The 112,876-nt window shown below is 62.0% G+C and carries 118 protein-coding genes, 2 tRNA genes, 1 pseudogene and 1 riboswitch (1 of these 122 cut by a window edge); of the genes and pseudogenes, 67 read left to right on the top strand and 54 right to left on the bottom strand.

What is annotated here, in order from left to right; genetic code table 11:
* Positions 1-7: 7 nt before the first annotated feature.
* From BJI47_RS04355 to BJI47_RS04365, 3 genes are all read right to left on the bottom strand, one after another.
* Positions 8-1,186: an IS30 family transposase gene (locus tag BJI47_RS04355; RefSeq protein WP_217808487.1), complete on the bottom strand. Its 1,179-nt coding sequence runs from the start codon at positions 1,184-1,186 to the stop codon at positions 8-10.
* 155 nt (positions 1,187-1,341) lie between these two features.
* A complete protein-coding gene (locus BJI47_RS04360) occupies positions 1,342-2,088 on the bottom strand; it encodes a 3-hydroxybutyrate dehydrogenase (protein ID WP_088942584.1) in 747 nt (248 codons plus the stop codon).
* On the bottom strand, positions 2,085-3,476 hold the full coding sequence (locus tag BJI47_RS04365) for an MFS transporter (RefSeq protein WP_088942585.1): 1,392 nt from the start codon (positions 3,474-3,476) through the stop codon (positions 2,085-2,087). The genes BJI47_RS04360 and BJI47_RS04365 overlap by 4 nt, the downstream gene beginning before the upstream one ends.
* A gap of 100 nt (positions 3,477-3,576) precedes the next feature.
* Here BJI47_RS04365 and BJI47_RS04370 point away from each other — a divergent pair, with 100 nt between their 5' ends.
* Both BJI47_RS04370 and BJI47_RS24425 read left to right on the top strand, forming a co-directional pair.
* Positions 3,577-4,539: a LysR family transcriptional regulator gene (locus BJI47_RS04370; RefSeq protein ID WP_088942586.1), complete on the top strand. Its 963-nt coding sequence runs from the start codon at positions 3,577-3,579 to the stop codon at positions 4,537-4,539.
* 81 nt (positions 4,540-4,620) lie between these two features.
* The gene (locus BJI47_RS24425; RefSeq protein WP_088942688.1) at positions 4,621-5,343 is read left to right on the top strand and encodes a hypothetical protein; all 723 of its coding nucleotides are present in this window, start codon (positions 4,621-4,623) and stop codon (positions 5,341-5,343) included.
* Here the strand turns inward: BJI47_RS24425 and BJI47_RS04380 are convergent.
* A complete protein-coding gene (locus BJI47_RS04380) occupies positions 5,331-5,987 on the bottom strand; it encodes a methyltransferase domain-containing protein (RefSeq protein WP_088942689.1) in 657 nt (218 codons plus the stop codon). The two genes, BJI47_RS24425 and BJI47_RS04380, sit on opposite strands and share 13 nt — an antisense overlap.
* Before the next feature lie 83 nt (positions 5,988-6,070).
* On the opposite strand from BJI47_RS04380, the gene BJI47_RS04385 reads away from it, so the two are divergent.
* Genes BJI47_RS04385 through BJI47_RS04395 form a run of 3 tightly spaced genes read left to right on the top strand, consistent with a single transcriptional unit; the run spans position 6,071 to position 8,357 of the window.
* Positions 6,071-6,637 (top strand): RNA polymerase sigma factor, encoded by a 567-nt coding sequence (locus BJI47_RS04385; RefSeq protein ID WP_088942587.1) that lies wholly within the window; start codon positions 6,071-6,073, stop codon positions 6,635-6,637.
* Positions 6,634-6,912 carry a zf-HC2 domain-containing protein gene (locus BJI47_RS04390; protein WP_088942588.1) on the top strand — a complete coding sequence of 93 codons (279 nt, stop codon included), beginning with the start codon at positions 6,634-6,636 and terminating at the stop codon, positions 6,910-6,912. The genes BJI47_RS04385 and BJI47_RS04390 overlap by 4 nt, the downstream gene beginning before the upstream one ends.
* Positions 6,909-8,357 carry an NAD(P)/FAD-dependent oxidoreductase gene (locus BJI47_RS04395; RefSeq protein ID WP_254900381.1) on the top strand — a complete coding sequence of 483 codons (1,449 nt, stop codon included), beginning with the start codon at positions 6,909-6,911 and terminating at the stop codon, positions 8,355-8,357. The genes BJI47_RS04390 and BJI47_RS04395 overlap by 4 nt, the downstream gene beginning before the upstream one ends.
* On the opposite strand, the gene BJI47_RS04400 is transcribed toward BJI47_RS04395, so the two are convergent.
* Together BJI47_RS04400 and BJI47_RS04405 are read right to left on the bottom strand one after the other, a co-directional pair.
* On the bottom strand, positions 8,329-8,952 hold the full coding sequence (locus BJI47_RS04400; RefSeq protein ID WP_088942589.1) for a CDP-alcohol phosphatidyltransferase family protein: 624 nt from the start codon (positions 8,950-8,952) through the stop codon (positions 8,329-8,331). The two genes, BJI47_RS04395 and BJI47_RS04400, sit on opposite strands and share 29 nt — an antisense overlap.
* Positions 8,949-9,656 carry a TVP38/TMEM64 family protein gene (locus BJI47_RS04405; RefSeq protein ID WP_254900382.1) on the bottom strand — a complete coding sequence of 236 codons (708 nt, stop codon included), beginning with the start codon at positions 9,654-9,656 and terminating at the stop codon, positions 8,949-8,951. The genes BJI47_RS04400 and BJI47_RS04405 overlap by 4 nt, the downstream gene beginning before the upstream one ends.
* Positions 9,657-9,809: 153 nt before the next feature.
* Here BJI47_RS04405 and BJI47_RS04410 point away from each other — a divergent pair, with 153 nt between their 5' ends.
* The 4 genes from BJI47_RS04410 to BJI47_RS04425 are packed head-to-tail and all read left to right on the top strand — an operon-like array spanning position 9,810 to position 13,694.
* Positions 9,810-11,072: an ABC transporter substrate-binding protein gene (locus BJI47_RS04410; RefSeq protein WP_254900383.1), complete on the top strand. Its 1,263-nt coding sequence runs from the start codon at positions 9,810-9,812 to the stop codon at positions 11,070-11,072.
* Positions 11,069-11,902 carry an ABC transporter permease gene (locus tag BJI47_RS04415; RefSeq protein ID WP_088942693.1) on the top strand — a complete coding sequence of 278 codons (834 nt, stop codon included), beginning with the start codon at positions 11,069-11,071 and terminating at the stop codon, positions 11,900-11,902. Before BJI47_RS04410 ends, BJI47_RS04415 begins: the two co-directional genes overlap by 4 nt.
* The gene (locus BJI47_RS04420) at positions 11,899-12,669 is read left to right on the top strand and encodes an ABC transporter permease (RefSeq protein WP_088942590.1); all 771 of its coding nucleotides are present in this window, start codon (positions 11,899-11,901) and stop codon (positions 12,667-12,669) included. The genes BJI47_RS04415 and BJI47_RS04420 overlap by 4 nt, the downstream gene beginning before the upstream one ends.
* A complete protein-coding gene (locus BJI47_RS04425; RefSeq protein ID WP_088942591.1) occupies positions 12,666-13,694 on the top strand; it encodes an ABC transporter ATP-binding protein in 1,029 nt (342 codons plus the stop codon). The genes BJI47_RS04420 and BJI47_RS04425 overlap by 4 nt, the downstream gene beginning before the upstream one ends.
* A gap of 3 nt (positions 13,695-13,697) precedes the next feature.
* Here the strand turns inward: BJI47_RS04425 and BJI47_RS04430 are convergent, their stop codons facing one another.
* Positions 13,698-15,125 (bottom strand): radical SAM domain-containing protein, encoded by a 1,428-nt coding sequence (locus BJI47_RS04430; protein ID WP_088942694.1) that lies wholly within the window; start codon positions 15,123-15,125, stop codon positions 13,698-13,700.
* Between the two features lie 139 nt (positions 15,126-15,264).
* On the opposite strand from BJI47_RS04430, the gene BJI47_RS04435 reads away from it, so the two are divergent.
* From BJI47_RS04435 to BJI47_RS04445, 3 genes are read left to right on the top strand one after another with little or no spacing between them, the layout of a single operon-like run.
* Entirely contained in the window at positions 15,265-15,729 is a 465-nt protein-coding gene (locus tag BJI47_RS04435; RefSeq protein WP_088942592.1) for an SRPBCC domain-containing protein, read from the top strand.
* 58 nt (positions 15,730-15,787) lie between these two features.
* Positions 15,788-16,675: a tRNA glutamyl-Q(34) synthetase GluQRS gene (gluQRS, locus tag BJI47_RS04440; RefSeq protein WP_088942593.1), complete on the top strand. Its 888-nt coding sequence runs from the start codon at positions 15,788-15,790 to the stop codon at positions 16,673-16,675.
* 58 nt (positions 16,676-16,733) lie between these two features.
* Positions 16,734-17,474, top strand: a complete 741-nt coding sequence (locus BJI47_RS04445; protein ID WP_088942594.1) for a queuosine precursor transporter — start codon at positions 16,734-16,736, stop codon at positions 17,472-17,474.
* 28 nt (positions 17,475-17,502) lie between these two features.
* Here BJI47_RS04445 and BJI47_RS04450 read toward each other — a convergent pair whose 3' ends face one another.
* On the bottom strand, positions 17,503-18,183 hold the full coding sequence (locus BJI47_RS04450) for a hypothetical protein (protein WP_088942595.1): 681 nt from the start codon (positions 18,181-18,183) through the stop codon (positions 17,503-17,505).
* 19 nt (positions 18,184-18,202) lie between these two features.
* Entirely contained in the window at positions 18,203-19,609 is a 1,407-nt protein-coding gene (locus BJI47_RS04455) for a glutamate decarboxylase (protein WP_088942695.1), read from the bottom strand.
* Positions 19,610-19,869: 260 nt separating this feature from the next.
* On the opposite strand from BJI47_RS04455, the gene BJI47_RS04460 reads away from it, so the two are divergent.
* A complete protein-coding gene (locus BJI47_RS04460) occupies positions 19,870-21,612 on the top strand; it encodes an alpha/beta-hydrolase family protein (RefSeq protein ID WP_254900384.1) in 1,743 nt (580 codons plus the stop codon).
* Positions 21,613-21,679: 67 nt separating this feature from the next.
* Here the strand turns inward: BJI47_RS04460 and BJI47_RS04465 are convergent, their stop codons facing one another.
* Entirely contained in the window at positions 21,680-23,575 is a 1,896-nt protein-coding gene (locus BJI47_RS04465; RefSeq protein WP_088942596.1) for an alkyl/aryl-sulfatase, read from the bottom strand.
* Positions 23,576-23,894: 319 nt separating this feature from the next.
* Between BJI47_RS04465 and BJI47_RS04470 the strand changes: the two genes are divergently transcribed.
* The gene (locus BJI47_RS04470; protein ID WP_088942597.1) at positions 23,895-24,560 is read left to right on the top strand and encodes a pyridoxamine 5'-phosphate oxidase family protein; all 666 of its coding nucleotides are present in this window, start codon (positions 23,895-23,897) and stop codon (positions 24,558-24,560) included.
* Here BJI47_RS04470 and tgt read toward each other — a convergent pair.
* From tgt to BJI47_RS04505, 7 genes are all read right to left on the bottom strand, one after another.
* Entirely contained in the window at positions 24,550-25,791 is a 1,242-nt protein-coding gene (tgt, locus tag BJI47_RS04475) for a tRNA guanosine(34) transglycosylase Tgt (protein WP_088942598.1), read from the bottom strand. The genes BJI47_RS04470 and tgt overlap by 11 nt on opposite strands.
* Positions 25,792-25,801: 10 nt before the next feature.
* Positions 25,802-27,652 carry an ABC transporter ATP-binding protein gene (locus tag BJI47_RS04480; protein ID WP_254900392.1) on the bottom strand — a complete coding sequence of 617 codons (1,851 nt, stop codon included), beginning with the start codon at positions 27,650-27,652 and terminating at the stop codon, positions 25,802-25,804.
* 104 nt (positions 27,653-27,756) lie between these two features.
* Complete coding sequence (locus BJI47_RS04485; protein WP_088942599.1) at positions 27,757-29,487, bottom strand: ABC transporter ATP-binding protein; 1,731 nt, start codon at positions 29,485-29,487, stop codon at positions 27,757-27,759.
* Positions 29,488-29,569: 82 nt separating this feature from the next.
* Complete coding sequence (locus BJI47_RS04490; protein ID WP_088942600.1) at positions 29,570-31,888, bottom strand: MMPL family transporter; 2,319 nt, start codon at positions 31,886-31,888, stop codon at positions 29,570-29,572.
* Between the two features lie 11 nt (positions 31,889-31,899).
* Positions 31,900-32,532, bottom strand: a complete 633-nt coding sequence (locus BJI47_RS04495; RefSeq protein WP_088942698.1) for a TetR/AcrR family transcriptional regulator — start codon at positions 32,530-32,532, stop codon at positions 31,900-31,902.
* Between the two features lie 106 nt (positions 32,533-32,638).
* Positions 32,639-33,094 (bottom strand): Rrf2 family transcriptional regulator, encoded by a 456-nt coding sequence (locus BJI47_RS04500; RefSeq protein WP_088942601.1) that lies wholly within the window; start codon positions 33,092-33,094, stop codon positions 32,639-32,641.
* A 186-nt stretch (positions 33,095-33,280) separates the two neighbouring features.
* A complete protein-coding gene (locus BJI47_RS04505) occupies positions 33,281-33,787 on the bottom strand; it encodes an alpha/beta fold hydrolase (RefSeq protein ID WP_088942602.1) in 507 nt (168 codons plus the stop codon).
* 147 nt (positions 33,788-33,934) lie between these two features.
* On the opposite strand from BJI47_RS04505, the gene BJI47_RS04510 reads away from it, so the two are divergent.
* Together BJI47_RS04510 and BJI47_RS04515 are read left to right on the top strand one after the other, a co-directional pair.
* Complete coding sequence (locus tag BJI47_RS04510; RefSeq protein WP_088942603.1) at positions 33,935-34,471, top strand: DUF3558 domain-containing protein; 537 nt, start codon at positions 33,935-33,937, stop codon at positions 34,469-34,471.
* A gap of 26 nt (positions 34,472-34,497) precedes the next feature.
* Complete coding sequence (locus BJI47_RS04515) at positions 34,498-34,881, top strand: hypothetical protein (protein WP_088942604.1); 384 nt, start codon at positions 34,498-34,500, stop codon at positions 34,879-34,881.
* 40 nt (positions 34,882-34,921) lie between these two features.
* Here BJI47_RS04515 and BJI47_RS04520 read toward each other — a convergent pair.
* Positions 34,922-35,272: pseudogene (locus BJI47_RS04520) on the bottom strand (VOC family protein).
* A gap of 86 nt (positions 35,273-35,358) precedes the next feature.
* Positions 35,359-36,036 carry a YceI family protein gene (locus tag BJI47_RS04525; RefSeq protein WP_088942605.1) on the bottom strand — a complete coding sequence of 226 codons (678 nt, stop codon included), beginning with the start codon at positions 36,034-36,036 and terminating at the stop codon, positions 35,359-35,361.
* Positions 36,037-36,198: 162 nt separating this feature from the next.
* On the opposite strand from BJI47_RS04525, the gene BJI47_RS04530 reads away from it, so the two are divergent.
* The 5 genes from BJI47_RS04530 (at position 36,199) to BJI47_RS04550 (ending at position 39,825) form a co-directional block, all read left to right on the top strand.
* Positions 36,199-36,861 (top strand): hypothetical protein, encoded by a 663-nt coding sequence (locus BJI47_RS04530; protein ID WP_088942606.1) that lies wholly within the window; start codon positions 36,199-36,201, stop codon positions 36,859-36,861.
* On the top strand, positions 36,858-37,346 hold the full coding sequence (locus tag BJI47_RS04535) for an RDD family protein (RefSeq protein WP_088942607.1): 489 nt from the start codon (positions 36,858-36,860) through the stop codon (positions 37,344-37,346). Before BJI47_RS04530 ends, BJI47_RS04535 begins: the two co-directional genes overlap by 4 nt.
* 4 nt (positions 37,347-37,350) lie before the next feature.
* The gene (locus tag BJI47_RS04540) at positions 37,351-38,361 is read left to right on the top strand and encodes a PHP domain-containing protein (protein ID WP_088942608.1); all 1,011 of its coding nucleotides are present in this window, start codon (positions 37,351-37,353) and stop codon (positions 38,359-38,361) included.
* A gap of 107 nt (positions 38,362-38,468) precedes the next feature.
* Positions 38,469-39,263 carry an alpha/beta hydrolase gene (locus tag BJI47_RS04545; protein ID WP_254900385.1) on the top strand — a complete coding sequence of 265 codons (795 nt, stop codon included), beginning with the start codon at positions 38,469-38,471 and terminating at the stop codon, positions 39,261-39,263.
* A gap of 31 nt (positions 39,264-39,294) precedes the next feature.
* Complete coding sequence (locus BJI47_RS04550; RefSeq protein ID WP_088942610.1) at positions 39,295-39,825, top strand: hypothetical protein; 531 nt, start codon at positions 39,295-39,297, stop codon at positions 39,823-39,825.
* Between the two features lie 47 nt (positions 39,826-39,872).
* On the opposite strand, the gene BJI47_RS04555 is transcribed toward BJI47_RS04550, so the two are convergent.
* From BJI47_RS04555 to BJI47_RS04580, 6 genes are all read right to left on the bottom strand, one after another.
* Positions 39,873-40,361 (bottom strand): FBP domain-containing protein, encoded by a 489-nt coding sequence (locus BJI47_RS04555; RefSeq protein ID WP_088942611.1) that lies wholly within the window; start codon positions 40,359-40,361, stop codon positions 39,873-39,875.
* Between the two features lie 7 nt (positions 40,362-40,368).
* Positions 40,369-40,947: a TetR/AcrR family transcriptional regulator gene (locus BJI47_RS04560; RefSeq protein ID WP_088942612.1), complete on the bottom strand. Its 579-nt coding sequence runs from the start codon at positions 40,945-40,947 to the stop codon at positions 40,369-40,371.
* Positions 40,948-41,109: 162 nt separating this feature from the next.
* A tRNA-Ser gene (locus tag BJI47_RS04565) sits at positions 41,110-41,200 on the bottom strand.
* A gap of 59 nt (positions 41,201-41,259) precedes the next feature.
* Positions 41,260-41,457, bottom strand: coding sequence for a CsbD family protein (locus BJI47_RS04570; RefSeq protein ID WP_088942613.1), 198 nt, complete (start codon positions 41,455-41,457; stop codon positions 41,260-41,262).
* Between the two features lie 95 nt (positions 41,458-41,552).
* Entirely contained in the window at positions 41,553-42,005 is a 453-nt protein-coding gene (locus tag BJI47_RS04575) for a nucleoside deaminase (RefSeq protein WP_088942614.1), read from the bottom strand.
* A gap of 6 nt (positions 42,006-42,011) precedes the next feature.
* Entirely contained in the window at positions 42,012-42,575 is a 564-nt protein-coding gene (locus BJI47_RS04580; RefSeq protein ID WP_088942699.1) for a tRNA adenosine deaminase-associated protein, read from the bottom strand.
* A gap of 83 nt (positions 42,576-42,658) precedes the next feature.
* On the opposite strand from BJI47_RS04580, the gene BJI47_RS04585 reads away from it, so the two are divergent.
* The gene (locus BJI47_RS04585; RefSeq protein ID WP_254900386.1) at positions 42,659-43,615 is read left to right on the top strand and encodes a prephenate dehydrogenase; all 957 of its coding nucleotides are present in this window, start codon (positions 42,659-42,661) and stop codon (positions 43,613-43,615) included.
* Here BJI47_RS04585 and BJI47_RS04590 read toward each other — a convergent pair.
* Entirely contained in the window at positions 43,588-44,103 is a 516-nt protein-coding gene (locus BJI47_RS04590) for a putative glycolipid-binding domain-containing protein (protein WP_254900393.1), read from the bottom strand. The two genes, BJI47_RS04585 and BJI47_RS04590, sit on opposite strands and share 28 nt — an antisense overlap.
* Before the next feature lie 334 nt (positions 44,104-44,437).
* Between BJI47_RS04590 and BJI47_RS04595 the strand changes: the two genes are divergently transcribed.
* A complete protein-coding gene (locus tag BJI47_RS04595) occupies positions 44,438-44,764 on the top strand; it encodes a hypothetical protein (protein WP_088942617.1) in 327 nt (108 codons plus the stop codon).
* A gap of 13 nt (positions 44,765-44,777) precedes the next feature.
* Here the strand turns inward: BJI47_RS04595 and BJI47_RS04600 are convergent, their stop codons facing one another.
* The 3 genes from BJI47_RS04600 to BJI47_RS04610 are packed head-to-tail and all read right to left on the bottom strand — an operon-like array spanning position 44,778 to position 48,855.
* On the bottom strand, positions 44,778-45,209 hold the full coding sequence (locus BJI47_RS04600; protein ID WP_088942618.1) for a MepB family protein: 432 nt from the start codon (positions 45,207-45,209) through the stop codon (positions 44,778-44,780).
* A 51-nt stretch (positions 45,210-45,260) separates the two neighbouring features.
* A complete protein-coding gene (locus BJI47_RS04605) occupies positions 45,261-47,084 on the bottom strand; it encodes an ABC transporter ATP-binding protein (RefSeq protein ID WP_088942619.1) in 1,824 nt (607 codons plus the stop codon).
* Positions 47,077-48,855 carry an ABC transporter ATP-binding protein gene (locus BJI47_RS04610; protein ID WP_254900394.1) on the bottom strand — a complete coding sequence of 593 codons (1,779 nt, stop codon included), beginning with the start codon at positions 48,853-48,855 and terminating at the stop codon, positions 47,077-47,079. The genes BJI47_RS04605 and BJI47_RS04610 overlap by 8 nt, the downstream gene beginning before the upstream one ends.
* A 132-nt stretch (positions 48,856-48,987) precedes the next feature.
* Here BJI47_RS04610 and BJI47_RS04615 point away from each other — a divergent pair, with 132 nt between their 5' ends.
* The 7 genes from BJI47_RS04615 (at position 48,988) to BJI47_RS04645 (ending at position 53,370) form a co-directional block, all read left to right on the top strand.
* Entirely contained in the window at positions 48,988-49,296 is a 309-nt protein-coding gene (locus BJI47_RS04615) for a hypothetical protein (RefSeq protein WP_125458662.1), read from the top strand.
* Between the two features lie 195 nt (positions 49,297-49,491).
* Positions 49,492-50,640, top strand: a complete 1,149-nt coding sequence (locus tag BJI47_RS04620; RefSeq protein ID WP_088942621.1) for a DNA cytosine methyltransferase — start codon at positions 49,492-49,494, stop codon at positions 50,638-50,640.
* The gene (locus BJI47_RS04625; RefSeq protein ID WP_088942622.1) at positions 50,637-51,476 is read left to right on the top strand and encodes a hypothetical protein; all 840 of its coding nucleotides are present in this window, start codon (positions 50,637-50,639) and stop codon (positions 51,474-51,476) included. Before BJI47_RS04620 ends, BJI47_RS04625 begins: the two co-directional genes overlap by 4 nt.
* A 5-nt stretch (positions 51,477-51,481) precedes the next feature.
* Positions 51,482-51,916, top strand: coding sequence for a very short patch repair endonuclease (locus tag BJI47_RS04630; protein WP_088942623.1), 435 nt, complete (start codon positions 51,482-51,484; stop codon positions 51,914-51,916).
* A 9-nt stretch (positions 51,917-51,925) separates the two neighbouring features.
* Complete coding sequence (locus BJI47_RS04635; protein ID WP_088942624.1) at positions 51,926-52,582, top strand: DUF998 domain-containing protein; 657 nt, start codon at positions 51,926-51,928, stop codon at positions 52,580-52,582.
* 61 nt (positions 52,583-52,643) lie between these two features.
* On the top strand, positions 52,644-52,868 hold the full coding sequence (locus tag BJI47_RS04640; protein ID WP_088942625.1) for a hypothetical protein: 225 nt from the start codon (positions 52,644-52,646) through the stop codon (positions 52,866-52,868).
* Between the two features lie 10 nt (positions 52,869-52,878).
* Complete coding sequence (locus BJI47_RS04645) at positions 52,879-53,370, top strand: GAF domain-containing protein (protein WP_088942626.1); 492 nt, start codon at positions 52,879-52,881, stop codon at positions 53,368-53,370.
* On the opposite strand, the gene BJI47_RS04650 is transcribed toward BJI47_RS04645, so the two are convergent.
* Entirely contained in the window at positions 53,353-55,050 is a 1,698-nt protein-coding gene (locus tag BJI47_RS04650) for a dihydroxyacetone kinase family protein (RefSeq protein ID WP_088942627.1), read from the bottom strand. The two genes, BJI47_RS04645 and BJI47_RS04650, sit on opposite strands and share 18 nt — an antisense overlap.
* Positions 55,051-55,163: 113 nt before the next feature.
* Here BJI47_RS04650 and BJI47_RS04655 point away from each other — a divergent pair, with 113 nt between their 5' ends.
* The 3 genes from BJI47_RS04655 to BJI47_RS04665 all read left to right on the top strand — a co-directional run bounded on the left by BJI47_RS04655 (position 55,164) and on the right by BJI47_RS04665 (position 57,396).
* The gene (locus BJI47_RS04655; protein WP_088942628.1) at positions 55,164-55,520 is read left to right on the top strand and encodes a hypothetical protein; all 357 of its coding nucleotides are present in this window, start codon (positions 55,164-55,166) and stop codon (positions 55,518-55,520) included.
* An 85-nt stretch (positions 55,521-55,605) separates the two neighbouring features.
* Positions 55,606-56,505: an oxidoreductase gene (locus BJI47_RS04660; protein WP_088942629.1), complete on the top strand. Its 900-nt coding sequence runs from the start codon at positions 55,606-55,608 to the stop codon at positions 56,503-56,505.
* Positions 56,506-56,583: 78 nt separating this feature from the next.
* Positions 56,584-57,396: a maleylpyruvate isomerase family mycothiol-dependent enzyme gene (locus tag BJI47_RS04665; RefSeq protein ID WP_088942630.1), complete on the top strand. Its 813-nt coding sequence runs from the start codon at positions 56,584-56,586 to the stop codon at positions 57,394-57,396.
* Between the two features lie 12 nt (positions 57,397-57,408).
* Here the strand turns inward: BJI47_RS04665 and BJI47_RS04670 are convergent, their stop codons facing one another.
* Positions 57,409-57,906 carry a hypothetical protein gene (locus tag BJI47_RS04670; RefSeq protein WP_125458663.1) on the bottom strand — a complete coding sequence of 166 codons (498 nt, stop codon included), beginning with the start codon at positions 57,904-57,906 and terminating at the stop codon, positions 57,409-57,411.
* Between the two features lie 146 nt (positions 57,907-58,052).
* On the opposite strand from BJI47_RS04670, the gene BJI47_RS04675 reads away from it, so the two are divergent.
* Both BJI47_RS04675 and BJI47_RS04680 read left to right on the top strand, forming a co-directional pair.
* Complete coding sequence (locus BJI47_RS04675) at positions 58,053-59,147, top strand: LLM class flavin-dependent oxidoreductase (RefSeq protein ID WP_088942632.1); 1,095 nt, start codon at positions 58,053-58,055, stop codon at positions 59,145-59,147.
* A complete protein-coding gene (locus BJI47_RS04680) occupies positions 59,125-59,589 on the top strand; it encodes a MarR family winged helix-turn-helix transcriptional regulator (RefSeq protein ID WP_088942633.1) in 465 nt (154 codons plus the stop codon). The genes BJI47_RS04675 and BJI47_RS04680 overlap by 23 nt, the downstream gene beginning before the upstream one ends.
* Position 59,590: 1 nt before the next feature.
* Here BJI47_RS04680 and BJI47_RS04685 read toward each other — a convergent pair whose 3' ends face one another.
* Entirely contained in the window at positions 59,591-60,169 is a 579-nt protein-coding gene (locus tag BJI47_RS04685) for a ribonuclease H (protein WP_088942634.1), read from the bottom strand.
* A 96-nt stretch (positions 60,170-60,265) separates the two neighbouring features.
* Here BJI47_RS04685 and BJI47_RS04690 point away from each other — a divergent pair, with 96 nt between their 5' ends.
* From BJI47_RS04690 to BJI47_RS04705, 4 genes are all read left to right on the top strand, one after another.
* Complete coding sequence (locus tag BJI47_RS04690) at positions 60,266-60,565, top strand: hypothetical protein (protein WP_254900387.1); 300 nt, start codon at positions 60,266-60,268, stop codon at positions 60,563-60,565.
* 330 nt (positions 60,566-60,895) lie between these two features.
* Positions 60,896-61,771 (top strand): DNA-3-methyladenine glycosylase 2 family protein, encoded by an 876-nt coding sequence (locus BJI47_RS04695; protein WP_254900395.1) that lies wholly within the window; start codon positions 60,896-60,898, stop codon positions 61,769-61,771.
* A gap of 63 nt (positions 61,772-61,834) precedes the next feature.
* On the top strand, positions 61,835-62,359 hold the full coding sequence (locus BJI47_RS04700) for a VOC family protein (protein ID WP_088942635.1): 525 nt from the start codon (positions 61,835-61,837) through the stop codon (positions 62,357-62,359).
* Between the two features lie 58 nt (positions 62,360-62,417).
* On the top strand, positions 62,418-63,368 hold the full coding sequence (locus tag BJI47_RS04705; protein WP_088942636.1) for an aldo/keto reductase: 951 nt from the start codon (positions 62,418-62,420) through the stop codon (positions 63,366-63,368).
* 20 nt (positions 63,369-63,388) lie between these two features.
* Here BJI47_RS04705 and BJI47_RS04710 read toward each other — a convergent pair whose 3' ends face one another.
* Positions 63,389-63,772, bottom strand: a complete 384-nt coding sequence (locus BJI47_RS04710; protein WP_088942637.1) for a hypothetical protein — start codon at positions 63,770-63,772, stop codon at positions 63,389-63,391.
* Positions 63,773-63,886: 114 nt separating this feature from the next.
* On the opposite strand from BJI47_RS04710, the gene BJI47_RS04715 reads away from it, so the two are divergent.
* The 3 genes from BJI47_RS04715 to BJI47_RS04725 all read left to right on the top strand — a co-directional run bounded on the left by BJI47_RS04715 (position 63,887) and on the right by BJI47_RS04725 (position 66,360).
* Positions 63,887-65,137: a multidrug effflux MFS transporter gene (locus tag BJI47_RS04715; protein ID WP_176224678.1), complete on the top strand. Its 1,251-nt coding sequence runs from the start codon at positions 63,887-63,889 to the stop codon at positions 65,135-65,137.
* A gap of 6 nt (positions 65,138-65,143) precedes the next feature.
* Positions 65,144-65,614: a DUF309 domain-containing protein gene (locus BJI47_RS04720; protein ID WP_088942639.1), complete on the top strand. Its 471-nt coding sequence runs from the start codon at positions 65,144-65,146 to the stop codon at positions 65,612-65,614.
* A gap of 77 nt (positions 65,615-65,691) precedes the next feature.
* Positions 65,692-66,360 (top strand): hypothetical protein, encoded by a 669-nt coding sequence (locus BJI47_RS04725; RefSeq protein WP_088942640.1) that lies wholly within the window; start codon positions 65,692-65,694, stop codon positions 66,358-66,360.
* Here BJI47_RS04725 and BJI47_RS04730 read toward each other — a convergent pair.
* Positions 66,357-67,121, bottom strand: coding sequence for a deoxyribonuclease IV (locus tag BJI47_RS04730; RefSeq protein ID WP_088942641.1), 765 nt, complete (start codon positions 67,119-67,121; stop codon positions 66,357-66,359). The genes BJI47_RS04725 and BJI47_RS04730 overlap by 4 nt on opposite strands.
* 75 nt (positions 67,122-67,196) lie before the next feature.
* Between BJI47_RS04730 and BJI47_RS04735 the strand changes: the two genes are divergently transcribed.
* The 5 genes from BJI47_RS04735 (at position 67,197) to BJI47_RS04755 (ending at position 74,928) form a co-directional block, all read left to right on the top strand.
* Positions 67,197-67,928 carry an ABC transporter ATP-binding protein gene (locus BJI47_RS04735; RefSeq protein WP_084345758.1) on the top strand — a complete coding sequence of 244 codons (732 nt, stop codon included), beginning with the start codon at positions 67,197-67,199 and terminating at the stop codon, positions 67,926-67,928.
* A gap of 2 nt (positions 67,929-67,930) precedes the next feature.
* Positions 67,931-70,468 (top strand): ABC transporter permease, encoded by a 2,538-nt coding sequence (locus tag BJI47_RS04740; RefSeq protein WP_176224674.1) that lies wholly within the window; start codon positions 67,931-67,933, stop codon positions 70,466-70,468.
* Positions 70,469-70,616: 148 nt separating this feature from the next.
* Complete coding sequence (locus BJI47_RS04745) at positions 70,617-73,199, top strand: non-ribosomal peptide synthetase (protein WP_088942642.1); 2,583 nt, start codon at positions 70,617-70,619, stop codon at positions 73,197-73,199.
* A 188-nt stretch (positions 73,200-73,387) separates the two neighbouring features.
* On the top strand, positions 73,388-74,290 hold the full coding sequence (locus tag BJI47_RS04750) for an alpha/beta fold hydrolase (protein WP_088942643.1): 903 nt from the start codon (positions 73,388-73,390) through the stop codon (positions 74,288-74,290).
* Positions 74,291-74,292: 2 nt separating this feature from the next.
* Positions 74,293-74,928, top strand: coding sequence for an LON peptidase substrate-binding domain-containing protein (locus tag BJI47_RS04755; protein WP_088942644.1), 636 nt, complete (start codon positions 74,293-74,295; stop codon positions 74,926-74,928).
* A 61-nt stretch (positions 74,929-74,989) separates the two neighbouring features.
* On the opposite strand, the gene BJI47_RS04760 is transcribed toward BJI47_RS04755, so the two are convergent.
* Positions 74,990-75,066 (bottom strand) — tRNA-Met (locus BJI47_RS04760).
* Between the two features lie 117 nt (positions 75,067-75,183).
* Here BJI47_RS04760 and BJI47_RS04765 point away from each other — a divergent pair.
* Entirely contained in the window at positions 75,184-75,963 is a 780-nt protein-coding gene (locus BJI47_RS04765) for a class I SAM-dependent methyltransferase (RefSeq protein WP_254900388.1), read from the top strand.
* Between the two features lie 8 nt (positions 75,964-75,971).
* On the opposite strand, the gene BJI47_RS04770 is transcribed toward BJI47_RS04765, so the two are convergent.
* Together BJI47_RS04770 and BJI47_RS04775 are read right to left on the bottom strand one after the other, a co-directional pair.
* A complete protein-coding gene (locus tag BJI47_RS04770) occupies positions 75,972-76,559 on the bottom strand; it encodes a DUF998 domain-containing protein (RefSeq protein ID WP_088942645.1) in 588 nt (195 codons plus the stop codon).
* Between the two features lie 102 nt (positions 76,560-76,661).
* On the bottom strand, positions 76,662-77,636 hold the full coding sequence (locus BJI47_RS04775) for an NADPH:quinone oxidoreductase family protein (RefSeq protein WP_088942646.1): 975 nt from the start codon (positions 77,634-77,636) through the stop codon (positions 76,662-76,664).
* A gap of 150 nt (positions 77,637-77,786) precedes the next feature.
* On the opposite strand from BJI47_RS04775, the gene BJI47_RS04780 reads away from it, so the two are divergent.
* Positions 77,787-78,467, top strand: a complete 681-nt coding sequence (locus tag BJI47_RS04780; RefSeq protein WP_088942647.1) for a dienelactone hydrolase family protein — start codon at positions 77,787-77,789, stop codon at positions 78,465-78,467.
* Positions 78,454-79,329, top strand: coding sequence for an amidohydrolase family protein (locus BJI47_RS04785; RefSeq protein WP_088942648.1), 876 nt, complete (start codon positions 78,454-78,456; stop codon positions 79,327-79,329). The genes BJI47_RS04780 and BJI47_RS04785 overlap by 14 nt, the downstream gene beginning before the upstream one ends.
* An 8-nt stretch (positions 79,330-79,337) precedes the next feature.
* Here BJI47_RS04785 and BJI47_RS24430 read toward each other — a convergent pair whose 3' ends face one another.
* Positions 79,338-79,526 carry a hypothetical protein gene (locus BJI47_RS24430; protein WP_088942649.1) on the bottom strand — a complete coding sequence of 63 codons (189 nt, stop codon included), beginning with the start codon at positions 79,524-79,526 and terminating at the stop codon, positions 79,338-79,340.
* 41 nt (positions 79,527-79,567) lie between these two features.
* Positions 79,568-80,407 carry an alpha/beta hydrolase gene (locus tag BJI47_RS04795; RefSeq protein WP_088942650.1) on the bottom strand — a complete coding sequence of 280 codons (840 nt, stop codon included), beginning with the start codon at positions 80,405-80,407 and terminating at the stop codon, positions 79,568-79,570.
* 212 nt (positions 80,408-80,619) lie between these two features.
* Here BJI47_RS04795 and BJI47_RS04800 point away from each other — a divergent pair, with 212 nt between their 5' ends.
* A complete protein-coding gene (locus BJI47_RS04800) occupies positions 80,620-81,738 on the top strand; it encodes an alkane 1-monooxygenase (protein ID WP_088942651.1) in 1,119 nt (372 codons plus the stop codon).
* Positions 81,739-81,742: 4 nt separating this feature from the next.
* Here the strand turns inward: BJI47_RS04800 and BJI47_RS04805 are convergent, their stop codons facing one another.
* Positions 81,743-82,933, bottom strand: a complete 1,191-nt coding sequence (locus tag BJI47_RS04805) for an ATP-binding protein (protein WP_084345769.1) — start codon at positions 82,931-82,933, stop codon at positions 81,743-81,745.
* A gap of 294 nt (positions 82,934-83,227) precedes the next feature.
* Between BJI47_RS04805 and BJI47_RS04810 the strand changes: the two genes are divergently transcribed.
* Positions 83,228-83,731: an alpha-isopropylmalate synthase regulatory domain-containing protein gene (locus BJI47_RS04810; RefSeq protein WP_088942652.1), complete on the top strand. Its 504-nt coding sequence runs from the start codon at positions 83,228-83,230 to the stop codon at positions 83,729-83,731.
* A 54-nt stretch (positions 83,732-83,785) separates the two neighbouring features.
* Here BJI47_RS04810 and BJI47_RS04815 read toward each other — a convergent pair whose 3' ends face one another.
* A complete protein-coding gene (locus tag BJI47_RS04815; RefSeq protein ID WP_088942653.1) occupies positions 83,786-84,286 on the bottom strand; it encodes a hypothetical protein in 501 nt (166 codons plus the stop codon).
* 145 nt (positions 84,287-84,431) lie between these two features.
* On the opposite strand from BJI47_RS04815, the gene BJI47_RS04820 reads away from it, so the two are divergent.
* Positions 84,432-85,325 carry an alpha/beta fold hydrolase gene (locus tag BJI47_RS04820; RefSeq protein ID WP_088942654.1) on the top strand — a complete coding sequence of 298 codons (894 nt, stop codon included), beginning with the start codon at positions 84,432-84,434 and terminating at the stop codon, positions 85,323-85,325.
* On the opposite strand, the gene BJI47_RS04825 is transcribed toward BJI47_RS04820, so the two are convergent.
* The 5 genes from BJI47_RS04825 to BJI47_RS04845 all read right to left on the bottom strand — a co-directional run bounded on the left by BJI47_RS04825 (position 85,322) and on the right by BJI47_RS04845 (position 91,566).
* Positions 85,322-86,776: a DUF4185 domain-containing protein gene (locus BJI47_RS04825; RefSeq protein WP_088942655.1), complete on the bottom strand. Its 1,455-nt coding sequence runs from the start codon at positions 86,774-86,776 to the stop codon at positions 85,322-85,324. The genes BJI47_RS04820 and BJI47_RS04825 overlap by 4 nt on opposite strands.
* Positions 86,777-86,814: 38 nt before the next feature.
* Positions 86,815-88,086, bottom strand: a complete 1,272-nt coding sequence (locus tag BJI47_RS04830) for an LLM class flavin-dependent oxidoreductase (protein WP_088942656.1) — start codon at positions 88,084-88,086, stop codon at positions 86,815-86,817.
* A gap of 1 nt (position 88,087) precedes the next feature.
* Complete coding sequence (locus BJI47_RS04835) at positions 88,088-88,858, bottom strand: 3-oxoacyl-ACP reductase (RefSeq protein ID WP_176224676.1); 771 nt, start codon at positions 88,856-88,858, stop codon at positions 88,088-88,090.
* Between the two features lie 46 nt (positions 88,859-88,904).
* Positions 88,905-88,994: riboswitch (TPP riboswitch) on the bottom strand.
* Between the two features lie 110 nt (positions 88,995-89,104).
* A complete protein-coding gene (locus BJI47_RS04840; RefSeq protein ID WP_088942658.1) occupies positions 89,105-90,409 on the bottom strand; it encodes an alpha-amylase family glycosyl hydrolase in 1,305 nt (434 codons plus the stop codon).
* The gene (locus BJI47_RS04845; protein WP_088942704.1) at positions 90,406-91,566 is read right to left on the bottom strand and encodes an alpha-hydroxy-acid oxidizing protein; all 1,161 of its coding nucleotides are present in this window, start codon (positions 91,564-91,566) and stop codon (positions 90,406-90,408) included. The genes BJI47_RS04840 and BJI47_RS04845 overlap by 4 nt, the downstream gene beginning before the upstream one ends.
* 225 nt (positions 91,567-91,791) lie before the next feature.
* Between BJI47_RS04845 and BJI47_RS04850 the strand changes: the two genes are divergently transcribed.
* Positions 91,792-93,801 carry a DEAD/DEAH box helicase gene (locus tag BJI47_RS04850; protein ID WP_254900389.1) on the top strand — a complete coding sequence of 670 codons (2,010 nt, stop codon included), beginning with the start codon at positions 91,792-91,794 and terminating at the stop codon, positions 93,799-93,801.
* A gap of 18 nt (positions 93,802-93,819) precedes the next feature.
* On the opposite strand, the gene BJI47_RS04855 is transcribed toward BJI47_RS04850, so the two are convergent.
* Positions 93,820-94,233: a DoxX family protein gene (locus BJI47_RS04855; protein WP_088942706.1), complete on the bottom strand. Its 414-nt coding sequence runs from the start codon at positions 94,231-94,233 to the stop codon at positions 93,820-93,822.
* Positions 94,234-94,427: 194 nt separating this feature from the next.
* Between BJI47_RS04855 and BJI47_RS04860 the strand changes: the two genes are divergently transcribed.
* Complete coding sequence (locus BJI47_RS04860; RefSeq protein ID WP_088942659.1) at positions 94,428-94,724, top strand: hypothetical protein; 297 nt, start codon at positions 94,428-94,430, stop codon at positions 94,722-94,724.
* A 3-nt stretch (positions 94,725-94,727) separates the two neighbouring features.
* A complete protein-coding gene (locus BJI47_RS04865) occupies positions 94,728-95,501 on the top strand; it encodes a GTP pyrophosphokinase family protein (RefSeq protein WP_088942660.1) in 774 nt (257 codons plus the stop codon).
* On the opposite strand, the gene BJI47_RS04870 is transcribed toward BJI47_RS04865, so the two are convergent.
* Both BJI47_RS04870 and BJI47_RS04875 read right to left on the bottom strand, forming a co-directional pair.
* Positions 95,498-96,373, bottom strand: a complete 876-nt coding sequence (locus BJI47_RS04870) for an aldo/keto reductase (protein WP_088942661.1) — start codon at positions 96,371-96,373, stop codon at positions 95,498-95,500. The genes BJI47_RS04865 and BJI47_RS04870 overlap by 4 nt on opposite strands.
* Before the next feature lie 89 nt (positions 96,374-96,462).
* Positions 96,463-97,293 (bottom strand): DUF72 domain-containing protein, encoded by an 831-nt coding sequence (locus BJI47_RS04875; protein ID WP_088942662.1) that lies wholly within the window; start codon positions 97,291-97,293, stop codon positions 96,463-96,465.
* Positions 97,294-97,410: 117 nt separating this feature from the next.
* On the opposite strand from BJI47_RS04875, the gene BJI47_RS04880 reads away from it, so the two are divergent.
* The 3 genes from BJI47_RS04880 to BJI47_RS04890 all read left to right on the top strand — a co-directional run bounded on the left by BJI47_RS04880 (position 97,411) and on the right by BJI47_RS04890 (position 101,245).
* A complete protein-coding gene (locus BJI47_RS04880) occupies positions 97,411-98,172 on the top strand; it encodes a nuclear transport factor 2 family protein (RefSeq protein WP_088942663.1) in 762 nt (253 codons plus the stop codon).
* 110 nt (positions 98,173-98,282) lie between these two features.
* On the top strand, positions 98,283-99,935 hold the full coding sequence (locus BJI47_RS04885; RefSeq protein ID WP_254900390.1) for an HNH endonuclease signature motif containing protein: 1,653 nt from the start codon (positions 98,283-98,285) through the stop codon (positions 99,933-99,935).
* Between the two features lie 221 nt (positions 99,936-100,156).
* Positions 100,157-101,245, top strand: coding sequence for a S1C family serine protease (locus tag BJI47_RS04890; RefSeq protein ID WP_088942665.1), 1,089 nt, complete (start codon positions 100,157-100,159; stop codon positions 101,243-101,245).
* A gap of 4 nt (positions 101,246-101,249) precedes the next feature.
* Here BJI47_RS04890 and BJI47_RS04895 read toward each other — a convergent pair whose 3' ends face one another.
* Complete coding sequence (locus BJI47_RS04895) at positions 101,250-101,630, bottom strand: VOC family protein (protein WP_088942666.1); 381 nt, start codon at positions 101,628-101,630, stop codon at positions 101,250-101,252.
* A 94-nt stretch (positions 101,631-101,724) separates the two neighbouring features.
* Between BJI47_RS04895 and BJI47_RS04900 the strand changes: the two genes are divergently transcribed.
* The 5 genes from BJI47_RS04900 to BJI47_RS04920 all read left to right on the top strand — a co-directional run bounded on the left by BJI47_RS04900 (position 101,725) and on the right by BJI47_RS04920 (position 105,239).
* Positions 101,725-102,702: an LLM class F420-dependent oxidoreductase gene (locus BJI47_RS04900; RefSeq protein ID WP_176224677.1), complete on the top strand. Its 978-nt coding sequence runs from the start codon at positions 101,725-101,727 to the stop codon at positions 102,700-102,702.
* A gap of 70 nt (positions 102,703-102,772) precedes the next feature.
* Positions 102,773-103,381, top strand: coding sequence for an AIM24 family protein (locus BJI47_RS04905; protein ID WP_088942667.1), 609 nt, complete (start codon positions 102,773-102,775; stop codon positions 103,379-103,381).
* A gap of 1 nt (position 103,382) precedes the next feature.
* Positions 103,383-104,081: an AIM24 family protein gene (locus BJI47_RS04910; RefSeq protein WP_088942668.1), complete on the top strand. Its 699-nt coding sequence runs from the start codon at positions 103,383-103,385 to the stop codon at positions 104,079-104,081.
* Positions 104,082-104,090: 9 nt separating this feature from the next.
* Positions 104,091-104,837, top strand: a complete 747-nt coding sequence (locus BJI47_RS04915) for an AIM24 family protein (protein WP_088942669.1) — start codon at positions 104,091-104,093, stop codon at positions 104,835-104,837.
* A 27-nt stretch (positions 104,838-104,864) separates the two neighbouring features.
* Positions 104,865-105,239 carry a hypothetical protein gene (locus BJI47_RS04920; RefSeq protein ID WP_088942670.1) on the top strand — a complete coding sequence of 125 codons (375 nt, stop codon included), beginning with the start codon at positions 104,865-104,867 and terminating at the stop codon, positions 105,237-105,239.
* On the opposite strand, the gene BJI47_RS04925 is transcribed toward BJI47_RS04920, so the two are convergent.
* Positions 105,220-106,389, bottom strand: coding sequence for a macrolide family glycosyltransferase (locus BJI47_RS04925; RefSeq protein WP_088942708.1), 1,170 nt, complete (start codon positions 106,387-106,389; stop codon positions 105,220-105,222). The genes BJI47_RS04920 and BJI47_RS04925 overlap by 20 nt on opposite strands.
* Before the next feature lie 125 nt (positions 106,390-106,514).
* Between BJI47_RS04925 and BJI47_RS04930 the strand changes: the two genes are divergently transcribed.
* The 3 genes from BJI47_RS04930 (at position 106,515) to BJI47_RS04940 (ending at position 111,658) form a co-directional block, all read left to right on the top strand.
* Positions 106,515-107,120, top strand: a complete 606-nt coding sequence (locus BJI47_RS04930) for a GNAT family N-acetyltransferase (RefSeq protein WP_088942709.1) — start codon at positions 106,515-106,517, stop codon at positions 107,118-107,120.
* A 57-nt stretch (positions 107,121-107,177) separates the two neighbouring features.
* Complete coding sequence (locus BJI47_RS04935) at positions 107,178-109,553, top strand: lysylphosphatidylglycerol synthase transmembrane domain-containing protein (protein ID WP_088942671.1); 2,376 nt, start codon at positions 107,178-107,180, stop codon at positions 109,551-109,553.
* 242 nt (positions 109,554-109,795) lie between these two features.
* Positions 109,796-111,658, top strand: coding sequence for a bifunctional diguanylate cyclase/phosphodiesterase (locus tag BJI47_RS04940; RefSeq protein ID WP_254900391.1), 1,863 nt, complete (start codon positions 109,796-109,798; stop codon positions 111,656-111,658).
* Positions 111,659-111,662: 4 nt separating this feature from the next.
* Here the strand turns inward: BJI47_RS04940 and BJI47_RS04945 are convergent, their stop codons facing one another.
* From BJI47_RS04945 to BJI47_RS04955, 3 genes are all read right to left on the bottom strand, one after another.
* Complete coding sequence (locus BJI47_RS04945) at positions 111,663-111,959, bottom strand: putative quinol monooxygenase (RefSeq protein WP_088942673.1); 297 nt, start codon at positions 111,957-111,959, stop codon at positions 111,663-111,665.
* Between the two features lie 65 nt (positions 111,960-112,024).
* Complete coding sequence (locus BJI47_RS04950; RefSeq protein ID WP_088942674.1) at positions 112,025-112,858, bottom strand: spermidine synthase; 834 nt, start codon at positions 112,856-112,858, stop codon at positions 112,025-112,027.
* Positions 112,848-112,876 carry the final stretch of a TetR/AcrR family transcriptional regulator gene (locus BJI47_RS04955; protein WP_088942675.1) on the bottom strand. Its footprint extends 685 nt past the window's final position, so 29 of the gene's 714 nt are visible here — the last part of the coding sequence; its start codon lies beyond the right edge, outside the window — the gene reads right to left on this strand; the stop codon is at positions 112,848-112,850. Before BJI47_RS04955 ends, BJI47_RS04950 begins: the two co-directional genes overlap by 11 nt.

A 112,876-nucleotide genomic window follows, 5' to 3' on the forward strand; every position in this document is an offset into this window, starting at 1 on the left:
GGCGGTTTCAAGTGGTTGTTGCAACGACTAACTCGTTGATCACTTTTGCTGGTGATTTCCAGCCTAGTGTTTTCCGGGGGCGGTCGTTGAGTTCAGCGGCGACCGCTTGGAGTCGTTCGGCGGTGTGCACGGACAGGTCGGTGCCTTTTTTGAAGTATTGCCGCAGGAGTCCGTTGGTGTTTTCGTTCGTTCCGCGCTGCCAGGGACTGTGGGGGTCGCAGAAGTAGATTGCCATGTCGGTGGCCATAGTGATTTCTGCATGCCGACGCATTTCGAGACCTTGATCCCAGGTCACCGACTGTTTGAGTACCGCAGGCATCGACCGGATTGCCTCGATCATCGCGTCTCGGACGGCGTCGAGATTGTGCGAGTGCGGCAGGTGGAGCAGCATGGTGAACCGTGACGTGCGCTCGACGAGGGTGCCGATCGCCGATTTGTTGCCGGCACCGAGGATCAGGTCGCCTTCCCAGTGCCCGGGTACTGTGCGGTCTTCGACGTCGTCGGGTCGTTCGGAGATCAGCGTTTTGTCGGGGATGTGATGAGCGTTGCTGGGTACCCGGCCGTGTTTGCGGCGATGCGCCCGCCCGGTCCGTAGTGCATCGGCGACTTCGGCTTTGAGTTCGCCTTTGGCTTGGACGTAGATGGCGTTGTAGATCGTTTCGTGCGACACGTGCATCTCCGGTCGATCGGGGTAGTCGATCTTCAGTGTCGCCGAGATCTGTTGTGGTGACCACTTTTTGCGGAGTCTGCGGACGACTTCTGTGCGGAGCTCACTGTTGCGGTCGGCGAGTTTCGCGGCCTTGGGTCGGCGGGCGCGTGTGTCCGCTCGCTGGTGTGCGGACACTGATCGGTAGGTGCCGCCAAGGTTGGTGTTGCGTTTGAGTTCGCGGGAGACGACGGACTTGTGACGTCCGATCAGGTCGGCGATATCGGTCTGGGTTAGTCCCATCGCGGTGCCGATCGCGATTTCCTCTCGTTCGGCTTGCGAGAGGAATCGTCCGCTGGGTTCGGGCCGGACCCGTTTGGCCCCGCGGACGATTCCTGCCTTCTGATCTATCCACCGCTTGCCGGTGGTGCGGCTGACGCCGGCAGCGGCCGACGCGTGGATCACTGAAGCACCCGAATCTCGCATGGCATGGAACTTAGCGACTACTTCTGCGCGATTCGGGACAACACGTCGTGGCATCTGCTCGACATCTCCTCAGGTCAGGAGCTGTGTTGCAACGACCACTTGAGATTGCCCAGATAGCTGGAAGGGTCCTTTCAAGCCGGCGGTAGAGAGGCCAAACAGCCGGCGGTAAAGAGCAAAACGGCCGGCGGTCACGAACTCGAGCCGGCGAACTATTTCGCCGACCACCCACCGTCCATGGTGTAGGACGCACCGGTGACCATGCCCGCGTCGGCGGACGCCAACCATCCGACCAGCGAGGCAACCTCCGACGGTTCGACGAGTCGCTTGATGGCGCTTTCGGTCAGCATGACCTGCTCGAGCACCTCTTCTTCCGGAATACCGTGTGCGGCAGCCTGATCGACGATCTGTTTCTCGACCAACGGGGTTCTGACGTAGCCCGGATTGACGCAGTTGCTCGTCACTCCGTGCGGGCCACCTTCGAGCGCGGTGACTTTCGACAGTCCTTCGAGGCCGTGTTTGGCCGTGACATAGGCAACTTTGAAAGCCGAGGCACGAAGTCCATGGACAGAGGAAATGTTCACGATCCGGCCGAAGCCACGAGAGTACATGCGCGGCAACGCAGCTCGAACGAGAAGGAAGGGCGCTTCGACCATCAGCGTCTGGATCCGACGAAATGCTGCTGGATCGAAATCGACTATCGGCGAGACTGTTTGTATGCCGGCATTGTTGATCAGGATGTCGGTGTCGAGGGAGAGGTTCTCCAAAGCCGCGACGTCCGATAGATCCACCGCCCACGACTCCCCGCGCAGTTCCGATGCCAACTCCTTCGCCGCGACTTCGTCGACGTCGGCGATGGTGACTCTCGCGCCCCGATCAGCGAGCATTCGGGCACACGCTGCTCCGATGCCGCCTGCCCCACCGGTAACGAGCGCGGTCTTCCCGGTCAGGTCCGTCACTTCAGTCCCGCCTTGGCCAGTTCTGACTCCGTTGCAAGGTTTTTGGCGTCTGCGATATCGATGGACTCCAGCGCAAGCCCCTTGGTTTCACGGGCAGCGATGACCGCAACCAGCGTGATGGTGCACGCACCGGCCAGGTACCACGCGATCGGGACCGAGGATCCGTACCTGTTCAGCAAGAACACTGCGATGATCGGCGCGAGCGAGCCGGCGACGATCGAGGTGACCTGATAGCCCAGGGAGACGCCGGAGTAACGCATACGCGTCGGGAACATTTCGGCCATGATCGCCGGCTGGGTGGCGTACATGAAGGCGTGGAAGACCAGGCCGATGATGATGGCGAGCATGATGACGGCGTTGTGCCCGCTGTTGAACATCGGGAATGCGAAGAAGCCCCAGGTGCCGGCGGTCAGTGCACCGAACAGGTAGACCGGCCGTCGACCGATACGGTCGGCTAGACGTCCTACCAGCGGAATGACGGCGAAATGGACGGCGTGAGCCGCGAGCATCCACCACAGGATCGTCTGGGTGTCGGTGCCGACCTCGACTTTGAGGTAGGTGATGGTGAACGTGACGACGAGGTAGTACATGACGTTTTCGCCGAACCGAAGACCCATTGCGGTGAGAACGCCACGCGGATAACGCTTCACGACCTCGAAGACCCCGTACGACGCGGCCTTGATGACCTCGGCCTGCTTCTGTGCTTCGAGGAAGATCGGGGCGTCGGTGACCTTGGTGCGAATGTAGTAGCCGACGAACACGATGACGGCGGAAAGCCAGAATGCGACGCGCCAGCCCCAGCTGAGGAAGGCTGCGTCGGAAAGTATTGTGGTCAGAACGAGAAGGACGACGGTGGCGAGGAGGTTTCCGGCGGGGACGCCTGCCTGCGGCCAGCTTGCCCAGAATCCGCGACTCTTGTTCGGACTGTGTTCTGCCACAAGCAGAACCGCGCCACCCCATTCGCCACCGACTGCGAAGCCCTGGATGAATCGGAGCAGCACGAGAAGCGCGGGGGCCCAGTAGCCGATCTGGTTGAAGGTGGGGAGGCATCCCATGAGGAACGTCGCACCGCCGACGAGCACCAGACTGAACTGCAGTAACTTCTTTCGACCGTACTTGTCCCCGTAGTGACCGAAGACGATACCGCCGAGCGGGCGAGCGACGAATCCGACGGCGTAAGTGACGAATGCAGCGAGAATGGCATCGAGTTCGCTGGTGCCGGCTGCGAAGAAGATCTTCGAGAACACCAGCGTCGCTGCAGTGCCGTAGAGAAAAAACTCGTACCACTCGACGATGGTGCCTGCCATCGACGCCGCGACGACCTTCTTGAGTCCGGTCGGGGCTGCGTCCGGGTCCGGACCGCTGTGTGATCGTTCGTCCACGCTCATTGACACTCCTCGTGTGATCCGGGATGAGTGGCGTACCGATTGTGACGGCCCACACACATGCTTGGTATCTCGAGTATTGATGCAGAGCAATTGCGATGCAATGGCCAAGATCGCAGGTGCGATCTGCAAATATGCAGAGATGACGTCATCCCCGACCGGTCGACTACCGAGCGCCGACGACCTTCTCGTGCTCCTGGCCGTCGGACGGACCGGTCGATACAGTTCTGCCGCCGCTGAGCTGGACGTCAACCACACGACCATCTCCAGGCGCATCGCCGTCCTCGAATCGACGCTCGGGGGTCGCGTTCTGACCAGGAGCTCAGGCGGGTGGGAGCTGACCGAGCTCGGGCGTCGGGCGCTGGCCGCAGCGGAAGCCGTCGAATCGGTGGTGCGGGGATTGGTGACGCGCGGTGACGATGCCGAGTCGCTCGAAGGAGTCGTCAGAATTTCGGCAACCGACGGTTTCAGCGCGTACATCATCGCCCCGGCCGCGGCTCGGGTGCAGCGACGGAATCCCAGCGTGGCCGTCGAAATCGTTGCGACGACCCGTCGAGCGTCCCAGCAGCGGTCCGGACTCGATATCGAGGTCGTCGTCGGCGAGCCCCAAGTCCATCGCGCACAGGCTTTCCGTCTCGGTGACTATCGCCTCGGGTTGTACGGCTCACGCGCATACTTCGACGAGCACGGGACTCCGCAGACTCTCGATGAATTGTCCGCCCACCCGTTCATCTACTTCATCGACTCGATGCTGCAGGTGGACGACCTGGATCTGGCCCCGAGTTTCACTCCGACGATGCGTGAATCGGTGACCTCCACCAACGTCTTCGTTCACGTCGAGGCCACCCGCGCGGCAGCAGGTATCGGTCTGCTGCCGTGCTTCATGGCCGATCGCCACGACGACCTCGTCCGAATCTTGCACGACGCTGTCACTGTTCGGCTCACGTACTGGCTCGTCACACGCAGTGAGACACTGCGCCGCCCCGAAGTCGCGGCGCTCGTGGAAGCGATCCGAACCATCGTCGACGAGCAGCGTCCGGCGTTGTTGGGGCTGGCCGAGTGTTGACCGTCTGTCCGGAGGTACGAAGTGCGCCCTGCGTATACCGTCGTGCACACAGGATTTCCGTCTGACAGGGAGGATTTCTCGATGTCCGATATCGACTTCTATTTCGATCCGGTGTGCCCGTTCGCATGGATGACAAGCAAATGGGTTCGTAAGGTGCAGGCGCAGCGTGATTACACGGTCGATTGGCGCTTCATCTCCCTGCGCCTGCTCAACTCTCACATCGACTACGCGTCTCACTTTCCACCTGAGTACGAGGCCGGCCACACGGCAGGTCTACGACTACTGAGAGCCGCCGCAGACATTCGGCGCGAGCACGGGACTGCTGTGATCGGGCCACTGTATGCCGCCCTAGGTGCGCAGATTTTCGATACCGATGTGGTTTCCGACGACGCTGCGAGCCACGGCTATCGCGGCACCGCGGCATTCCTGGCACCGATTCTCGAACAACTGGGCTTGCCGACTCGGCACACCGGCGCACTGGATGATTCCTCGTTGGACGAGGAAATTCGTGCCGAGACCGACCACGCGCTCTCGCTGACCGGCAAGGACGTCGGCACACCGATCATTGCCTTCGAGCCTCCGGACGGAGTTGCATTCTTCGGCCCGGTGATCAGCAGATTACCCAGTGACGAGGATGCAGTACCTCTGTGGGACAACGTGATCGGACTCGCACGCTTCCCCGGATTCGCCGAAATGAAGCGCAGCATGCGTGAGCTTCCACAACTGAAGGCCCTGGGTGTCCAGGAGGACGAAGTCGGTACGCAGCAAGACTGGCACGCCGGTAGCCGACGTCAAAAGAAATGACTACCGCCGGCGGTCGCCGAGGGGACCGACCCAACGCGCACCTGGATGTGACCGCCGCGCACCGATGCCGTTTGCATTGCATTCAACCGCGCAGGCATTGCAGTCCAGGGGTGAGCGTCGATGTCGGATCCACCGAGCCGGCACGCCAGGCGCGCCAGCGGTGTCCATAATTCTGCGCATCCGACGGGTTTCTGCATGTCTACGACGGCTACCACTCCCCCCGCCCGGGTAGCGGAGATCATCGCGTCGAGTGCAACCTCCCACCGAGCCATCAGCGACAACGCGTAGGTACTGATGGCCGCGTCGAACGGGACGTCGTCCCCCGAGTCCGTAGAACCGAGTGCGGTGGCGTCGGCTGCGACGAGGGTGACGTTCTCCCACCCAGCGGAGGTAGCGCGCCGCCTGGCCTGCTCGAGCATCTGCGGGCTCGAATCGACTCCGGTGATCGAACCTGTCGGCCCGATGTGCCGCTGCAGCAAAGCGAAGTTGAGACCGGTTCCGCAGCCGACGTCGAGAACATGACTGCCCGATGGAAGAGCCATCAGATCGATCGCTGCCGTGCGACCAGCGCGATAGATCGGCCACTCGAAGGAAATGACGTCGTACATGCGCGCCGAAATCGTGTACGGCATCGGCTTCTTCATCGGTCGGTCCATTTCGTCGAGGCCTGCGGGGCACACTCTGTCGTTATGGGAACACCGCAAGACACTCGAAGGGTTCCATAGCTGTGCCCGAAACCGAATCCGATGCCGTCGACGACGCTCAGGCACGTAATTTTCGTCTTTACGTCGAACCGGAGATCGAGGTGCTCTTGCGCGTTGCCGCCACGTTGACCGGTCCCTCGCAAGCCGAGGACCTCGTACAGGAGACGCTCATACGCGCGTGGCGCAGCGTCGATAGCTTCGACGGGCGCCACCCTCGGGCCTGGTTGCTGACCATCCTGCGCAACACCAACATGAATATGCACCGACGTCAGCGGCCGGACACATTCGCCGAGATCGGCGACTACCTGTCCACCCGGCCCGCGTTCGGCGTCGAGGAACTCGGAACCGAGGAGAGAGTCATGACATCGATCTTGTCCGACGACCTCGAGCGGGCAGTCGGGTCGCTGGACCCGAAATTTCGGACGGTTCTGTTGCTGATCGACGTCGATCAACTGACCTACGCCGAGGCCGCGAATGTCTTGGGCGTCCCGGTCGGAACGGTGATGTCGCGACTGAGCCGAGCCCGTGATCGGGTTCGACGCCACCTTCGGCCCGCATTCGCCTCTGCCACCGGAAAGGGAAAGCCATGATGAAGACCGCGCGGATGATGCTGACCTGCCATTGGTCGGCTCGACGGTTACAGCGTTATCTCGACGCCGATCCGGCGGCCCACCTCGATCCGTCCGAAGTGCGCAGGCTCGAGGCTCACCTGGCTGTGTGCGCCAGGTGCCGGGCCGCAGAGGACGAGTTCAGGCAGATCGACGGGGCGTTGGCCCGCTGGACCGTACGAACGATGCCCGATGCAACGAGCGTCGAGCATGCTCGAAAATTCGTGGATCGGCTCACCCGAGGTGACATGTCATGAGTTTCATGCCGACCGAAGCCGATGTCGTCGTGGTGGGCGGCGGAACAGCAGGCATCGTTGCAGCCAAGACTGCTGCTGGCTTCGGCGTGCGCGTCGTACTGATCGAGCGGGAGCGGCCCGGCGGTGACTGCCTGTGGACCGGGTGCGTCCCGTCCAAGGCACTACTGGCGGCGGCATCGACAGCCGCCACGATCCGGGACGCGCACAGCTTCGGGATCGACGCCGGCGAGCCGCGCGTGGACTTTCCCCGTGTCATGGCGCACGTGCAGCACGCCATCGCCGAGATCGCCCCGATCGATTCTCCGGAAGCGCTCACCGAAGCGGGGGTGACCGTCGTCGCCGGTGATGCCGTGTTCACCGGACCCGGCACCGTGGCCGTCGGATCGGGGTCCTTGCGTTTCGGCCAGGCCCTCGTCACCACCGGTGCCAGTCCATCGATACCGTCGATCTCAGGATTGGACTCGACGGCCTACCTCACCAGCGAGACACTGTGGTCCCTGACATCTCTGCCGGAACGGCTGCTCATCATCGGGGCCGGCACCGTCGGCTGCGAAATGGCTCAGGCCTTTGCCCGATTCGGCTCGGCTGTCACCCTCATCGGTCGGGCCGAGACCATTCTTCCGAGGGAGGACGCCTCGGCATCGGCAATACTGTCCGCAGCGCTCACCGATGAGGGAGTGCACATTCTGACCTCTACGACGGTCACCCGAATCGAAGACGGGGAGGCCATCACCGATACCGGTCTCGCGTGTACCTTCGACAAAGTCCTCGTAGCCACGGGCCGCACTCCTCGAACCACGGGGTTGGGCCTGGACGCCGCCGGGGTGTCACTGGAAGAGCACGGTTTCGTCGTGGTCGACGATCATCTCCGCACCACCAATCCCCGCATCTGGGCCGCCGGAGATCTGACCGGTCACCCACAGTTCACTCATGTGGCAGGGATGCACGGCAGCCTCGCGGCGAGCAACGCCGTACTCGGTGTGCTCCGGAAGATCGACAAGACCGGCACTCCGCGCGTCACTTTCACCGATCCCGAAATCGCTTCGGCAGGAATCGATGTGCGCACAGCGAAGCGTATCCCCGGGTTGCGATTGCAGACGCTCGGACACGACGACGTCGATCGCGCGGTCACCGAGGGCAAAACTACCGGCTTCACGACGCTGGTGCTCGACGGCAAGCGCCGCATCGTCGGTGCCAGCGTGGTGGGGCCACGGGCGGGCGAAACCATCGGCGAACTGATTCTCGCTGTCAAGCAGGGCCTGCGCACTCGCGATCTCGCCGGCGCCACCCACCCGTATCCGACGTACAACGACGGGCCGTGGAACGCTGCGGTCGGCGACGTCCGTTCGCAGTTGAGCACTCCAGTTGTATCTCGCGCACTGAACACCCTCGCGAAGGCCCGAGGTAGGTGGATCGTCAGGAGAGAGCGCGGTAGCCGGAAATGATGCGTTGACCCGAACTGACCGCTACCACCGCCGCCCATACCGTTGCGATCTGCCAGGACGCTACCGGGAACAGCAGCCAGAGACTGTGCACGGCAATCGTTTCCGCCCCTTCGGCCAACCCACCCAGAAACGACAGGGAGCGGCCGTCGTCGAGCGTTCTGCCCGTTTTTTCTGCGATGGAGGAGAACGCGAGAAACGCTGTGCCGTTGATGTAATACGTCAGCAACACCAGTAGAAACGGCCACCACGGGGCGTCGTAACCGGCCGACGCCCCGAACGCGACGCCCACGACCGTGGCTCCGTAGACGGTGAAATCCGCTGTGATGTCGAAGAACCCGCCCGCACCGGAGGTTGGTCCGCCACCGCGGAGTCGTCTACGGGCCAGTGGTCCGTCGAGTCCGTCGGCAAGGCGCGAGAGTATCCACAGCCCCAACGCGAGTAGCCAGAACTGCCGTCCAGCGGCCACTGCGCTACCCAGCCCCAGCAGCAGACCGACCGCAGTGATTCGGTCCGGGGTGACCTGGTCGATGTCGAGGATCCGGGCACACCGATCCAGCGGCACCTCGAGTTTGCGACGCAGATAGCTGTCGATCATGGGGCCGCGATGCCGTCGAGATGTGGGCCGTTGGGTTCCGGATCACTCCTCAGGGCGAGACGTTTGGCAGCCAACGACGACCCGACGCCGATCACGAGGACGGCCACCAGCGCAGCGGCGAACGGCCAGGACAGCGGAGAGGTTCCGTACGCTCCGAGGGCGGTGAAACCGACTGTGGCCGGGATGATGCCGACCGCCGTGCCGAGTAGGTAGTCACGCTGGCCCACGGCGCTGATACCCGCCGCGTAGTTGACCACCGAAAATGGAAACAGGGGGATCAAGCGGACGATGAACACCGACATCAAACCGCGTCGCCCGAGCATGGCGTCCAACCTGCGGAGCTTGCCCCACTCGGAGCGTGCAACCGATCCACGGCCGAGCGCACGCGCCGCCCAATAACCCACATAGGCGCCTCCGGTTGCAGCCACGACCACCACCGTTGCACCGACCGCCAACCCGAACAGCAATCCGGAAGCGATGGTGAGGGCGCTCGCTGGGAATGGCGTCGCCGACAGCACGACATACAGAATTACGAACGCAACGATCCCCCACGCACCTGCGTCCGCGACCAGAGTTCGTATCGACTCCGGGTCCGGAAGGTCCACAGTCGCGGCCACGATGACGACCACCGCGATCACGGCGGCAGCAGTTGCCAGCTTGATCGCGGTAAAACGGCTACGTGCCGGCCGGGGGTCCTGATTCACAATTGCTACCTCTCGTGCTCGACACACAAACAGTTCTTCTACGACGGGAAGTCCTCGACTACCCCAGTGTGTTCCCCTATCACCGGATTCGACCGATTACCGTGGGTCAGGCAGCGTCGACTCTGTCTGCATCCTCGGACCAGGAGGCCCACGTTGTTTTCTCGATCTCATACCCGTCGACCGAGAAAGTACGCGTTCGCGGCCCTGGTGGTTGCCGCGAGCGTGGGGTTGGTCCTGTCCTCGTGCGCAGCCCCGTCTTCCGAAGCGCCGGTCGCCGAGGCACTGTCCTGGAGCGAGATCGAACAGCAAGCGCAGGGGAAAACAGTCTCACTGTGGATGTACGGCGGTGACGAACAGGGCAATACGTACGTCGACAACGTCCTCACCCCCGCCGCCGCAGCCGCAGGGGTCACGCTGCGTCGTGTGCCCGTCGAATCCACCACCGACGCCGTCAACCGGATTCTCTCCGAGCGGCAAGCAGGTGTCACCGATGGCGAGGTCGACCTGGTGTGGGTCAACGGCGCAAATTTCGGGACCGGCCAGCTGGCAGGTGCGTGGCTTTGTGATTGGACACAAAATCTACCGAACATGGAGTACACGGACCCCGAGGATCCGCTACTGAGCAGCGATTTCGGGACGCCGGTGAACAACTGCGAAGCACCCTGGCACAAGGCGCAGTTCACGCTGGTCTACAACTCGGCTGCGATAGCGGACCCACCCCGCACTTTGGACGAAGTATTCGACTGGGCCGAGGCCAACCCCGGCCGCTTCACCTACCCTGCGCCCCCGGATTTCACCGGTTCGGTGTTCGTCCGTGAGGCTCTGGTGAACCAGTCCGGCGGCGTCGACAAGGTGCCCGCCCAGTTCGATCAGGACACCTACGATTCTCTCGCGCCGGCCGTGTTCGATCGGCTGAACACCCTTGCACCGTCGCTCTGGCGCGGGGGCACCACGTATCCGCAGTCATCGAGCGAACTCGACGACCTGTATGCAGGCGGGCAGGTGGACATGACCATGACCTATGGGCCCGCGACGCTGCCACAACTTGTCGCCGACGGCACCTATCCCCCCGAGACGCGCATCCTGACCCTCGATGAGGGCACCGTCGGCAACGCGAGCTTCCTGGCGATCCCGTCGACGTCGGGGCAGTCCGCGGCAGCGCAGGTCGTCGCCAACATCGCACTGTCACCGGAGCAGCAGCTCGCCAAATCCGAACCAGATGTATGGGGCCAGTTCACAGTGCTGGACACTTCCCGCCTGACACCGGAAGTCAGGGCGCAGTTCGAGGCGCTCCCGGCCTCCCCTGTCCTCCCGCCATACGAGGACCTCTCGGCCAACGCTCATCCCGAACTGGCCGCGGAGTGGGTCACGCCGCTGGACGAGGGGTGGCGGCGATCCGTTCTCGCGGGGCAGTGAGCCAGCGAAAGGTACGCAGCACCCTCTGGGTGCTTCCAGCGGTGATTCCGGTTTTACTGGTGGTCGGCGGTGGCCTCGGAGCTGCCCTGCTGCAGAGTCTCGGCCTGATGCCTCTGGTGGGACGGCCCGCACTCACCCTCGATGCCTATTCTGCCCTCGGTGGAGATCTCTGGAGTTCTCTCGCGCTCACTCTTGCCGTCGCGACAGTCTCGACTGTGCTGGCTACATTGATCGGTCTTGCGGCAGCATCGACGGTGCTGTCCGGTAACCGAACGGTGTTGATCGCCGCGGCGCTGACGTTGGCCGTACCCCATCTGATCGGTGCGGCCGCCATGGGTTTGCTGCTCGCCGACTCAGGACTGCTCCCGCGCATCTTCGGGCTCACCGACGGCGGATGGCCGGAGCTTGTCGGTGGACGCTGGTGGATTGCCGTCGCACTCGAATACGCTTGGAAGGAATCGGCGTTCGTCGCCATCGTCGTGGCCGGCACCCTGGCAACTCGGGTGGCAGGATTCGACGAGACGGCGGCCACTCTCGGTGCGGGACGATGGGCACGCTTCCGCTTGGTCACGCTGCCGCTGCTGCGGCCGGCTCTGGCAGCGTCGGCTGCAATAACCTTCACCTACACCGTCGGGTCCTACGAAGTGGCCCGGATTCTCGGTCGGCCCTATCCGGAACCATTGTCCGTCATGGCAATTCGATTGTTCACCTCGATCGACCTCGCTGCCCGCCCCCAAGCTGCGGCCGCTGCGATGGTTGCCGCTGCACTGGCGATTGTCGTGGCCGCGGTCACGCTCAACTATCTCCGCAGATCGGCGGTGTGGAAATGACGGCGACTCGGCCCACGGGGCGGTTGCTTCTGGTGGTGTGGTTCGTGCTGCCCCTCATCCCGATAGGTCTGTGGGCGGTGAGCAATCAGTGGTCGTTCCCCGCTGTGCTGCCACAGGAATGGGGAGTGGACGGAGTGCGTAGCGCCGTCGCGGCGGGCGGAACACAAGCCTTTTTGAGATCTACGGGTCTCGCCCTGACTGTCGCCGCGATCGCAACGCCGTTGGGAGCATGTGCGGCCCGGGCCCTCGCACGCGGCGATGTGCACTTCCCTGGCGTCGTCGCGGCAATACTGTTCGCTCCGCTCGCACTGCCACCCTTCGCGGTAGCGCTCGGTTTGAATGTAGTGATTCTGCGCGCACGAATTCCGAGCACGCTCGCGGTGATCGTGCTGCTCTCCGTGGCCGCGATTCCCTACACCACCTATCTGATGCGGGTGGCCTTCGGTGCATACGACTCACGGTACGAGGAGGAAGCGCGAATGCTGGGTGCTTCGAAGTCGATGATCCTGTGGCAGATCAGAATTCCGTTGCTGGCGCCGGCACTGTCCGGATCTGCCTTGCTCGCTTTTCTCGTGGGATGGAGCGACTACGTGATCACGTTGTTGGTCGGCGGTGGCAGGCTGGTGACGGTGCCGATATTGGTAGCCTCGTTCGCTGCAGGGACCGGAAACGACGCCGTCGTAGCCGCATTGTCGATCGCAGCCATAGTGCCCCCTCTCGCGCTGATAACGCTGCTCTCGCGTCTCGGAAGGAGGACAGCCCGATGAGCGTCGAACTATCGGTTCACGGACTCACCAAAGTTCATTCAGGCCAAACGAGTTCGGCATTGACATCGTTGGATCTGACTGTTCGACCGGGTTCATGCACGGTGATACTCGGCCCGTCCGGTTCTGGGAAGAGCACTGTACTTCGGATGATCGCAGGCCTCGATGCACCGACGACGGGAACCATCCGCATCGATGGCGTCGACGTCACCGGAGTCCCGGCAGAAGAAAGAGGCGTCGGGATGGTATTCCAACGCCCGATGCTCTTTCCGCACATGTCCGTTGTCGACAACATCGGCTTCGCCTACCGCGCCGCAGGCCACAAGCGAAGTCATGCCCGCGAACAGGCGCACAGGTACCTCGAGCTGGTCCATCTCGGTGACATCGGCGATCGATCGGTTTCCGACATTTCGGGTGGTCAAGCACAACGAGTGGCGTTGGCCAGATCCCTCGCCGGTTCACCGCGGGTGCTGCTCCTAGACGAGCCTTTCAGTGCGCTCGACCCCCTCCTGCGGACGGAGATGCACGACCTCGTTCGGGAGATTCGCACCGAACTCGACCAGACGCTCGTACTGGTCACTCACGATCAGCAGGAAGCTGCGGCACTGGCCGATTCGGTAGCCGTACTCATCGACGGCGAATTACAACACCATTCGGACGTTGCGTCCGCCTACACCCGCCCCAGCACACTGGCCGTCAACCGTCTCATGGGCGGACTCAACGAGATCGACGGACACCTCGCCGGCGGCGTTCATCGTTCCGCTATCGGAGATTTCGAGGTCGATGCCGCCTTCGGTGACGGGTCTGCGGTGCTTCTACTGCGTCACGAAATGATCCGTGTGGTGGGCACTTCCGAGGTTCGAGGTGTTGTGGCGGCACTGCGTCCAACCGGCTTCCGGAGCATCGCTGACGTAAGAATCGGCGGAGCCAGCGTCAAAGTCGAGCTACCCGCCGGGGCGAAGACGCGAGTAGGCGAGACGATTTCATTGGAGATTCCGCCCGAGGCGAGGGCCGTGATTTTTCGCTGATTCTCAGCCACAGCATCCGGGGGAATGAGACACCGTCAAGGGAAGCAGTCGGCGTAGTTCCTGATTCTCACCCGGATCGAGCACCGAATGTTGCACACACGCCGGCACCAGCTCACCGGTTTCGGGATGTGCCATCGAATAGGTGCATGCCGCCAACCTATCCTGCGTTTCCCGCAGCACAGGATCGGATGAAACTTGACCGTCCTGCATCAATTGCCATGCAGGGGCAACATTTTCGGCATCCATGAAGCGGTGCACGACGAATGTCATCGGGCGCACTTCCTTGCGGAGCAGAGCGAGCAACAGCGTTCGAGGGCCGCCGCATCGCCGCAGTACGCTCGCAGCCCACCTCACCGCCACGACGACACCGTGCGGATGACCCACCAGCACCCGAAATAATTTCAGAACCAAGGTAAGCGGACCGGAGCCGCCGAAGTTCACCCCGCCCAGATGGGTGAAGAACTCGTCACGAGTACTGCTCTCGACAGCGAGGGTCGTATCGAGAAACGAATGCCACTTCTCGCCGACCATGAACCCCAGAGCTGTTCGGTTACAGCGTGGGTCACCGAACTGGATCGCCTCGTACGAAATAGGCTGCTCCATACCGCGTTCGATCTGCTCCCAGACCGTATCGATGTCGATCTCGCGGTAGTCACCGTGCCACCGTCGCTCGTCGCCGACGAACGCCGCGGGCTGAAAGGAGACCATCGAATATCCGCCCATGCCCACCACGTCGCCGACGACATCCGCGACCTCGTCGATGTTGTCCGGGGTGACGGTCATGTTGTGTGCGAGGTACGACGCAATGCCGTGTTCGCTTTTCAACCGAGTGAACATCTCCGCGAATCGGCGACGATAGGGCGTGAGCTCGGCTTCCGTTCGCGGACGCGGGATTCCGCTTCGTCCACGCATCAGCTTGTCGAAATGCGCAGCGAAGGAGACTCGCCCGAACCTGGCGTTGCCGTCGGCATCGAGGACGACGGCCTGCAGATACTCGTAGTCGAAGTCCCCATGTGTGAACGACATCGGCTCGCGTCCGTAGTCCCGCATGATCTGCAGCGCTGCAGCATGGTCGTCGGGAGCCAGCAAGCTGACTTCCCCGCCGATCAACTGTGCGTGTGCCCGCGGGCCTCGGCGCGATGCCAGAAACTTCAGCTGCGCCTCGATCTCGACAAGGGTGTGCTTGCCGTCGACGCGGACCTTGTTCGCGTCGGCGCTGTGATAGCACGGGCTGCACGTGAGGTTGCACTTCGGAAACACTCCGTGAGTGCCCTCGCAGCCGACAGCATGCCGACCGAGCGTCTGCGCCGGCGTTCGTGCCGTCGCGGGTAGGGCCGCCCATCTCGCGTCCAATGCAGCACGGGTTCTAGGGTCGACCGGCCGGTAACGCACCTCTATCCGACGCGCGAAGGCCCGCGCTTTCCTCCACATTGTCGGCCTCGTCGTCTCCATGGTCAGGTAACCCGGTGCGCAGTGTTCATCGTTCCAGTTGCGCGAACACGAAGCAGTCACGTCGACATCCGGGGCGACCGAGGTTGCCGAGTGAAAAGACCTTAGGCATGGTGGAGGTATGACCGACAACGCAAAGATCACAGTCGAACGCACCATCGAGGCGCCCGTCGACGCAGTCTTCGATGTTCTGTCCAATCCCGAGCGACATCAGGCGCTCGACGGCTCCGGTTTTATTCGCGGCGTGGACCATGCCGATCGGATCCAGAAGGTCGGCGAGGTGTTCACGATGAACATGGCGGGCGATCACATGGGCGGCGATTACCAAACCGACAACCATGTTTCCGGATACGCGAAAGACAAGTTGCTGGCCTGGAAGACCGCACCCGCGGGCACGGAGTCTCCCGGATGGGAGTGGCTGTGGGAAATGGAGTCGCAGGGGCCGAACGAGACCTTGGTGCGCCACACCTACGACTGGTCGAAAGTGACCGATAAGAAGCTGCTCGAGCAGGTCAAGTTCCCGCTCGTCACCAAGGAGCAGCTCACGGACACCCTGGGTCGACTGGCAGCCGAAGCTACTTCTTGACCGATCACTGACTCTCACCGGGCTTCGTCGATCGATGCACCGAAACTAGAGTGATCTCATGAGCACGGGTGCAGGACGATTCGCTCCCAGTCCGTCGGGAGATCTACACCTGGGAAATTTGCGCACTGCGCTTCTGGCCTGGTTGTTCGCCCGATCGACCGGTCGGAAGTTTCTGATGCGGATGGAGGATCTCGATCGCGTCCGCCCCGGCGCCGAGGAGCGCCAGCTCGCCGATCTGCAAGCGATAGGACTGGACTGGGACGGCACTGTCGTCCGCCAGTCTCGACGCACCGCGTTGTACGAGGACGCGATCACGTCGCTGCGGGAGTCGGGGCGGACCTACGAGTGCTTCTGTACCCGTAAGGAGATTCTCGAGGCGGCATCAGCGCCGCACGCGCCGGATGGGGCGTACCCGGGGACGTGCCGAAACCTCACCTCGACCGAGAAAGCGTCGATGTCGCGCCCTCCCGCATTGAGATTGCGCTCCGAAGTGACCGAATTCTCCGTCGACGACGCGTTGCTCGGCCGATTTCACGGGCTCGTCGACGATTTCGTGCTCCGCCGATCGGACGGTGTTGCGGCGTACAACCTTGCTGTCGTCGTCGACGATGGAGAGCAGGGCATCGACCAGGTTGTGCGTGGTGACGACTTGTTGACGTCCTCGCCACGTCAGGCATATCTTGCCTCGCTACTCCACTTGCCCTCTCCCACTTACGTTCATGTGCCACTTGCTATCAATTCTTCGGGGAAACGACTCGCCAAACGCGATGGTGCGGTGACCCTCGAGGATCAAGCTGCGCTCGGCCTCGGCCCGAACGATGTGCTCGCAGTTCTGGCGCAGTCGATCGAGATGGCCGGCCCGAACGAACCGGTTACGACGGCCGAGCTGCTGACGCGCTGGGACCCGGACTCGCTGCCCCGTACTCCGTGGATATTCGAGACATAAGGGATATTCCCTCGGTAGTGATTCGGACCTTGGGATTGCGCGTGTTTGGATAGGGCACGTGACAGCTCCACAGACCCCAGACGAACCCGATACCGTAGCGCAGTTCGCGCACGTGAGCCGTGGTTACTATCCAACGATCGTGGCCCTGTTCGTGGCGACCCTGATCATCTCGAATGTGTCGGCCAGCAAGGGCGTCGCATTCTTCGGTGACAGCGAAGTCTTCCTCGGCCCGCTCCAGATCCTCCCGATCAACACAGACGGGGCGTTCTTCCTCTTTCCGTTGGCGTACATCCTCGGCGACGTGCTCAGCGAGGTGTACGGCTTCAAGGCGACGAGGCGTGCAATCTATCTCGGCTTCGGGTCGATCGTGTTGGCCGCAGTCTGTTTCTGGATCACCATCGAGCTGCCCGCCGCAAGCTTCTACGAGAACCAAGAGTCACTGGAAACCGTCGTTGGGGTGGTTCCGCGGCTGGTCATTGCCGGTCTGGCCGGCTACTTCGTGGGCCAGATGCTCAACTCGCTGGTGTTGGTGGCCATCAAGGAACGCACCAAGGAGAAGCATCTGTGGGCGCGGCTCATCGGTTCGACCATCGTCGGTGAATTCTTCGACACTCTCATTTTCTGCTCCATCGCGGCCGGAGTCATCGGGATCAGCACGTGGGCTGACTTCATCAACTACGTCATCGTCGGATTCCTGTGGAAGACACTCGTCGAGATATTGCTCCTTCCTGTCACCTACCGGGTCATCGGGTACATCAAGAAGCGCGAGCCCAGCTATCAGGCATCGCTCGACCTCTGAGCCGAAACCCGGGCCGCACGACGGTCGACTACCGAGTGGAATCGAGATCCCGACCTCGACTCCACAGCGGAAGAAACAGGAACGACGCGAAGAAGAAGCACAGCGCACCGACGAAGGTGCCGGAGTTGGCGAGCGTCGAGTCGACCGTGGTTCCGTCAGGGGTGACGAAGGCCGCCACCGCAGACACACCGAATGCGACGCACCCGATCAAGTTGATCTGTGCCGACCACCAGCCGCGGTCCCTCGGTTCCCAGAGCCCTTGGGCGTGGGTGTACGCGAGGATCGCCAATACACCGCTGAAGAGGAAGGCAACCGAGCCTCCTGCATCTGGACTCCAGACGAGCCGATCCTCTTCAGCGACCGATCGTGATTGCAGCGCAGCGGTGGTGCTGACATTGAACAGCAACGTTCCGGCGAATTGAGTTGCTGCGGAGAGCCACTCGGCACGGACCATGACGCCGGACCCGTGAGAGGCCTCTGCTGTGACCGCTCCGCTTCTCATCAGCTGGATGAATCCAGCTGCGGTGAAGAACCATGCGCCGATGAAGAAACAGATATTGGACGCCGAAGAACCGGCCCAGGTACCGAATCCTGGGGCAGAACCCACTGCGAAGAGTGAAGAACCGATCATGAAGCCCCAACACTGCTTTCGCAGAGTCGGCGTCAATAGGGCAGCGTGCCAACGCGGTGTCTCCGCAGCAATACTCATGCAACCACCTCCGGCTTGTTCAGTGATGGAAGTGGGATCCTTCGCCCACTCGCGGCATCGGCGCAGAAAGGCTGTCGAGGAAGGTGACTTCGCCTTCGAGATCCCTCAGCAGCGCAGCTGCGAGATCGAAGCTCAATCCGGCGCGGACGACTATTCGCTGAACGGTCATCTCTGCCAGATTGTCGGCCATCGGGTATGCCGGTACGAGCCAGCCTTTCATCCGCAACCGATCCGACAGGTCGTACAGGTTCCAGGTGTCGGTGTGCCCCTCTTTAAGGCGCCACGCGAACACCGGAATCGTATCGCCCTTGCTGACCAGCTCGAAGGGGCCGATCTCCGCGATTTTCGACGAAAGATATTGCGCTACATCGAGTGAACCTTGCTGAACCTGACGGAAGCCCTCGAAACCCAAACGCAGAAACATGTAGTACTGCAGTAATACCTGAGCTCCCGGGCGTGAGAAGTTCAACGCCAACGTAGGCATATCGCCACCGAGGTAACTGCAGTGGAAAACCATACTCGAGGGGAGAGCTTCTTCGTCTCGCCACACGATCCAGCCGACACCGGGGTACACCAGACCGAACTTGTGGCCGGAGGTGTTGATCGACGCCACCCGCGCGACGCGGAAGTCCCATTCGAGATCGGGCTGACAGAACGGGGCAATCATGGCTCCCGATGCACCGTCGACATGGATCCGAACATCGAGCCCGGTGTCCGACTGGATCGCGTCGAGCTTCTCCGCGATCGCGGCAACCGGCTCGTACATGCCAGTGTAGGTCTGCCCCATGATCGCGACTACGCCGATCGTGTTCTCGTCCACATACTTTTCCAGTTCGTACCCGTCGAGAACCATGTGGTCCTTGCTTACCGGAACCCACCGCGGCTCGACCTCGAAGTAGTTGCAGAATTTCTCCCAGCACACCTGAACTGCGGTGGACAATACGATGTTGGGTGTCTCGGTCGACTTCCCGTCCGCCTTGCGACGGCCTTGCCAGCGCCGCTTGAGTGCGAGCCCACCGAGCATGCATGCCTCGGAAGAACCGATGGTCGAGGTTCCGATTGCGTTCTCGATGTCGGGACTGTGCCACAGGTTGCCGAGGATCTTCCAGCACCGTTCTTCGATCGCGGCGGTCTGCGGGTACTCATCCTTGTCGATCATGTTCTTGTCGACGGTTTCGCTGTAGAGCTTCTTGGCCTCGTCGTCCATCCACGTACTGACGAAGGTGGCCAGATTGAGCCGTGCATTGCCGTCGAGCATCGCCTCGTCATGCACGATCTGGTACGCGGTCTCCGGTAGAGACATGCCCTCCGGGATCCTGAACTTCGGGAGTTCGGTGGCCTCACCCGGCCGGACGAAAACCGTGTTCAAGGACAGCACGTCCCCGAGGTTGGTGGTCTGTCGAGCATTGGTGTGGTGTTTGGTCATGACTTCCTTCTTCCGCTCGTGGCAGAGCTCTGGCTGTGCAGACATCAGAAGCTAACCAAAAACACCACTCAGTAGTGGGGGAGTCTGTGAAATCGGATGAATGCGTTCAACCAAGTTGTTTCGCATTCCCCTGAAATGGCCGAAACACCAGCTGAAATCGGGGGTAAAGTCCGGCCGACGACGTTCTTTCTCGTTCTCGTGATGGCGTCATTTCGGAACCCAGCACGATGTCCTACGCAGGAACGATCAGGGAGCCAAAGATGCCCGCCTCCACGGAAGAAGCTCCGAACGCAGAACACTCGCCCCTCGATGAAAGCAACCCACCACCGAACAAGGTCCGCTTCGGACGAGTTCGACACTGGCTGGCCAGGTTCAATCCGATAGGTCTGATATTCGCCCTGGCGTTCTACTGCTGGTCCATGTCCCCGTCATTGCTACCGCGCCCCTGGAATCTCCAGGCCGTTGCCAGCGGCGTGAGTGCGGCGATCGGCTACGGCGTAGGAGCCCTGATTCTTTGGCTCCTCCACAAAGGTGGTCTGACCCGACAGTGGTCACCGCGATGGCAGCGGGCCGGCTGGATCACGATCGGAATCGTGGCTCTGGTCGTGATCCCCACCTTCCTTGTACTCGGATCGTGGTGGCAGGACATCTCCCGCGAACTGGTTGGTATCGAGCCTGGCAGCAGCTGGGACTACCCCGGAGTATTCGCCGTCGGCGCAGTGGTCTTCCTACTCTGCTTACTCATCGGACGCGGTCTTCGGCTGCTCGTGCACCTACTCGACCGATTCGTCGATCGATTCCTACCCGCACCCATTGCGCTGGGCGTCAGTGCGCTCGTCGTATCTGTGATCGTGGTGCTCATGATCGAAGGCATTCTCTCGACGGGAATCTCGCGTATCGCCAATGGATCTGCCGCCGTAGCAGACAAGGGCACAGCCGACGGAGTGGTTCAGCCTACTTCGCCAGAACGCTCAGGGTCTCCGGAGTCGCTCGAGAGCTGGGATTCGCTCGGGCGCGAAGGCCGGACGTTCGTGGCAGGCGGACCGGATGCCGCACAGATCACCGAGGTGACGGGAGCACCTGCGCAGGAACCGATCCGGGTATATTCGGGTCGAGTATCAGTAGATGCAGACGGTTTCGACGACGGCGAAAACGTCGTCGACTCGCTTGCCGCGAATGTTGTCGCCGAGCTCGATCGGACCCGCGCGTTCGATCGCGAGTACCTGGCCGTGGCCACCACTACCGGGCGTGGTTGGGTGAATCAGGATGTGGCTGCCTCACTCGAATACCTGTCCGGTGGCAATTCTGCGATTGCGTCGATGCAGTATTCCTTCCTGCCGAGCCCCTTGGCGTTTCTTGCGGATCGCAAGACGCCCAAGCTTGCCGGACGCGCATTGTTCGAGGCGGTGTACGCCCGGTGGAGCAAGCAACCCCCTGAGCAGCGGCCCAAGCTATTGGTGTTCGGAGAGTCCCTGGGCTCGTATGGCGCGCAGGACGCGTTCTCCGGTGCCCAGGACATCATTGCCCGAACTGACGGCGCCCTGTTCGTGGGCACCCCCAATTTCACCGAGCAGTGGCGTCAGATCACCGATTCCCGAGATCCTGGTAGTCGTGAAATCCTGCCCGCTATCTACGGGGGCGAGAATGTGCGCTTTGCCTCGACTCCGGCCGACCTCGATGCACCGGGCCTCGGCGAGTGGGATTCGCCGCGCATCGTGTACTGGCAGCATGCAAGCGATCCCATCGTGTGGTGGTCACCGAGTCTGCTCCTCAACAAACCCGACTGGCTCGACGAGCCACGCGGCGAAGACATCGACAAGGGGATGAACTGGGTGCCGTTCGTGTCCTTCTGGCAGGTCACCCTGGACATGGTGTTCGCTGCCGAGGTTCCTTACGGCCACGGCCACGCCTACGGCCCAGAAGCGGTCTACTTCTGGAACCAGATCCTCGGCGTCGACAATCAGGGACTGTCGGACCGTATTTTTGCGAAGCTCGACGACTGAGCAGTGAAAATTCGTACTACTACCTTCGGGCTTGCATAACTTCTCGATAGCGGCGACGAAGTGCCCATCACGGGGTCACTATCGCAAAGTTCGGATCGGGTGCGTCGAGGTAACTCGCCAATTCCGCCAGCCGGCTCGGATCGCCGTCGACGCGTACCTTTCCGTCCGAGATCATTGCACTGAGGTCCATCCCGCCGAGCAATATACCGATCAGGTCAGGCCTGGTCAGGTGGAAAACGGTGTCTCCTCGAGGTGCATCGTGATCAAGGTCGAAGTGAACCAAAAGCCCGTTACGCAACGCCGTTCGGTGCACCAGTTCTTCGTCCGTGATGTCCCAGTCCAGCACGATGTCGGCCGACCACGCCCGTGGCCCGTCGACACGCAGCGCGATGGCGTCGAAGAGCTGCCCTACCGTGAGTGCCCCGAGAATGTCGGGCGCAGCAGTGGCGGTGGGTGTACCGACATTTCCTTGGCGCAACTCGTGTGCACCCATCAAGAAGAAGTTGCGCCAAGTACCGTTCTCACAACCGAACCCGAGTTGTTCGAAGGTATCGGCCTGGAGGGCGCGCGCTTCGGCGTTGTCCGGCTCGGCGAACAGTACGTAGTTGAGAACTTGTGCGGCCCAACGAAAGTCGCCGGCAGAAAAGGTTTCTCGCGCCTTTCTCAATACCTCTGTGGAACCACCCATGAATTCGACGTGTCTTTTCGCGGAATCCACCGGTGTGTGCGGCCACAGCAGGGCCGGATTGCCCTCGAACCATCCCATGTACCGCTGATAGATCGCTTTGACATTGTGACTGACCGATCCGTAGTAACCCTTGGTGTGCCACGCATTGTCTATGGCCGGAGGCAATGCGATTTCCTCGGCGATCTCGGTACCGGTCAAGCCCTGATTGATCCGCCGCACCGTCTGATCATGAAGATAGCCGTACAGGTCGCGCTGGAGTGACAGAAATTTGGTGAGCCGCTCCGTCCCCCAGGTGGGCCAATGGTGCGAAGCGAACAGCACATCGGACTTGGATGCATACCGATTGATCGCTTCGGTGAGGTATCCCGACCACACGTGCGGATCACGCACGAGCGCGCCACGCAGTGTCAATAGATTATGCAAGGTGTGGGTCGCGTTCTCGGCCATGCACAGGGCACGCAGGTCCGGGAAATAGAAATTCATTTCCGCAGGAGCCTCGGTTCCCGGCGTGAGCTGAAATTCGATCCGGACTCCGTCGATCGTCTCCGTGTGGCTGGTCTGGTCGATGTACACGGTCGGCGCAATCAGTGTGGGCGTACCCGTAGACGTCGTCAGTCCTAGACCTGCCCCCACTGCGCCCAGCGGGCCCCGCGGCAACGCTGCTCCATACATATATGCGGCACGGCGGGACATTGCTGTTCCCGCATAGACGTTTTCCTCCACTGCATGCTCGACAAAACCTGCCGGTGCAACTACCGGGCACCGGCCGGCGTCGACGTCCTCCACGGTGGTGACACCCTTGACGCCACCGAAATGATCGATGTGACAATGACTGAAAATCACCCCGGTCACCGGCCGTTCGCCGCGATGGGTGCGGTACAGCGCCAGCCCTGCGGCCGCAGTCTCCATCGAGATCAGTGGATCGATGACGATGACCCCCGCATCCCCCTCGACCAGTGTCATGTTCGACAGATCCAGTCCGCGGACTTGATAGATTTTCTCGCTCACTTCGAACAGGCCCTGTTTGGCGCAAAGCTGCGATTGACGCCACAGGCTCGGATGCACCGTCGGTGGACACTCGTCCTTCAAAAATGCAAAAGAATCGCAGTCCCACACCACCGACCCATCGGCATCGGAGATAGCACCGGGCAGTAATGCCGCGACAAATCCCCGGTCTGCATCCGCGAAGTCCTGCTCATCGGAGAAGGGCAAGGTGCGCAATGCGTCTTCGTGCACGGCTCGCACCGTCGGTGTAACGCCGGTATCAGTGGACATAGCTTCCTTTCGGTACGACCATCTCCTGCTTCCGTAGGACCTCGACCGTGGTGATGGCATACCAGTGCGGTCGGGACCGAAGAGTGAAACAGGACCTGATTCGACAGTACGAACTGCGATGGACGTCCACATCACACCATCCGGGTGATGTGAACTCAGTACCACCGTCGACTACTCATCACAGGCATCGATCGCCGCAGAAGCCAGCCGCGCTACGGTAAAGAAGGCAGTCGGGTAGGCGAAAGGATCTACGGTGGGGTATCGAATCGACGACCATGCGCAAGCTATGGAACCACAAGCTGAGGACCAGGCCTGAGCCATGCCCAACAACCACTATCACCATCTGATGTTCGGGCCCTCCGCCATCGAGCGGCAGAAAGCGACGGGGAGCTACACCGCGTACGGGTCACAGACCGAACGCCCCGACGACGGCCCGATACCGCTGGACAGTCGCGAGAAGCAGATCATCCGTGAGGCAGACCAGTTCCACATTGCGACCATCGCCGAATCCGGCTGGCCCTACATTCAGTATCGCAGTGGCCCTACAGGCTTCCTTCAAATACTGGATGATTCGACGCTGGGCTTCGCTGATTTCGCCGGCAACAACCAGTATGTGACCACGTCGAACATCGATCACGACGGCCGCGTTGCCCTGTTTTTGGTGAACTATCCGCTACGCCAGCGACTCAAGCTCTACGGCCGAGCACGCGTGGTCGAGGCCGATGCCGACCCCGAGCTGCTGGCAAGGCTCAAGGATCTGGGGACTCGAACCGTTGCCGCGAAGTCCGATCGCAGCATCGTCATCGACATCGAGGCGTTCGACTGGAATTGCACGCGCAGCATCATTCCGCGATACGACAAGGCATACCTCTCCGAGTTGTCCAAGGTGTACCAACGCAAGGCAGCCGAGCGGGAAGCAGAGTTGCTCAGCCGGATCGAAGATCTGGAAGATCAACTCGCCCAACAGAAACCGACTACCGGCTAACAGTTCCGTAGAAACGACCGAGATATTCGGTCTTTAGCTCCTCGAACCGTCCCTCGTTTATCGACGCTCGGATGTCGTCGACCAGTTTCACGGTGAATCGCTCGTTGTGGATGGTGCACAGCGTCGAGGCCAACATTTCCTTCGCCTTGAACAAGTGATGGATGTAGGCACGCGTGTAGTGAGCACACGTGTAGCAGTCGCAGTGTTCGTCGATCGGTGTGAAATCACGACGGTTCTTTGCCGTATTTATGTTGAAACGTCCTGTCGGGACATAGATTGCTGCATTGCGTGCCACGCGAGAAGGGTTGACGCAGTCGAAGGTATCGGCGCCGTTCTCGATCGCGGTGAAGAAGTCGTCCGGCTCACTGATGCCGAGCATATGACGCGGCTTGTGCTCGGGCAGTTCCTCGTTCACCCAACGCACGATCGTCCCGAGGTTCTGCTTCTCGAGTGCGCCGCCGATCCCGTAGCCGTCGAAACCCCGCCCGGTCTCACCGGTGATCGTCTCCAGATCGTGTGCGGCCTTGCGTCGTAGATCTTCGTACTGCGCGCCCTGCACCACTCCGAACAACGCCTGATACGGCTTCCCGACGCGTTCTGCGGTGAGTCTTTCGTGTTCCTCGACGCAGCGGACGGCCCATGCTTGGGTTCGGTCGACCGATAGTTCTTGGTAGCCGCGGGTGTTCATCAGCGTGGTGAGCTCGTCGAAGGCGAACATGATGTCGGCGCCGAGGCGGTGTTGGATCTGCATCGACACCTCAGGCGTGAATCGATGCTTCGATCCGTCGAGATGTGATTTGAAGGTGACGCCGTCGTCGTCGACGTGGGCGAGGCGTTCCTTGCCTTCGGCGATGACGTCGTCGGACTCCACGCGGCTCGCGTCCATGGAGATGACCTTCTTGAAACCGACACCGAGCGACATCACCTGGAAGCCCCCGCTGTCGGTGAAGGTCGGCCCGTCCCAGTTCATGAACTTACCGAGACCACCTGCTTCGTCGATGATGTCCGAGCCCGGCTGCAGGTACAAGTGGTACGCGTTGGCGAGTACGGCCTGGGCGCCGAGCTCCTTCATCGCTTCTGGCAGAACCGCTTTCACGGTCGCTTTGGTTCCGACGGCAATGAACGCCGGGGTAGCGATGTCGCCGTGGGGGGTGTGGATGGTGCCGGTTCGACCGAGCTGGCCGTCGAGACGGCTGTCGATATCGAAGTAGGGGTCGTTTGGAGCGCTCACTCGACCAACCTTAGGCGAACTGCGACGCATACAGCCTGTTGTATGCCCCGCCCGACTCGACGAGCGAGTCGTGATCGCCTTGCTCGACGATCCGGCCATCCTCCATGACGACGATCAGATCGGCGTCGCGGATGGTCGAGAGTCGGTGGGCGATGACGAAGCTGGTGCGGTCGCTACGCAGCGCTGCGGTTGCTTTCTGCACCAGCAGTTCGGTGCGCGTGTCGACCGAGCTGGTCGCCTCGTCGAGAATCAGGATCAGCGGTTTGGCCAGGAACGCCCGAGCGATGGTGATGAGCTGCTTCTCGCCGGCACTGACGTTGTTTCCTTCCTCGTCGATGATCGTGTCGTAGCCGTTGGGCAGAGAGTGCACGAACTTGTCGACGTAGCTGACTCGCGCCGCCTCGAGAATCTCTTCCTCCGACGCATTCGGATCTCCGTAGGCGATATTGTCGCGAATCGTTCCGCCGAAGAGCCAGGTGTCCTGCAACACCATTCCGGTCCGTCCACGTAGCTCCTCGCGGCTCATCGCGCGGGCGTCGATGCCATCGATGGTGATTCGGCCGGAGTCGAGTTCGTAGAACCGCATGATCAGGTTCACCAATGTCGTCTTGCCGGCGCCCGTGGGCCCGACGATGGCAACGAGATGGCCGGGCTCGGCGACCAGCGAAAGGTCCTCGATCAGTGGCTGACTCTCGTTGTAGCGGAACGAGACGTGTTCGAAGGCGACACGGCCGAGATTCGAGACGGGGACAACAGACTTGGCTGGATCGGCATCCTCGTCGTCGGCATCGAGCAGGTCGAAGATCCGCTCGGCCGAAGCGACGCCGGACTGGACGAGGTTCACCATCGACCCGACCTGCGTCAGTGGCTGTGTGAACTGGCGCGAATACTGAATGAACGCCTGTACTTCACCGAGACTCAGCGTGCCCGACGCAACTCGCAACCCACCGACGACTGCGATGATCACGTAGTTGATGTTTCCGAGAAACATGATGGCGGGCATGATCATTCCGGAGATGAACTGCGCCCGGAAGCTCGACTCGAACAGTTTGTCGTTGCGGTCGCCGAACTCCCTCTCGACCTCTGCCTGCCTGCCGAATGCCTTCACCAGTTCGTGACCGGTGTAGGTCTCCTCGATCTGACCGTTGAGTCTTCCGGTGTGCTTCCACTGGGCGACGAAGTGCGGCTGCGATCTCTTGGCGATGACGGCGGTGACAAGGAACGACGCCGGAACGGTCAGCACCGCAACGAAGGCGAGCAGTGGCGAGATCCAGATCATCATCCCCAAGATGCCCAACACTGTCAGCACGGAAGTGATCAACTGACTCAAGGTCTGCTGAAGGCTGGTGGAGACGTTGTCGATGTCGTTGGTGACCCGACTGAGCAGCTCGCCGCGGGTTCGAGAGTCGAAGTACTTCAGGGGAAGTCGGTGAATTTTACGCTCCACGCTGTCTCGCAGATTGCGCACGGTCCGCTGGAGCGCGATGTTGAGGATGTATCCCTGGGCCCAGGCGAGCACCGCCGACGCCAGATACAGCGCGAGTACGAACAGCAGAACATTCCCGACGGCCGAGAAGTCGATTCCGACGCCAGGGGTGACGTCCATTCCGGACACCAGGTCTGCGAAGGTCCCTTGCCCTTGCGCACGAAGTCCGTCGATTGCTTCCTGCTTGCTCTGGCCGGCGGGGAGCTGGTTTCCGACGACACCGTTGAAGATCAAGTTGGTGGCGTGCCCGAGGATGTTCGGACCGGCGACGGTCAGAACGACACTCACGACGGCGAACGCCAGCATCAGCGACAGCAGCGTCTTCTCCGGCTTCAGAAGTCCGAGTAGTCGTTTGAGCGAGGACTTGAAGTTCAGCGCCTTCGTTCCGGGCGCTCCAGGTGCGCCAGGTGCGCCGGGACGTCCCGCTGCCTGCCCCGCCGATGGGGATTTCGTCAGTACAGGCTGTGTAACCGGCTTCGTCACGATGCTGCCACCGCATGCTGCGAGTCGACGATCTCGGCGTAGGTGGGGCACGTGATGACCAGGTCTTCGTGCGTACCGAGCCCGACCGGTCTGCCGTCGTCGAGCACGAGGATCTGATCCGCGTCGACGATGGTCGAGACGCGTTGTGCAACAACGATCATGCAAGCATCCTTCATGACGGGTTTCAGCGCGCCTCGGAGGTTGGCATCGGTGGTGAGGTCGAGCGCGGAGAACGAGTCGTCGAACAGGTAGATACTCGGGCGTCGCACGAGAGCCCGTGCGATCGCGAGCCGCTGACGCTGTCCACCGGATACAGTTGTTCCGCCCTGCGCGACGGCGGTCTCGAGGCCGTCGGGCATCTTTCGGACGAAGTCTGCACCCTGTGCGATCTCGAGCGCCTCCCACAGTTCTTCGTCGGTGGCGTCGGACTTGCCGTACCGAAGGTTGGTGGCGATGGTCCCGGAGAACAGGTACGGCTTCTGCGGAATGAGGCCGATTTCCGATCTCAGGATGTCGATGTCGAGTTCGCGAATATCGACGCCGCCGACCAGGACCTGCCCGGCCGTGACGTCGATGAGTCTGGGGATCAGGTTGATCAGTGTGGTCTTACCCGATCCGGTACCGCCGATGATGGCGGTGACCTTGCCTGGTTCGGCGACGAGGTCGACACCGCTCAGCACGGGGAATTGCGCTCCAGGATAGGAGAATTCGGCGTTACGCAGCTCGACACGGCCGGGGGTCGTCACGAATGCCCGGGGCGAGGCGGGTAGTACGACCGAAGATTCGGTGGCAAGCACCTCACTGATGCGGTCGGCACAGACCGACGCCCGCGGCACCATCATCGCGATGAACGACGCCATCATGACCGACATCAGGATCAACATGATGTAGCTGAGAAGCGCTGTCAACGAACCGATTTCCATGGTTCCGTCGTTGATGGCGTGTCCGCCGAACCAGATCACCGCGACGCTGGTCACGTTGCTGATCAGCATCACCGTCGGAAACATCAAGGCCATCAACCGACCGACACGAAGCGCGGCATCGGTCAAAGAGTCGTTGGCAATGGCGAATCGATCGATCTCGAATCGTTCACGTACGAAAGCCCTGACGACGCGGATGCCAGTGATCTGCTCACGGAGCACGCGGTTGACCGCGTCGATACGAACCTGCATGGACCGGAACCCCGGCACCATGCGAACCACGATGATTCCCATCGAGATTGCCAGTCCGGGAACCGCGATCAGCAGGATCCAGGCCAGACCGATATCCTCACGCAGGGCCATCACCACCCCGCCGATACACATGATCGGTGCCATCACCAAAATGGTGAAGCCCATGACGATCAATAGTTGGACCTGTTGCACGTCATTGGTGTTGCGGGTGATGAGCGACGGCGCGCCGAACTGCCCGACTTCACGTGCCGAGAATGTCCCGACGCGATGCAGAATGGACTTGCGCAGATCGCGGCCGGCACCCATGGCAGCTTTAGCCCCGATAAGCACGGCCGCGACCGAGCAGACGATCTGAACGAGCGAGACACCCAACATCCACATGCCAGTGGACACGATGTAGTCCGTGTCCCCGCGAGTGACACCGTTGTCGATGATGTCCGCGTTGAGTCGCGGTAGGTAAAGCGAGGCAGCCGTGGCTACGAGCTGCAGCACCACCAGAGCTGCAATCGAACGCTTGTACGGAGCCAGATAGGTCCTCAGCAGGGGAATCAGCATGACGGCCGAAGGTTACTCGTGCACATATGAACAGTCTCCACACTTTTCGGGGTGTACGAGGCAACCTTCGGCCGATCTCGACTCAGGCCGTGACTGGTTGCTCGTCCTTGGTCTTCGGCCTGGCTGCGTTCAACTTGGCGCCTTCGATGTCGACGTCGGGAAGAATCTTGTCGAGCCACTTGGGCAACCACCACGCCTTGTCGCCGAGCAACGCCATCACCGACGGGATGATGACCATGCGGACGACGAATGCATCGAAGAAGACTGCGGCAGCCAAGGCGAACCCGATCGACTTGATGAACGAGTCAGGTTCTGCCATGAAGGCCGCGAACACGGAGATCATGATGACGGCAGCGGAAGTGACAACGCGTGCGCCGTACTTGAACCCGTTCACGACGGCGTCCTTCGCAGTTGCGCCGTGCACGTACTCCTCGCGCATTCGAGACACCAGGAACACCTGGTAGTCCATCGCGAGCCCGAACACCACACCGATGAGGAAGATCGGCATGAAGCTCACGATCGGTTGCGGGTTACTGATCAGCCCCAGGCCACCTTCTTGGAAGATGAACACCGTGGCGCCGAACGTGGCGAGAACGCTGAGCAAGAAGCCGATCGTGGCCGTCAACGGCACCAGAATCGAGCGGAACACCAGCATCAGCAGCACGAACGCCAGTCCGACCACCACTGCCAGGTACGGCACCAACGCGTCCTGCAAGCGTTCGGAGACGTCGATCTCGAGCGCGGTCTGACCCGTCACGCCGTAGGAGACGCCGGTGCGCTCCTTCACTCCGGATTCCGCGGCCCTCAGGTTTTCGACGAGGTCCTTGGTTTCCTGACTGTTCGGTCCACTGGACGGTGTCACGATGATCTGAGCGGTATCGCCGGCCGGGTTCACCGCGATGACCTGAGCGTTGGACACATCGGATTGTTCGTAGATCGCGTCGACGACCTTCTGGAAAGCCGCAGTGCGATCGGCGTCGGCCACGTCGGTGGCGTCGGCGATGGTCAGAAGCGGTCCGCTCTTGCCCGGTCCGAATCCTTCACCTTCGAGGTCGTAAGCCTTGCGTACGGATGTCGCCGGGTCGGCCGTGGCGATACTCGGCAGTGCGAGCGAGAGTCCGGTCGTCGGGCCTGCGATGACGCCGAGGAGCACGATGCCGCCGATGAGACCCAGAGCTGGGCGCTTGACCAGGAAGCGTGCCCAACGGAGGCCGTTGGTGGGCGTCGCGTTCGGATCCTCAGGGTCGGTGGTGTTGACGAACTTGATCTTGCCTGCGAAAGCCTTGCCCTTGTACAGGCCGAGCATTGCGGGCAGGAAGGTCAGCGCAATCAGCACTGCGGTGAACACGGCGAAGGCCGCGGCCAGACCCATCTGCGAAAGGAACGGAATTCCGACGACGCGTAGCGCGACAAGGGCAATCAACACAGTTGCGCCGGCGAATACGACGGCAGATCCAGCGGTTCCGACGGAGCGTCCGACGGCTTCCTCCCGATCATCGGTGAGCGTCAGCTCGTGCCGATATCGGGCGAGAATGAACAGTGAGTAGTCGATGGCGACCGCGAGACCGATCATCACCGCAAGAATCGGGGTGAACGAGGACAGATCGGCGAAGCCGGACGCGGTGGTGATAGCGAGGCTGCTGATACCGATGCCCACTATGGCGGTGATCAGCGGAAGGCTGGCCGCGGCGGCCGAACCGAACATGATGAGCAGCACGATGGCGGCGACGGCCAAGCCGACGATTTCGGACGTCCCGCCCGGCGGGGCGGCATCCTGGGCGACACTGCCACCGAGTTCGACGGTGAGGCCCGCATCGCGTGCCGGCTGAGCAGCATCGTCGAGTGCAGTACGCAGATCGTCGGTGACGTCGGCGAGTTCGGCGGCAATCGGGACATCGAGCGTGCCGATGTTGCCCTCCGGACTCAACGGCGACAGCGCTGCAGCATTGGCGGCCGCGACGTCGGGAGCAGTGCCGTCCTTGGCTGCCAGCTCGTTGTACTGCTCGACGATTGCCTTGTTACCTGCAACCGGGCCGACCAGTGGCTTCTCTCCGCCTGGCTTGACCGCTGACTCGACGTCGTCGATCTTGTTTATCTCGGCGATGGTGGCATCGATCGCTGCGGTGTACGCAGGCGTGTCGAGGCTTCGACCATCAGGCGCTGCGAAAACGTAGTTCGCCGTAACAGCTGTCAGCGGGTCTTCTGCGTCGCCGAATCGCTCGGATTGCAGGTCGAGAGCTGACTGCGCGGGAGTGCCTGGAATGTTGAACGAGTTGGCAGTCGGACCCGACAGGGTCGACGCGCCGATGCCCGCCAGCACCAGAATCGCGAGCCACAGGGCAATGACTATGCCTTTTCGTCGGTAAGCGAACTTGCCGATTCGGTATAGATAGGTGGCCACTGGTTGGTTCCTCAGTTCGTTTTCATCGGATTCGGGGCCGGAAGGCCTGCTTGCAGTTGATCGAATGCATCCTCGACGAGCTCTTTGGGTGAGTGCAGTCCCGTGGTGTCGTTGGTCCAGAGGGTCAGTGCTGCAACGACAGCCGCGCCGACGGCCATCTGCAGCAGGTTCGGATAGAGGTCGGTCTCGATGTCAGTACCGGTTCGTTGCGCTATCGCTTCACCCAGTACGCCGGTAAGCGACTGGTGAATTTCGAGCTTGCGAGCCATCACCGCGGGATTGGACTCGATGAGCTGTGCGGCCGCGAACGTCTCGCCGAGATCACGCTCGGGATCGGTCACGATCGACACCGCGATGTAGCGCAGCGATTCCCAGATCGGTTCCTCCACCGGCCGCGCACGAAGCATCTCGAACCACTCGAGCGCAGACGTCTCGATGTGATGGAGGACAGCTTCTTCCTTGTTGGCGAAGTAGTTGTGAAATGTCCGCGTGGATACGCCGGCCTCGGCAGCAATGGCGTCGGCTGTGACTGCGTCCAGTCCCCGAGCCGTGCCGAGACGGACGGCCGCGAGACCGAGAGCATCGCGGGTTGCCGCCTTCTTCAGATTACGAAGACCGGTGTTGGGTGCAGTCACTCCATCCAAACTACGGACTTTGCAGAGTTCTGCAATGTTGCACTCGACTGCAAGTATGTCGAATACGTCACAGCGACTGTTTCCCATGAATTAGGACACATCACCAAGGGCTACCTCAGCGTCGTGCCCACGCCGCCGGATCGCTGGTCAGGTCGAAGATGAGCGCCGGCAGGTCGTCGTCGGCGATGTCCGCCAACGAGACGGCCTCCAGAACGGCGCGCATGTTCGATCGCACAGCAAGCCACACCAACCGAAGCGGTTCAGCAGGACCGGGATAGTCGACATCCTCCGGGCGCTGGCCACGCACCGACGCCAACGGGCCTTCGACCGCTCGAATGACATCGGCGACGGAAATTTCCGCGGGCGGACGGGCCAACCAGTAGCCGCCGTCCGGGCCACGCCTGCTGCGCACCAAATCGGCTCGCCGAAGATCGGCGAGAACGGACTCCAAGAACTTGTGCGGGATGTTCTGCGCCGTCGCCAGTGCCTCCGCCTTCCCCGGAACTCCGCCGGCCGCCGCGAGCTCGAGGAGCGTCCGCACGGCATAGTCCGCCTTGGCGGTAATGTGCACCGTCGGTCCCTTCGTAGGATGTCCCTAATTCCTATCATTGGAATAGGAAATGAGCCAGTTCCTTGCGGATTGAGCGGACACCCTTTTTGGAGCGGACACCCTCTTGGAGCGGACACCCTTTTTGGTAAGCCCGCACCGCTTCTCGCACGTGAATACGGGGGCTTGCTTGGTAAAAACGGTGCGCGCTTATACCGTCCAGCAGGCTGCGATCCTGTCGAGCACGCCGACGAACTGGTGCCCACCCGACCTGTGCTCGTGAACCATCGCCGAGGGCAGGCGGGCCGAGTGCAACTTCAGGTGGGTAAACGGCACGATCTCGTCGTCGCGGCAATGGTGCAGCGACAGCGCCACTCGGGGTTCCGGTCCAGTGAACGCATAGTCCTCGACGTCCCAGCCTTTCGACGTCCAGTCCGGCATTGCCAGCAGCACAGCATTCGACGGTATCGCCCGACGCTTCTCCGCAAGCACACGTAGCAGGATCGATGCGCCGAAAGAATGCGCGACGACGCTATCCCCGGACTTCATCGCGTCCATACACCTGCGAACAATCGTGGCCCATCCCTCGAACGACATGTCTTCGTCCGGGATGTGCAGCATCTCCATGGCGCACCCGAGTCTCAGCGCAAGTCCTTCCGCTATCGGTCGATCGTCGATGAATCCGCCGGCGCCATGAAAAAAGAGCAATCGACGCATGAAGAGTCCTCCTTGAATCTGGTTGTTCCAGAGGGCAGACCAGGACGGTCGAATGGATTCATCGGTCTGCCTCAGGCACCGCTCGAAGGGAACCGATTCTGCCTCGGCTGCGTCTAATCTGTCGACGGAACAATCAAGGGGGGATCGATGCGACGCGGAATGCTGGCGACAGCCGCTGCCCTGACCCTCCTCACCGGCTGCGGCCAACCCGTCGAAGGCACCCCAGTCGCCGGCGAACCCTCGCTGGCAAACCAGTTCGACCCCTGCACCATCCCCGACGACGCCATCGCACGAACCGGACTCGACCCGCAATCCGAGAGGGAAGGGCTGGGCCCGGGCACGTCTACAAGGGAATGGAAAATGTGCGGATGGAACGGTCCGACTGGAAACACTTGGTACTCATATCAAATTCAGTTTTCACAAAGGTTCACGCTCGAGGATGTTCGAAAAAAAGCTGACAACACTGACTTCAGTGACATCACGGTCGGCAGACGGACCGCTCTGCAGTACCGCTTGCAAGCCACAGATGCGCTCGGCATATGCAATCTCGCATTCGACACCAACGAGGGGTTGGCACAGATCTTCGCCCTTAGCCACAGTGTGACCGATACAAAAAATGGTGACCTATGCGAGATAGTTTTTCGCCACACCGAAGATATCGAGCAGTTCCTACCACCGTCCTGAGCAGTGAACGTAACCGAGGAGACCCCATGAGCCCACCACCGATTGGGATTGATCTGCTCAGTCACTGGCAAGATCTAGCACTTGCTGCCAATGTGGGGGACCTGATTCTCGAAGAGGACGCCGCACGACTCTGCGACAGCGCGTGCAATGAATACCTGGCGACACTGAACGCCTTGAAAATTGACGCAGGCGGGCTTGGAAATATCAAAGGCATGGGTGACTTCGAATCCGGCATAGCGCTGGCGCGAAAGTTTTCGCTGAAGGCAGTGGGCGGTGACAACAACCTCGTCGACGTCTTGGACAGCCACATCCTTGTGGTCGAATCCATGCAAACTGTCTTCCGCAAGTTCATCGTCAGCACTGCCGCAACCGACGGCGAGAACGCGGCGAGTATCGACGGACCAAAGTAAAGGTCGACGCACTTGATAGCGCGGGCGAAACAGTGTTCTCTCAGTGCCGTTGAACGATATTGAAGACGTTCCCATCTGGTGCCCGGACGAAGAATCGCGTCACTCCCCAGGGTTAGGTGGTCAACGGGTGCACGATGTCGTACCCATTCTCCTTCGCCTCGGCGAGGGCCTCGTCGATGTCGTCGACCATGATCGAGACGACGGGGTTGGCGGAGGCAGACTCGTCGTGCGTAAGGATTTGGATGTGGGCGCCGGTGCTCGGCGAGGTGTACCTGGCGACCCATCCCAAATTGAACTCTTCGACGCTCAGGCCGAGGTAGTCGGTGTAGAAGCTACGAGCCTCGCCCATATCGGGTACCGCAATATCGGCGATGATATCGGTGACTTTCATGTGAATGTCCTCCATGAGGTGATCTTCCGTCCCCAAACCCTGCCACGAGGCTGGCGTACATGATCGACGTTCCTCGAATCGGTGTTCTAAGTGCTGAAGTTGATCAGAAAGTCCACGGATCCGGTTGCTTCGACTGTCACGAATCCTAGTGATGACGGTTCGATTCCGTAGTCGCTCCACGTCGTCGGGATACTTCCCGACGCGATCAGCGAATCACCGGATTGCAGTACCTCCATCCGAACCGAGACCTTCCGAGACTTGTCTTTGAGCGTCAGAGTGCCTTCCGCCGTGACGGTTTCGGTTGTTCCATCTTTTGGGAGTGTCGAGAGGTCGATGGGTGAATCGATGGTGAACGTTGCCGTCGGGTAGGTGGACGTGTCGAAGATGTTTCCGCGGAACTGGCTGTCGCGTCGCCCACTGTCGGTGCTGATCGAATTCGTCTGCACTACAACCCCACCCGCGGTGAGAAAATTGTCGGCGATGGTGACGCTGCCGCTTACTTCGGTGGTCGAACCTACAACGGTGACGTCGGCCCCGTTGAGGACCTCCTTGACGGTGTATCCCGCGGCCGTCGTGTTCGCCGCGTCTCCCACGACCACCGTCCACTGTCCGTCGATGTCGTCGGTCGATGCGGCCTGCGCTTCGGAGGTGGACACGGGAGCTGCAGGGGCGTCGTCCTCGGCGAAAACTTCGCCGCAGATCCAGGGCCCGGCGAGAATTACTGGGGCCACTACCCCGAGTGCATTCCACCGTTTGTTGGTCATGGCCCGATGCTATTTGCACCTTCGAGTCGATGGTTCGACTAGCGCCTGGCAAGTTACCGAGAGACTTTTCCGTCTCGGCCGGCAGGGCTCGGTCTGGATAGCCGTACCAAAACTCCTCCCGAACTGGAATGCTGGTATTCGACGATCAAGGTGGTGGCGCGTATGCCGGACGAAGTACGACTGACCAACCTCGCTGCCGGCATGGCGGTGACAGCAGCAGGTGCCGTACGCGGATCCTTGCGCATGCTGACCCGGCTCCCCGGCCTGTCCGGACCTGCCGAGGCACTGTCCGTACGCGGCGAGCGAGCGGTGGCCGCCGCCGCTGTAGTCGTGGACGCGCTGATTCGTGTCACGATCACCAAGGTGGTCGCCGCTGCCCTGGACGAGATCGATCTGACGCGGCTCATCCGGGAGAACGTCGATATCGATGCCATCGTCGAGGGCGTCGACCTCGACCGAGCTGTCGCGAGAGTAGATCTCGACAGTGTGGTCGCACGAGTGGACCTCGACAAGGCCGTGGCGCGGGTCGACATTGCCGCCGTCATCGGTCGAGTCGATCTCGATGCCATCATCGACACCGTCGACCTCGATCGCGCCGTCGCGCGAGTGAACCTCGATTCCGCGATCGCCAAAGTGGACCTGATCGCTCTGGCGAACTTCGTGATCGAGGGCGTCGACCTGCCGGATATCATTCGCGAGTCCACGGGATCACTGTCGGCCGAGGCTGTGCGAGGAGTCCGCAGTCAGGGAATGCAAGCCGATGATGCAGTGACACATTTCGTCGGACGGCTGTTCGGACGCGATCAAGGTCCGGCGACCCCATGAGCCATCCGCAACCTTCACTCGAGGACATGCGGGCGGCCGGGATCGTCACGCGCGGAGTTGCAGCGTTGATAGATCTAGCCGTCGTCGGGGTGCTGATGGGATCGGTGTACGTCGGTTCCCTCTTCATACAGCTGTTGTTCAGTCCTCAATCCTTCAGCTTCCGGTCTCCTGCGGTATTCCTGTCGATTTCGGCCTTTCTTGCGTTGTCGATCGGCTATCTGACGCTGTGCTGGGCGACGACCGGTCGTACGGTCGGCGCACTTCTGATGGGTGTCCGACTGGTCTCTCCTCGTCACAGAGTGCTGCGGTGGCCGTTGGCGGCGTTACGGGCCGTGCTCTGCGTCGTGTTCGCCTTCGGCCTGTTGTGGGCGGCTGTCGACGGGCGCAGGCGCTCGCTGCAGGACATCGTGCTGCGCACCTCGGTGGTGTACGACTGGCAGCCGAACGCCGCGTTGGTCGACCCGCACGCGGCTACTGGAGAATAGGGACATGGACCCGATCGAAGCACTCCGCGAGATCGCCTACTGGCTCGAACGCTCACGCGCAGACACGCACCGCGTCAAGGCATATCGACGGGCAGCCGACGTCGTGGAATCGTTGGACGAAGCTGCGCGTTCAGAGCGCAACAGAACCGACTCGTGGTCCGCCCTGCCGGGGATCGGTGCAAAGACTTCCCTCATCATCCGGCAGGCCGCCGCAGGAGAGGTCCCAGAATATCTCGAGGAGAAGCGCGCCGAGGCCCAACCGATCGGTGAGAACGATCTACGTGCCGCGCTGCGTGGTGATCTGCACGCCCATTCGAACTGGTCCGACGGCGGAAGCCCGATCGAGGAGATGATGCGAACGGCGCGCAGTCTCGGCCACGAGTACTGCGCGCTGACCGACCATTCGCCGAGACTCACTGTCGCGCACGGACTGACCGCCGAGCGCTTGCGCCGTCAACTCGACGTCGTCGCCGAACTCAACGAGCAGCTGGCGCCGTTCCGTATCCTTACCGGGATCGAGGTCGACATCCTCGACGACGGTAGCCTCGACCAAGACGAAGGGCTACTCGCCGAGCTCGATATCGTTGTTGCAAGCGTGCATTCGAACCTTCGTGCCGACTCGGACACCATGACGCGGCGGATGGTCAACGCAATCGCCAACCCCCACGTCGATGTGCTCGGTCACTGCACCGGCAGGCTCGTCGAGGGCGGGCGCGGCACTAGACCGGAATCGAAATTCGACGCCGAGGTGGTGTTCGAAGGCTGTAAACAGTTCGGCACTGCGGTCGAGATCAACGCTCGGCCAGAACGCCAGGACCCGCCCGAGCGGCTCATCGACATCGCTCTCGAACGCGACTGCCTGTTCTCCATCGACACCGACGCCCATGCGCCGGGCCAATTGGATTGGCAGGGTTACGGATGCATTCGAGCAGAGAATCAGGGAGTGCCGGCCGAACGCATCATCAATACTTGGCCACTCGGGGAGCTTCTAGCCTGGGCCGGTGGTAGTCGGTGAGATTCGGCCGAACCCTCACTTGCATAACGACACTCGCTCTTCTATCCGGATGCGCCTCCACCCGGCAGCCCCCAGCGCCGCAGACACTTCCAACACCATCGCCCGCGTTGGTTCCCGCGCTATCCGATCCACCGATCAGACTTGCGTACGGTTCGGACAAAGACAACATCGGCGACCTCTATCTCCCCGACAACGGCGTCGACGGGCTCCCCGTTGTAGTCATGGTCCATGGCGGCGGTTGGCAGACGAAGTACGACATGACGTACTTCGCTCCCATTTCACAGGCCATTGCCGATCGCGGAATCGCGGTGTGGAACATCGAGTATCGCCGCGGCGTCGACTGGCGGGACACCCTCGCCGACGTCGACAACGCAACCGAAGCACTGGCGAACACCGTTCAGGAAGCCGCCGGCGGTCGATTGGATCTTGACCGCGTGCAGGTTGCGGGGCACTCCGCGGGCGGGCAACTCGCGGCATGGATCGCCGGCCGGCACACACTCGACGCCTCCGCGCCGGGGGCGCAGCCACGCGTCCGTCCAGCCAGCGCGACGATCATGGCCGGCGTACTCGACATGGCGCGGGCAGCGAACATCGGCAACGACAGGTTCGTACCCGCATTCCTCGGGGGCATGCCCGACCAGGTGCCAGACCGGTATCGCATCGCGTCGCCGATCGAGCATCTTCCGACCGACGTCGCGGTCACCGCAATTCACGGGGACAGCGACGCTACCGTGTCGGTGAATCAAAGCAAGGTGTACGTCGAGGCCGCTCGGTCGGTGGGAGATTCTGCCGAGCTCGAAATTCTGCCCGGCCTGGGTCATAGTGACTTCGTCGATCCCACGTCCGTGGCGTGGTCGACTTCGATCGACACCATCGCCGAACACGCTGCATCGTTGGACTGATCGAGCCGCTCCCCTGGTACATACTTTGCTCATGATGCGGATGATGTGGCTCGGCGTGCTCTCGGTCCTTGTTCTCACCGGTTGCAGTTCGGAGGCGTCGAACTCGTCGAGCGAGGCATCGGCTCCGGCTACCTCGGCGAAATCTTCCGCAACTGCGCCTGCATCCTCGGTTCCCGTTCGCCCCTCGGCCGCAGCGGATGCTCCCACGCTCGCAACGCCACCGCCCTCCCTCGAGCCGCTACCCGAGGACGCGCGAGCAGATCCACCCCCCGTCGCGACACCGCGCGGATCCCCCGAGCCGATGCCAGCACCGGAGGCGAACGTGGCTCTACCGCCGGAAGGAACGGATATGCCGCATGGCGAAGCGTTGTACCTCGACATCTGTCAGCGCTTTCTTCCCGCGATCGATGCGTTGGAGTCGACAGGCGCGGCTAGCCGGGAACAGTCCGTCGTGGGGATGAGAGGAAAAATGGAATCGAATCCGAGCTGGTCGACCGTGTCGGTAGAGGATCAGCAGGAAATTGAGCGCGGACTCAGTGCCGCTGGAAACGGAAGTTGCTGAACGCAGCTGCCGTTTCCAAGCGTCGTGACCGCTGGGCTCACCGGTACTCAGATGTAGAGACGACGGACGAACAATTCGATGTTCTCCCTCACTCGCCCCGCGCGCTCTTCTGGAGTGAGGTTCTCGCGGTATCGATTGCCCAGCGCCGGGGTCTTTTTACCTCTCGCGTACAGCGAGCACGCGAGATCGGTGCACATGTAGGTGCCGACAGTGTTGCCGCGTCGACCTGATTCGCCGACCTTTTTCGCCGTCATCAGCAACACGTTCCCCCGCGAATGCGTGGTTGTGCAGATAGTGCACATCTGCGCTCGATCGGATCCTGTTGTCTCGTAACGCAACGCGATGCCGATGACACCTGCTGGACGGGGAACGACGAGGTAGCCCCGGCCCGCGTACGAGCTATCGGTCCATCCGAGGAAATCCAGTTCTTCCCAACACTTTTCGTCGAGGTCACGTGGGACGCTCATCCGCTTCGTGTCGCCCTTGGAACAATTGACGAATGACGCGCGTATGTCCTGTTCGGTGACAGGGTCCATGGTGATATCACTCCTTGGTAAGTGTCGGCCAATGTTCGAGTGCGTGGTGAAGCACGTCGAGCACCCTTTTCCACGAGTCCTCGGACTCACGCGGGGTGTAGGCGAAACCACCCGCAGCCTCGAGCGCGATGAAACCGTGAAACGTACTGCCCAGCAGCCGGACCGCATCGGTCTCGTCCGGTTCGGCGAGAGCGTAGGCACGTAAGACAGCACGCGACATGGCCGAATGCCGTCGGGCATCACTGGCCGCTGCCACGTCCGGGTCGAGGTCGAATTGCGTCGAAGCGTAGCGGCCCGGATGCTCCCTGGCGTAGTCGCGGTAGGCGTTCGCGAATGCGACGAGTGCGTCCTTGCCCGCCCTGCCGGCCAAGGCGTCGGAGACACGGTCTGCGAGCTCGGACAACGACGCCACGGATACCCGCTGGCGCAAATCTCGCAGGTTCTTAATATGCGAGTACAGGCTCGCATCCTTGACGCCGAAAGAGCGGGCCACTGCGAGCACTGTCACGTTCTGGAAACCGATCTCGTCGGCCATGTCGGCCGCAACCTCGGTCAAGCGAGAAAGCGTCACCCCTGCGCGTGCCATCGGACCCCTCCATGCTTGCTGCCATAGTTCTTTAGCTAGCCACTCTAGGAATAGTAGAGCAATGCCTCGCTACGATCCACCGATTTCCGGGAGCTGTGGCTGCGGTGCACATCATGAAGACATCAAAAAACTCCCCACCTGCGTGATGCAGGTGGGGAGTTCTGGCGGTGGCGGAGGGATTTGAACCCTCGGACGGGGGTTACCCGTCACGCGCTTTCGAGGCGCGCTCCTTAGGCCGCTCGGACACGCCACCGCGGAAAACTGTACCGCAGTGACGGCGCGACACTAAATCGCCAGCTCAGCGTTGCTGGATCAGTGTCCGGTGAGCTTGTCCTTGATGTTGGAGGCTGCGTCCTTGACCTTCTCCGCGCCGTCCTTGACTGCGGAAGAAACCTGATCGCCCTTGCCCTCGTTTTCGAGGTCCTTGTTTCCGGTGGCCGAACCGGCAGCTTCCTTTGCCTTGCCGCCCAGATCCTCGGTCTTGTTCGAGATCTTGTCGTCGAGTCCCATTAGTGCCTCCTAGGCAATGGAGTTACCGAGCGCGGGTACCGCGCCCCTTGCTCCGAAGGCTTATCCCATGGGTGCGGGCGTTAAACATGAGAAATTCATAAGCGTTCACGGGCGAAGAATTCACGCAGGGTGGCAGCGCACTCCGCTTCGAGAATCCCACCGCGGACGTGCGGTCGGTGAGTGAGCCGTCGGTCTCGAACGACATCCCACAGCGATCCGACGGCACCCGTCTTCGGTTCCCACGCCCCGAAGACAACCCTTTCGACACGAGCCAGGACCAGCGCGCCGGCGCACATCGTGCAGGGTTCCAGGGTCACGGCCAGCGTGCACCCTTCGAGCCGCCACCCGTCGCCGTGCACAGCGGCGGCCGCCCGCAGCGCCAGAATCTCGGCATGAGCCGTCGGGTCCCCGGTGGACTCGCGCGCATTCGCGGCACGGGCCAGTTCGCGTCCGTCGGCGTCGAAGATCACTGCGCCGACCGGAACGTCACGATCGGACGCATCCCCCGCAGCGGCCAGTGCCGCTCGGATCAGATCCTGGTCGACCACGCCGGACTACCGAGGAAACTTGTCCAGAACGGCCGCGAGTTCGTCGGGGAAGCCGAGTCGCTCTGCGATCGAACCGAGCTGCTCGTCCGGATAGAGATCGGTTTCGGCCACGATGATGCCCAGGACCGCTTCAGGCAGGCCTAGATCGGCCAGCAACGCAAGATTGCCTTCTTCCCAGGGCTCGATGTCATCGAGGTCATCCGGGTCGATATCGGGGATATCGACGTTGAGTGCGTCGAGTACCTCGGCAGCGATGTCGTAGTCGATCGCAGCGGTGGCATCGGAGATCAGCAAATGAGTGCCCGACGGCGCGGGCCGGAGGATGACGAAGAACTCGTCGTCGATGTCGAGTAGCCCGAATACCGCACCCGAGCTGCGCATCTCCCGTAGTTCGGTTTCCGCCGCCGACAACGACGTCAGTGCCGACATCGGTAGCGGTGTCACTCTCCACTTGCCGTCTTCCCGGACGACGGCAACGCCGAAGCCGTCCAGGTCGTCGTAACTGTTGTCATCCGGACCGTCGTCGTTCTTCGCCTTGGCGGAGTTGTTGCTCCCGCGCTGTGCAGCCATGCGCGCAACGGTAGTCGTGAGGACCACCGAAACTGAAGTCCGCCGTCAAGACGCCGTTTCGAACGGTGTGTCAATCTGTTCGGGTGACTACTGCCCCTGTGTGCGTTCTCGGACTCGGCCTGATCGGTGGATCGGTTCTGCAAGCTGCCGTTCGAGGTGGCCGGATCGCATGGGGATACAACCGGTCCGCTGACGCGATCGCCGGTTCCGTCGAAGCCGGCTACGACACCGATACCGATCTGACCGCGGTGCTCACCCGTGCCGCCGAGTCCGGTGCGCTGATCGTCATCGCGGTCCCGATGCCCGCCGTCGATTCAATCCTCGCCGCCATCGCAGAGCACGCACCCAACAATGCGCTCACCGACGTCGTCAGCGTCAAAGCCGAGGTAGCGGCGGCGGTGTCGCGACGGGATTTGTCGGAGCGGTACGTAGGTGGGCATCCCATGGCCGGCACCGACCAGTCGGGTTGGTCCGCCGCCGATCCGGAACTGTTCCGCGACGCGGTCTGGGCTGTCGGCGTCGACGACGGCGTCGATCCGCAGGTGTGGCGTGAGGTGGCATCGCTGGCACTCGACTGCGGTTCGGTCGTCGTACCCGTCGAAAGCGGTGAGCACGACCGCGCTGTCGCCCGGATCTCACATCTTCCGCATCTCCTGGCCGAGACGCTCGCCCTCGTCGGGGCCTCCGGCAGCCCGCTGGCGTTGGGTCTGGCAGCAGGTTCGTTTCGTGACGGAACGCGCGTCGCGTCGACGGCACCGGCTCTGGTCAGTGCGATGTGCGAAGCGAACTCCGCCGCCCTCACCGAAGCGCTCGACGAAGCGATCGACCTGCTGACCCGGGCCCGCGAGGAACTGGCGACGGACGGGTCGACGCGCACGCTCGTGACAGCCGGGCATCGCGCGCGCACCCTCTACGAAGAGCATCAGCGATTCGACATCACCGGCATCGAACCGGGTGATGATCAGTGGCGCGAAAAATTCGGCTCCGCGGGAAGAAAAGGCGGCGTGATCCGTCAGATCCGCTCGGCAAGCCCCGGGTAGTCGAGTACGAACCCATCGGAATCGACCTTCAGTGTGGATGTCGAGACCGGTGAAAGAACGTGAATGCCGTCGGCGCCACTGCTGTAGGTGAGTTCGGCTTGCTGGATGGTCAAGTCGAGCAAGTTGACGTAGATCACGGGAACCTGCACGTCGGAGGCATCGGTGTGCAACTCGAGCCGACGGATCGGCAGCGTATTGAAGAACGGGCTGAATACGACGTCGACATCGAGCGCACCGTTGTAGGTGGACCGCTGATGGTTGGACGAGTTCTCGATCATCCAGTAGCCCTCGTTGTCGCGACTCACCGAAGCCTGCTTCTCGCCGCCCGCGACGAACGTTCGCAGCGAGAGCCTGCGAGTGATGCCGTTTTCGTCGGTCACCAGGTCGTACGACGCGCTGAATGCGGGATGCTCCGCGCAGGCACCGCCGATGATCCGGCCGGCGGCCTTGATGCGATTGCCGCTCAGTTGGACGCGTACCGACTCCATCCGGGGAGCGTCGTGTGCTCGCCAGGTCAAGATGGCGGGGAAGGCCTGCGTCGGCGAGCCCAGAAGGTCTGGAGCAGAGCCCGCGGAAGGACCTGTGTTTGCTGGGGGGGAAGCGCGTTGTTCACCCGGGGCTGGAGTGGTCACCCGACTACGGTAAGCGACAGAGACTCCTGTAGAACAAGCGGTGGCGACTTTTCTCTTCTGAGTCCGGCTGACGGACTCCCGCTTCACTGGTTTCCGGCGTCGTAATCTTACATTTCGGGCATGTTCGTGGTGGTGTCGATTACATCGGACCGGATGTTCGAAACTCCTCACTTTCATTAAGGTTGTCGTCGTGACTGCAGGTGACTTCGATTTCGCGCACTCCGAGCAGGCTGCGAAAAGTAGACGAGACAAGGCGACAGCTCTCGCACGTTTCGTCTGGGAACGCGGCATCGACGCCGGAGAGCTTCTCGGGCTGACCGACGCCGCTCGACGCAAGCTCGCCCGAGCAGCCGACATTTCGCCGCCGAGCACGATGGAGACGTGGACCATTGCGGCCGAGTTGGTGGAATCCAAGTGCGCGTGGGCGCTCGCGAACCCGAACCATCCCGCGGCCGAGCCGCAGCATGCCGACGAGAAGATCATGTGGGTGAAACCGCCGATCACGCCATGGACCTAGGTCGGGCCGGAGCTCAATACTCCTCGAACGCGGTCGCCTGAGCACGTTGTGTGGCCGTGGCCTGAATATTCAGCCCGGTGCACCAACTCGGATACACCCGGAACCCCCGCTTGCCCGGCCGCTTCCCTGAGGTGATGGCGAGGACGGATAGATGCGCGCAGGTGAATCGAAACACGCCGCGTCGGCCCTGTTGTTCCACGAAGACAAGCAGGCCCGCGGTGAGATCGTCATCACCGAACGGCATCGTCGTTCCATCGGTGTCTCGCTGCCAGAAGCTGACGAAAGCACCCGGCTTGGTCGGAGTGTTTCGCGCAGTCCGGATATGCCACGCCTCGTCGCAGATCTGGGCAATGCCCGACTCGTAGTCACTGTTGTGCATCTCGGGAGTCACCGCAACGGTCAACCCCACCTCGGCTGCATAGGCCTCGAACGCACTGAATTGCACGCAGCCAAGCTATCTCACCCGTGACGCCATGAACTTGGGCCGCGTCGCGGACTAGACGAGGCTGGTTTCCCACGCATCGTGCAATTCGGCGAACCTGCCGTGCCGGGCGATGAGTTGATCCGGAGTCCCATCCTCGACGATGTTGCCGTTCTCCATCACCAGGACGCGATCGGCGATCGCGACTGTCGACAAGCGGTGCGCGATGATCAACGCGGTCCGCCCCCGCAGAATCGTTTCGAGGGCGCGCTGGACCAACCGTTCGCTCGGGATGTCGAGGCTCGAGGTCGCCTCGTCGAGGACGATCACCGCTGGCGCGGCGAGGAACACTCGGGCGAACGCGACGAGTTGCCGCTGCCCCGAACTGAGCCTGCCCCCTCGTTTACGGACGTCGGTGTCGATTCCGTCGGGAAGTGTGGCAATGAACTCCGTGAGCCCGACGGCATCTGCTGCTGCCCGCACGTCCTCGTCGGTGGCGGTGGGCCTGCCGAGTCTGATGTTGTCGGCCACCGAGCCGGAGAACAGGAACGATTCCTGGGTCACCATGACGATGTGCTCGCGCATGTTCTCGTCGTCGAGTCTGCGTAGGTCCGCTCCGTCGAGGCTGACCGTGCCCTCCGTCGGATCGTAGAAGCGTGCGAGAAGCTTTGCGAGAGTGGACTTTCCTGCACCGGTTGCGCCAACCATCGCGACGACCTGTCCGGCCGGTACGTGCAACGAGAATTCCGGCAGCACCACGCGGTCCGTGTTGTACGCGAACCGAACATGGTCGAAGTCGATGTCTCCCTGCGCGGAGCGGAGCAACACCGGATCTTCGGGCGTCTGCACCGACGGCTCTTCCTCGAGCACTCCGGAGATCTTCTCGAGTGCAGCCGCTGCGGACTGATACGAGTTGAACACCTGCGCCAACTCATCCAACGGTCCGTAGAACCGGCGCAGATACAGCACATACGCTGCGAGCACACCGATGTCCATGTGGCCGTTGATTACTCGATAACTACCGAACACCACGATGATCACGAGCGTGAGATTGCCGATCCACCGAACGATGCCGGTATAGCTCGCCATTCCGCGCAACGCAGACGTCGTAGCGTCTCGGTACTCACTGTCCCCTGCCTCGAGGATCGCATCGTTGCGCTGCTCCCGGCGGAAGACCTGCACCGCGCGAATGCCACCCATCGACTCGACGAAATGAACGACGACCTTTGCAATGGCTACCCGTGTGCGTCGATATCCGGTGCGCTGCTTGCGCTGCGACCACCGCGTCACCAGAACCAGCGGTACGAAGCCTGCCAGCACCACAAGCGCAAGCGGCACATCGAGATACACCAGAATGACCGCGATGGTGACGATCGACAGAACCGCGGACAAGGCGTCGTTCAAAGCACTTTCGAGCAACGTCTGAAGCGATTCCACATCGCTGGTCAATCGCGAGATGAGCCGGCCCGAGGTGTACTTCTCGTGGAACGACAAGCTCAACTGCTGCGCGTGCGCGAATACACGTTTACGCAGATCGAACAGGATCGATTGACTGAGCCGCCCGGACACGATCAGAAACGTGTACGTGGTGATCGCACCGAGAACACCGAATCCGATGTAGCCCAGCACCGTCCACACCAGCGGCATCCAGCGGCCGTCCTGTGCAGCGGAGATCTCGTTGTCGAGCGCGTACGCGATGAACAGTGGCCCGGCGACGAACGCCAGGTTGTCCACGATGATGACCGCCAGCGCCAGCAGCGCCTGTTTCTTGTACGGCCGAACCAATGACGCCAACAGTCGACGAGACCGCGCCGCCAGAACCAGGTTGCCCGTCGAATCGACGTCGGAATCCTCGTTTCCGACGCCGCGCCAGTCACTTACCTTCTGTGGTTCAGCCATCGATCGAACCCATGACGTGGCGATACCTCGGCGACGACGCCAGCAGATGCTCGTGCGTTCCCTGCTCCACAATTCTTCCGTTCTCCAGATACAGCACTCGATCCGCGAGCGCAGCAGTCGACGGCCGGTGCGCGACCAGCAACGTCGTCGAATGAGTCAGGACGCGCCGTAGATCGTGCTGAACCAAAGCCTCGGTGTTGACGTCCAGGGCCGAGAGCGGGTCGTCGAGCACGAGAATTCGCGGCTTGCCGAGCACTGCCCGCGCCAGGGCCAATCGCTGACGCTGCCCACCGGACAGGCTCATCCCCTGTTCCCCGATGCGAGTGTTCAGCCCCCAGGGCAGCTGATCCACGAACTCGACGGCGTGAGCGATCTGCAACGCTTCCTCGACATCGAGATCCGATGCCTCCAGCCGGCCGAGCGCAATGTTCTCGCGCACGCTCGCCGAGAACAGGACCGGATCCTCGAACGCCACCGACACCACCGAGCGCAGGTCCTCGAGCGCCAACGTCCTGATGTCGATACCGTCGATGGTGATCGCACCCGCCGTCACGTCGTACAGTCGCGGCACCAGATTGGTCAGCGCAGTCTTCCCACTACCCGTCACCCCGACGAGCGCGACCGTCTCACCCGGTTCGATCCGGAAGTCGACATCGGTCAGCAGCGGTGCCGACGCGTCGGGAAACGTGAAGCCGACGCCGTGGAACGCCAACGCTCCATGCACATCTTTCGAAAGTGGCACCGGAGCAACAGGTTCACTGATCGTCTCGGGTGTGTCCATGATTTCCCAGTAACGATCCGCGGCCGTGCGTGCATTGTTCAGCTCGGCGAGCAAAAATCCGAACGATTCGATCGGCCACAGCAGGAAAGAAACGATGGCCATCAACGCGACCAACATTCCTGCTGTCATCGTGCCCGCCACGATCGAGTAGGTCCCGAAGGCGAGCATCAGCCCGATTCCGATCGGCGGGATGCCGACGATCAGCGACCACAGGATCGCGAGATATCGAACCTTCCGCAGTTCGGTGCCGCGAAGCGTCGACGCTTCGGAAAGGAATCTTCGACCCAGATGCGCGCTCCGGCCGAAGGCCTTGAGCACTCGGATGCCCTGAATGGATTCCTCGACGGTCGTCGTGACGTCGCCTGCCTGATCCTGAGCATCGCGCGCGAGAACGCGATAGAGCGACTCGAACCGTGCGCAGATGATCACGAGCGGAACAGTTGTCACGGCCATGATGAGACCGAGCTGCCAGGACTGCACGAACAGCACGCCCAGCCCGACGACCAGCGTCACCGTGTTGATGATCAAGAAGGGACCGATGAAGGCGACGAACCGCCGTAGTGCCGACAGGTCCGCTATCGCACGTGAGAGCAACTGTCCGGAATCCCAGCCTTCGTGCGCAGACACCGACAGCCGCTGCAACTTCTCGAAGACCGTTGCCCGTGCCGAAATTTCGAACTGACTCGACGGCCCCGACACCAGATAGCGTCGAATCCAAATACCCACGGCATCGATCGTCCCCAGCAGCAGGATCAATGCCGCAGGCCACCACACGCCCGCGACGTTGCCCTCGGTGATGGGCCCGTCGATGACACCCTGGATCACGAGTGGAATCGCCAGCCCAGTGAGAGTCGCCACCAACGACACGGCGATCGAGACGAAAAAATACCACCGATACGGTGCGATGAACGGCAGAAATCGGGCCAACGAACTGCGTTCCTCAGGATTCGAGGACGAGAAATCCTCGGCCGTCTGCTGCGGTTCCAGCACACTTGTCGACACGTAATTCTTCCCTTCGCCTGTGGGAAATGCTGTCACCCGGCAGCTTCTGAGCCAACCGAATTTCTTGCCGTTGCATTCCGTGCGAAATTGGAAACGGGAAGTCACGAGTGGCTTCCTGAGGTGACGCTGGACAGCGTCGAGGAGCCCATGCGGGGGGTGGCCGATGCTGCAACGATGGTAGGCATGACCGGTGAACTCGGTAATCGACTGGCTCTGATCGGAGCTGGTCTGCTTCGGGTTCGGAGGTTCGTTCGGGCTCCCATCCGGTTCCGGGCCGGTTCGTCGTGGTCTCCGGCTTCGGCAGCCGAGACGCACCCTCGGGCCTGGGCGAATCTGAGACCCGTCCTGGAAACGACACTGGGCAAGAGCATCCATGAGGATGGAACCCGACTGCCGATGATCGCCTTCGACGTCGTCGCTCGCCGGTGAGCGCGGCCGGCGGCTCCCGAGGTTTCGTTGCAGCGCAACGTTGGAGGTCACTGGGTTGGACCAGTGAGATCGTATGGACCAACCCCAACGGGCATCTGCGGTGCGGTGGCCGAACATGTCGTAGTTCTCGAGTAACCTTCTGTATGAATTTCGTTCTCGATCCGCCACAGAAGGGTGCCCGTGAGTTCACGATCGATGGTCGGGCTGTTCGCCGGGATCGGCGGGCTCGAATTGGGGCTTTCGGAGCAAGGCTGGTCTACCGAACTGCTGTGCGAGATCGACCCGGGAGCACAGGCCGTTCTCGGCGCTCGATTCCCCGATACTCCCGTGCACGGTGACGTGACGAAGTTGCGATCGTTGCCTTCGGGCACCGAGTTGGTCGCGGCGGGGTTCCCTTGCCAGGATCTGTCTCAGGCCGGCCTCACTGCGGGTATCACCGGATCTCGTTCCGGGCTCGTCGACGAAGTATTTCGCCTCGTCAAACGACGCAAGGGGCCGCGTTGGCTCCTGATCGAGAACGTCCCCTTCATGCTGCAACTGAGCCGGGGCGCGGCGATGCGTCACATCACCGATGCGTTGTCCGATCTCGGCTACATGTGGGCTTACCGCGTCGTCGACGCTCGGTCGTTCGGGCTTCCGCAGCGGCGTCAGCGGGTTTTGATGCTGGCCTCGCGCACCGAGGATCCGCGAGAGGTGCTGTTCGGGCAGGACGCAGGCCCCGTGCCCGAGGGCGACCCGAGTGAGCAGCCGTGTGGTTTCTACTGGACCGAGGGCACCCGTGGGCTCGGTTGGGCAATCAATGCCGTCCCGACGCTCAAGGGCGGATCGTCGATCGGTATCGCCAGCCCACCAGCCATTCGGTTGCCGTCCGGGGAGATCGTGACGCCGGGCATCATCGGCGCAGAACGCCTGCAGGGCTTCGACCCCGACTGGACGGCGCCCGCGCTGTCGCTGCCCGGGGTACGGGCCGGCCATCGGTGGAAGCTCGTCGGCAATGCGGTCAGTGTGCGGATGGCGTCGTGGGTCGCCACGCAGCTGGATCGGCCGCAACCGCACGACGACTCCGAGGACACCCCGCTTCTACCTGGGCAGGCCTGGCCGACGGCTGCCTGGGGGCGCAACGGTTCTTCGTTTCGAGTCCACCGATCCACCTGGCCTGTGCACGAGCCGTACGAGAATCTCAGCGACTTCCTCGACGACTCTCGGTTGTTGTCCGCCAGGGCCACCGCGGGCTTCCTCAAGCGCGCGAAGATGGGCAACCTTCGATTCGTTCCGGGTTTCCTCGACGACGTGGAGAGCCACCTCGACCGCATGGGCGGGCACCCCACACCTCGCGCCGCATGAGCGATCACTTGTTTCCGGACCCCCCTGCGCTGGCACGGCCATTGATGTTGGCCGGAGACAAGCCATCTCCGAGCGCAGACCGCAGCGACAAGAAGAACTACGCCCAACGCTTGTCGAACCATCTCGCGCAGACGGTCGCCGACGCTTTGCGGCCCCACTATCCGGGAATCACTCCCGACGCGATGGGGATGGGCCAGGAAGCGCAGGTCGACGTCGCAAAGGGCCGTAAAAGACTCGACGTCAAAGCGCTCGATCCGACGCTGGGTCTGATTCTGTGTGTGTCGATCAAGACCTACAGCTTTCAGGACTACAGCCCGAGGACCGGCAAGTTGGGTCGTTGGACCAAGAACATCGTCCGAAACGATCACGAACTGCGCGGTGAGGCGATGGTGTTGCATCAGCGCCAGCCGTACAGCGTCCTGATCGCAGTCATGTTCGAGCCGCTGTCGACGTGCGATGACGGAGATCCGGCGAAGGCGAGCGACATCGGCAAGTCCTCGTTCGCGCATCATGTGACGACGCTGTCCAAGCGATCCGGTCGCGGCAAGCGTCCGGTCGTCGGCGGGACCGGGAAAATGTGGGTCGATCTGGGTGCCGAGGACACTCGTTACGACCTGTTCGAGAAGGTGTTCATCGGCCTGTACGAGCCGGACGGCCCTGATCGCGGTGCGGTCCGGTTCTTCGACGTCGACGAGTCCCCACCGCGGAACGGACGTCCTTCCGTCGCCCAGACATTGTCGTTCGAGGAGTTCGTCGCTCTCGTGCACGGCGAGGTCGAGCGCAGAAACCGATTTGCGCCCAACTGGTCCGAACCCGAAGACAGCGAAGACAGCTAGTTCACGTGGCCGATCGCCCGCGCACCGATGCCGCAACCAGTGCGCGTCTGAGCAAGCAGCGTCGGCGCGATACGGGCCCCGAACTGGCGCTGCGTCGTGAACTCCATCGCCGGGGCCTGCGCTACTTCGTCGATCGAGCTCCGCTGAAAGGTTTACGCCGACGCGCCGACGTCGTGTTCCCTCGACACAGAGTGGCCGTGTACGTCGACGGCTGTTTCTGGCACAGCTGCCCTGTTCACGCCACCTCACCCCGAAACAATGCGCAGTGGTGGACCGACAAACTTGCCGCCAACGTGGCCCGCGACCGTGATACCGATGCCCGATTGGATGCTGCGGGGTGGACCGTCGTACGCGTGTGGGAGCACGAGGCGGCCCAAGACGGGGCCGACAAGGTCACTCGGGCGCTCTACGAGGACGGCTCGGCACCGCCGCAGAACTAGAGTGCGGGAGTGACGCGACGGAGAGCCACCACACTGATGGTGATTTTGACATTCACTGGGGTGTTGTACTCGGCATGGGTGGCGGAGTTCTTCCTCGACACAGGACTGGATCCGGCGCGCTCGTTTCTCAGTGAGCTCGATGCTGCAGATCAGCCTTACAAGAAGTTCTTCGGCACGGCCGATCTGATCACCGGGCTGCTCCTCGTACTCGCCTCGGTCCTGGGGTTGTACTGGAGTAAGCGACATCGCCTCACGACACCCGGCTGGATCGCCCTCGGCATTTTCGGGATTGCCACGATCGCAGACTCCCAGTTGCCGATCGAGTGTGTGGCCGAAAACGACCCCAGCTGCCCTGTCGAGCCGAGCGGTCTCTTTCCACAGTTGCATCACATTCATGCGCTCACCAGCACGATTGCAGTATTTGCCGTGTTCACCGCCATGCTCGCGTTCACGGTAGCGTCGTTTCGCTATCGGTCGATGCCGCTCCTGTGCATTGCCGGCACAGCGGTTCTGATCATCACCTCGGCGGCGACGGCGTGGTTGATGATCGCCGACAATCTGCCCGGTGAGTACCGACTCGGTATCGCGCAGCGGATTCAAGTCGGGGGAATCTCGCTGTACCTCATCCTCCTGGGCGTGAGCGTAGGCCGCAACGGGGCTCGGTGAACATGAAAGTTGTGTGCGGTTCGCCACCGAGAGTCGCTCTGAGAAGGTAGCTTTCCGGTGTATGTCGGGAAAAGATCGAGCACTGAGCATCGTCCGAACTCATTGGATATCCATCATCCTGGTGATTCTCGCGGCGGTATTCATCGCCCAGAACCGGTACAGCACCACCATCGAGCTGTTCTGGCTGAACGTCACCTCACCACTGTGGCTGATCCTGCTGGTGCTGTTCGCTGTCGGGTTCGCGGCAGGTCGCCTCGGTGCCGGGCGCAAGGTTCCGAAGAAATAGACTCGGGCTCATGTCGTTCACCGCCACCCCACTCGCCGGTACCAAGACCGAGCAGTACGCCCAATTGGTACAGCAGGCTCGAGCGCTGGTGTCCGGGGAATCGGATCGCATCGCCAATGCCGCCAACATTTCGGCTCTGGCCTATCACGCTCTCCCCGAGGTCAATTGGGTCGGTTTCTACCTGTACGACGGCGACGAGCTCGTCGTCGGACCGTTTCAAGGGCAGCCTGCGTGTGTGCGCATCGCGCTCGACAAAGGAGTGTGCGGAGCCGCAGCGACGACACTCGAGACCCAGTGCGTCGAGGACGTCCAGGCCTTCCCCGGGCATATCGCCTGTGATGCTGCCACGCGATCGGAGCTGGTGGTTCCGCTCAGCCTCGACGGCAAGTTGATCGGAGTCTTCGACTTCGACAGCCCGAGACCGAATCGATTCGATGCCGACGATCAGGCCGGTCTCGAAGCACTGGCGCGAGTGTTTCTCTCCTCACTGGGCGAGCACTGACTCGGCAGCATCCGACGCTGCCTCGAAGTACCACGCCATCACCAGCGCACCCGGGTCGGTGACACCGCGGGCCGCCTCGCCGACGTACGACGCACGGCCACGGTTCGCCGTCAGTTCCCTGGTGGATGCGGCACCTTCCATGGCAGCCACGGCGGCCGCCTGGAGCCCGGCAACCAGTGACGTCGCCCCTTCCAACGCTGCCCCTTCCAACGCTGCCACGGCAGGAGCAATAGCGTCGACCATGGTCTTGTCGCCGACCTGCGCGCCGCCGAGCTCGGTGATGCTGTCCAGTCCGTGCCGTGCGGCGCGCGCGATGGCGTCGAGGTCTACGGTCTTACCGAGTGCACGGTAGAACTGCCGAAACCATAGCCCGAACAGTGCACCGGACGTTCCGCCCGCGTGACCCAGGTATGCCTCGGACACCGCCTCGAATACTGTTGCAGCCGGGAGTTCTTCGCGGATGCTGTCGAGATCGAGCCGATGGAGCGCGGCCACCATGTTGGTTCCGAAGTCCCCATCCCCGGCTTTCCGGTCCAGATCTGTCAAGTCCGGTTCTTCGTCGAGCACTCGCCGCACCCAACTCGATACCCATTCACCCACGAATATGCTTGCGTCACTGCTCGTTACACTAGGGGTGAAGCTCGGACCGAAACTGCCTCGTTCGCCGACACCGTGATACTCCGATTGCGCAGCATTGGGCCACCCGGGCGCGGATGTCGGCGCATCCCACAGTCGAAGAATCTCCTCGTCGACACGGACTAGCGTGATCGAAGCGCCTGCCATGTTCAGCGCCGTCACGAAGGTGCCGACGAGAGTGCGGGCTATAGTAATTCCCTTGTCCGACAGGTACTCTGCCAGCTCACCGAACAGTAGATGCAGCTCCAGCGGATGGGTGCCGCCCAGACCGTTGACGAATGCGAGCACGGTGTCACCGCGTTCGAGCGCGAGCGAAGCCACCACGGCGCCCGTCAGCTCGGCGACGATGTCTCGCGCCGACATCGTCGGAACACGAGACGTTCCGCGCTCGCCGTGGATACCGATGCCCAATTCGATCTCGTCTTCGGGCAGGTCGAACGACGGCGCAGCCGAACCGGGAAGAGTGCACGGCCCCAGGGCCACCGCCATGCTCCGCGCGTTCGACGCCACCCGACGACCCAGCGCTGCAACCGCCTCGAGCGAGTCGCCCCGTTGCGCCGCTGCACCACATACCTTTTCGACGACGACCGTCGCTGCAGTCCCGCGGCGGCCGGGGCCGTCCCCGTCGGATCGTTCGGTTGCGACGTCGTCGTCGACCAGAACGAAATCTGTTTCGATACCGTCCTCGCGCAACAACTCCCGCGCGATGTGGAAGTTCATCACGTCACCGGTGTAGTTCTTGACGATGTGCAACACGCCGCCGCCTGCACTGATCGCCCTGGACGCTTCATGCACCTGCAGTGCGTTCGGAGAGGTGAACACCAGCCCAGGGCAGACTGCGGTGAGCATCCCTTCGCCGATGAAGCCTGCGTGCATCGGTTCGTGGCCTGATCCGCCACCCGACAGCAACGCGACCCTGCCCTGCGGGATTCGGTCGCGTCGGGAAAGAAATCCTGGATCGGGCTGCCAGGCAATATCGTCGGTGGAAGCCACCAGGCCGCGTAGTGCGTCGGCAACAAACGTGTCGGCTGAGTTGACGAACATCTCTCCACACTAGCCAGAGAGCGACTGCAGTCCTGATCGACGTGGCAACTGTTCTCGATGCGACTTCGCCTCGACTGCTCATTATTGCTGGTCGCCACCGATAGGGTGGCGGTATGGAATTCGTATACAACGTCGTGGTGCTGGTGCACCTTGTCGCAATGGCCGCCATCGTGGGCGGGTATCTCACAGTAATAAAGGCACCGCGCATCACCGAGGTGATGGTGTGGGGCGCGCGGATCGCGTTCTTGGCCGGCATCGTCCTCGTCGGATTGGGCGAGAGCGTGGATTCGCTGGGCAAGGACTACAACATGGGGAAGATCGGCGTGAAGTTGCTCGTCGGCTTGGCGGTCGTCGCCTGTGCCGAGATCGCGCGCGCCCGGCAGAAGCGCTCCGAGCCAGTAGTGAACCTGGTACATGCTGCCGGTGGACTGGCGATCGTGAATGTGATTGTCGCCGTGCTCTGGAACTAGCGCACAAGAATAGACCGACACTGCGTCGACCCTGCGCCTATTTCGGTCATAGGCAGATCCGATTCGCCGAAGGTAACCTTTGCCCGTGCCAGACAACAAGCAGCGAAATGTCATTCTCACCGGCGGAAACACTGGTATCGGTTACTTCACAGCACTCGAACTGGTCAAGCAGGGCGACCACGTCACTTTGGCCTGCCGAAACTTGGACAAGGCGAACAGGGCGGCGGAGAAAATCGCCGTAGAGGCACCCGAAGGTACCGTCGACACCGCACATCTCGACCTCGCCGACCTCGGTTCGGTCCGCGAGTTCGCCGAGTCCGCCCCGAGGACTCTCGACGTTCTGATCAACAATGCGGGCGTGATGATGCCGGCGAGGAGAGCGGAAACCAAGGATGGTTTCGAGCTCCAATTCGGAACCAACCACCTGGGGCACTTCGCCCTGACCGGCCACCTGCTGCCGAATTTGCGTGCAGCAGATCACGCGACGGTCGTGACCGTCTCCTCGGTTGCGCACAAGCAGGGACCGAAGTTGGACTTCGACGACCTGCAAGCCATCAACGGTTATCAACCGCAGCGGATGTATGCCAATTCGAAGCTCGCGAATCTACTGTTCGCTCTCGAACTGCAACGCAGGCTGGACAGGGCGGGAATCCCGATCACCAGCAATGCAGCGCACCCGGGTATTTCCGAGACTGCGCTCTACACCAGCCCGGACGGTTTGGGGAGTTCGAAGATCGCCGCCCTCGCAGCGTCGATAGGGATCAAGTTCATATCCCAGTCCGCACGCGCAGGTGCTCTTCCTACGCTGTACGCCCTCGAGAGCGGCGGGCCGGGCTCGTACAGCGGACCTACCTCGTTGTTCGAATCCAGGGGCGTCCCCGGTCCGGCCAAAATGTCGTCCAAAGCTCAGGACGCGGAACTTGCCGAAAAGCTTTGGTACGCAAGTGAAAGACTCACCGGGATCACGTATGACTTTGGAAAGTAACTGAACGCTCTTGTGTAGCAATCACTTCTACCGCGACAGCCAACCGGCCGGACAATCTCGAACGAACGGGAGCACACAGTGATCGACAAGGACAGCATCGTAAAGGCACTCGTCGAGGAGTGGGCATCCATCGACGCGCTGGTGCGCGATCTGGACGAAGACCAGTGGGCCGCTACCACGCCCTGCCCGGGCTGGAGCGTTCACAATGTGATCGCGCATATCGTCGGCACCGAGCTCTCGCTCGCCGGGCAAACGCCTCCTGGATCCGACATCGACGTCAGCACACTCGCGCACGTACACAACGACATGGGCGTGCTCAACGAAAAGTGGATTCAGGCGTTCAGTCTACTGAGCCCCGCCGAGTTGATCGAGCGGTTCCGGACGGTCACGGGCGATCGAGCTCGGACGCTCGAAGCGATGTCGGACGAGGACTTCGCAGCACCTTCGTGGACCCCCGCCGGACAAGCGACGTACGGACGATTCATGCGTATCCGAGTATTCGACTGCTGGATGCACGAGCAGGACATCCGCGACGCCATCGGGACGCCCGGCGGTATGGACAGCGTCTCCGCCGACTACTCGGTCGACGAAATCGTCCAAGGACTCGGATACATCGTCGGCAAACTAGGCAAAGCACCCGACGGCTCGTCGGTCACCTTCGACCTGACCGGTAGCCGGCCCCGCCGCGCGCACGTCGACGTCACCGGGCGAGCACAGGTCGTCGAAGAACTGGCCGGCCCCGCGACGGTCACGATCGTGCTGCCGACCGGGGATTTTACAAGACTGTGTGGTGGCCGGATCGACGCTTCCGTTGCGCTCGACCGGATCGAAACTCTCGGCGATGAGGCGCTCGGCCTGCAGATCGTCCAATCGTTGGCGTTCACCAAATAGTTCCTGCCCGCGCTACGCCCCGGGGCCGTCGAGATATCTGGCTACCGGGGCACGTAGAGACTCGGCTCGGTACCCACGCATCAACGCAACCGCGATGAGCCCTTCGCACAAGGCGAGAAATCCCTCTCCTTGCCCTTCGTCGCCGAGCAGCTCAACGGCACCCTCGACTGAAAACAGACACCGCGCCAGACGCTCGCGTGCAGCGGGATCGACGGTCGGATCGATGGTCAGCGCGTGCCGTGCTCTCAGTTGATCCGCACGTTCGGTCAGGAGATCTGCCAGATAGGCGACCGTCGTCTCCACGGGATCGCCGGAGGTCGCTTGTCCGAACGCTGCACGTGATGACTCCGTGATTCGTTCGGCCACCGCGAGCTTCGCAGCGGGATGTGGCGGCCTCGACATGGCGAGGATTTCGAGCAGACTGTGCGAGCTGACTGAAGAAAGTAAGAGAGACACCCACTGCTGACGGCGGTCGGGGGCGACAGCAGCAGCGGGTGTCTCATTGTTCATTCGCCGCAGGTGGGAAGGCGGATGGGTCAGGGTTGAAAATTTCTTTTTCCTGGCGAACGGAATAGTTCTCACGGGTACCTGGTTACCGTAGAAGTCAATGCAAACGCATGAACTTTAGTCTCGACAACTCGGTGCTAGGAGCAGACATGCAATTCGGAATCTTCACCGTCGGCGACGTCACGGTCGACCCGACCACAGGGCAGGCGCCCGCCGAGCATGAGCGCATCAAGGCGATGGTCACCATCGCCAAGCACGCCGAGGACGTCGGCCTCGACGTCTTCGCGACGGGAGAACATCACAACCGTCCATTCGTACCGTCCTCACCGACGACGATGCTCGGATACATTGCTGCCCAGACCGAGAAGCTGATTCTTTCCACGTCCACGACACTGATCACCACCAACGACCCGGTGAAGATCGCCGAGGACTACGCAATGCTTCAGCATCTCTCCGAAGGACGCGTCGACCTCATCATGGGCCGCGGCAACTCGGCACCGGTGTATCCATGGTTCGGTCAGGACATCCGTCAGGGCATTCCACTGGCCCTCGAGAACTACCAGCTGCTCCGACGCCTGTGGACCGAGGATGTCGTCACCTGGAAGGGCAACTTCCGCACCCCGCTCGACAACTTCACCTCCACGCCCCGCCCACTCGACGACATTCCGCCGTTCGTCTGGCACGGTTCGATTCGGAGCCCGGAGATAGCCGAGATCGCGGCGTACCACGGCGACGGATTCTTCGCGAACAACATCTTCTGGCCGAAGGAGCACTACATTGCGCTCATCGATCTCTACCGCGAACGCTACGAGCACTACGGACACGGCCGCGCAGACCAGGCGATCGTCGGCCTCGGTGGCCAGGCGTTCATGAGGAAGAACAGTCAGGATGCGGTGAACGAGTTCCGTCCATACTTCGACAACGCGCCCGTGTACGGACACGGCCCGACCATGGAGGAGTTCACCGAGCAGACCCCACTGACGGTCGGTTCACCGCAGCAGGTGATCGAGAAGACGTTGGCGTTCGCAGACTTCTTCGGTGACTACCAACGCCAGTTGTTCCTGATGGATCACGCTGGGCTGCCCCTGAAGACCGTACTCGAGCAGCTCGACCTTCTCGGCGAGGAAGTGGTGCCGACACTGCGCAAGGAATTCGCTGCACGTCGCCCCGAAGGAGTCCCGGAGAACCCGCCAACGCACTCGACGATGCTTGCGAAAAAGAATGCTGTCAGTGTCTCCGTCTAGCACCGAGCTGGCAGTCGATGCCTGGGAGGCCTTGTTTCGCTCCCAGGTATCTCTGATGCGTCGGTTCACCGCCGACGACATCTGGGATCCGATCAGCCTGCGCGAATACGACGTCCTGTTCACATTGAGCAAGTGTCCCGAATCGGGGCTTCGGCTTCATGATCTGAATCGCGAAATCCTGCTCAGTCAACCCTCGCTCAGCAGGATGTGCGAGCGGCTCGAAAAGCTGGGATATGTAGCCCGACAGCAGGATCCGGACGACAAGCGTGGAACTGTCGTCGCACTCACCGACAAGGGACTTGCGGTCCAGCGGTCTATCGGCCTCAAACACGTTTCCCGAATACGGCGGTATGTCGGCGAGGCACTCGACGACCAGGAATTGGCCCAGCTCGAAAGGCTGTGCACCAAACTCCGACTCGCACAGGTCGACATCGGGGAGTGAGCTAGAAGAGAGTCGCTACCTCGTCGGCAGGTTGTGCGGCCTTGGCTTGCTTGCTCGCAACCGGCTTGTTCGGCGCAACCTTCGCAGGCGCAGCCTTCGCAGGTACAGCCTTCGCAGGCGCAGCCTTCCCGGCCGTTGCCACTGCTCCGGAAGCGGCGACGGCGCGCGCGGCTTCACCGGCCAGAGCGTCGGCAGCTTCGTTGAAGTGATTTCCGACGTGTCCGCGTACCCAACGGAACCGGACCGGCCCGGTGCGCTCGGTGATCGCGGCATCGATGCTCTTGATGAGTTCGATGTTGCTGACCGGGGAACCGGAGGAGGTTATCCACCCTTTGCGCTTCCATCCGGGAAGCCATTCGGATGCGCACTTGATGGCGTACTGGGAATCCGACTCGATGGACAACGGCTCGTCGCCGGGATGGGCGAGAATTGCTTCGAGGAGAGCCCGTAACTCGGCGATCTGATTGGTTCCCGACGGCTCGCCGCCGGAGTTGCTGGGACCGGTGTGATCGACCCAAGCCCACCCGATTGCGCCTCCCGGATTACGCAGACACGAGCCGTCCGTACTCACAATGATCACGAAGCAGGACCCTACTTCGGTCCTCCGACAAACAACAGGCGCCGCGCTGGATTGGATAGTGTCGGTGCGAAACTGAAACCGGCAGGATCATCACGTGTGAGCAATTGCGTGCCCTCGTCGTTCGAAGCTCTTGTCGCCCGGGAATCCGACGGGATCGTGCTCGCTCCGGAATCGGTGGACTTGTCGTTTCCACCGGCGCCCGCCGACCGATCGGGCGTAGTCACCATCGCTGTGCAGTATTCGTCGGTCGACTTCGACGACGCTTTGGCGATCACTCCGAAAAATGGCGTCGTACGCGAAATCCGATCATTCCCGGAAGCGATATCGCGGACCCGTCGTCGATTCCACGAGCAGCGACTTCACTGGCGGGCAATCCGAGGTCGCTCACGGGTATGACATCGGCGCTGCGCAACACGGTGGTTACTCCGAATTCGCCCGCATACCGGCAGAGTGCGTCGTTCCCCTGACAGCAGTCGAGCGTGGGCGGGCAATCTGGCAGCAACTCGACACCGATATACGTCCGAGACACCTCGCCGCGCACGGCGGAGATTCCCGTGTCCGACGCCCAATCCGCTTTCGACCAGATCCGATAGCGCCGGAACACCGGTCGAACCGTCGTTTCGGTCGCCGGTCGGTTCTGAGCGCTAGGCTCGATCGGACATGATGTCCTCCGATCTCCACGCCGCCACGAACTCGGTCGTGACCGAGTTCGTTTCGGAGCACCCGATGGACGTGGCGATGACGCTTTCCCCGCTTCGTCGAGGCAAAGGTGACCCCACTTTCGAGCGCGACTCAGCGGGCTCGGTGTGGCGAACCTCACGTCTGAAAACAGGCCTTCTCACATACCGCTTGACGCAAATTTCACGGTTCAGCGTTCGAAGCGAAGCCTGGGGACCCGGCGCTGCAGAGTTCACGGGCATGCTGCCCGCCCTACTGGGCATCGACGACGACGCGTCCGATTTCGCGCCCGAGCATCCGACGCTGATTCAGGCACATCGGGAGTTTCCACACCTCCGACTCGGCCGCACCGGCCTTGTCATGGAAGCGTTGGTGCCGGCCATTCTGGAACAGCGTGTGCACGGGATTTCAGCATTCGCGTCGTGGCGCCGACTCGTCACCAAGTTCGGCGAGCGCGCCCCTGGGCCGACGCCGAAGCCGATGTTCGTGCCACCCGCAGCGGAGGTGTGGCGCATGATCCCATCGTGGGAGTTTCATCTGGCGAATGTAGATCCGGCCAGGTCCAAGGCCATAGTTCGCTGCGCCCAGTCGGCCGGCAGGCTCGAAGAGACTGCGACGATGTCCGCCGCGGACGCGATGCGTCGGCTGCGGGCGATTCCGGGGGTCGGCGTCTGGACCGCCGCTGAGGTCGCGCAACGCGCATTCGGAGATCCCGACGCGTTGTCCGTGGGTGACTATCACTTGGCTGCCGTCGTGGGTTGGTCCTTGCTGGGACGCCCCCTCGACGATTCCGGCATGGTCGAGTACCTCGAACCTCTTGCACCACACAGGTTTCGGGCGGTGCGCCTTCTTGCAGTGAGCGGCAAGGCCGTCAAACCGAAGTTCGGACCTCGCACGCCGCTCGTCGACCACACCGGTCACTGACATCATCCGCATCGTGGAGTACAGTTAGTTGAAGCTTCAAGTTCACTAGCAATCGAGGTCCCCATGCCAATCCAACGTCTCAATCACGCCGTCCTCTACGTCGGGAACGTCGAGAGGTCGGTTACGTTCTATACCGACGTCCTCGGTTTTCGGACCACAATGCGGATAGGTACCTCCGCCGCCTTCATGCAGGCAAGTGCGAGCTCCAACGACCACGACCTCGGACTCTTCCACGCGGCCGGTGGGCCGGTCGCACACAAATCCGGGAGCACTGCCGGCCTGTACCACTTGGCGTGGGAAGTTCAGACATTGGCAGACTTGGCCGACATCGCCCAGAAACTTTCGGCCGCAGGCGGACTCGTAGGCGCATCCGACCATGGCACCACCAAGAGCCTCTACGGCAAGGATCCCGACGGTCTCGAATTCGAGATCGTCTGGTTGGTTCCACTGGACCTGCTCGACGCGTACACCATCGAGGCGAGCGCCTCGATTCGGCCGCTGGATCTCGACGCCGAGATCGAGCGATACGGTATCGACACCGCCAGCGGCATCGGTATCTCCAGCCCGGTTGTCGCCCGAGCGGAATAAGTAACACCTGATCGGTGTCACCGGCACGATTGGTTTCGGACGACTGAAGGAGTATTTGGTGGTAGCAATCGGACATTCGAACCTCGACATTTTTCCACTGGCTCTCGGTGGCAACACCTTCGGCTGGACCAGCGACGAAAGCACGTCTTTCGAGATTCTCGACGCGTTCACCGCCGGTGGTGGAAACTTCATCGACACGGCCGACTCGTACACCGCGTTCGTCGACGGCAACTCGGGTGGCGAATCCGAATCCGTCATCGGGAACTGGACTGCCGCCCGAGGTAACCGCGACGACGTCGTCATCGCCACCAAGGTCGCCCAACATCCCGAGTTCAAGGGACTGACACCGAAGAACATCGCCGCCGCGGCCGAGGCGTCGTTGAAGCGGCTACAAAGCGATCACATCGACGTCTACTTCGCCCATACCGATTCCGGCGACGCCCCACTCGTGGACACGCTCGCTGCGTTCGATTCGCTGATCCAGGACGGCAAGGTCCGGTACGTCGCGATCTCCAACTTCTCGGCCGATCGCATCGCGGAATGGTTGAAGGTCGCACACGACAACGGTTTCGCCGCACCGATCGCCCTGCAGCCGCACTACAATCTGGTCACTCGGAATGCCTACGAATCCGACCTTGCGCCACTCGCCGCCGACAACGATCTCGGGGTCTTTCCTTACTTCTCTCTGGCGTCGGGGTTCTTGACCGGAAAATACCGCGTGCGCGAGGATCTAGAGGGTGGCCAGCCCCGGAAGCAGCTCGCCAAAAGCTACTTCACCGACAAGGGACTCGAGGTCGTCGATGCGCTGAGCGAGATCGCCGACGCTCACGAAGAAGAGATCGCCACCGTTGCGCTCGCGTGGCTGCTGCATCAGCCGACTGTTACCGCGCCTATCGCGAGCGCCAGCACAATCTCTCAGCTGCCCGCGCTGATGGCTGCCCCGGCGTTGACCTTGTCGACCGACGAGCTTGCCCGGCTCGACGCGACGTCAGCGGCCGTGTCCGCGTAGGCAGGCTCTACACCGGCGTTTCAGGCGGTTGCGCGTGCCCGCTTGAAGGGGACGCGAAGTTTGGCGCGAATGTGGTGGATGGTGCCGTCCGGTATCAGGAAGCTTTCTTTTACTGAGACGGTCACCATCCGCTTGCCGCGCAATCCCGCATCGATGAGGAAGGTCGAGTAGACCGTGTCTCCGGATTCGGTGAGTTCGATGTTCCGGATCGCGATGATCGCGCGGTAATAGAACGCATTACCGAGCGCCTTGATCAACCCGGGGCCGGAGAATCCGGTGGTCAACCCGTTCTCTACGCGGCGTGCGTGGGGCGCGAACTTCACTGCGCTCGGATCATGGGAGAGCAAGGAGTCGATGTACGCCCTGGCGATAGCCTGCCGGGGACTGTCCTCTGGCGTGGTCACGATTGCGGACTCTAGCCCCAACGCTTCCCGCTCGGGAACATATCGGCCATCTCCGTTGCTGACCTTTGGGTGTCTCGAGCCCCGGAACGAACAGCGACTGTCGACCAACCAGCAGTGGTCCTCACCGAGCCGACATCGTCCGAGCGACTGAGAGTCATCCTGGTTCTCGGTGCGCTCATCGCGCTGGGCCCACTGACCATCGACATGTACCTCCCTGCGCTTCCGGCGATCGTCGACGATCTGAACTCGTCCTCGGCCGCAGTGCAGCTCACGCTGACCGGAACACTGATCGGATTGGCCCTCGGCCAGCTCGTCATCGGTCCACTGTCCGACATCATCGGCCGTCGGCTGCCACTCATCGTCGGCACAGCAGTCCACGTCGTCGCATCACTGTTGTGCGTCTTCGCTCCCAATGTCGCCGTCCTCGGTCTCTTTCGTGGGCTGCAAGGCCTCGGCGCAGCGGCAGCTGCGGTCGTCGCAATGGCCGTCGTACGCGATCTGTTCACCGGTAGAGCCGCCGCAACCGTTCTCTCCCGCCTGATGCTGGTCATGGGTGTTGCGCCGGTCCTGGCGCCATCGCTGGGTGGGGCGGTACTTCTTGCCGGCTCATGGCGCTGGGTGTTCGGTGTCCTTGCCGTGCTCGGTGTGGCTTTGCTCGTCCTCGCTGTGTTCTCACTTCGTGAATCCCTGCCACCGCAGCGGCGTCGCAGTCGCGGCATCATGCCGGTGGTCCGCACTTACGGTGGCCTCCTGCGCGACGGACAGTTCGTCGTACTCGTGCTGGTCGCCGCTCTCGCGATGTCCGCCCTCTTCGCCTATGTCGCAGGCTCGTCGTTCGTGCTCCAGGAGCAATTCGAACTCGACGAGCAGCAGTTCGCTGTCGTATTCGCGCTCGGTGCGATCGCCCTGATCGGTGCCTCACAGCTCAACGTCGTTCTCCTCGCCCACTTCACACCGGTGCGCATCGTGATCAGCGCGTTGTCGGCGGGCGTGCTCGCCGCCGCAGTGATGGCCGCCCTCGCGGTCGGCGACATCGGCGGAATATTCGGCTTCCTGATCCCGCTGTGGTTCGTCCTCGGCGCAGTCGGATTCGTCATGCCGAACGCACCTGCCCTGGCACTGTCCCGGCACGGTGAAGCCGCAGGAACTGCCGCGGCCCTGCTCGGCGCTGCACAGTTCGGCTCCGGCGCCATAGTCGCACCGGTAGTCGGTGTTCTCGGCAACGATGCCGTGGCAGTATCGGTGACGATGGTCGGTGCCTCCACGATTGCGCTTCTCGCGCTGATTGCAGTAACAGCGAAGACCCCGACCGCAACGACCCACACCGCGACGACCCACACGGTGACGACGACCAGCAAGGTGTGACCGCACATGCCGGAACGAGAACGCGATGCCTACGGTAAACCGCTGAATGCACGCCCCCGTGACGGTTTGGGACGCCCGCTCGCGCGCGATGCAATCGGTGTCGAACGGATCCCGGATGACCTCCGGCTTCCGCCGCACGAGTCCATCGCGAAAGCACAACAATTACTCGATGCCGACATGCCGTTCCATGCCCACGAAATTCTCGAAGGAACGTGGAAGGACTCCCCGGAATCGGAGGAGATGCTCTGGCAAGGTCTCGCTCAGCTCGCCGTAGGCCTGACGCACCTCCTACGTGGTAACGCCGTGGGAGCTCGATCACTGCTTGCACAAGGCCACGATCGTATCCGCGGTTACGAAGTCGATCCGCCTTACGGACTCGATGTGGCGGGTCTGCTCGTGTGGTCGCAAGAGCTGCTGGACCGGCTGAACGACAAAGATTTTCTGCCGTCACCTTCGGCTCCTCGACTTCTCGGTTGACCCCCCCTCGCCAATCGGTCCCGATCTCGCTAAAGTGAGATTAGTTAGGTTAGGCGACACTGAGCGGAAGGCATTCGGTGACAGCACAGTCCGCAGCGGCGCAGGTTCCTTACTGGGTTGCAGTTCTCACTCCCGAAGAACGGCCGTTCGGAAGCCGTCGCACCGATCCCCGGATAGACACGATCGACTCCTCGGTCGTCACGTCCTCTCGTACCCAATGGGCGGGTGCGCATCATCCACCCGCCACCACCCTGCTTGCCGTTCTCGCCGCCACCATCGGTTCGTGGCAGAGCGATCGCTGTCGCAACTGCACCTCCGGAGTGCTCGTCGACATCGAAACCGGCCAATTCGGCAATCGCGACATCGCATCTGAGGATCGTGGTTTCTTCCCGGTTCGCCTCCCGTCCACCGGCGATGTCGACGTACTCGACTCCGAAGTCCGTCGCCGCATCGCCGCGGCCCCCAACGACGGCTTGGACTTCGGCACCGCCAAGCACGTCCTGAGCCCTCCAGTGCTGGCTCGCAGAGCCGGCGCTCAGATTTCGTTCGAGTACGGTGCCGGTAGAGCTGTCCCCGACGACAGTGACCCATTGACCCACAACCTGTCCGTCACCTGCGACGTCGTCGACATCGACGGAGTCACGATGGTGGACACCGAGTTCCGCTGGAACAGCCGAGTCTTCTCCTGCGCGGACGTCGACGACTTCGAACGCTTCTGGGAGAAGACGATCTCGATGTTCCTCTAGAGGCTCTTCAGAAATCGAACGTCCTCGGCCAGCCCGTCGGCGGGTGTTTCGAGGATCACCGGAGCGCCTGCTGCCTCGGCGACCGCGACCAACAGGTCGGCATCGATCTTTCCGTCGGCGAGGTTGGCATGCCGATCGCGCGCAGAGCCGAACTCGTCGCGCGAATTATTGAGGTGAACCAGGTCTATTCGGCCAGTGATGACTTTGATTCGATCCACGACGCCGACGAGCTCTTCGCCTCCCGCCCAGGCGTGGCATGTATCGAGGCAGAAACCGGCACCGAACTCGCCGACGGCGTCCCACAACCGCGCAATGTCGTCGAAGTGGCGAGCCATGGCGAAATCTCCGCCCGCTGTGTTCTCGATGAAGATGGGCACGCCGAAGCCGCCCACCTCCTCCTGGCGCTCGAACAGCTTGCGCCAGTTCTCGACGCCTTTCGTGGTGTCCTCACCATCACGCACGTGACCGCCGTGCACGACCAGACCGATCGCGCCGATCTCGGCAGCGGCCGCAGCCTGCTCGATCACTGCCTTGCGCGAAGGAATTCTGATCCGGTTGTTCAGGCTCGCCACGTTCAAGACATACGACGAATGCACCACGACGTCGATGCTGCCGGCTTTCAAGTCCTCGCCCTGGGGGTGGGGTTCGAGCTTGTTCCACTTCTGCGGATCGGTGAGAAAAAGCTGAACCAGATCGACGCCGAAACTCTCCGCGGAACCGATTGGGTCGGCGGAGTCGCGGACGTGTGCCCCGATTCGCATGTATCCATGATAGGTGGGCGCCCTCAGGGTGTCCCCCGATAGTGAAGACTCCCGAACACTGAAATACTGAACACTATGACTGATATCGCCGCCAGCGCGATCGCCCTGACCAAAACCTACGGCTCCGGGGATACCCAAGTCCACGCTCTGCGCGAGGTGAGCGTGGAGTTCGCGCGCGGCGAGTTCACAGCGATAATGGGCCCCTCCGGTTCGGGAAAATCCACACTGATGCACTGCCTTGCGGGCCTGGACTCTGCAACGTCGGGAACCGTGACGATCGGTGACACCGAACTGACCGACCTGACCGACAAGCAGATGACCGGATTGCGCAGAGACCGAATCGGTTTCGTGTTCCAGTCGTTCAACCTCGTCCCCACCCTGACGGCACTGGAGAACATCACCCTTCCGCTCGACATCGCCGGCCGCACGCCGGACAAGGAATGGTTGGACACCGTGGTGAGCAAGCTCGGGATCGGCGATCGTCTCGATCATCGCCCGAGCGAACTGTCAGGAGGACAGCAGCAGCGCGTCGCCTGCGCGCGAGCACTCGCAGGCCGACCTGACATCGTCTTCGGCGACGAGCCGACCGGCAACTTGGACTCGCGTTCCTCCGGCGAGGTGTTGAGCATTCTGCGCGCCGCGGCCGACGACTTCGATCAGACGGTAGTGATCGTCACCCACGATCCGCGCGCGGCCAGCTACGCCGACCGCGTCGTGTTCCTGGCCGACGGCGCTGTCATCGATCAACTGGCGAATCCAACAGCCGAGACAGTCCTCGACCGCATGAAGCAGCTGGAGACGGTCTGATCATGGCCGCCAATCCCATGCGCAAGGTTTCACTGAGAAATCTTGCCGCACACAAAGTTCGTCTTGCACTCACGGTCCTGTCCGTCGTACTCGGAACGGCCTTCGTCGCAGGTTCGTTCGTGTTCACCGATACCCTGCAGCGCACGTTCTCCTCGATTTTCTCCGACACCGCGGCAGGTGCGGATGTTCGGGTCAGTGCGGAAGAAGCCGGCTCGAGCGGAGTCCCCACCCAGGATGCCGCGACCATGGAGGCCCTACCGAACGTGGCCGCAGTGATGCCCTACGTCGGTGGACAGATCGTCGTTCTCGACAAGTCCGGGGCGACAGTTCAGTCCGGCGGTGCGCCCACCATCGGGGAGGCCTACATCCCCGACGAGCAGCGACTCGGAGCGAAAGAAGACTTCCTCTCCGGTGCCGCGCCCACTGCCCCCGGTGAAGTCGCCATCAACGAGGGTGGCGCAGAGAGGTCCGGCCTCACCGTCGGGGACTCGACGCAGGTCCTCATTCCGGCCAAGGGCACGGTCGATGTCACGGTGACCGGAATCTACGACACCGCGACCGAATCCGGCGGTTATATCGGAGTCCAGTTCCTGCAGAGCCAAGCGAACGAGCTGTTCTCGGACGGCTCGCATGTCCAGTACTACGACGTCGCTGGTAACGATCTCGCGGCAAAGGGCATGACCCAGGCCGATCTACGCGAGGAGATCGCCGCCGCGCTACCGGATGCCAAGGTGCAGACAGCAGACGAGGTACGCGCCGAGGCTCAGGACCAAATCGAATCCGCGTTGTCCTTCGTGAACTACTTCTTGCTGGCATTCGGCGGCATCGCCCTACTCGTCGGCACATTCATCATCTACAACACTTTCTCGATGATCGTGGCGCAGCGAGTCCGCGAACTCGCATTGCTCCGTGCCATCGGCGCAAGCCGCAGCCAGGTCAGCCGCTCGGTAGTGTTCGAAGCGCTCATCGTCGGAATCATCGGTAGCGCACTGGGGTTCGCCGGCGGCGTAGGGCTCGCCTACGGCCTGCGTGCTCTGCTCAATGCCTTCGACGTCGGATTGCCCTCTGGCGCACTCGCTCTCGAACCGAGAACCGTCTTCGTCGCCTTCCTCGTCGGGATCGTCGTGACGGTACTGAGCGCCTACGCGCCGGCCCGTCGTGCCGCCAAGATCCCACCGATCGCGGCCATGCGAGAAGAGTTCGCCTCTGCGGGTGACAGTCTTCGTATGCGCACGATCTTCGGGATCGTGATCGGCGCGCTCGGCGCGGTTGCACTGGTCGTGGGCGCACAATCGACAGGTGGAGCCGCTGCCGGCACCGTCGGAGTCGGAGCCGTCGCCGTCATCATCGCCGTCGCGTTGGCCGCGCCGTCACTCTCGCGTCCGATCGTCGGCACCTTGGGATCGGTGCTCACTCGGCCTTTCGGGGCGATCGGCCGTCTCGCAAGGACCAACTCGGTCCGCAACCCTCGCCGCACGGCCGCAACAGCTTTCGCTCTGATGCTCGGCCTGATGCTCGTCTCCGTCATCGGTGTACTCGGCGCCTCGGCGAAAGCCAGCGTGGACGAGCTCGTCGACACTGGAATCGAAGCGGACTACATCCTGAGCGGACCTCAAGCCATCGGTGTACCCGTCGGGGCAGGTCAAGCCGCCCGCAACACCCCCGGGGTGGACAAGGTAGCAATTCTGCACCCGGTACAGGTGAACATCTCGGGAGAACCCACCTTCGGGGTTGCCCTCGACGGAACTCCCGACGGCTTGTTCGATCGAACGGTCGTCGAGGGCGATCCAGAACTCTCCGGCAACAGCATCGCTGTCTCGCAGTCGGCGTCCAGCGAGAAGAACTGGCAGCTGGGGACCGTGGTGGACTTCGACTCGTTCGACGGTGTACGCGTTCCGGTGACCGTCACCAGCATCTACGAGGACAGTCCTCTGGTCGGTGACTGGCTCGTATCCGAGAGCGTCTACCAGCAGGTGACCCCGAGCATCGTGCGCTCGGACATCGTGGTTCTCGTCGGTGCGGCTGCAGGCACCGATCTCGATGCCCTACGCAGCGACCTCGAGGCGTCGACGAAGCCGTTCGTCGTCGTGCAGGTACAGGATCGCGAGCAATTCAAGGGCAGTCAGAGCCAGCAGATCGATACTCTGCTCGCAGTTCTGTACGGGCTTCTCGCGTTGGCCGTCGTGATCGCGATCCTCGGCATCGTCAACACACTCGCTCTCTCCGTTGTCGAACGCCGTCGAGAGATCGGGATGTTGCGGGCTGTCGGGATGCAACGTGCCCAGGTGCGTCGCACCATCTATCTCGAGTCACTCTTGATAGCGCTGTTCGGTGCCATCGTCGGACTGGTCCTCGGAATAGTGTTCGGCTGGGGTTTCGTGCGAACTCTTCGCGATGAAGGCCTCGGAGTCATGACGGTTCCGTGGGGGCAGGTCATCGGGATGCTGATCGGGTCGGCAATCGTCGGAGTCGGAGCGGCCCTATGGCCTGCCGCCAGAGCTGCGCGCACGCGGCCGTTGGAGGCCATTGCCGACGCCTGATCGTGGAGGCCCGCCTCCTCGTCCGAATGTAACAATGTCATAAGGGTTGCGCATAAAACGACCCTAGGGTTACCTTGTAGCGCGTAAACAGACTCGACGACGGTTTCTAGTCAAGACCCGAATGGGCTGTAGCACTGCAAGGGGGGGCATGTCGCTTCATCCGACCGACACGTCCCCACACTCCGATCTCGCGCCGATGTGCAAACCCGATCTACGGGACACTCTGCTGGATCGGTTGTGCGAGGTCGCCCACGCGCTACCCGACGCGACGGCTCTGGTCGCCGACGACGGCGTACTCACCTTCGACCAGCTTTTGCACCGGACATATGCAGTGGCCCGCAAGATTGCGCACCTGACCCAGGTCGATCGAAGTCCCATCGCGGTGGACGGGCGCAACACGACCGAGTCGATCACGTTGATGCTTGCGGTCATCGCATCCGGGCACTCACTGGTACCTCTCGACTCCAACCTGCCCGAGGCTCGACGCCGGCACATCGTCGAGCAGGCAGCCGCGCTGCGGATGGACACTGCCGACATCTCCGACGCCGAAGACTCGGCTGCACCGCTCCCGACGGTGACCGGGGATCAAGTTGCGATGATCGCATTCACCTCCGGATCGACAGGCGTCCCCAAGGGAGTTCTGCTCAGTCACCGGATGTGCCTGAGCAAAGCGTACGAAGTCAGCTCGGCCCTGGCGCTCAGGCCACGTGACCGTGTTGGGAATGTGCTTCCAGTGAGCTTCGGCGCCGGCATCAACACCCTGTTCGCGGGTCTTCTCAGTGGCGCACAGGTGCATTGCCGCGATCCGCGAGCTGTCCACGCGGACCAACTGGCGGCATGGATCGAGCGGTGCTCCATCACGACTTTGCATTGCTCACCTTCGCTGGTGAGTAGCGTGCGCACGACGCTAGCCACCTCGAACGTGCCGCCTTCTCTTGTAGGCGGGGTACCCGAGAACACAATCCCGTCACTTCGCGTCGTCACCACGTACGGCGAAGCGCTTCACTCTTCCGACGTACGCTTCTTCCGATCCGTGCTCGGTAGTGACTCAACTTTCGTCAACTGGTACGCCACAACCGAATCCGGTGTAGTCGCCTATAACTCCTACAGCGCGGACCAGGCTCTTCCCCACGGGTTCATTCCTGCCGGGCACAGCCCACACGGGAAGATCGTGGAGATCGTCGGAGTAGGCGGTCGGACGCGGAAGTTGGGTGAGATCGGCGAAATTCGGATCTCGTCGCCGGTGTCGGCAGATGGATATCTAGGGCTGGAAGAGTTGACACACTCGCGATTCAGTACTCACGACGCAACTCGCCGATACCTCACCGGAGATTTAGGTCGCATCGATCGGTTCGGGGTTCTTCATCTCGTGGGTCGAGTCGATGATGTGATCAAAGTGTCCGGCTACCTGGTAGAGCCCACGGAAGTCGAAGCGACGCTTCGCACTGTCGACGGGGTGGACGATGCCACGGTCGTTGCGCGCGATGTCGAATCGGGCAAGGAACTTGTCGCATACTTCGTCTCCGAACGATCTTCTGTAGCCGCAGTGCGCGATGCGCTGCGCAGAGACTTGCCGGAGTGGACGGTCCCCACACACATCACGCGGGTAGACAGGATCGACCGGAACGAACGAGGCAAGGTCGATCGTTCGAGACTTTTCGACTCCGAAGTGTTGCCGGAGTCCGCGTCCGACAACACTTTCGATGGGACCACCGAACGATGGATAGCTGACATAGTTCAGCAAGAAATAGGGCTGGAGGAGATAGATCGCGACGCGGATTTTGCTGAGTTGGGTGCCACCTCACTTGCTTTGACCACGATTGTGGTGGGGCTGCGACAGTCCTTCCATGTCGAGATCTCCACCGAAGAACTCGCGCAGGCCATGAACATCCGGAGCTTGGCCCGGACTGTCGATGTCAAGCTTGCCGATGCCGATCTGGACACCGCACGGTCGTCACACGACGGAGTTCTGGTTCCGCTGCGGAGCGAAGGTTCGGCGGCCCCCCTCTTCGTCATCGCGGGAGCGGGCGTACCAGCAGTCGGACTCATCCCTCTGGCCAATCACCTGGACCACGACCGTCCCGTGTATGCGATACAAGCCAAAGGGCTTGGAAGAAGGGCACTTCCGGACCGGAGCATCGGCAGAGCCGCACGTCGATATGTCCGCGAGATCCGCCGGATTCAGCCACAGGGACCGTATCTGCTCGTCGGCCATTCACTCGGGGCATGGATTGCCCTCGAGATGGCTCGCATTCTCGAATCGGGCGGTGACATAGTCGCCGAGCTGATTCTGCTCGACCCTCGCCTGTACCGAACGATGTTGGACAAGCTGTCGGAGGGCAACACCGATTTCGAAGCGGCCCCCGACAGGGCACCGCTCCGTAAACCCTGCCTTCCCGCGCTCGCTCGCCGGGCGGTGTCGGTGGCACTGGCGGGGTTGGTCCGGTTTCCGACCACCGAACGTTGGCTGGCATTCGGCATCATCGGCTACCGAGCACTCGACGCTCATCGACCGAAGCCGTGGAGCGGCCCGGTAACTGTCGTCGTGACGGGCGAGAACACCTCCGATCGACGCTCCTGGGAGACGCTGGCGAACGGCAATCTCGTCATCAGGGAAGTTCCTGGCAATCACATCGACATGGTTCGCGAACCTATCGTCGCCAGAGTTGCCGACATCATCGACGACGCATTGCACAGGCGCAGGCGGCGGGAACGGACAGATCACAGATGACCGACTCGATAGAAAGGCGGCGAAGCCGCAGACCGCTGATGATGTCCATCGCCAGTCATCGTGATGGCTACCAGTCCTCGATGCAGCCTTGTAATGTGACCCAGGACTCGATGAGCTGTCCTCGGTCCCCTGATACGCGTACGTTGGTTTTCGACGCTGTAGCAACGCAGCCGGGAGGCTCTCGACTCATGAACAAGGACTCACCGCGTTACCCAATGGCCTCGGTCGAACTGCACAAAGACGTACTTCGCTATGTCGACGTCGGTGATGGTCCACCGATTGTGCTGGTGCATGGCCTGCTGGGATCGAACGAGTCCTGGGCAGGACAAATCGAACGTCTGTCGGAGCGGTACCGGGTCATCGCGCCCGATCTGTTCGGCCACGGCCGATCCGACAAGCCGTCCGGAGACTATTCACTCAGCTCGCATGCCGCGACGATCCGCGATCTGCTCGAACATCTGAACATCAAGTCCGCGTCGATGGTCGGCCATTCATTGGGCGGCGGGATCGTGATGCAGATCGTCTACCTGTTCCCCGGGTTGGTCGAGCGGTTGGTGCTCGTCAGCAGCGGCGGCCTCGGCACCGAAGTGAGCCTGTTACTCAAGGCCGCCACCTTGCCCGGTAGTGAACTCGTGCTTCCGGTACTGGCGTCCGACTGGGTACGAAAGAACGCCGAGAGCGTCATGGGGCAGTTGAACAAATGGGGGCTGCCGGTGCGGCCGGGTGCGAGCATGGCGGAAACGTGGCGCTCGTTCAAGTCGGTGTCCGACAGACAGACCCGCGAAGCATTCCTTGCTTCGACGCGCGCAGTCGTCGGTCCGCGTGGACAGACGGTCAGCGCCAAGCAGCACTTCGAGAAATTCGAATCGATCCCATCGCTACTGATCTGGGGCGGCAAGGACCGCATGATTCCGGCTTCCCATGCCGACAACATCAGGCGGGAAGTACCGAACAGCCGCGTCGAGATCTTCTCCGACGCAGGACATTTCCCGCAGCTGGACGAGCCGGATCTTTTCTTCCGCGTTCTCGACGAATTTCTCACCGCCAACTCCAAGGTCAAGACAGCACCGACAACAGCAGTGTCGGACTGACGATGTCGTTGTGGCCGATGTTTCCACTCGGCAGCGTGCTGCTGCCAGGGGAGCGTCTTCCTCTGCACATCTTCGAGCCGCGATACCAGGAACTCTTGGCCGCTTGCCTCGCCATGGAGGACCCCAGTTTCGGGGTCGTGCTGATTGCGCGCGGCAAAGAGTCCGGGGGCGGAGATGTGCGCCACCATATTGCAACGGCTGCTCACATCGTCAGCCACGAAGAGGTCGGTGACGGCAGACATTACGTGGAATGCGTAGGGAGCGAAAGACTTCTGATCGACGCATGGCTGGAGGACGATCCCTACCCTCGCGCCGATCTTCGTGTATGGGCCGACGAGAACACGGCCACTCCGCCGCCCGAATCCGAGTTCGCGTCACTGCAGGACAAGATTTCTGCGCTGTACTCATTGATCGGTGAACTGTCGCGGGCCGAAGGTGATGCGCCACCGCCTGATCCGAGCTTCTCCGCTCTTCCCGCCGAGTCGGGTGAGCGCTTGTTCACCCTTGCCGCACAGGTTCCGATGGGGCAGGCCGACCGCCAGGACATCCTGGAGGCACCCGGCCCGTCCGAGCGACTACGGGTACTCGTCGACGCTGTCGACAACGTCACCGACATCGTCAAGTTCAGGTTGAGCTAACCGGCGGAGATGGACACAAAAAAAGAACCAGCACCCGAAGGTGCTGGTTCTTTTCTAACATTGGTAGCGGGGACAGGATTTGAACCTGCGACCTCTGGGTTATGAGCCCAGCGAGCTACCGAGCTGCTCCACCCCGCGTCGGTGTGATACCAACATTACATGCCTCGGCGCGGATCTCCCAATCACCAGGTCAACCACCGACTCTCCAGCCGAAGTGATTGCTCTTGTGAGGCGTTCGGGCGGAGGATGAGAGCCATGAACGATGAGACTTCTCGGATGTTTGCAGCGCCGGCAGCAGGCTACGACCGGCTGATCGGACGCTATCTGCCTGCATTGGCACCGGCATTCGCCGATGCAGTCCCCGTCACGACGGGTATGCGGGTCGTCGACATCGGCTGTGGCCCTGGAGGTTTGACGCGTGAGCTGGTGTCGCGTGTCGGTGCGTCAGGGGTCTCGGCGATCGATCCGTCCGCACCTTTCGTCGAGGCTTGTCGAACCCGCAATCCAGGAGTCGATGTCCGAAAGGGCTTCGCCGAAAGCCTGCCCTTCGACACGGACTCGTTCGATGCTGCGCTGGCAAGTCTCGTCATCGGGTTCATGAGCGACCCGGTGGCCGGTGTGCGCGAAATGTCCCGCGTCACCAGGCCTGGCGGGACGGTAGCGGCTTGTCAATGGGACCGCGGCGGGATGCCCGCAATGCGGATCCTCGGTCAGTTCATGGTCGCCGCAGACCCCACTGTCAGCGACAGGATGAAGCTGACCGGCGACACCGCAGGAGAGATTGCTGCGGTGTTCCGCGAGGCGGGCCTGACCGACGTCGAGGACGGCGCGCTCACGGCCCGCGGCTCGTACGCGAACTTCGACGACTGGTGGGAGCCGTTCACCCTCGGCATCGGCCCGCACGGTGCTTACCTCGAGACGCTCGACCACAGCGGCCGTGAAGTCCTTCGGTTGGCCTGCCTGAACACCTTCGATCGCCCGGAGCAGCCCTTCACGGTGCAAGCACGTGCGTGGTTTGCTCGGGGAACGGTGTAAAACGACGGCTATCGCTTCGTACGCGCAACGGCCAACCCGAGCGCTGCTGCGGTAAGCAGCTCCCAGCAGGTGAACGTATAGATCGACGCGCGCTCCATCACACCCACCGGGCCCACACCGGCGATCAGCAGACCGGATGCAACGAAACCGAGCAACCCGAAGCCGACGCTGCCCTTGGAGTACCAACGCGGGCAGGTCGGAACGCCCGTGCCGACAAGCAGGGCAATGACGTTACCGGCGCCGATCGCGAGGACAGCGCCGATGATGTGTGCATTTCCGTCACCGGCATGGACGACGGCAACGAGCACGCTGCCGAGGGAGTATGCGGCTATCGCTCCGAGATACACCCATCGCCGACGTCCCAGCAGCGACGCCGAGCAGATGCCCGCCGCAAGCACCGAGATCGCGGACACGCAGAAGGCCACGTTCATCAGCCATGAGGTGTCCGATGTTGTCGGCACCCCGAGATCACTGACGGTGTCATAGGCGTATCGGTAACCCTCGGATCGCGAGGCTGTCAACGCCTCGAGCAGCAAGTATTGCAGCGAGGCGAAGGCGAAGAGCAGGCCTGCAGCGCGTGCTTTCCTACGTGGAATGTCGTACTCCTCAGTGCTGGGGACCGATCCGTTCGTCTTCGAGAATGTCTTCCCCGCGGAGGTGGCCGCGTTGGCGCACGCCCGCGAGGTCGACCTGCCGGACTAGCTGAGAGTGAGGACGACTTTGCCTGCGGCGGTTCGATTTTCGAGAGAAGTAATAGCCTCGCCCGCCTTCTCGAGCGGGAACACCGACGGCTCGGGCGCAGTCAGCTTGCCCGAGGCGAGCAATGGTTCGACCTCGGCCCATTGCTGCTTCAGGTAGCCCGGGCGCGTCATCCACCATGCGCCCCAGCCCACTCCCACGACGTCGACGTTGTTGAGCAGCAGTCGGTTGACCTTGACCGTCGGGATCTCACCGCCGGTGAACCCGATCACCAGAATCCGACCCGACGGCGCAAGACTGCGAATGCTGTCGGTGAACCGGTCACCGCCGACGGGATCGACGACGATGTCGACGCCTTTGCCTCCGGTGAGTGTCTTCACCGCGTCCTTCCATCCGTCCACGAGCACGACGTCGGTGGCGCCCGCGGCCCGCGCGATCTCGGCCTTCGCTTCCGAGCTGACGACGGCAATGACGCGCGCAGCGCCCAGAACCGGAGCCATCCGCAGCACCGAGGTACCGATGCCTCCCGCTGCGCCGTGCACGAGAACCGTTTCGCCCTCGGTGAGTCGTCCGCGTTCACGCAACGCAAAATGCACCGTCAAATCGTTGAACAGCAGTCCGGCACCTGCCGTCAGGGAGACGGCGTCCGGAAGCGCGAAGACGGTCTCCGGGGCCACGGCGGCGACCGAGGCCATACCGTCGGACAGTCCGGTCAGGGCGGCGACGCGATCACCCGCGGTGAACCCGGATCCCTCGGGTGCCGACCGAACGATGCCCGCTATCTCGCTGCCCGGCACGAACGGCAACGAGGGCTTGTACTGGTAGAGCCCACGAGTCAGCAGAGCGTCCGGGAAGGCGACCCCGGCGGCGTGTACGTCGATCAGCACGGACTTCCCGTCGTCGACCGGTTCTTCGACGTCGACGATCTCGACCGAATCCGGTCCATCCAGCTTCGTGATGTGCACCGCACGCATGAACTGTCCTCTCGTTGGGAAAAGTCCTATTTCGATCCGGGCGCGAAGCGCCGTGTGACCCACGGTACAAAACCGGTGTGAGGAGTGCCGACCCGGCTGGGGGGGGAGGCCGGGGCGGAGATGGATCGGCCGAGGTGGTCCAATCGAGGTATGTCCACCCCCCTCACCACTGTTATGCCTTCCGGAACCCCTCGTGGCGGTGTCGTCGTAGTTCAGGAGGCGTTCGGCGTCACCGACCACATCGTCGATGTCTGCCAACGATTCGCCGATGCCGGCTGGGTTGCCACCGCGCCCCATTTGTTTCATCGACAACAAACCCAGATCATCGCGTACGACAACATGGACCCTGCCATGGCAGCCATCGGTGCATTGAAGGCCAGCGAAGTCGACTCCGATGTCGACGCCGGATTCTCGGTCTTGGCCGAACTCGGATTCGAGCCACAGCAGACCGCGATCGTCGGGTTCTGCATGGGCGGATCGGTCACCTTCCAGACCGCGGTACGACGCGCTGTCGGCGCCGCAGCGACGTTCTACGGCGGCGGCATTTCGAAGGGACGCTTCGGATATCCGGCAATGTTGTCGGTCGCCGATGCGTTGCAGACGCCCTGGCGCGGGTTCTTCGGCGACCTGGACAAGGGAATTCCGATCGACGAGGTCGAGCAGTTGCGCACCGCGGTGGCGACGTCACCGGTGTCGACCGACATCACCCGATATACCCAGGGCGAGCACGGATTCAACTGCAACGACCGTCCCGCGGTCTACAATCCCGAGGCCGCAGCCGACGCCTGGACGATGACGCTCGAATGGTTCGACGGCCATGTCGCCCACTGAAACCGAGCAGATTCGGTCTTTCTGGACGGACCTGGGATTGCCCGGACTCTTCGATGTTCACACCCACTTCATGCCGAAGAACGTCATGGACAAGGTCTGGACGTATTTCGACTCCGCGGGCCCGCTCACCGGAATGGCCTGGCCGATCACCTACCGGGAGGATGAGGACACGCGTATCGAGATCATGCGCGAGTTCGGTGTACGGGGGTTCACCTCGATGATCTACCCGCACAAGCCGGGCATGGCGGAGTGGCTGAACTCGTGGGGCACACAGTTCGCGCAGCGGGTGCCCGATTGCGTGCACACCGCAACGTTCTACCCCGAGGAAGGTGCCACGCAGTACGTCGAATCGGCAGTGGCATCCGGCGCTAGAATTTTCAAGTCACACATACAGGTCGGGAATTACCCGCCGAACGATCCACTGCTCGACGGCGTGTGGGGGATCATCGAGGATGCGGCGATCCCCGTCGTGATCCATTGCGGTTCGGGGCCCGCGTCCGGAGCACACACCGGTCCGGAATCGATTGCCACGCTACTGCAACGCTTTCCGCGACTTCCGCTGATCATCGCGCACATGGGCATGCCCGAGTATCTTCAGTTTCTCGAGATGGCGTTGCAGTATCCGAACGTGCGACTCGATACGACCATGGCGTTCACTGATTTCTCGGAAGCGTCCTGGCCGTTCCCGAAATCGGGTCGATCGAAACTGATAGATCTTCAGGGCCGCATACTGTTCGGGAGCGACTTCCCCAACATTCCGTATCCGTACTTGGACGCACTGACCGCGGTGGCTCGCCTCGATCTGGGAGACGAGTGGGTGTCGGACGTGTGCTACCGAAACGGCGCGAGCCTGTTTCTGTAGCGAAAGGCTCAGGTCGTCCCGAATGCGCTTATCGCATCGGCTATCCGGCCACCCTGAGCAAACCCCGCTTCGGCGGTGTCGGCCCGCCTGGCCGGATCCGTCGGGTCGACACCCGCGCAGGCCCTACCGTGCAACAAGCCGGTCTGCCGGGCGATTCCGGCAACCCCTCCACCGCCGAGAACCAATGCCGTACGCAACCTGCACCCTTGTCTTTCGTAGCCTGGTAGGGCCTACCGACTCACGCGAGTCTCGGGGTCAGCCAGGCGATCAGGTCGTCGAGGACTCGTTCTTGCTCCGGTTCGTTGAAGATCTCGTGGTACAGCCCGTCGTACACCTCGAGGGTCAGGTCGGTCGATCCGGCGGATTCGGCGATCGAGCGACTGCCCGATACGTCGGCGAGCTTGTCCTCGCTGCCGTGCTGCAGAAGAACCGGGAGCGTGAGGTTTTGCAGCCGCGCGGGATAACTCTCCATTGCGCCGACCAACCCGCTGGCGAGCCCGGCTGGAATCTTGCCGTGGTGGACCAGAGGGTCGGCGTTGTACGCGGCTACGACGGCCGGATCCCGAGACACCGCGGCGGAGTCGAGTTCCTGAACCGGCAAGCTCGGAGCGATCTTGCCCAGTATCTTGCCGATCGGGATCAGAATTTTCGGAGTGCTGTCGCCGAGGACCACCGCGGGGGCGGACAGCATCAGCGCATCGAGCTCGCTTTGGTACTCGAGCGCGTAAGACAGAGCGATCGCACCACCCATGCTGTGGCCGAGCAGGAAACTCCGCATACCTGGGTAAGCCGCATCGGCGATTCGAAAGACCTCGTGCAGGTCCTCGACGAAGTCCGACCATTTCTTCAGTTCGAGCCGCTTGCCACCGGACCTTCCGTGCCCCCGATGATCGGGCGCATAGACGACGAGACCGAGTGTCCCGAGACGCTCGATGACGTGGTGGTAGCGACCCGCGTGTTCACCGAGCCCATGCGAGAGCACCAGGATGGCCGACGGCTGAAGATCTTCGGGGGTCCAGACGTCGTACACGATCTTGGTTCCATGCACTCCACTGAACGATGCCTCGGTGCGTTTCACGTGCTTCTCTCCTCGTCTGCGCCGCTGAACTTCAGCGATCTCGAAAGGCGGTCTTCTGCTCGGAAAAGACGGCGTACCCATCCGATCACGACATGGTGCCGAATTGCATGGGATCGGCTGAGGTGACGTTTGCCGACAGATAGCTGCTACCGTTTTATCGTAGGTTGCTCGGAAGCTTGGCTGATCAATCGAGAGGGCGTGCTCCACCTGCTATGAATGCTCCCTCCGAGGCGCTGCCCGGTGCGCGGTGGCGAGACCCCAAGCGCTACCTGTGGCCGCTCGGTCTGGTCATTCCGCTGAGCCCGTTCTTGGCGTGGGGACTGGTCACAGTTCTGGGCCCAGGCGCATTCTGGCTTCTCGGCCTGTTCATCATGGGAATCCTCATTCCGCTGATCGACGTCTTCGCCGGGGTCGACCGGAGCAACCCACCGCTCGAAGCAGCGCGAGCGCTCGAGAACGACAAGTACTACCGCTGGTGCCTGTACCTACTGATACCGCTTCAATACGCGGGTTTGGTTGCAGCATGCTATCTCTGGGCCTACGGGCCACTCGGAGTTCCCGAGCGGTTGGCACTCGCCGTCACCATCGGGATCGTCGGTGGCGTGGGGATCAATGCCGCTCACGAACTCGGACACAAGCGTGAGAATGTCGAACGGTGGCTGTCCAAGGTCACACTCGCACAAGCGTTTTACGGACACTTCTACGTCGAGCACAATCATGGGCACCATGTTCGCGTCGCCACCCCCGAAGACCCTGCGTCGGCGCGTTACGGGGAGAGTTTCTGGAAATTTCTGCCTCGCAGCATAATCGGCGGCCTCACCTCGGCCTGGAGTCTCGAGCAACGGCGTCTACACCGGGTCGGTTCCACTAAATGGTCCGCCCACAACGACCTGTTCAACGCCGCCGCGATCTCGCTCGTGCTGTTTGCGGTCCTCATCGGGGTTTTCGGCTGGCAGGTTGCGCCCTACCTCCTGATACAGGCACTCATCGCCATAATCCTGTTCGAGGCCGCCAATTACCTCGAGCACTACGGCTTGCTGCGGCAGAAGAAGAGCAACGGCAAGTACGAACGAACCGATCACCGGCACAGCTGGAACAGCGACCATCTCTGGAGCAATCTTTTTCTGTACCACCTCCAGCGGCACAGCGATCACCACGCTCACCCGACCCGTCGCTACCAATCCCTTCGGACCGTCGACGAATCACCGCAGCTCCCAGCCGGGTACGCGGTGATGATCTTCTGCGCACTGATCCCACCACTGTGGCGAAAAGTGATGGATCAGAGATTGATCGACTTCTACGACGGGGACATGTCCCGGATCAACCGCTGACCCGCTACTCGTCGGTCTGAGCCCGAAGATACCGCCCGAAGTGTGGAACGGTGAACGCGATGGTCCCACGCTCGGCGGAGTAGATCAGCCCCTTCTTGATCAATCCGTCACGAGCCGGTGACAACGACGCAGGCTTGCGCTTCAACTCCGTCGCCACGGCCGACGTCGGTACCGAGGTGTCGTCGCTGGACAGATCGGCCATCGCCCGCATGTACTCACGCTCAGCAGGGGTGGCGCGCTCGTAGCGAGAACCGAAGAATCCGACGGCAAGTTCCTCCTCGGCCGTCGGGGCTGCAACCCGCACGTCCTCGGCCGTGATCGGACTTTCGGGCGCCAGATCCCACGTCGCCTTGCCGTAGGCCTGAACGAAGTACGGGTATCCGTCCGCCGCCTCGTAGAGCGCGTCGAGAGCCTCGGTCGTGAATTCCACGTCCTCGCGATCTGCGGGAGCGATCAACGCGAGATCGGCAGCCTTGCGCTCGAGCCGCCCGATCCGGTGGTAGCTGAACAGTCTTTCGGAGTAGCTCTTCGACGCCGACAACACAGCGGGGAGATGCGGAAGACCTGCTCCGACGATAATGAGCGGTGCCGCATCTTGGCTGAGCTCATGGCAGGCCGCGCACAGCGCGGAGATGTCGGCAGGCCCCAGATCCTGCATTTCGTCGATGAAAATCGAGATACCGACGCCGACGTCACCAGCCAGTACCGATGCGTCGAGCAGCAGTTCCACCAAATCGATCTCGATGTCCCCGGAATCTGCCCGGCCGCTGAGTGCGGGAACATCGATACCGGGCTGCCAACGTTCACGCATCCCCTTGTCGGCGGAGGCACGCAAAGCGAAGGCTTTGAGTACACCGAGGAATTCGTCGACTCTCTCCGGATCGCGATGTGCGGCAGCAATGCCGCGAACAGCCATGTGCAGCGCAGACGAGAGCGGTCTACGCAATTCTTGGTCCGGCCTCGCCTCGATCTTGCCGGTTCCCCAGCCACGAGCGACCGCGGCCGAGCGAAGATGATTGAGCAGAACGGTCTTGCCGACGCCGCGCAATCCCGTCAGGACCACACTTCGCTCCGGTTTACCGCGAGTGATCCGCTCGAGCACGACGTCGAACGCGTCGAGTTGCTTCTCGCGACCTGCCAGTTCGGGTGGGCGCTGGCCTGCGCCCGGAGCGTAGGGATTACGCACGGGGTCCATGGGGCCAAGATAACAACCGTCATAGCAAAGTATCGGGACATCTAGCGCGTGTCCTAGACGCCGGTATGGACGGCTAGCAATCTTCTCGGCCTGTATCAGCAGATCTTCACAATGTCCTAGATTGGGTTAGACTCGACTACACAGTTGCACCAGAGCGGAAACTGCGCCTACATTGGACTCTGTGGAACACCTTCTCGTAGTACGCCGCCGTAGCGGGGTCTAATTCGGACCGACCCCTCGCTGCGGGTCGTCGTGCTATCTCGGTCCTCCCTTCGCTTTCGGAGAACCACCGACATGAATACTCTTTCTTCCACCACTTTCTCGAGCGACTGCTTCGCTGCCCGCTATGGAGCACCCCTACCGCGTGACCTTCGTGACCAGGCCGCGAACATGAGCTGGGCCGCATTCTTGCAGCGCTTCGGCGCACGCACCGGGCCCATCAGACTGGGCAGTTGGTCCGCCCAGCCCGGCCCCGGTGGACAGACCAGATTCGACGCGACCTTCGGCGTCGGGAACGCGATCCACACGACAACGGCAACGTCCCATGGCCCGATCGATGCCCTGACCTCGATGTTGTACGACGCAGGCTTTCATATCGAAATCCTGAACTTCCACCAGCAGCGCGTTTCCGGCCGCCGGCGGGGCACTTCCGAAAGTGGCATACATGCCGCCGAGATCGCCACGTTCGTCCTCTGCGAATTCGACGGCCGCCGTGCGTGGTCCATGGCGATGGATGGGGACGGTACGAGCTCGTCCATCCGGGCCATTATCGGTGCGGCCAACATGCTGCACGGGTGACTCTCGGCCCTTCTACTGCACTCTCGTCTTTTAGCTAGATATCGGTAGAGAGCACTAGGGCATTTCGATGGTCTGCGAACGCGCTATCTCCTCGATCGCCCGCCGGATGTAGACCTCACTCGACGAAGAGGCACGCGCGCCTTTTCCGTCTGCCGTACGCCGGCCGGCACTGGACAGTTCGGCAATGATCAACAACGCATGACCAGCGCGAGGTCGCGGACGTACCGCATCGGTGTCCGCGACCCCGAGCGCACCCGTGAGCACTTCTACGAATCCATCGACATCGAGCTCACCGAACCATTCCGATGCCGAGCGCACTGTCCGCGCCAGCACATCCTGAACATCTTCGCCGGTCAGCCCGTCGGGATGCAGTTCTTCGAGCAACGCTCGGATGATCTCGGCATGCACCAGACCGACTTGCGCCGCGTCCTCGGACTCCACGTCGGCCACGGCGTCGCGATAGGCATCCTCCGAGCGCGCACGAGCGGCAGCAAGCGCCTCCTCGGTGGAGGTCGCGATAGCTCGGGGTGTCGCAGGCCATTCGTTGGGCCACATCTCGAGGGTTCCTTTGCTTCGGCGGAGAGGTTGTTCAATCCTTCCACTCCGCACCGACAATCCACTTACCTGTAACCGAGACTTATAGTAACCTTCGGAAGAAGTGTGACGCCCCCGACCGAGACCGAAAAGGACGTGCCACCCGATGAGTGAAACCGTCACCCGCACAAACGTGGTCAACGAGGGAATGTCACTGGCGGTCTACGAGACCGGAAATTCGGACGGCGAGACCATCGTTCTCGTCCACGGCTGGCCGGACACCCACGAGATGTGGGGTCACATCGTTCCACGACTCACCGAGCGCTTCCGCGTTGTCAGCTACGACGCACGCGGCGCGGGCGCAAGTACGGTTCCGCGTGAACGCTCCGCCTACCGACTCCGCAATCTGGCCTCGGACTTCTATGCCGTCGTCGACGCAGTCAGCCCGAACGCAGCGGTCCACGTTCTCGCACACGACTGGGGCGCCGTCACCGTATGGGATGCAGCCGGCGAACCCCATGCGGTGGATCGAATCCGTTCGTACACCTCCATTTCGGGCCCGAACCTAGACCACCTCGGCAAGTGGTCGCGGTCGCGGTTGGCCAGGCCGAGCTGGAGCAACGTCAAGCAAGTCCTCGCCCAGACGCGCGCATCCTGGTACACCGTCACCTTCCACATACCCGGCCTCTCCACGTTGCGAATTCGACGCCAGTTCGCCAAGGGCTGGCCTGCGTTCTTGCACGAATTCTCCGGCGTCGACCCGTCACTGGTCACCGAGAATCCCACACTGTTCTCCGACGCGACCAACGGAATGAACCTGTATCGAGCGAACCTCGTTCCACGCCTGATGAAGCCGCGGGACCGATCCATCGACATCCCGGTGCACTTGATCGTCAACACCGAGGACGTCGCGGTGCGGCCCGATCATTACGAGGACACCGGAAAATGGGTAAAGAACTTGACTCGCAACGATATTCACGCGGGCCATTGGTCACCGATCTCTCATGCTGTCGAGATCGTCGAGCTCACCGAGAAGTACATCGATTCGCTGAAGAGCTAGTTCGTCAATTCCGCGTGCATCTGAAAGACGTTGTAGTCGGACCACGTCGAGATGTTGAAGTACAGGTCGGTACCGGTGGACCAGGGATGCATGAACCCTCCGTACAGCTCGGGGTAGTCGGCGACGCTGACCATCGGCGCTCCATCGGACCACGCCCCTTGCGGAGAGTCGGACTCCCGCAGCGTGATAGCCGTTTTCGCGGTGTCGAGGTAGGTCATCTGCCATCTCTGGCGTGAGTCGTCGTACCGCACCGAGAGCTCCGCTGCCGGGGCCGCCACGATCGTCGACGCTGCGGTATACCCTCCGACCGGCGTCCAGTTACCCTCGCTCCAATACTGATACGCGGACTTGTTCAGCACCTGATCCTTCGGGACGCGTGCGACGCCGACGTCGCCGAGTCGGGTGTTCGGGGTGCCGAACATGTACACGTAGTCGCCCTGCGGGACCATCGACGTCACCTGAAACTTACTGACGCCGAAGATGTTGTCCCACTGTGCGTATGGATCCTTCGTCCAGGTGGAGCCGCCGTCGTCCGAGTAAGCGATCCCCCCGTAGTTGGTCCACCAGGTTCCAGGGATGCTGTTCCACGTCCTGATGGACATGTAGCTCATGTATTGGCGATCGCCGATCGCGAAGCCGGAGGTCGGAATCGTGGTGATCTCGACGTTGTCGAGCTTGCGACTGCTGAGCAGTTCGGCTGCGTGACAACGACTGTCCTGCACCATGCTGTCGTAGGTGACCCCGTCGGACAGATCGGTATCGGTGCTGAACGCGAGTACATTGCTGCGCCAGTCCGGTCCCTGGCCTCCAGGGGGATGGAAGCCTTTGCCGACGGTATCGCCGAACGCCGTCGCTATCTGTCCGGGGGCGCTCTCCCACATCATGCCCAGGTCCGTTCCGTAGACCTGCCAGCGTTTGTCGGTGCGGTTGATCGATCCCGCCCCTGTCTGTTTGGCAACACGGGTGACGTTGCCGATCTGCGGCATGGGAGGTGCAGGAGTCCTGACCGCCGGTTCGATGGAAGGCGACGCCGGATCGGGCGGAGGCGGAAGCTGCACTTCGGGTCCGGGAATCGGGATCGGAATGGTGAACGGCTTGAACTCGAGTCCGATCCGGGGAATGTTCAATTCACTCGAGAGTGTGGTGGGCTCGCGGCTCTCATCGGTGAGGTCCGGACACGGATCCACGCACGGGTCCGCCGGCAGCGGCTCAGGGTGGATACGTGTCGGGGCCGTCGTCGGTGCTGGATACGGCACGGGTGCGAGTTGCGGAAATGGGATCGGAATCGAGAGATCCTCCGGGACCAGCGACCCGGTCTCGTTCGTCAGATCGGCCGCGCACGCGCCGGGAGGTACGAGAGGTTCGGCGGCAGCCGGGACGCTGTCCCCGTACACGATCATCACGGACCCGAGAACAACAGCGGCGCTCACGACGGCCATTCGCTTCGACATACTTCCCCTTCTGCGGATGCACCACCCGTGCCAGCGCATCATGCCAGATTTTCGCGCAGTGAGCGCGAAGAGTACTCCTTACGAAAGAGATCACGTGCCTGAAGAATTGGTACGACTTCGTCGACGAAGTCGTCGAGACTGTCCGGATACAGCGGTGGCATCAGATTGAATCCGTCGGCAGCTCCTCGTCGCACCCACTCCGAAATCTCGTCGGCGATCGATTCTGGCGTCCCGATCATCGTGGCGTGCCCTCCACCCGCTGCGAGTGTCCCGAGAAGCTGACGGACAGTCGGGTCATCTTTGGCGATTATCCGCAGGATCGTCTCGTATCGACCGTGCGGCCCGGTGAACTCCTCGATCGGCGGAAGAGCAGGAACCGGTGCGTCGAGCTCCCAATCGCTGCAGTCCTGCTCCACGAACATCCCCAGTGTGCGCAACGACTGCTCGACGGGAAGCAGTGCATCGAGCTCGGCCTTCTTCTCACGGGCCTCGCTCATCGTCGATCCGACATACGTCACCAGACCCGGCATAATTCCGACGGTCGAGCTGTCTCGTCCGGCAGCATCTATGCGGCGCTTGACATCCGAATAGTAGGCGGTGCCGGCCTCGGCATCATAGGCAACGGCGTAGATCGCCTCCGCGTAGCGGGCCGCGAGATCACGCCCCGGTCCCGACGCGCCCGCCTGGAACAGCACCGGACGCCCCTGCGGAGACCGTGGGACCGTCAACGGGCCGTCCACCCGAAAGTGCTTACCCACGTGATCGATGGGGTGCACCTTCGACGGATCCGCATACATTCCCTCGCGATCCAGTACCAACGCGTCCTGTTCCCAACTGTCCCACAATGCGAGGGCGACGTCGACGAATTCCTCTGCGCGCTCGTATCTTTCGGCCCGTGCGGGAATGCTCTCGAATCCGTGATTGCGCGCCTCGGCGTCGAACATCGAGGTCACCACGTTCCATCCTGCGCGGCCACCGCTGATGTGATCGAGTGAGGCGAGCAACCGCGCCGCGTGAAACGGCGTGTAGAACGTCGTGGATATGGTGGTGACCAGGCCGATATGGGTGGTCGCTCCGGCCATCGCCGTCAGCGCCGTGATCGGTTCCAGAAACCAGGTGCCCGCGCCTGCCGGATCACGAACGGAGTGTCCGTCCGCGAAGAACACGGCATCGAACTTGCCCCGCTCGGCAGTCTGCGCGAGTTCTTGGTAGTAGCTGACATTGCCGAGGTCCTCGACCCTCGAATTCGGGTGACGCCATGCTGCACTGTGATGTCCACAGCCGTACAGAAATGCGTTGAGGTGCAGCATGTCAGTCCTTGACCAACCCGCCGTCCACGACCAAATTCTGTCCGGTCACCGACCTCGACCACGGAGATGCGAAGAACAACAGGGCATCTGCGAACTCCTCGGGTGTCACCACGCGCTGCAACGGTGTCGACGCCGCGATGAGGTCGAATACCTCCTCGGGCGTGGCGGCACTTGCGTCGGTGGTCCGCAGTAGGCCACCCGACACCATGTTCACAGTGATGCCGTCCGCGCCGAGATCCGCTGCGAGAGTGCGAGTCAGAGACAACAGTGCAGCCTTCGATGCCGTGTAGTCGTGGTACGGCACCACTGGGTTCTGGAAAAGATTGGTGCCCACGTTGATGATTCGGCCGAATCCTGCTGCGCGCATCCCCTTCAGCGCTCGCTGCGTAGTCGTCAGCGCACCACGCACAGTGCCACGGAACTGAGCGTCGAACTCGTCCCATGTGATCGAATCGGCCTTGCTGCGCGCGTCCCCGTTGAACGAGAAGTCGGCCAACGCGTTGTTGACCACCGTCGTCACGGAATGCCCGAAGTGCGCTTCGGCTTCGGTGAACAATGCGTCCACCTGCTCGGCGTCGGTGATGTCTGCTTGGATCGCCAGCCCGCCGATCTCTGACGCCAGCGCCTCCGCCGGGACTCGGCTGTTGCGGTAGTTCACCACGACGCGAGCACCTTCTCGCGCGAATGCCCTGGCCACCGCGGTGCCCAGACCTCTGCCCGCTCCGGTGACGACTACTGTCTGCTCGTCCAACTTTTTCGACTGGATGTTCATGTCAGGCCTTTCGCTCTTCCGGCCGACACCGCGCAGAGCATGCACGTGTCCCACGTGCAGACATCCCTACGCTGGTGTTGACCAGATCAGGTTCGACGGGTGTGTTCTCAGCCGTTAGGCACCCCGTGTCGAAGAGAACTGTACCTCTTGTCCAATATTCGTCTGTCTAGCATTAAGAGTAGAAATGCATATATTTACCGGACGAGTTGGGTTCAGCACGTCGGCCGACCTCATGACGCCCTGCGCCTAGCGCAGCACCACCCAGCCGTGGGGCGGAATACTGGTGGATCCGTCGCCTTCGTCGGCGGACCCTGCCAGTACCTCACCATCGACGCGGTACATCACCTCCTCGTCACCGAGGTTCAACGCCACGTGCAACTGCTCGTCACCCGAATGGACGCGGTACAACATCGCGGTATTGGACAGCTCCACCGTCTCGGTGCGCGCCTCGACGAGCCAGGGATGCCTGCGGCGAAGCCCGATCAGCTCCTGATGCAGATGGAACGTCGGCCAACCGAACGGGGCGAGTTCCTCCCTGTTGCTGGGAAATTCCGGCCGCACCTCGTCATCGCCACCGACACGTTCCTCTTTCGCACCACGGAAGCCTTGTTCGTCGCCGTAGTAGATCATCGGCATACCCCCGACCGTGAACAGGACCACGAGTGCATGTTCGAGATGGCGTTCGTCGGTGATGGTGCTGGCGATGCGAGCCACGTCGTGATTGCCGACGAACGTAGCCGGAACGAACGTCTCGAGCCACTCGTTGTGACGCCCGAGCGCGTGCGACAACTCGAAGAAGTTTCTTTCCGAAATTGCACTCCATGACGCTTTCCACAGCTCGTACTGAGTCACCGAATCCAGCGTGCTCGCTTCTACGATGGCTGCGTAGTCACCGTGGATGACCTCACCGAGGAAGTAGGCGTCGGGAAACTTCTGTCGAACCTTCGGAATGACCGCCGCCCAGAATCGGGGCGGCACAGCGTATGCCGCGTCGAGACGCCATCCGTCTATACCCCGTTCGAGCCAGTGCGACATGACATCGACGACATACTGCTCGACCTCGGCGCTGTCATGGTTGAGCGTCACCAGTTCGTCGTGGCCCTCGAAATTGCGATGCTTCGGTCTCGCACCGGACCAGTCGAGGTGGAACCACTCGGACTCCGGTGAATCCGGTCCTACTTCGAGCGCCTGAACGAACCGCGGAAATGCCTGTGCCACATGGTTGAATACGCCATCGAGCATCACTCGCAGTCCACGCGAATGGGCTTGGTGGATCATGTCGTCGAAGTCCGCTTCGGTGCCGAGACGCGAATCGATGCGAAGGTGATCGATGGTGTCGTATCCGTGGCTTGCGGAGGCGAAGATCGGGCCGAGGGCGATTCCCGACGCACCGAGTTCCACGGCGTAGTCGAACCAGTCGACGATGCGGTGAAGTCGATGCTCGTCCTCGAGCGAACCGCCGTCCCAATCATGGACCGGGGCACCGACGAACCCCAGGGGATAGATGTGCCACCAGATGGCGTGGTCGACCCAAGCAGGTTGGCTGCTCATGCCCGGATCACCGACTCACGACCGAGCTCGGCGGCACCGGTATGACCCGACAAGCTGGTGACGAGATCGAATTCAGCGAGAAGGCAACGCAATACATGCGCCACACCGTCCTGGCCGCCGAGCGCCAAACCGTACAGGAACGGCCGTCCCAGCAGCACCGCGTCAGCCCCCAACGCAAGCGCCTTCGCCATGTCGGACCCGGTGCGCACACCGGAATCGAACAAGACCGTCAGCTGATCACCGACGGCGTCGACGATCTCCGGCAGCGCGCTCAACGACGAGCGAGCGCCGTCGACCTGGCGCCCACCATGATTGGACACCACGATCCCGTCCACTCCGTGATCGACGGCTGCTTTGGCGTCACCGACCGTGCAGATTCCCTTCAAGACGATCGGTCCGTCCCACTGCTCACGCAGAAACGCCAACTGCGACCAGTTCAACCCAGGGTTGGGGAACATCTGCGCCCAGTGCATAGCTGCAGCAACAGGATTCGCTTCGACTGATTGATCCAGACCCGCCAGAAAAGCTGGGTCGGTCAGATAGTTCTCGATCCCGAGGTTCGCCAGAAACGGCAGGTAGCCACGGTCGAGGTCGGCCGGCCGCCAACCCAGAAGCGTCGTGTCGAGCGTGAGCACCAGCGTCGTGAATCCCGACGCCTTGGCTCTCTCGAGGAAGCTGAGCAGAACGGATTCGTCTGTGGGCCAGTACAGCTGGTACCACCTCGGGGCGTCGCCACCCGCCTCGGAGATCTGCTCGAACGAATGCGATGCCTGAGTGGAATGAATGTACGGTACCGAAAGCTCGGCGGCTGCCCGCACCGTCGCGAGCTCACCGTCCGGATGCGCGAGAGTCTGCACACCCACCGGCGCTATCAGCAGCGGCGCGGGCATCGAGGTGCCCAGCACTGTGACCGCGTGATCTCGCTCCGCTGAACTCCGCAACATGCGCGGTGCGATCCGCCACTCGTCGAATGCATCGCGGTTGGCGCGTGCCGTGGAACCGCTACCTGCGCTGGCGACGATGTACCCGAGAGCTTCCGGGCTGAGCGTGGCAGCGGCCTGCTCCTCCAACCTGGCCAGGTTCGTGGTGATCTGCGGCCTCTGATCGGTGAACATGCCCTGGGCATATATACCGATTTGATGGTCACTGAAGTTCATGGTCACCACCGTAGTGCCGCTGCAGGCCATATGGCAGAACATCGCCGAGCGCGCGGTGTGTAGATCGCGTTGGGAAAGCGCGCACCCTTATTCGGAACCTCACCCCCTCGATCACGTCATAGCGAGGGCATCCGGTTTGCAAAAAGGGTGCAAGGTTCGCATCGCCCAGGGATGTCGGCACCGTCCTCTACGGTATTTCGGACACCGTACGACAGACTGGATCCGATGCCACCTCGTAGACGCAAGCCCACAACCACCGCGAGAACCATCGGCGCAGGCAAGAGCGCCGCCGCGCGCAAGTTCAAGGAGTCGACGGCAGCACAGTCGGCCGCATCGCCGACGGCCAAAAAAGCTCCTGCGAAGAAGGCCGCTGCTAAACGGGCACCTGCCAAGCGGACCCCGACGCGCAAGCGGGTGCCACGTAAGACCGTCTCGCCGGACCTGCGGTTGCCGGATCCGGGTGAGCGGGTGTGGGTCCTCGACGTGCCGTTCGAGGACCGCGCTCTCGCGTCGGCCTCCGGTGCTCGGTGGCATCCGGGTCCGCGGGTGTTCGCGTTCTACGGGACGGAGCTGCCCGACGGTTTGGCGTCGTTCGAGTCGATGCCGTACAGCCTGCAGCGCTGGATCGAGGACGACGCCAACGAGGAGTGGCGGCCCGAGGAGATGCACGAGAGGTCGATGACGCCGCGCGAGACGCAGCTCGAGTCGGTTCGGAGGCATCTCGACGCGTTGGACAACGGATTCCCCTATTTCGCCCAGATGGACTCGACGGGCCTGGGCAAAACTCTTGCCGTGTGCGAGGCCGTCCGCCAAATGGCGGATCCGAGTATTGGAACCGTGCTGGTGGTAGCCCCCAAAGGCGCTCTGCCCGGTTGGCGGCGCACCATCGCCGACACCGAGGCCGATATTCACCCGTCCGAGCGCAAGCGTTGGCTACTGGTGACGTATCAGTCGACGAAGAAGCTGCTGACGGTCCCCGAAGATGTAGATCTGGGCAAACGCAAGCGAACACAGAACAAGAGGACCATTACGCTCGGCGAACTTCGATTCGACATCGACATCGTGGTGGCCGACGAGTCTCACGCGTTGATGAATATCGAGTCCCAGCAGTCGCAGATCCTCTGGCGCTACCAAGAGGCTGCTCGCGCCGTCGTCTGGATGTCTGCCACCCCCGGTTATCAACCGATGCATTTCGCGTACATGGCCCGGGCGATCGAGCAGAGTCGTGCGCAGGAGCAGATCATCGGTGACGACGAAGGCCTCGGACACGCCATCACCGCGCAGTGGGCGACGTTCCTCGAGGAGTCGGGCTTCGCGCTCAAGGAGGGCAAGGCGACGACCGGGCTGAAAACGTGGCGCTGGGAGCCCGAGGATGCTGCACGACGCGAGCGCGACATCGGCACCATTCATCGTTGGCTGTCCGGTGGCACTGTCCCGTGGTCGATTTCGCGGCCGTCGCCGCCCACACCGCGGGAGCCTCTCGGCCAGGAGTTGACGGCTGTGCAGAAGCGGCTCTATCACTCGGCATGGGTGGATTACCGCAAGGAGGTCGGGCTGCCGAACTGGAAAACGGTGAGCGGTAGGCGGGTGCTTCAGAAGAACCCGAGTACGCGAGCGGCCGCACTGCGGCTACGCCAAAAGTGCTCGTACTTACGCATCCCCGCGTCCGCCGATCAGGTCCGCGCATGGGTGCGGGACGGCAATCAGGTGTTCGTGTCGATGTTCTATCGCGAATCCGTCGCCGAGTTGTCGCAGTCTCTTCGGGACGAGGGACTCGATGTCGCAGTGGTCGACGGCAGTATGAGCAGCGCAGCCCAGGAGACCGAGATTCGCCGATTCCAAACCGGCGCTGCACGAGTCATCGTGTCGACGACGACCAGTGCGATCAACCTGCATTCCAACGAGTTGCTGCTGCCCGAGAAGACGGTGTCGACGGCCGCTCCCCGCATCACTCTCATTCACGACCCTCGGTGGACACCCATCGAGATCCGTCAGATCGAGGGGCGCGCGAATCGCATCGACAAGGACCACAACCACACCACCTCGACCTGCTATTACGGATATGCCGAGGGCACGGTCGAGGAGGAAATGGTCCTGACCGGCGTCGAGCGCATTGCCGATCTGGGTTCGATCGTCGGTCAGGCGGATCTGATCGACCCGGAGGCGTTCTTGGCGGCACGAGCGGACCCCGATCAGCCTGAAGCACTGTTCGAGGTCGGCAGGGATGCTCGCTGATTCCGGAGGGCAGCTGCGTCAGCGCACGAAGGACATGACCTGGCGTACTTTCGGATCCCGGAGATACAGTGCACCCCACACCACGATTCCGACGTACACCGCAAACAGCACGGTACTGAACAGTGGCTTGTCGACGCGCCAGTTGGTGAGGACCGCCCCACCGAGGTAACCGGTGAGCAGGACAGCACCGAGAAATGCGGTGCGCGGCAGCAAGTACAGGGCCAGCGATACGAGTAGAACGATGCCGACGACGGGCATCATCTCCTCTCTGAGACCGAGGTCCACGGTCGCGTCCTTCACCGCCTGCACGTTCAGCAGCTTGGTGACTCCGTCGAAGATCAGGAAGATCGCGATCAACGCGGTGAGTACCCAGCCGACACGAGCAGCGACGGGTGAGTTGGTGCGCGGCGCGGTGGTTGTGGTGGTGGTCATTGCATTCTCCGATGTTCGGGCCGGGAAGCCGGTACTTGCCTGTATCGACACCTGGGAACACGAAATCTCATCGCACACACCCTATGCGAACATACGTTCGATTCCTGTGCTAATCTCATCGAGCCGTCCGGGAAATCACCACTCGCGGACGGTCCAAAACCATTCGGCAAGCGGGGCCCTCATGGCGATATCAGATGGACCCGATACCTCAGGAACGCTCCATCGATCGGGCGATCGATGGTCCGAGAGCGCACCTTCGCGGTGCGCACGCGGTCATGCCCTCGGCCCACGAACCGTGCTGGTCGGGTCGAGGGCATGCTCCTGCGGCCGCGGCCATCACCGCACTCATGCGTGCCGAACCTGCGGCGATGTCACCTTCACGCCACCGCTCGGAGATCGCTGCGGCGATGCAAGTTTCGATTCACGGGCAGGCAGGTAATACCCCAGCGCGGGGGCTTGACGCGTCGATCCGGACATTGGTGGACAATTGAGCTATGCAGAACAGCGATTCGGCCGCAGCTTCATTGGATACGACCGCTGCGCAGGTAGCTCGACTGCGGAACGACTTCACTCGGTTCATGATGGGGTACAAGTTCGGCACCGACGAACTGATGACCAAGATCAATATCCTCAAAGAGGAATTCACGCACATACATCAGTATTCGCCGATCGAACATGTGACATCTCGGCTCAAGACGCCGGAAAGTCTGCTCGAGAAGGCGCGACGCAAGAATTGCCCGCTCACCTTCGAAGACATTCGCAAAAACATCTTCGACATCGCCGGCATCAGAATCACCTGCAGCTTCATTTCCGACACCTACCGAGTCGCCGAAATGCTGACCAGTCAGAGCGACGTCGAGGTCATCGAGATCAAGGACTACATCGCCAATCCGAAACCTAACGGCTACAAGAGCCTTCACGTGATCGTCGAAATACCTGTCTTCATGACGGACCGAGTCCAGCCCGTTCTCGTCGAGCTCCAGATCCGCACCATCGCGATGGACTTCTGGGCAAGCCTCGAACACAAGATCTTCTACAAATACCGGGGCGCCATCCCCGTCACGCTGCTCGACGAACTCACCGATGCCGCCGAAAGTGCGAACAGACTCGACGTGAAAATGGAACATCTGCACGACGAGATCGGCGAAATCAAGAGCAACAATCTCGATGCCCCGGACAGTATTCAGCTCAGCTCGATGCCGTCGCTGTCGTTGCCTCGCGAGCTGCTCGCGTCACTTCTCGAACACGGAAGTATGGGCCGACTCTAGGCTCCTGCGGCAGAAAGCGCGTCGAATTCGCCGTCGGTGAGTTCGATGCTCGCACCCGCGAGGTTGTCTTCCAGGTGCTCCACGCTCGAGGTTCCCGGGATCGGCAACACGACCGGCGAACGCTTCAACAGCCAAGCCAATGCAAGTTGCGAAGGCGACGCGTTGTGCTGCTTCGCGAGCGTGGACAACGGACTGCCCTCGCCGCTGAGCTTGCCTGTCGCTAGAGGGAACCACGGGATGAAACCGACGCCGTTGGCTGTCGACCAGTCCAACAGCTCCTCCGAAGATCGGTCGGAGAGGTTGTACAGGTTCTGAACGGACACGATCGGCGCGATCTTCTGCGCGGCCTCCACCTCGGCTACCGAAACCTGACTCAGCCCGATGTGGCGGATCTTTCCTTCGTCCTGCAGTTTCTTCAGCTCGCCGACCTGATCCTCCAACGCCACCTCCGGGTCGATTCGGTGGAGCTGGAACAAATCGATTCGGTCCAACCCGAGACGTCGAAGACTCAGTTCTGCCTGCTGGCGCAGGTAGGCGGGACGCCCGACAGGCGTCCAGATGCCGGGTCCCTGGCGGGTAAGTCCGGCTTTGGTGGCGATGACGACGTCGTCACGGTAGGGATGTAGGGCCTCGCGCAGTAGGTCCTCGGCAACCTCGGGTCCATAGCTGTCGGCGGTGTCGAAGAAGTTCACGCCCAGCTCGACGGCCCGCTGTAGAACGCGAATGGCGGCGGCACGGTCTTTCGGCTCTCCCCAGACGCCTTCGCCCGGCAGCTGCATCGTGCCGTATCCGAGGCGGTTGATCTCGAGGTCGCCACCGAGGCGGAACGTCCCGGACGCGGCGGCGGGCGTGGCACTGCCTGAAGTAGTCATGCAGGTTCTGACGCTGCGCTGGCTCCGACTATTCCGTCTCGGGTGATCTATCTAGCTCTAGCGTTTACCCAACACTAAGGTAGAGAGCGCTACAGCCGCTCGATCAGCTTCATTGCATCGAACGGTGCGAAACCTTTCGCATCGTTGTCGAAGTACACGTGGACGTCGAGGCCCTGCTCGGTCCACTTTTTCATCTTCGCTGCCCAACCGTCGAGCGCCTCTTCGGTGTAGCCGCTCGCGTAGAGCTCGTCGGCGCCATGCAGACGTACGTACATCAATTCTGCCGTCGGCGTCTCGACGTACGGATATTTACCTGCGCTGTCTGCAACGACGAAGGCAATATCATTCTCCCGCAACAGCGCGACGGCTTCTTCCACCTGAAAGCTCGGGTGCCGAACTTCGAGTGCATACCGCAGCGGACGGTCACCGTCGACGTCGAGATTTACTCTATCCTCGGGCAGCTTGTCGTCCCGCTTCTCGGCGAGTTCGATTGCTGCCGTTGTCGTTCGAGGAAGAACGTCGAAGAATGCAGCGAGCTTGTCCGCATCGAACCGAAAACTGGGCGGAAGCTGCCACAGAATGGGACCGAGCTTGGCGCCCAAGCTCAGTACCCCGGTAGCGAAGAAGTTCGCCAGCGCCACTTCGGCGCCGACGAGCCGCTTGACGTGGGTGATGTAGCGGCCGCCTTTGATGGCGAATACGAAATCTTCCGGCGTCTCCTCGCGCCACTTCACGAATCTCGACGGCTTCTGCATTGCATAGAAAGTGCCGTTGATCTCGATCGAGGACAGGTGCGTCGACGCGTATCCGAGCTCAGCGCGGTGCGGCAGGCCGGCTGGATAGAAGTCGCCTCGCCACGGCGCATACGTCCAGCCGGAGATTCCGATTCGAACCTCTGGCTCTCGCGTGCGCCGTGGCATAGAAGGAGTATGCGCTCGAGAAGTAGAGCCGTCAGCGCGCAGTAGCCTGCCAGGTCCAACGACCCAGATCGAAGTATTCAAGGGTCTCGACCGTGCAGAACCGATAGCTTCGATGGCGTGCACACCTCCGAAGACCTTTTGGCAACGATCGATGCATCCCCCGCCGCTGTTGCCGTCCACGACCGCGCAGCCTGGGTGAACCTGTACGCACGCGGAGGAGTGGTCAACGATCCTGTCGGCTCTCGACCGCATCAGGGTAGGCAGGCGATCGAAAAGTTCTACGACACCTTCATCGCTCCCAATACGATCAACTTCCACGTAGAGAACGACGTGGTGGATGGAATGTCCGTCGTCCGGGATCTGTCGCTCGAGACCATCATGTCCACCGGAGCGACATTGAACGTTCCGATGCACATTCGGTACGACCTCGTGGACGAGGAAGGCGAGCTGAAGATCGCACGCCTCGCTGCGCACTGGGAATTGGCATCGATGATCGGACAATTACTGCGTGCGGGGACCAAAGGCTTGGCGGCATCGGCGAAGCTGACACCTCAGCTGATCGGCAACCAAGGCATCGGTGGTGCAGTTGGCTTCATGGGCGGCCTGCGTGGCGTCGGGAGTAAAGGTAAGCGCGCGGCAACCGAAGCGCTGGAATTGATCTCGCAAGGACACGGCGGGGCAGTACGAACGGGCGCAGGAGACGACGTCGCCGTGGGATCACTGCGTGGAATGACATTCCGGAAGCTGATCGCCGCCGGCAATACCGTCAGTGCGACAGTCGAACACGAGTCTCGACGCGGCGTCGTTCTCGTAGAGTTCGGCGACAGGTCGTTGCACGTCGCTTCGGTTACTGCGTTCGGACTTCGACCGAACTCGTGAGCTGAAACGCCGCCGGCCTACTAGGGGGAACATATGTTCGAGTTCTTGTCGGTGGGCGGGGTTACTCTGATTCCATGCTTTCGGGGGATGGTATTTCAGGAGCAACCGGGATGGCCGCTGACACTGGATATATCGGTGGCAGTGGGTCTGCCGGCGACAGTGGGTCTTCCGGTGGCAGCTGCGCTTCGGCAGAGTCGACGCCATCGTCGGTGCTGGAGATCAAGGACGTCGACCTCGCACACGCGATAGCCACGATCGAAGATCAAGTCTCGACCCTCAGACGCCTCGAGAGCGCTGGAGCATCGAATTCCGACCGACGTGCACTATTGGTCCGCGCCGAAACAGTCCAACGCACCCTGTTCGCGCTCTCACACACCTGGATCGCCGACCTCATCACCCAACACGGACTCGACCACATCTACGGATCCGTACCCGATACTCTCGCAATACTCCTGCGACTCTCCAGAAGACGTGCCAGTCAACGCATTCGTCACGCCGAACAGTACGGGCAACGCTCAGCTATCACCGGCGAACGACTCGACCCGATCCTCGCCACCACGGCGACCGCTGCCACAGAAGGAACCCTCGACGAGGAACACCAACACGTCATCACCAACTTCTTCCGCACCCTCAGTCCCGACATCGATCCCGAAACCCGCCACCACGCCGAGCAGCAACTCACCGAACTAGCACGCCAACTCGGCCCCGACAACTTCAAAGTTGCCGCCAGAAGACTCTTCGACACGCTCGACCCCGACGGCACCAACGAAGACGAACAACAGATCGCCGAACAATGCTACTTCCGTATCAAAGACCAAGGCCAACAAGGACTCTCCAAAGGCACCTTCCTCATCGACGCCGAAACCCGCGCCTACCTCGAAGCAGCATTCGCCAAATGGGCCAAACCAGGAATGTGCAATCCCTCCGACGCCACACCCACCACCGACAGCACTCACCGCGACAGTGGAAGCAGCAGCAGCGGTGATCGTCGCAGCGAAAGCGGCAGCGGCAGCGGCAGTGGCAGCGGCAGTGCGAATACCGAGAGCAGCACCGACACCGACGATCGCGCCAGACGGGACCGCCGCAGCCAAGGACGACGCCAACACGACGCACTGAAAACCATCGTCAGGCAAATGCTCGCTTCCGGCGACCTCGGCACCCATCGGGGGCTGCCCGTCACGGCCGTCATCACGATGACCCTGCCCGACCTCGAGTCAGCGACCGGCCACGCCGTCACTGCCACCGGGTCCCTCATCCGAATGCGTGACGCGATCCGCATGGCCTCCCACGCGCACCACTACCTCGTCCTCTTCGACGATCACGGACGACCCTTGCACCTTGGACGAACCAAACGGATCGCCACCGCTGATCAACGCATCGTCCTCATCGCAGCCGACCGCGGCTGTACCTTCCCGGGCTGTACCCGACCCGCCACGTGGTCACAGGTCCACCACATCGACGAATGGGCCACCGGTGGCAACACCGACATCGACACCCTCACCTACGGCTGCGACATGCACCACCCGCTCATCGGACCCGACGACACCGACTGGGCAACAACGAAAACCGCAGCCGACCACCCCTACCCTGGCCGCACCCTCTGGCATCCCCCGACCACACTCGACCCCACCCGAAAAGGCCGCATCAACCATTACCACCACCCCAACGAATACATCTACCCGACACCCGAACATGCCACGCCCCCAATACAACCCGGTATACAGAGGCCCGGCGGACCGGATCCACACCCGCCACCCGCCTGACACGGGTAGCCGGCCACTAGTGACTGCCAGCGGCACAGAGCTCCATATGTGTCGCCAACAGTCATGCCACGAGCCACGGCACCCCGGACAACACCGCCCCTCGCCGAAGAGCACCACCTGTCCCGTCAACAACCATGCAGCGCGCCGACAGCACCAGGCCCCCAGAACACCGCAGCCCAGAACACTGCATTCCGCAGCCATCGCAGCCATAATCGATACCCATGCAGGCGGCAAGTCGGGCGGCGCTCCTCACGGTGCTGATCTTCGCTGTCTCGGCTCTGCCGACGCCCCTTGCGCCCGGTGTGCGAGAGCCCCTCGTGGCTGCGCCGGCACCTGTGCTCGCAGAGCCTCCGTCTGCTGCGCCGTTGACTCTGGAGGAGTTGTCCGCTCGGGTGAATCCGACGGTCGTGACCATATCGGCGGAATTCAGTTTCTACGGCGTCGCAGGCACCGGCTTCGTCGTCGATTCGGACGGCCTGGTGCTCACCAATTTCCATGTAATCGAGGAAGCAACCGACGTCACTGCGGTGCACATGGGCAATGGTTTGATCTACGACGCGTCGGTGCTCGGTTATGACAAGACCCTTGATCTTGCGGTTCTCCGATTGGCTTCTGCCGTGGATCTTCCGGTTGCCCCGATCGGGAGGTCTGCAGACGTTGCCGTCGGCGATGGGGTTACCGCGGTCGGTAACGCGGAGGGCGGGGGAGTCCTCGTCGCTGCGCCCGGACGCGTGGTGGCGCTGCGGGAATCCGTCATCGCCGAGAGCTCGGTCGATGGTTCGCGGAACGAACTGACAGACATGATTCGCATCGACGCCGACGTACGAGCAGGCGATTCGGGTGGCCCGCTCATCGACGCTTGGGGCAATGTCATCGGCGTCGACGCGGCCGGGTTGTCCGAGAAGGCTCGAGAGGTATCTGCCCCCGAGGCCTATGCCATCCCCATCGATACCGCGATGGCCGTTCTCGAACAGGTCCGTGAGGGCCGATCCGGGGGCACTGTCCACGTTGGGCCGACACCGTATCTGGGTATCGGCGTTCGCGACGTCTCGGCATTTCGTGAGTCGGGACCACCGCAGGGCGCCGCGGTCACGTCCGTTCAATACGATTCACCGGCCGAACGGACCGGTTTGCTTCGCGGCGACGTCATCGTGTCGTTCGACGGGAGACCGGTGCGTACGTCGAAGGATCTGATCGAAGAGATGGTCGAGAAAAGTCCGGGCGACGTCGTCGAACTCGAATGGGTCTCTGGGCAGGGAGTCCGTCGGCAACGATCGGTGACACTCGAGCTGGGGACTCCGACTGCGTAGTCGCTCAGGCTTGCAGCACGGACAAGACGTTTCCAGCGGGATCGGTGAACCACGCGATCAGCGGGCCGCCGTGTCTGAAGATGCCCCGCTCATCGGTCCCCATGTCGGGGTAGTGCTCGAACACCACACCTTTGGCGGTCAGGGCGTCGACGGCTGCTTCGATGTCTGCGACCGGGAAGTTCAGGATCGTGTACGCCGCGGGCACATGATTCGGCCGGGGGTAGATCAACACTTCGTTTCTCTCGCCGAGCTGCAGGTTGATCAGGCCCATCTCGCCGTCGACGACGGTAAGTCCCAAGATCTCGGAGTAGAAGTTGCGGGCGGCCTCGATGTCGTCGACAGCGAATCCGGTGAAGGGTGCGCGGGTCAATTCGATAGTGGGCATTCCCCATCGTGACCGTTTCGAAGTCGATACGGGGCGGTATCGAAGCCGACGTTGCGCCTAGGAACGGGCCACCGACGGGAGTAGCGTTGAACAGGTGACTATCCGTCTCGGTTATCAGATGCCCAATTTCAGCTACTCAGGCTCCGTCGCAGAGCTGTTCCCCAAGGTCATCGCGCAAGCGCGCGAAGCCGAAGCAGCAGGATTCGACACCGCGTTCGTCATGGATCACTTCTATCAACTACCTGGCATCGGTAAACCCGACGAGCCGATGCTCGAGGCATACTCGGCCCTGTCGGCTCTGGCTACCGCTACCGAAACGATCCAACTCTCGGCACTCGTCACCGGAAACACCTATCGAAACCCAGCCATCTTGGCGAAGACCGTCACCACGCTCGATGTCGTCAGCGGCGGTCGCGCAATCCTCGGGATCGGTGCCGGGTGGTACGAACTCGAGCACCAAAGCTTCGGCCTGGAGTTCGGCACTTTCACCGACCGATTCGAGCGTCTCGACGAGGCACTGCAAATCATCGAGCCGATGCTCCGCGGGCAGCGGCCGAGCTTCGACGGGTTGTGGTACCAGGTCGAGAACGCCATCAACGAGCCACGCATCCGCGACGATCTGCCCATCATGCTCGGTGGAGGCGGAGAGAAGAAGACCTTCGGTCTCGCTGCCCAATTCGCCGATCATCTCAACATCATCTGCGACGCAACCGAATTGCCCCGCAAGATGAAGGCAGTCGAAGCTCGGTGCGAAGAAATGGACCGTGATCCGAAGGACCTCGAGACAAGTTTCCTGGCCTTCGTCATCCTCGACGAGGACGGTGACAAAGCGCGCAAGCTGCAGAGCGACTACCTGTTGTCGAACGGAGTCGACTTGTCCAACCTCTCCGACACCGATAAGGCGGCAGCAACCGACCGCCAGTTCTGCGGCACACCCGACGACGTCGCTGAACAGGTGCAGACGTGCGTACTCGATCAGGGTATCGACGGCATCATCATCAACTTGATCACCAACGGTCACGAGCCCGGAATCGTCGAACTCGCAGGTAAAACACTTCGTCCGCTCGTCTGAGCCGATCCGACTGCAGCTCTGGCACGGGGGACCCTCGCGTGGGATAGTTCCCCCCGTGGCTCAGCTGACAATGAACGGGCACAGGGTGCTCATTGCGAATCTCACCGAAGATTCGCTACGTGCAATTTCCGGTTCCATGGTCGCGTACGAGGGTGAAGTCACCTTCAAAAACGCAGGGATGGGCGGAGGCGGTGGACTACGCGCGGCCCTGAAGCAGAAGGCAACCGGTGAATCGCTATCTCTCATGGAGGTTTCCGGCAAGGGCACGGTGTACTTCGCCGTCGACGCTCAGGACATCACGATCGTCGAGCTCGCGAACGACACCATGCACGTCGAGGCCTCACAGCTGCTCGCGCTGACCGGCCAACTGAAGACCGAGGTCAAGTTCGTCGGCCTCCGCGGAGCATCCTCGGGACAGGGCCTGTTCACGACCGTCGTCAGCGGTTCGGGTTCGGTGGCCTTGCTCTCGGCAGGCGGACCCTTGATCGCACTCGCCGTCGACCCGACGTATCCGCTCGTCGTCGATCCAGATTCCTTTGTGGCACATCGCGGCCAACTCAACCAAAGTTTCGTCACCGATGTCACCTGGCGATCCGCCGTCGGTGGGGGGAGCGGCGAAGCCTTCTCGCTCCGATTCGACGGCCAAGGCGTCGTCTACATCCAACCCGAGGAACGCTGACATGCCGCTCGAGCTCGTCAACAGCAAAGTCGTCAAATCCTCTCTCGCGGCCGGGCAGAACGTCCTGGCCCGTAAGGGTTCGATGCTGTATTACACCGGCGACGTCCACTTCATTCCACATTCGATGGGTGGACATGCAGGCTCTGTACCCGGAGGCCGGTCGGGTTTTTCAGCGAGCGGCGTCGCAGGAATGGCGGGACGAATGATGTCGGGCGAGCATGTTGCCATGATGGCCGCCGAGGGCCAGGGGGAGGTGTTCTACGGCCACGCCGGCTTGTACGTGGAAGTGATTCACCTCGACGGATCGTCGATGCTCACGGTGGAGGCCGACCGACTGCTGGCGCACGACGGCTTTTTGTCGAGTTCCATTGTCTCCCTTGGCTCTCAGGGCGGCGCAGTACGGGGTGCCGTCCGGGGTGCGATGACCGGGCAGGGACTGTTCACGACGCAACTTACCGGCCAGGGCAGCGTCGCAATTCTCTCGCACGGTGGGGCGCTTGCGCTGCAGGTCGGTCCGGAGCATCCCCAGGTCGTCGTGGATCCACAGGCCTATGTCTGCCACCTCGGCAACATCGCCGTCGACATCTCGGCGAACGTCGGCTGGCGTGACGCGGTGGGGCGTGGCAGCGGCGAGGCCGTTCAGCTGAAGATGACCGGTATGGGCACCGTATGGGTCCAGGCCTCCGAGAAGAAGTTCTGAGGGCGAGTTATGACCATCGAGATCCACACCACCCATACGCTGCCCATCAATGACAACGTCCCCGGTAACGATTACGCGTTCTGCGTCGAACTCGCCGGCCAACCCTGGTTCACATCCAAGGGCGCGATGATTGCGTACTACGGCAATATTCGATTCGAGCCACTCGGTCAGACGTCGATGCCTGCCATCGTTGCCGCTCGATTCTCCTCACCGCTGTATTCCAACGACTGGGTGCTCGCGCAGGGACAGGGCAAGTTGATCCTCGGCGACCGTGGATTCAACATCAACAGCTATGACCTCGATGACGGCAACCTGACCATCCGAGCCTCGAACCTCTTGGCCTTCGAACCAACGCTCGATCTGAAGCAGTCGATCGTGCCCGGATTCCTGACGCTGCTGGGCACCGGCAAGTTCCTGGCGTCGTCCAACGGGCCTGTCATGTTCGCCGATCCACCGTTGCGCATCGACCCCGATGCGCTGGTCGGCTGGGCCGATTGCCCGTCGCCGTCGCACCACTTCGACGCAGGGTGGATGCAAAACTTTCTCGGTGCCGCGCATGGGTTCCTCGGGGCCAACTCCGGCGAAGAGCGTCAGTTCGACTTCACCGGCGCAGGAACCGTGCTCATTCAATCCAGTGAGAAGGTGCTGAACGACGGCCATCTGCTGCGCCACATCGAGTCGCAGACCGTCTCACTCGGGCAGAACAGCTTGCGGACTCTGCACACCACCATCGGTTCGCAACTGCAGCAGCACTGACTTGACTCGCAAGGGCACTATGGAGGGATGACAAACAACGGACCCTTCGGCATCGACCCCGAGGACTTCGATCGCTTCGCCAAAGAAGCGAGCGACGGACTCCGCGACGTCGTCGATCAGGTAGGAAAATTCATCGGGCAATCCGGCGCCGGCGCGCCCTTGGGCGCGTTCTTCGGAGACACCTCGGCACAGAGAATTCCGGAGCCGGCCCCGGAAACCACCGGCGAGACCGGAGATGGTGTCTGGGCGATCTACACCGTCGACTCCGACGGCTCTGCGCACATCGACCAGCTGTATGCGACCGAACTGGATGCTCTGCGCGCCCACAAGGACAATGTGGACCCGGCAAGACGCGTCCGCTTCCTGCCCTACGGCGTCAGCGTCAGCGTGCTGGAAGTCTAGATTCCACCGCATCGGCCGCGTGAGCAATTCCGCCGTGCGCTCGTATGTCGGCGCTGATGTGTGCCAGTCTCGCGGCAAGTGCCGGTGAACTCGCAACGCCTTCGACGGCATGAAGCAACGAGGACGCCGTCACGTTCTCGTCGTCGAGTCGAACGCCGACGCCTAGTTCCTCCAAGGTTGTCGCGTTGCCGAACTGATCGACAGCTTGTGGGATCGCGACGGTCGGCACTGCGAACCACAATGCCTCGGTGCAGCTGCCCATTCCGGCGTGAGTGACGAATGCAGAGGCAGCGGCAAGTACGGCGAGCTGGGGAACGTGCGGTCGGATCTCGATGTTCGACGGCACGGGGCCGAGTTCGTCGGCGTCGACGCGGTGACCGATCGAGATGACCACATGCCAATCCGTTTCGGCAAATGCTTCGATGCACGTTCGGTAGAAGTCGGGTCGCTCGTTGAATCCTGTTCCGAACGACACCAGCAGGACCCTCGCGCCGTCCGTCGGAGGTACCCAGCACGAGTTGGTGAGGCGAGCGAGGTCCATACAAGGTCCGACGAACCGAACGGTGTCCGGTACCCGATCGGCATTGGGTTGCATCACTCGCGGGACAAGGGAGAGGACATCATCGGGGTGCGAGATCCATTGCCATGGATCGGCGTCGATACCGTTTTCTCGCAGCCACGAGGAGTAGGTGCTGTAGTACCTTCTCCCGCTTTCGGATTCGCGAATGTTCACGAGCGCCTCCCCCATGTCTTTTTCGTATCCGTCCCAGGCGACGTAGGTCGGCGAAAGTTGCACGGCCGGAACGCTGTAGCGCCTGCCCAGAACAGGTGCCGGCAACCCACCGATGTCGTAGAGCAGTAGATCCGGCCTGTTTTCGTCGTAGAAGTCGGTGAGGATTGGGAACGTGAAGATGGCCTCATCGAGAAATACCCGCATCGCCGACGCCGGGTCCTCGGGCCAATTTTCTTCCCCCTGAGGCAAGCTCGAAGCAAAGGAAACAAGCTCGATCCCAACGGGTTCGACGAGTTCGGCCACTGCGTCGCCGACGGCGTATGTAACTCGGTGTCCCCGTCGCACGAGTTCGGAGATGAGGCCGAGTGAGGGATAGATGTGACTAGGGGCAGTGCAACCGATCATGCCGATGTGCATGAGTGTCAGAATAGAACTGCAGTGCACAGGCACGCCAACGATTTTCCTTCGGATCGTCATGTGGTCGAATCGGGCCCCGATCGATCTCAGTGCTGGGCGTCGCCCCCCTCCCGTATCGTCCCAGTGTGACTTTCCTGCAGCCGGTGACCCTGTCGAACGATGTCGTGACGCTCGAGCCACTGAGCCACTATCATCTCGAAGGATTGTGTGACGCCGCCCGTGACGGTGAGCTGTGGAACCTCTGGTACACCTCGGTTCCGCACCCCGACGATATGGCAGCCGAGATCGATCGACGATTGGGCTTGCAACAGACGGGGTCGATGTTGCCGTTCACCCTGCGACAAAACGACACTGGCCAGATCCTCGGGATGACGACGTATATGAATGCCGATGCGGCGCACCGAAGGGTAGAGATCGGGTCCACCTGGAACGCTGCATCTGCGCACCGGAGCGGAACGAACGCGGCGAGCAAGCTTTTGCTCCTCAACCATGCCTTCGACGAATTGGATTGCATTGCAGTCGAATTTCGGACTCATTGGATGAATCTCCAGTCACGAACGGCGATTGCACGGCTCGGAGCAAAACAAGATGGGGTTCTCCGCAACCACACGCGAATGCCCGATGGTTCGCTTCGTGACACCGTGGTGTTCTCGATCATAGAGTCGGAGTGGCCCGCGGTGCGCAACGAACTCGACCGCCGGCTCACGCACCATCGCGGTCCCGCGCGGTAGGTTTGCCAATAGCGTCGGCCGGCGCGCACGGGTTCGATCGAAGGTATTGATAGCAGCATGCGGGTTGACGGGCGCGACATACCGGTGACGGGCAGCCTGCTGCAACCGCTGGTACGACGCACCAGTGACATCATGCGGGTCGTTCTGGCACTGCTTCTGCTGTCGACGGTCATCGCCGGTTCGCTCATCACTCGAAATCAGTGGGATGCGCTGGAGAACTCGGTCTCGAACATCGTCGGGGTGCTCAGTCCGGACAAGTCGAATCTGGTGTACGTGCTGTACGGCGTGGCGATCTTGGCGTTGCCGTTCGGAATTCTGATCGGACTGATCGCCGGCCGGGAATGGAAGCTACTTGCCGGGTATGGTGCGGCTGGGCTGCTCGCCGGTCTGGCGTTGTCGATCACCGGTAGCGGAATCTCGACGCCCGCCTGGCACCTCGAAGTCCCCGATCGGCTCGACACCTTTCTTTCCCAGTTCCTGGACGATCCTCGCTGGATCGGCATGCTCGCCGCGGTGCTCACGGTGTCCGGGCCGTGGCTGCCGAAGCGATGGCGGCAGCTCTGGTGGTTCCTGCTCCTCGCGTTCGTTCCGATCCACTTGTTCGTAAGCACTGTCGTGCCTGCCCGCTCACTGTTGGGCCTGTCGGTCGGCTGGCTCATCGGCGCATTGATCGTCCTGGTCGTCGGCACACCAGCCCTCGAAGTGCCGCTCGACCACGCGGTACGTCTCCTGTCCAAGCGCGGGCACATCGTGAACTCCTTGCGCGTGGTGAAACCTGCAGGCCCGGGTCCCCTCGTACTCTCGGCATCGACAGAGGGTGCGGAACCAAATCTGATCGTCGAAATGTATGGGCAAAATCAGCGCAGCGGAGGCGCGTTGCGCCAACTGTGGAGATGGTTGTCTTTTCGCAGCGCAGAGTTCGTTCCACTGCATGGCTCACTGCACCGAGCCGTCGAGCACCGGGCGTTGATGGGCATTGCGATCGGAAATCTGTCCCTCGCGAGCAGTCGCCCGCTGGCGGCATCGGCGCTCGAACGCGGGTGGGCAATGTATGCACATACCGCGCCGATCGGAGTTCCCGTCGACGACACCTCCCCGGACACCCTGGTCAACAGCATCTGGAAGGGCCTGCAGACTCTGCACGGGTTCCAAATCTCCCATGGCGACCTGCGCACCGCAGAGATCAGAAACGACGATGTCAGGGCACTCTTCGGAGGATTCGCGAACGCCGAACTAGGCGCAACCGACGCGCAGATGCAGTCCGACGTTGCGCAGTTGCTGATCACCACTGCTGCGCTGTTCGGCAAGGAACACGCCGTGCGCAGCGCCATCGAGGCGCTCGACGCCGACACTGTTCTTGCGGCATCGGGCAGGCTGACGAAATCGGCGATACCCAAACGCGTACGCGCATCGGTTCCCGACGGCAACGAGGTCATGAAGGCCGTACGTGACGAGGTAGCGAAACAGACCGGCGCCGACAAGATCAAGGCCGAGCAAGTCACCCGATTCTCGCGAAGCCAGATCATTCAACTCGTACTGCTGATCGGCCTCGTCTACGTCGCTTACCCGTTCATCAGCGCGGTGCCCACATTCCTGACAGAGCTGAAGTCGGTGAACTGGTGGTGGGCGCTACTCGGGCTCATCATTTCGGCGCTGACCTACGTCGGCGCTGCCGCAGCATTGTGGGCATGCGCTTCGGGGATGGTGAGTTTCCGCAACCTGACGATCATGCAGCTTGCCAATACGTTTGCCGCAACGACGACCCCTGCAGGCGTCGGCGGCCTCGCACTGAGCGTGCGGTTCCTGCAGAAGGGTGGCCTCGGCGCCGTTCGAGCGACGGCCGCAGTTGCGCTGCAACAGTCCGTTCAGGTGATCACCCACGTCGGACTGTTGATCCTCTTCAGCGTTGCTGCCGGTACGTCGGCGGATCTGGCGCATTTCGTGCCCGACCCGACTGTTCTCTACCTCATCGCCGGTGTCGCGCTCGGCGCCGTGGGCACCTTGCTGTTCGTACCGAAACTGCGCCGATGGCTGCGAAACGACGTGCGTCCCCAGCTCAAGGAACTGTTCGGCGAACTCGGCGACCTCGCGCGCGATCCGAAACGTTTCTCGATCATCGTACTCGGCTGTGCTGCAACCACTCTCGGGGCTGCACTAGCACTCTGGGCGAGCATCGAGGCATTCGGGGGCGGGACCACGTTCATCACGGTCACCGTCGTCACCATGATCGGCGGAACTTTGGCCTCGGCGGCTCCTACGCCTGGCGGGGTCGGGGCCGTCGAAGCAGCCCTGATCGGCGGCCTCGCGGCATTCGGCCTTCCCGCCAGCATCGCCGTTCCATCCGTACTGCTCTACCGAGTGCTCACATGTTGGCTACCGGTGTTCTGCGGTTGGCCGACGCTGCGATGGCTGACCGAGAAGGACATGGTCTGATCCGCCGTCTGGTCTACGCCACCTCGGCAGTCGCTCACGATGCGTTTCCCGAGAAAAACGCATCGCGCATACACTTTCTTCGGCTGTAACCGGCAGCTTGATTCTGTTTCGGCCGTCGAACAGCCCACTCACTGGTACCTTTTCTTGACAGGTCGGGGACCTGAGGATACGAACGATCGGCCGTTGCATGGACAAGAAAGTTCCCGAGTACCGGCAGGTCCCGCATGAAAGGCTGTCGATCGGTGACCGGCAAGCTCGCGTTCCAAGAAGAGTTCCCTGACTCCTGGGCTTCCCGCACAAAGGACGCCGACACAGTGGGGCTCCGCGCGACGGAATCTCGGACTTTCGAAGCTGCCGACTACTCTTTCAGGGTTCGCCCCCCGAACAGTGAGCGGTGGGCGAAGGCACTCATCGGTTCATTGACATTGTCGTTCGGACTGTCAGGAATCCTGCTGGTTCCGTCGGGACAGTTGACTCTTCCCGCCGCAATCCTCGTATCGCTCGCCAGTGTGAGCACCGTCCCCGTCGCACTCCGCTGGTTTCTCGGACCATGGCCTCGTCCGATTCTGATCAAGGCGTTCATCATCTGGGCTGACCTCGGGATCCTGGCAGTGATGCTGCTACCCAATTCGCCATTGCTCGCGATGTCGAGTTCGGCAATGTTCGCCATCGTCGCCCTCTTTGCCATCATCGGGACGTCGTCGAGAGTGCTCGGCATCCATCTCGCGTGTGCTTTCACGGCACTGTTGTTTACGGCTGGAATGTCGATACTCGACGGGGCAGACCCTTGGACAGTGTCCTCGCTCGCCGTCACAGTTGCATCGATGTTCGTGATGCCGTTCGCCCTTCGTCCTTACATTCGCTACCTTCGGGAACGCGCAGACGGAGCGTTGCGGGATCCGCTGACCGGGCTGTGGAACCGCCGTGGGCTGTTCCACGCGGTGGGATACCTCAATACCCTCAATGCCTCGCCGATCCACGAGACGCGCTACATCGGCGTGGTCGTGATCGACATCGACAGGTTCAAGGCCATCAACGCACGATTCGGGCACCCCTCGGGCGATGCGGTGTTGACAGAGGTGGCGAGCCGATTGCTACACGCTGCGTCCGCCGATGCGGTGGTGTCACGGTTGGGCGGCGACCAATTCGTATGTGTTCACATCGGCTGCCGCAACAAGGTCGACGACGCCGAGACCCGGATCCGCGCCAGACTCGAAGAATCGTTCAGCGGCCCGCCGTTCACCACGAGCATCGGATCGGCCGGCGACAGCCTGATCTGTGGAGACAGCACGGGCGCACCCATGCGGCGGTTGATTGCACTGGCCGATATCGAGATGTACCGCGAGAAGGAAAATCCGGTGGGGGCGGCGAACCACCTTCGCTTGGATCCGCTCGGCATACGGGATCGAATCGATGCGCTCATCGAATCGGGCGGGCCCTCGATCGTGTTCCAACCGATCTGCGACACCGTGACCCGAGCCGTGGTCGGGTACGAGGCACTGTCCCGCTTTCCGTTCGGTCACGGTTCGCCGTACATCTGGTTTCGCGACGCGACGCTTGCCGGTGTCGGTCCGCGTCTCGAACTCGCCGCGATCGATACGGCACTACGCGCAATGGCAGGCCTTCCCGCCGATGCTTTCGTCTCGGTCAACGCCTCGGCCGAAACCATCAGGACGACCGACATGCTGGCCCGCCTGCGACCACATATAGGCACGCGCACAATCTATTTGGAGATTACCGAGCACGAACGGGTCGACGACTACCGCGCTGTTGCCCGATCCGTCGAAGACCTCAGAGCCGCAGGCGTCAAAATATCCGTCGACGACGTCGGAGCAGGATTCGCCGGACTCCGCCAAGTCGTGGAACTCGAACCCGACACGCTGAAACTGGACTATTCACTCGTCCACGGCGTGGACCTGGATCCGGCCCGCAGGGCGGCCGTAGCGTCGCTCACTACGTTCGCACAGGAAGTCGGCGCGACGCTGATCATGGAAGGTGTCGAGACCGACGGCGAACTGCGCGTCGCCGTCGAACTCGGCATCGACATGGTGCAGGGCTACCTCACCGGCCGGCCGGTATCTGTCGAACCGGCCGGACTCGAGTAACTACCTAGACCGCGTTGGCGATCGTGTACTTCGTCAAGCCCGGCGCTCCGGCGAGGAGTGGGGCCAGATCGGTGATCTTGCCTGGACCGGCGCGGAAATCGCGGTACTTCGCGTCAGCTTCGGCGGAGTCCCAGCGCTCGTATGCGATCCAGTGCGTCGGATCGGCTTCGTCGACGAGAACGTCGACTCCTAGGCACCCCTCGAATGCCCTCGTCTCGGCGAGCACACGGGCGAGAACGACTTTGGCGTCGTCGAGTGCTTCGGGCTTGAACTTCAGATCGAGCAGGGCGATGAGCGCCATTCGGTTCTCCAAATCGACAGTGAAAACGTACGAGCTTCGAACTACTTCTCCAGCCTACCGATCGCTCATACGACGTCCCGTAGGACTTTCGCGTCGCCGCTGAAACTCCGCACCCTCTCATCGAGCCACACCTGCGCAGGCACTCCGCCGCCGAGCAGTTCACGAGCCAACGCCGGGTCCTCGCCGATCGGTGTGTCGCTCCCGGCGATGACGACGTTCCCGTAACGGCGCCCCTTCAACATCGCCGGATCCGCGATGATCACCGTGTGCGGAAAGACCTGTCCGATAGTGGCGGCTTCGCGACGGGTCCTCATCAGGTCACGGGTGTCGCCGCAGTTGACGACGTAGATGCCGCGCGGGGCGAGTACGCGTCGCACCTGTTCGGTGAATTCCAGAGTCAACAGCGATTCCGGAGTGGCACTTCCAGCAAAAACGTCGCGGACGATCACATCTCGACTGTCCTCGGTCAGCGTCTCGGTCACCGCACGGGCCTCACCGACTCTGATACGTAGCATCGGCGCGCGCGGGAGATCGAACCATTCGCGTACCAACTCGGCAAGCTTGCCGTCCAGCTCGACGACGACCTGTCTTGCATCGGGATACTCCGCAGCGAAATAGCGTGCGAGAGTGCAGGCGCCACCACCGAGATGCAAAGTGCGCAGCTTGGAGCTCGAAAATGTATGGTAGCGAACAAGTCCCGCCATCCAACGCATGTACTCGAAATCCAGCTGCGACGGGTCGTCCATATCGATGTGCGAACTCGGCACACCGTTGACATGCACCATCCAGCCGTCCGCGGTCAGAGTGTCGCGCACCAGTTCGCAAGTACCGGTGTCGATGTCGTAGACCCCGACCTTCGGCCCTGTCTGCTTTTCCGGCCGTGTCTTCTTATTGGCCATGCCCTGCCTTCTTCTCGA

Source organism: Rhodococcus sp. 1168 (assembly GCF_002091955.1).
Taxonomy (GTDB): Bacteria; Actinomycetota; Actinomycetes; order Mycobacteriales; family Mycobacteriaceae; genus Rhodococcoides.

Coding starts and splice junctions, on each gene's coding strand:
- BJI47_RS24425 (WP_088942688.1), top strand. CDS start 4,621: ATGTCCGATATCGACTTCTATTTCGATCCGGTGTGCCCGTTCGCATGG.
- gluQRS (WP_088942593.1), top strand. CDS start 15,788: ATGAGCACGGGTGCAGGACGATTCGCTCCCAGTCCGTCGGGAGATCTA.
- BJI47_RS04355 (WP_217808487.1), bottom strand. CDS start 1,186: ATGCCACGACGTGTTGTCCCGAATCGCGCAGAAGTAGTCGCTAAGTTC.
- BJI47_RS04455 (WP_088942695.1), bottom strand. CDS start 19,609: ATGACCAAACACCACACCAATGCTCGACAGACCACCAACCTCGGGGAC.
- BJI47_RS04625 (WP_088942622.1), top strand. CDS start 50,637: ATGAGCGATCACTTGTTTCCGGACCCCCCTGCGCTGGCACGGCCATTG.
- BJI47_RS04395 (WP_254900381.1), top strand. CDS start 6,909: ATGAGTTTCATGCCGACCGAAGCCGATGTCGTCGTGGTGGGCGGCGGA.
- BJI47_RS04695 (WP_254900395.1), top strand. CDS start 60,896: ATGGACGTGGCGATGACGCTTTCCCCGCTTCGTCGAGGCAAAGGTGAC.
- BJI47_RS04430 (WP_088942694.1), bottom strand. CDS start 15,125: ATGTGGAGGAAAGCGCGGGCCTTCGCGCGTCGGATAGAGGTGCGTTAC.
- BJI47_RS04835 (WP_176224676.1), bottom strand. CDS start 88,858: ATGAACATCCAGTCGAAAAAGTTGGACGAGCAGACAGTAGTCGTCACC.
- BJI47_RS04530 (WP_088942606.1), top strand. CDS start 36,199: ATGCCGGACGAAGTACGACTGACCAACCTCGCTGCCGGCATGGCGGTG.
- BJI47_RS04700 (WP_088942635.1), top strand. CDS start 61,835: ATGCCAATCCAACGTCTCAATCACGCCGTCCTCTACGTCGGGAACGTC.
- BJI47_RS04590 (WP_254900393.1), bottom strand. CDS start 44,103: ATGGAGTCGGTACGCGTCCAACTGAGCGGCAATCGCATCAAGGCCGCC.
- BJI47_RS04830 (WP_088942656.1), bottom strand. CDS start 88,086: ATGCTGCACCTCAACGCATTTCTGTACGGCTGTGGACATCACAGTGCA.
- BJI47_RS04730 (WP_088942641.1), bottom strand. CDS start 67,121: ATGCGAATCGGGGCACACGTCCGCGACTCCGCCGACCCAATCGGTTCC.
- BJI47_RS04765 (WP_254900388.1), top strand. CDS start 75,184: ATGAACGATGAGACTTCTCGGATGTTTGCAGCGCCGGCAGCAGGCTAC.
- BJI47_RS04850 (WP_254900389.1), top strand. CDS start 91,792: ATGCCACCTCGTAGACGCAAGCCCACAACCACCGCGAGAACCATCGGC.
- BJI47_RS04875 (WP_088942662.1), bottom strand. CDS start 97,293: ATGCCACGGCGCACGCGAGAGCCAGAGGTTCGAATCGGAATCTCCGGC.
- BJI47_RS04735 (WP_084345758.1), top strand. CDS start 67,197: ATGACTGATATCGCCGCCAGCGCGATCGCCCTGACCAAAACCTACGGC.
- BJI47_RS04555 (WP_088942611.1), bottom strand. CDS start 40,361: ATGGACCCTGTCACCGAACAGGACATACGCGCGTCATTCGTCAATTGT.
- BJI47_RS04785 (WP_088942648.1), top strand. CDS start 78,454: ATGTCGCCCACTGAAACCGAGCAGATTCGGTCTTTCTGGACGGACCTG.
- BJI47_RS04650 (WP_088942627.1), bottom strand. CDS start 55,050: ATGTTCGTCAACTCAGCCGACACGTTTGTTGCCGACGCACTACGCGGC.
- BJI47_RS04855 (WP_088942706.1), bottom strand. CDS start 94,233: ATGACCACCACCACAACCACCGCGCCGCGCACCAACTCACCCGTCGCT.
- BJI47_RS04560 (WP_088942612.1), bottom strand. CDS start 40,947: ATGGCACGCGCAGGGGTGACGCTTTCTCGCTTGACCGAGGTTGCGGCC.
- BJI47_RS04750 (WP_088942643.1), top strand. CDS start 73,388: ATGAACAAGGACTCACCGCGTTACCCAATGGCCTCGGTCGAACTGCAC.
- BJI47_RS04740 (WP_176224674.1), top strand. CDS start 67,931: ATGGCCGCCAATCCCATGCGCAAGGTTTCACTGAGAAATCTTGCCGCA.
- BJI47_RS04840 (WP_088942658.1), bottom strand. CDS start 90,409: ATGAGCAGCCAACCTGCTTGGGTCGACCACGCCATCTGGTGGCACATC.
- BJI47_RS04860 (WP_088942659.1), top strand. CDS start 94,428: ATGGACCCGATACCTCAGGAACGCTCCATCGATCGGGCGATCGATGGT.
- BJI47_RS04825 (WP_088942655.1), bottom strand. CDS start 86,776: ATGTCGAAGCGAATGGCCGTCGTGAGCGCCGCTGTTGTTCTCGGGTCC.
- BJI47_RS04485 (WP_088942599.1), bottom strand. CDS start 29,487: ATGCTGATTCCCCTGCTGAGGACCTATCTGGCTCCGTACAAGCGTTCG.
- BJI47_RS04905 (WP_088942667.1), top strand. CDS start 102,773: ATGAACGGGCACAGGGTGCTCATTGCGAATCTCACCGAAGATTCGCTA.
- BJI47_RS04580 (WP_088942699.1), bottom strand. CDS start 42,575: ATGGCTGCACAGCGCGGGAGCAACAACTCCGCCAAGGCGAAGAACGAC.
- BJI47_RS04800 (WP_088942651.1), top strand. CDS start 80,620: ATGAATGCTCCCTCCGAGGCGCTGCCCGGTGCGCGGTGGCGAGACCCC.
- BJI47_RS04390 (WP_088942588.1), top strand. CDS start 6,634: ATGATGAAGACCGCGCGGATGATGCTGACCTGCCATTGGTCGGCTCGA.
- BJI47_RS04935 (WP_088942671.1), top strand. CDS start 107,178: ATGCGGGTTGACGGGCGCGACATACCGGTGACGGGCAGCCTGCTGCAA.
- BJI47_RS04745 (WP_088942642.1), top strand. CDS start 70,617: ATGTCGCTTCATCCGACCGACACGTCCCCACACTCCGATCTCGCGCCG.
- BJI47_RS04670 (WP_125458663.1), bottom strand. CDS start 57,906: ATGAACAATGAGACACCCGCTGCTGCTGTCGCCCCCGACCGCCGTCAG.
- BJI47_RS04870 (WP_088942661.1), bottom strand. CDS start 96,373: ATGACTACTTCAGGCAGTGCCACGCCCGCCGCCGCGTCCGGGACGTTC.
- BJI47_RS04570 (WP_088942613.1), bottom strand. CDS start 41,457: ATGGGACTCGACGACAAGATCTCGAACAAGACCGAGGATCTGGGCGGC.
- BJI47_RS04550 (WP_088942610.1), top strand. CDS start 39,295: ATGATGCGGATGATGTGGCTCGGCGTGCTCTCGGTCCTTGTTCTCACC.
- BJI47_RS04675 (WP_088942632.1), top strand. CDS start 58,053: ATGCAATTCGGAATCTTCACCGTCGGCGACGTCACGGTCGACCCGACC.
- BJI47_RS04465 (WP_088942596.1), bottom strand. CDS start 23,575: ATGTCCACTGATACCGGCGTTACACCGACGGTGCGAGCCGTGCACGAA.
- BJI47_RS04620 (WP_088942621.1), top strand. CDS start 49,492: ATGGTCGGGCTGTTCGCCGGGATCGGCGGGCTCGAATTGGGGCTTTCG.
- BJI47_RS04450 (WP_088942595.1), bottom strand. CDS start 18,183: ATGAGTATTGCTGCGGAGACACCGCGTTGGCACGCTGCCCTATTGACG.
- BJI47_RS04920 (WP_088942670.1), top strand. CDS start 104,865: ATGACAAACAACGGACCCTTCGGCATCGACCCCGAGGACTTCGATCGC.
- BJI47_RS04680 (WP_088942633.1), top strand. CDS start 59,125: ATGCTGTCAGTGTCTCCGTCTAGCACCGAGCTGGCAGTCGATGCCTGG.
- BJI47_RS04605 (WP_088942619.1), bottom strand. CDS start 47,084: ATGGCTGAACCACAGAAGGTAAGTGACTGGCGCGGCGTCGGAAACGAG.
- BJI47_RS04365 (WP_088942585.1), bottom strand. CDS start 3,476: ATGAGCGTGGACGAACGATCACACAGCGGTCCGGACCCGGACGCAGCC.
- BJI47_RS04380 (WP_088942689.1), bottom strand. CDS start 5,987: ATGAAGAAGCCGATGCCGTACACGATTTCGGCGCGCATGTACGACGTC.
- BJI47_RS04910 (WP_088942668.1), top strand. CDS start 103,383: ATGCCGCTCGAGCTCGTCAACAGCAAAGTCGTCAAATCCTCTCTCGCG.
- BJI47_RS04535 (WP_088942607.1), top strand. CDS start 36,858: ATGAGCCATCCGCAACCTTCACTCGAGGACATGCGGGCGGCCGGGATC.
- BJI47_RS04370 (WP_088942586.1), top strand. CDS start 3,577: ATGGCCAAGATCGCAGGTGCGATCTGCAAATATGCAGAGATGACGTCA.
- BJI47_RS04810 (WP_088942652.1), top strand. CDS start 83,228: ATGAATACTCTTTCTTCCACCACTTTCTCGAGCGACTGCTTCGCTGCC.
- BJI47_RS04645 (WP_088942626.1), top strand. CDS start 52,879: ATGTCGTTCACCGCCACCCCACTCGCCGGTACCAAGACCGAGCAGTAC.
- BJI47_RS04435 (WP_088942592.1), top strand. CDS start 15,265: ATGACCGACAACGCAAAGATCACAGTCGAACGCACCATCGAGGCGCCC.
- BJI47_RS04815 (WP_088942653.1), bottom strand. CDS start 84,286: ATGTGGCCCAACGAATGGCCTGCGACACCCCGAGCTATCGCGACCTCC.
- BJI47_RS04925 (WP_088942708.1), bottom strand. CDS start 106,389: ATGCACATCGGCATGATCGGTTGCACTGCCCCTAGTCACATCTATCCC.
- BJI47_RS04655 (WP_088942628.1), top strand. CDS start 55,164: ATGGAATTCGTATACAACGTCGTGGTGCTGGTGCACCTTGTCGCAATG.
- BJI47_RS04755 (WP_088942644.1), top strand. CDS start 74,293: ATGTCGTTGTGGCCGATGTTTCCACTCGGCAGCGTGCTGCTGCCAGGG.
- BJI47_RS04515 (WP_088942604.1), top strand. CDS start 34,498: ATGAGCCCACCACCGATTGGGATTGATCTGCTCAGTCACTGGCAAGAT.
- BJI47_RS04460 (WP_254900384.1), top strand. CDS start 19,870: ATGCCCGCCTCCACGGAAGAAGCTCCGAACGCAGAACACTCGCCCCTC.
- BJI47_RS04420 (WP_088942590.1), top strand. CDS start 11,899: ATGACGGCGACTCGGCCCACGGGGCGGTTGCTTCTGGTGGTGTGGTTC.
- BJI47_RS04775 (WP_088942646.1), bottom strand. CDS start 77,636: ATGCGTGCGGTGCACATCACGAAGCTGGATGGACCGGATTCGGTCGAG.
- BJI47_RS04865 (WP_088942660.1), top strand. CDS start 94,728: ATGCAGAACAGCGATTCGGCCGCAGCTTCATTGGATACGACCGCTGCG.
- BJI47_RS04540 (WP_088942608.1), top strand. CDS start 37,351: ATGGACCCGATCGAAGCACTCCGCGAGATCGCCTACTGGCTCGAACGC.
- BJI47_RS04945 (WP_088942673.1), bottom strand. CDS start 111,959: ATGGCGCTCATCGCCCTGCTCGATCTGAAGTTCAAGCCCGAAGCACTC.
- BJI47_RS04885 (WP_254900390.1), top strand. CDS start 98,283: ATGGCCGCTGACACTGGATATATCGGTGGCAGTGGGTCTGCCGGCGAC.
- BJI47_RS04510 (WP_088942603.1), top strand. CDS start 33,935: ATGCGACGCGGAATGCTGGCGACAGCCGCTGCCCTGACCCTCCTCACC.
- BJI47_RS04950 (WP_088942674.1), bottom strand. CDS start 112,858: ATGGCCAATAAGAAGACACGGCCGGAAAAGCAGACAGGGCCGAAGGTC.
- BJI47_RS04845 (WP_088942704.1), bottom strand. CDS start 91,566: ATGAACTTCAGTGACCATCAAATCGGTATATATGCCCAGGGCATGTTC.
- BJI47_RS04400 (WP_088942589.1), bottom strand. CDS start 8,952: ATGATCGACAGCTATCTGCGTCGCAAACTCGAGGTGCCGCTGGATCGG.
- BJI47_RS04915 (WP_088942669.1), top strand. CDS start 104,091: ATGACCATCGAGATCCACACCACCCATACGCTGCCCATCAATGACAAC.
- BJI47_RS04505 (WP_088942602.1), bottom strand. CDS start 33,787: ATGCGTCGATTGCTCTTTTTTCATGGCGCCGGCGGATTCATCGACGAT.
- BJI47_RS04820 (WP_088942654.1), top strand. CDS start 84,432: ATGAGTGAAACCGTCACCCGCACAAACGTGGTCAACGAGGGAATGTCA.
- BJI47_RS04895 (WP_088942666.1), bottom strand. CDS start 101,630: ATGCCCACTATCGAATTGACCCGCGCACCCTTCACCGGATTCGCTGTC.
- BJI47_RS04425 (WP_088942591.1), top strand. CDS start 12,666: ATGAGCGTCGAACTATCGGTTCACGGACTCACCAAAGTTCATTCAGGC.
- BJI47_RS04525 (WP_088942605.1), bottom strand. CDS start 36,036: ATGACCAACAAACGGTGGAATGCACTCGGGGTAGTGGCCCCAGTAATT.
- BJI47_RS04470 (WP_088942597.1), top strand. CDS start 23,895: ATGCCCAACAACCACTATCACCATCTGATGTTCGGGCCCTCCGCCATC.
- BJI47_RS04890 (WP_088942665.1), top strand. CDS start 100,157: ATGCAGGCGGCAAGTCGGGCGGCGCTCCTCACGGTGCTGATCTTCGCT.
- BJI47_RS04720 (WP_088942639.1), top strand. CDS start 65,144: ATGCCGGAACGAGAACGCGATGCCTACGGTAAACCGCTGAATGCACGC.
- BJI47_RS04805 (WP_084345769.1), bottom strand. CDS start 82,933: ATGGACCCCGTGCGTAATCCCTACGCTCCGGGCGCAGGCCAGCGCCCA.
- BJI47_RS04780 (WP_088942647.1), top strand. CDS start 77,787: ATGTCCACCCCCCTCACCACTGTTATGCCTTCCGGAACCCCTCGTGGC.
- BJI47_RS04640 (WP_088942625.1), top strand. CDS start 52,644: ATGTCGGGAAAAGATCGAGCACTGAGCATCGTCCGAACTCATTGGATA.